At 70.5% G+C, this 113,387-nt stretch carries 110 protein-coding genes and 1 tRNA gene (2 of these 111 running past the window's edge); 64 read left to right on the forward strand and 47 right to left on the reverse strand.

Features of this window, described 5'->3' with window-relative positions; all coding sequences use genetic code 11:
• From acnA to V6S66_RS07300, 5 genes are all read left to right on the forward strand, one after another.
• On the forward strand, window positions 1-1,716 hold the 3' portion of the coding sequence (acnA, locus tag V6S66_RS07280) for an aconitate hydratase AcnA (protein ID WP_334206079.1). 1,080 nt of this gene lie to the left of the window's left edge; 1,716 of the gene's 2,796 nt are visible here — the last part of the coding sequence; the start codon falls outside the window, past its left edge; it ends in the stop codon at window positions 1,714-1,716.
• A gap of 74 nt (window positions 1,717-1,790) precedes the next feature.
• Window positions 1,791-2,297, forward strand: a complete 507-nt coding sequence (locus tag V6S66_RS07285; RefSeq protein WP_334206080.1) for a flavin reductase — start codon at window positions 1,791-1,793, stop codon at window positions 2,295-2,297.
• Between the two features lie 41 nt (window positions 2,298-2,338).
• Window positions 2,339-4,252: a 1-deoxy-D-xylulose-5-phosphate synthase gene (dxs, locus tag V6S66_RS07290; RefSeq protein ID WP_334206081.1), complete on the forward strand. Its 1,914-nt coding sequence runs from the start codon at window positions 2,339-2,341 to the stop codon at window positions 4,250-4,252.
• Between the two features lie 13 nt (window positions 4,253-4,265).
• A complete protein-coding gene (locus V6S66_RS07295; RefSeq protein ID WP_334206082.1) occupies window positions 4,266-5,279 on the forward strand; it encodes a proteasome assembly chaperone family protein in 1,014 nt (337 codons plus the stop codon).
• A 26-nt stretch (window positions 5,280-5,305) separates the two neighbouring features.
• Window positions 5,306-6,166, forward strand: coding sequence for an acyl-CoA thioesterase (locus V6S66_RS07300; protein ID WP_334206083.1), 861 nt, complete (start codon window positions 5,306-5,308; stop codon window positions 6,164-6,166).
• Here the strand turns inward: V6S66_RS07300 and V6S66_RS07305 are convergent, their stop codons facing one another.
• The 4 genes from V6S66_RS07305 to V6S66_RS07320 all read right to left on the reverse strand — a co-directional run bounded on the left by V6S66_RS07305 (window position 6,167) and on the right by V6S66_RS07320 (window position 12,621).
• Window positions 6,167-8,050: a CocE/NonD family hydrolase gene (locus V6S66_RS07305; protein ID WP_334206084.1), complete on the reverse strand. Its 1,884-nt coding sequence runs from the start codon at window positions 8,048-8,050 to the stop codon at window positions 6,167-6,169.
• Window positions 8,051-8,119: 69 nt separating this feature from the next.
• Complete coding sequence (locus V6S66_RS07310) at window positions 8,120-10,324, reverse strand: CocE/NonD family hydrolase (RefSeq protein WP_334206085.1); 2,205 nt, start codon at window positions 10,322-10,324, stop codon at window positions 8,120-8,122.
• Window positions 10,325-10,382: 58 nt separating this feature from the next.
• The gene (locus V6S66_RS07315; protein ID WP_334206086.1) at window positions 10,383-11,264 is read right to left on the reverse strand and encodes a MaoC family dehydratase; all 882 of its coding nucleotides are present in this window, start codon (window positions 11,262-11,264) and stop codon (window positions 10,383-10,385) included.
• Between the two features lies 1 nt (window position 11,265).
• The gene (locus V6S66_RS07320) at window positions 11,266-12,621 is read right to left on the reverse strand and encodes a 3-oxoacyl-ACP reductase (protein ID WP_334206087.1); all 1,356 of its coding nucleotides are present in this window, start codon (window positions 12,619-12,621) and stop codon (window positions 11,266-11,268) included.
• A 144-nt stretch (window positions 12,622-12,765) separates the two neighbouring features.
• Here V6S66_RS07320 and V6S66_RS07325 point away from each other — a divergent pair, with 144 nt between their 5' ends.
• Entirely contained in the window at window positions 12,766-14,202 is a 1,437-nt protein-coding gene (locus V6S66_RS07325; protein WP_334206088.1) for an acetyl-CoA C-acetyltransferase, read from the forward strand.
• 245 nt (window positions 14,203-14,447) lie between these two features.
• Here V6S66_RS07325 and V6S66_RS07330 read toward each other — a convergent pair whose 3' ends face one another.
• Window positions 14,448-15,113: a TetR/AcrR family transcriptional regulator gene (locus V6S66_RS07330; protein WP_334206089.1), complete on the reverse strand. Its 666-nt coding sequence runs from the start codon at window positions 15,111-15,113 to the stop codon at window positions 14,448-14,450.
• A gap of 88 nt (window positions 15,114-15,201) precedes the next feature.
• Between V6S66_RS07330 and uvrB the strand changes: the two genes are divergently transcribed.
• Window positions 15,202-17,286, forward strand: a complete 2,085-nt coding sequence (gene uvrB / locus V6S66_RS07335; RefSeq protein WP_334206090.1) for an excinuclease ABC subunit UvrB — start codon at window positions 15,202-15,204, stop codon at window positions 17,284-17,286.
• Between the two features lie 191 nt (window positions 17,287-17,477).
• Window positions 17,478-18,542, forward strand: coding sequence for a TerC family protein (locus V6S66_RS07340; RefSeq protein WP_442885920.1), 1,065 nt, complete (start codon window positions 17,478-17,480; stop codon window positions 18,540-18,542).
• A gap of 67 nt (window positions 18,543-18,609) precedes the next feature.
• Here the strand turns inward: V6S66_RS07340 and V6S66_RS07345 are convergent, their stop codons facing one another.
• Window positions 18,610-20,088, reverse strand: coding sequence for an APC family permease (locus V6S66_RS07345; RefSeq protein WP_334206092.1), 1,479 nt, complete (start codon window positions 20,086-20,088; stop codon window positions 18,610-18,612).
• A gap of 125 nt (window positions 20,089-20,213) precedes the next feature.
• Between V6S66_RS07345 and V6S66_RS07350 the strand changes: the two genes are divergently transcribed.
• The gene (locus V6S66_RS07350; RefSeq protein WP_334206093.1) at window positions 20,214-21,524 is read left to right on the forward strand and encodes a cytochrome P450; all 1,311 of its coding nucleotides are present in this window, start codon (window positions 20,214-20,216) and stop codon (window positions 21,522-21,524) included.
• Window positions 21,521-22,501, forward strand: a complete 981-nt coding sequence (locus V6S66_RS07355; protein ID WP_334206094.1) for a hypothetical protein — start codon at window positions 21,521-21,523, stop codon at window positions 22,499-22,501. Before V6S66_RS07350 ends, V6S66_RS07355 begins: the two co-directional genes overlap by 4 nt.
• 89 nt (window positions 22,502-22,590) lie before the next feature.
• Here V6S66_RS07355 and V6S66_RS07360 read toward each other — a convergent pair whose 3' ends face one another.
• The gene (locus tag V6S66_RS07360; RefSeq protein WP_334206095.1) at window positions 22,591-23,244 is read right to left on the reverse strand and encodes an MBL fold metallo-hydrolase; all 654 of its coding nucleotides are present in this window, start codon (window positions 23,242-23,244) and stop codon (window positions 22,591-22,593) included.
• A 150-nt stretch (window positions 23,245-23,394) separates the two neighbouring features.
• Here V6S66_RS07360 and uvrA point away from each other — a divergent pair, with 150 nt between their 5' ends.
• Genes uvrA through V6S66_RS07415 form a run of 11 tightly spaced genes read left to right on the forward strand, consistent with a single transcriptional unit; the run spans window position 23,395 to window position 35,485 of the window.
• Complete coding sequence (uvrA, locus tag V6S66_RS07365) at window positions 23,395-26,262, forward strand: excinuclease ABC subunit UvrA (RefSeq protein ID WP_334206096.1); 2,868 nt, start codon at window positions 23,395-23,397, stop codon at window positions 26,260-26,262.
• 12 nt (window positions 26,263-26,274) lie between these two features.
• Window positions 26,275-28,221: an excinuclease ABC subunit UvrC gene (gene uvrC / locus V6S66_RS07370; protein WP_334206097.1), complete on the forward strand. Its 1,947-nt coding sequence runs from the start codon at window positions 26,275-26,277 to the stop codon at window positions 28,219-28,221.
• A 19-nt stretch (window positions 28,222-28,240) separates the two neighbouring features.
• Entirely contained in the window at window positions 28,241-29,104 is an 864-nt protein-coding gene (gene rapZ, locus V6S66_RS07375; protein WP_334206098.1) for an RNase adapter RapZ, read from the forward strand.
• Window positions 29,101-30,039, forward strand: a complete 939-nt coding sequence (locus tag V6S66_RS07380; protein ID WP_334206099.1) for a gluconeogenesis factor YvcK family protein — start codon at window positions 29,101-29,103, stop codon at window positions 30,037-30,039. The genes rapZ and V6S66_RS07380 overlap by 4 nt, the downstream gene beginning before the upstream one ends.
• 10 nt (window positions 30,040-30,049) lie before the next feature.
• Window positions 30,050-31,027: a DNA-binding protein WhiA gene (whiA, locus tag V6S66_RS07385; RefSeq protein ID WP_334206100.1), complete on the forward strand. Its 978-nt coding sequence runs from the start codon at window positions 30,050-30,052 to the stop codon at window positions 31,025-31,027.
• Window positions 31,024-31,809 (forward strand): putative protein N(5)-glutamine methyltransferase, encoded by a 786-nt coding sequence (locus tag V6S66_RS07390; RefSeq protein ID WP_334206101.1) that lies wholly within the window; start codon window positions 31,024-31,026, stop codon window positions 31,807-31,809. Before whiA ends, V6S66_RS07390 begins: the two co-directional genes overlap by 4 nt.
• 46 nt (window positions 31,810-31,855) lie before the next feature.
• Window positions 31,856-32,860, forward strand: coding sequence for a type I glyceraldehyde-3-phosphate dehydrogenase (gene gap / locus V6S66_RS07395; protein WP_334206102.1), 1,005 nt, complete (start codon window positions 31,856-31,858; stop codon window positions 32,858-32,860).
• 2 nt (window positions 32,861-32,862) lie between these two features.
• On the forward strand, window positions 32,863-34,062 hold the full coding sequence (locus tag V6S66_RS07400; RefSeq protein WP_334206103.1) for a phosphoglycerate kinase: 1,200 nt from the start codon (window positions 32,863-32,865) through the stop codon (window positions 34,060-34,062).
• Window positions 34,059-34,859: a triose-phosphate isomerase gene (gene tpiA / locus V6S66_RS07405; RefSeq protein ID WP_334206104.1), complete on the forward strand. Its 801-nt coding sequence runs from the start codon at window positions 34,059-34,061 to the stop codon at window positions 34,857-34,859. Before V6S66_RS07400 ends, tpiA begins: the two co-directional genes overlap by 4 nt.
• 36 nt (window positions 34,860-34,895) lie before the next feature.
• Entirely contained in the window at window positions 34,896-35,132 is a 237-nt protein-coding gene (gene secG / locus V6S66_RS07410) for a preprotein translocase subunit SecG (protein WP_334206105.1), read from the forward strand.
• Window positions 35,132-35,485, forward strand: a complete 354-nt coding sequence (locus tag V6S66_RS07415; RefSeq protein WP_334206106.1) for an RNA polymerase-binding protein RbpA — start codon at window positions 35,132-35,134, stop codon at window positions 35,483-35,485. The genes secG and V6S66_RS07415 overlap by 1 nt, the downstream gene beginning before the upstream one ends.
• On the opposite strand, the gene pgl is transcribed toward V6S66_RS07415, so the two are convergent.
• The 4 genes from pgl to tkt are packed head-to-tail and all read right to left on the reverse strand — an operon-like array spanning window position 35,482 to window position 41,040.
• The gene (pgl, locus tag V6S66_RS07420) at window positions 35,482-36,174 is read right to left on the reverse strand and encodes a 6-phosphogluconolactonase (protein WP_334206107.1); all 693 of its coding nucleotides are present in this window, start codon (window positions 36,172-36,174) and stop codon (window positions 35,482-35,484) included. The genes V6S66_RS07415 and pgl overlap by 4 nt on opposite strands.
• A complete protein-coding gene (locus V6S66_RS07425; RefSeq protein ID WP_334206108.1) occupies window positions 36,171-37,739 on the reverse strand; it encodes a glucose-6-phosphate isomerase in 1,569 nt (522 codons plus the stop codon). The genes pgl and V6S66_RS07425 overlap by 4 nt, the downstream gene beginning before the upstream one ends.
• 2 nt (window positions 37,740-37,741) lie before the next feature.
• On the reverse strand, window positions 37,742-38,830 hold the full coding sequence (tal, locus tag V6S66_RS07430) for a transaldolase (protein WP_334206109.1): 1,089 nt from the start codon (window positions 38,828-38,830) through the stop codon (window positions 37,742-37,744).
• Between the two features lie 44 nt (window positions 38,831-38,874).
• Window positions 38,875-41,040, reverse strand: a complete 2,166-nt coding sequence (gene tkt / locus V6S66_RS07435) for a transketolase (RefSeq protein WP_334206110.1) — start codon at window positions 41,038-41,040, stop codon at window positions 38,875-38,877.
• Between the two features lie 92 nt (window positions 41,041-41,132).
• On the opposite strand from tkt, the gene V6S66_RS07440 reads away from it, so the two are divergent.
• Complete coding sequence (locus V6S66_RS07440; RefSeq protein ID WP_334206111.1) at window positions 41,133-42,068, forward strand: heme o synthase; 936 nt, start codon at window positions 41,133-41,135, stop codon at window positions 42,066-42,068.
• A gap of 4 nt (window positions 42,069-42,072) precedes the next feature.
• Here V6S66_RS07440 and V6S66_RS07445 read toward each other — a convergent pair whose 3' ends face one another.
• Genes V6S66_RS07445 through V6S66_RS07460 form a run of 4 tightly spaced genes read right to left on the reverse strand, consistent with a single transcriptional unit; the run spans window position 42,073 to window position 45,347 of the window.
• The gene (locus V6S66_RS07445; protein WP_334206112.1) at window positions 42,073-42,735 is read right to left on the reverse strand and encodes a DUF6989 domain-containing protein; all 663 of its coding nucleotides are present in this window, start codon (window positions 42,733-42,735) and stop codon (window positions 42,073-42,075) included.
• Between the two features lie 10 nt (window positions 42,736-42,745).
• Entirely contained in the window at window positions 42,746-43,651 is a 906-nt protein-coding gene (locus V6S66_RS07450; protein ID WP_334206113.1) for a COX15/CtaA family protein, read from the reverse strand.
• Between the two features lie 5 nt (window positions 43,652-43,656).
• Window positions 43,657-44,436, reverse strand: a complete 780-nt coding sequence (locus tag V6S66_RS07455; RefSeq protein WP_334206114.1) for an ABC transporter permease — start codon at window positions 44,434-44,436, stop codon at window positions 43,657-43,659.
• Window positions 44,433-45,347 carry an ABC transporter ATP-binding protein gene (locus tag V6S66_RS07460; protein WP_334206115.1) on the reverse strand — a complete coding sequence of 305 codons (915 nt, stop codon included), beginning with the start codon at window positions 45,345-45,347 and terminating at the stop codon, window positions 44,433-44,435. Before V6S66_RS07460 ends, V6S66_RS07455 begins: the two co-directional genes overlap by 4 nt.
• A 233-nt stretch (window positions 45,348-45,580) precedes the next feature.
• Here V6S66_RS07460 and V6S66_RS07465 point away from each other — a divergent pair, with 233 nt between their 5' ends.
• Genes V6S66_RS07465 through V6S66_RS07475 form a run of 3 tightly spaced genes read left to right on the forward strand, consistent with a single transcriptional unit; the run spans window position 45,581 to window position 47,713 of the window.
• The gene (locus V6S66_RS07465) at window positions 45,581-46,645 is read left to right on the forward strand and encodes an ATP-dependent DNA ligase (protein WP_334206116.1); all 1,065 of its coding nucleotides are present in this window, start codon (window positions 45,581-45,583) and stop codon (window positions 46,643-46,645) included.
• Window positions 46,642-47,220: a YdeI/OmpD-associated family protein gene (locus V6S66_RS07470; RefSeq protein WP_334206117.1), complete on the forward strand. Its 579-nt coding sequence runs from the start codon at window positions 46,642-46,644 to the stop codon at window positions 47,218-47,220. Before V6S66_RS07465 ends, V6S66_RS07470 begins: the two co-directional genes overlap by 4 nt.
• Before the next feature lie 25 nt (window positions 47,221-47,245).
• Complete coding sequence (locus V6S66_RS07475) at window positions 47,246-47,713, forward strand: OsmC family protein (protein ID WP_334206118.1); 468 nt, start codon at window positions 47,246-47,248, stop codon at window positions 47,711-47,713.
• Here the strand turns inward: V6S66_RS07475 and V6S66_RS07480 are convergent.
• Both V6S66_RS07480 and V6S66_RS07485 read right to left on the reverse strand, forming a co-directional pair.
• Window positions 47,710-48,504 (reverse strand): GTP pyrophosphokinase, encoded by a 795-nt coding sequence (locus V6S66_RS07480; protein WP_334206119.1) that lies wholly within the window; start codon window positions 48,502-48,504, stop codon window positions 47,710-47,712. The genes V6S66_RS07475 and V6S66_RS07480 overlap by 4 nt on opposite strands.
• Window positions 48,505-48,562: 58 nt before the next feature.
• Window positions 48,563-48,829 carry a hypothetical protein gene (locus V6S66_RS07485; RefSeq protein ID WP_334206120.1) on the reverse strand — a complete coding sequence of 89 codons (267 nt, stop codon included), beginning with the start codon at window positions 48,827-48,829 and terminating at the stop codon, window positions 48,563-48,565.
• Between the two features lie 162 nt (window positions 48,830-48,991).
• Here V6S66_RS07485 and V6S66_RS07490 point away from each other — a divergent pair, with 162 nt between their 5' ends.
• A complete protein-coding gene (locus V6S66_RS07490) occupies window positions 48,992-49,222 on the forward strand; it encodes a hypothetical protein (protein WP_334206121.1) in 231 nt (76 codons plus the stop codon).
• Window positions 49,223-49,404: 182 nt separating this feature from the next.
• Entirely contained in the window at window positions 49,405-49,578 is a 174-nt protein-coding gene (locus V6S66_RS07495; protein WP_334206122.1) for a hypothetical protein, read from the forward strand.
• Between the two features lie 37 nt (window positions 49,579-49,615).
• On the opposite strand, the gene V6S66_RS07500 is transcribed toward V6S66_RS07495, so the two are convergent.
• Window positions 49,616-50,656 (reverse strand): DNA polymerase domain-containing protein, encoded by a 1,041-nt coding sequence (locus V6S66_RS07500; protein ID WP_334206123.1) that lies wholly within the window; start codon window positions 50,654-50,656, stop codon window positions 49,616-49,618.
• 127 nt (window positions 50,657-50,783) lie between these two features.
• Here V6S66_RS07500 and V6S66_RS07505 point away from each other — a divergent pair, with 127 nt between their 5' ends.
• From V6S66_RS07505 to V6S66_RS07540, 8 genes are read left to right on the forward strand one after another with little or no spacing between them, the layout of a single operon-like run.
• Window positions 50,784-51,497, forward strand: a complete 714-nt coding sequence (locus V6S66_RS07505; RefSeq protein ID WP_334206124.1) for a helix-turn-helix transcriptional regulator — start codon at window positions 50,784-50,786, stop codon at window positions 51,495-51,497.
• Window positions 51,494-52,945, forward strand: coding sequence for a Fe-S cluster assembly protein SufB (gene sufB / locus V6S66_RS07510; protein WP_334206125.1), 1,452 nt, complete (start codon window positions 51,494-51,496; stop codon window positions 52,943-52,945). The genes V6S66_RS07505 and sufB overlap by 4 nt, the downstream gene beginning before the upstream one ends.
• Entirely contained in the window at window positions 52,942-54,093 is a 1,152-nt protein-coding gene (gene sufD / locus V6S66_RS07515) for a Fe-S cluster assembly protein SufD (RefSeq protein WP_334206126.1), read from the forward strand. The genes sufB and sufD overlap by 4 nt, the downstream gene beginning before the upstream one ends.
• Window positions 54,086-54,445 (forward strand): Rieske (2Fe-2S) protein, encoded by a 360-nt coding sequence (locus V6S66_RS07520; protein WP_334206127.1) that lies wholly within the window; start codon window positions 54,086-54,088, stop codon window positions 54,443-54,445. The genes sufD and V6S66_RS07520 overlap by 8 nt, the downstream gene beginning before the upstream one ends.
• Window position 54,446: 1 nt before the next feature.
• Window positions 54,447-55,208 (forward strand): Fe-S cluster assembly ATPase SufC, encoded by a 762-nt coding sequence (sufC, locus tag V6S66_RS07525; RefSeq protein ID WP_334206128.1) that lies wholly within the window; start codon window positions 54,447-54,449, stop codon window positions 55,206-55,208.
• Window position 55,209: 1 nt separating this feature from the next.
• Window positions 55,210-56,460, forward strand: a complete 1,251-nt coding sequence (locus V6S66_RS07530; protein WP_334206129.1) for a cysteine desulfurase — start codon at window positions 55,210-55,212, stop codon at window positions 56,458-56,460.
• Between the two features lies 1 nt (window position 56,461).
• Window positions 56,462-56,935: a Fe-S cluster assembly sulfur transfer protein SufU gene (sufU, locus tag V6S66_RS07535; RefSeq protein ID WP_334206130.1), complete on the forward strand. Its 474-nt coding sequence runs from the start codon at window positions 56,462-56,464 to the stop codon at window positions 56,933-56,935.
• Window positions 56,932-57,300, forward strand: a complete 369-nt coding sequence (locus V6S66_RS07540) for a metal-sulfur cluster assembly factor (protein WP_334206131.1) — start codon at window positions 56,932-56,934, stop codon at window positions 57,298-57,300. Before sufU ends, V6S66_RS07540 begins: the two co-directional genes overlap by 4 nt.
• A gap of 23 nt (window positions 57,301-57,323) precedes the next feature.
• Here V6S66_RS07540 and V6S66_RS07545 read toward each other — a convergent pair whose 3' ends face one another.
• Window positions 57,324-58,301: a hypothetical protein gene (locus V6S66_RS07545; RefSeq protein ID WP_334206132.1), complete on the reverse strand. Its 978-nt coding sequence runs from the start codon at window positions 58,299-58,301 to the stop codon at window positions 57,324-57,326.
• Between the two features lie 49 nt (window positions 58,302-58,350).
• The gene (locus tag V6S66_RS07550) at window positions 58,351-60,240 is read right to left on the reverse strand and encodes a TPM domain-containing protein (protein WP_334206133.1); all 1,890 of its coding nucleotides are present in this window, start codon (window positions 60,238-60,240) and stop codon (window positions 58,351-58,353) included.
• 171 nt (window positions 60,241-60,411) lie between these two features.
• On the opposite strand from V6S66_RS07550, the gene abc-f reads away from it, so the two are divergent.
• Window positions 60,412-62,010 carry a ribosomal protection-like ABC-F family protein gene (abc-f, locus tag V6S66_RS07555; protein WP_334206134.1) on the forward strand — a complete coding sequence of 533 codons (1,599 nt, stop codon included), beginning with the start codon at window positions 60,412-60,414 and terminating at the stop codon, window positions 62,008-62,010.
• Here the strand turns inward: abc-f and V6S66_RS07560 are convergent.
• Genes V6S66_RS07560 through V6S66_RS07570 form a run of 3 tightly spaced genes read right to left on the reverse strand, consistent with a single transcriptional unit; the run spans window position 61,994 to window position 63,311 of the window.
• Window positions 61,994-62,797 (reverse strand): SURF1 family cytochrome oxidase biogenesis protein, encoded by an 804-nt coding sequence (locus V6S66_RS07560; protein WP_334206135.1) that lies wholly within the window; start codon window positions 62,795-62,797, stop codon window positions 61,994-61,996. The genes abc-f and V6S66_RS07560 overlap by 17 nt on opposite strands.
• Window positions 62,790-63,005, reverse strand: a complete 216-nt coding sequence (locus V6S66_RS07565; RefSeq protein WP_334206136.1) for an acetone carboxylase — start codon at window positions 63,003-63,005, stop codon at window positions 62,790-62,792. The genes V6S66_RS07560 and V6S66_RS07565 overlap by 8 nt, the downstream gene beginning before the upstream one ends.
• Window positions 63,006-63,008: 3 nt before the next feature.
• A complete protein-coding gene (locus V6S66_RS07570; RefSeq protein ID WP_334206137.1) occupies window positions 63,009-63,311 on the reverse strand; it encodes a DUF3099 domain-containing protein in 303 nt (100 codons plus the stop codon).
• Between the two features lie 58 nt (window positions 63,312-63,369).
• Here V6S66_RS07570 and V6S66_RS07575 point away from each other — a divergent pair, with 58 nt between their 5' ends.
• Window positions 63,370-63,585: a dodecin gene (locus V6S66_RS07575; RefSeq protein WP_334206138.1), complete on the forward strand. Its 216-nt coding sequence runs from the start codon at window positions 63,370-63,372 to the stop codon at window positions 63,583-63,585.
• Complete coding sequence (locus V6S66_RS07580; RefSeq protein ID WP_334206139.1) at window positions 63,582-64,142, forward strand: hypothetical protein; 561 nt, start codon at window positions 63,582-63,584, stop codon at window positions 64,140-64,142. The genes V6S66_RS07575 and V6S66_RS07580 overlap by 4 nt, the downstream gene beginning before the upstream one ends.
• On the opposite strand, the gene serB is transcribed toward V6S66_RS07580, so the two are convergent.
• Window positions 64,135-65,382 carry a phosphoserine phosphatase SerB gene (gene serB, locus V6S66_RS07585; RefSeq protein WP_334206140.1) on the reverse strand — a complete coding sequence of 416 codons (1,248 nt, stop codon included), beginning with the start codon at window positions 65,380-65,382 and terminating at the stop codon, window positions 64,135-64,137. The genes V6S66_RS07580 and serB overlap by 8 nt on opposite strands.
• A gap of 57 nt (window positions 65,383-65,439) precedes the next feature.
• On the opposite strand from serB, the gene V6S66_RS07590 reads away from it, so the two are divergent.
• Genes V6S66_RS07590 through bluB form a run of 4 tightly spaced genes read left to right on the forward strand, consistent with a single transcriptional unit; the run spans window position 65,440 to window position 68,470 of the window.
• Window positions 65,440-66,255 (forward strand): ABC transporter ATP-binding protein, encoded by an 816-nt coding sequence (locus V6S66_RS07590; protein ID WP_334206141.1) that lies wholly within the window; start codon window positions 65,440-65,442, stop codon window positions 66,253-66,255.
• Window positions 66,256-66,261: 6 nt separating this feature from the next.
• Window positions 66,262-66,711, forward strand: a complete 450-nt coding sequence (locus tag V6S66_RS07595) for an NfeD family protein (protein ID WP_334206142.1) — start codon at window positions 66,262-66,264, stop codon at window positions 66,709-66,711.
• On the forward strand, window positions 66,708-67,832 hold the full coding sequence (locus V6S66_RS07600; RefSeq protein ID WP_334206143.1) for an SPFH domain-containing protein: 1,125 nt from the start codon (window positions 66,708-66,710) through the stop codon (window positions 67,830-67,832). Before V6S66_RS07595 ends, V6S66_RS07600 begins: the two co-directional genes overlap by 4 nt.
• Window positions 67,829-68,470 carry a 5,6-dimethylbenzimidazole synthase gene (gene bluB, locus V6S66_RS07605; RefSeq protein WP_334206144.1) on the forward strand — a complete coding sequence of 214 codons (642 nt, stop codon included), beginning with the start codon at window positions 67,829-67,831 and terminating at the stop codon, window positions 68,468-68,470. Before V6S66_RS07600 ends, bluB begins: the two co-directional genes overlap by 4 nt.
• A gap of 12 nt (window positions 68,471-68,482) precedes the next feature.
• Here bluB and V6S66_RS07610 read toward each other — a convergent pair whose 3' ends face one another.
• The gene (locus V6S66_RS07610; RefSeq protein ID WP_334206145.1) at window positions 68,483-69,010 is read right to left on the reverse strand and encodes a YbhB/YbcL family Raf kinase inhibitor-like protein; all 528 of its coding nucleotides are present in this window, start codon (window positions 69,008-69,010) and stop codon (window positions 68,483-68,485) included.
• An 18-nt stretch (window positions 69,011-69,028) separates the two neighbouring features.
• Here V6S66_RS07610 and V6S66_RS07615 point away from each other — a divergent pair, with 18 nt between their 5' ends.
• Both V6S66_RS07615 and V6S66_RS07620 read left to right on the forward strand, forming a co-directional pair.
• A complete protein-coding gene (locus tag V6S66_RS07615; protein ID WP_334206146.1) occupies window positions 69,029-69,838 on the forward strand; it encodes a TrmH family RNA methyltransferase in 810 nt (269 codons plus the stop codon).
• Window positions 69,835-70,395, forward strand: coding sequence for a 1-acyl-sn-glycerol-3-phosphate acyltransferase (locus V6S66_RS07620; RefSeq protein ID WP_334206147.1), 561 nt, complete (start codon window positions 69,835-69,837; stop codon window positions 70,393-70,395). The genes V6S66_RS07615 and V6S66_RS07620 overlap by 4 nt, the downstream gene beginning before the upstream one ends.
• Window positions 70,396-70,402: 7 nt before the next feature.
• On the opposite strand, the gene V6S66_RS07625 is transcribed toward V6S66_RS07620, so the two are convergent.
• Window positions 70,403-70,936 carry a GNAT family N-acetyltransferase gene (locus tag V6S66_RS07625; RefSeq protein WP_334206148.1) on the reverse strand — a complete coding sequence of 178 codons (534 nt, stop codon included), beginning with the start codon at window positions 70,934-70,936 and terminating at the stop codon, window positions 70,403-70,405.
• A 10-nt stretch (window positions 70,937-70,946) separates the two neighbouring features.
• Window positions 70,947-71,549, reverse strand: a complete 603-nt coding sequence (gene def, locus V6S66_RS07630) for a peptide deformylase (protein ID WP_334206149.1) — start codon at window positions 71,547-71,549, stop codon at window positions 70,947-70,949.
• Between the two features lie 191 nt (window positions 71,550-71,740).
• Here def and V6S66_RS07635 point away from each other — a divergent pair, with 191 nt between their 5' ends.
• The 4 genes from V6S66_RS07635 to V6S66_RS07650 all read left to right on the forward strand — a co-directional run bounded on the left by V6S66_RS07635 (window position 71,741) and on the right by V6S66_RS07650 (window position 75,097).
• Window positions 71,741-73,045, forward strand: a complete 1,305-nt coding sequence (locus tag V6S66_RS07635; RefSeq protein WP_334206150.1) for an acyl-CoA dehydrogenase family protein — start codon at window positions 71,741-71,743, stop codon at window positions 73,043-73,045.
• A gap of 16 nt (window positions 73,046-73,061) precedes the next feature.
• The gene (locus V6S66_RS07640; RefSeq protein WP_334206151.1) at window positions 73,062-74,282 is read left to right on the forward strand and encodes an acyl-CoA dehydrogenase family protein; all 1,221 of its coding nucleotides are present in this window, start codon (window positions 73,062-73,064) and stop codon (window positions 74,280-74,282) included.
• A gap of 61 nt (window positions 74,283-74,343) precedes the next feature.
• Complete coding sequence (locus V6S66_RS07645; RefSeq protein WP_334206152.1) at window positions 74,344-74,781, forward strand: MarR family winged helix-turn-helix transcriptional regulator; 438 nt, start codon at window positions 74,344-74,346, stop codon at window positions 74,779-74,781.
• Window position 74,782: 1 nt separating this feature from the next.
• On the forward strand, window positions 74,783-75,097 hold the full coding sequence (locus V6S66_RS07650; RefSeq protein ID WP_334206153.1) for a DUF952 domain-containing protein: 315 nt from the start codon (window positions 74,783-74,785) through the stop codon (window positions 75,095-75,097).
• On the opposite strand, the gene V6S66_RS07655 is transcribed toward V6S66_RS07650, so the two are convergent.
• Entirely contained in the window at window positions 75,094-76,110 is a 1,017-nt protein-coding gene (locus V6S66_RS07655; RefSeq protein ID WP_334206154.1) for a zinc-dependent alcohol dehydrogenase family protein, read from the reverse strand. The genes V6S66_RS07650 and V6S66_RS07655 overlap by 4 nt on opposite strands.
• Before the next feature lie 53 nt (window positions 76,111-76,163).
• On the opposite strand from V6S66_RS07655, the gene V6S66_RS07660 reads away from it, so the two are divergent.
• Both V6S66_RS07660 and V6S66_RS07665 read left to right on the forward strand, forming a co-directional pair.
• Window positions 76,164-76,526 (forward strand): FKBP-type peptidyl-prolyl cis-trans isomerase, encoded by a 363-nt coding sequence (locus V6S66_RS07660; RefSeq protein ID WP_290581082.1) that lies wholly within the window; start codon window positions 76,164-76,166, stop codon window positions 76,524-76,526.
• Between the two features lie 191 nt (window positions 76,527-76,717).
• Window positions 76,718-77,590, forward strand: a complete 873-nt coding sequence (locus tag V6S66_RS07665) for a DUF559 domain-containing protein (RefSeq protein WP_334206155.1) — start codon at window positions 76,718-76,720, stop codon at window positions 77,588-77,590.
• Window positions 77,591-77,661: 71 nt separating this feature from the next.
• On the opposite strand, the gene hrpA is transcribed toward V6S66_RS07665, so the two are convergent.
• From hrpA to ypfJ, 3 genes are read right to left on the reverse strand one after another with little or no spacing between them, the layout of a single operon-like run.
• Window positions 77,662-81,300 (reverse strand): ATP-dependent RNA helicase HrpA, encoded by a 3,639-nt coding sequence (gene hrpA / locus V6S66_RS07670; protein WP_334206156.1) that lies wholly within the window; start codon window positions 81,298-81,300, stop codon window positions 77,662-77,664.
• The gene (locus tag V6S66_RS07675; protein ID WP_334206157.1) at window positions 81,297-82,049 is read right to left on the reverse strand and encodes a CPBP family intramembrane glutamic endopeptidase; all 753 of its coding nucleotides are present in this window, start codon (window positions 82,047-82,049) and stop codon (window positions 81,297-81,299) included. The genes hrpA and V6S66_RS07675 overlap by 4 nt, the downstream gene beginning before the upstream one ends.
• Window positions 82,046-82,936 (reverse strand): KPN_02809 family neutral zinc metallopeptidase, encoded by an 891-nt coding sequence (gene ypfJ, locus V6S66_RS07680; RefSeq protein ID WP_334206158.1) that lies wholly within the window; start codon window positions 82,934-82,936, stop codon window positions 82,046-82,048. The genes V6S66_RS07675 and ypfJ overlap by 4 nt, the downstream gene beginning before the upstream one ends.
• A gap of 56 nt (window positions 82,937-82,992) precedes the next feature.
• Between ypfJ and V6S66_RS07685 the strand changes: the two genes are divergently transcribed.
• Complete coding sequence (locus tag V6S66_RS07685; protein ID WP_334206159.1) at window positions 82,993-84,264, forward strand: DUF445 domain-containing protein; 1,272 nt, start codon at window positions 82,993-82,995, stop codon at window positions 84,262-84,264.
• Window positions 84,265-84,353: 89 nt separating this feature from the next.
• A tRNA-Leu gene (locus tag V6S66_RS07690) sits at window positions 84,354-84,438 on the forward strand.
• A 46-nt stretch (window positions 84,439-84,484) separates the two neighbouring features.
• On the opposite strand, the gene V6S66_RS07695 is transcribed toward V6S66_RS07690, so the two are convergent.
• The 8 genes from V6S66_RS07695 to V6S66_RS07730 form a co-directional block, all read right to left on the reverse strand.
• Window positions 84,485-85,078 carry a class I SAM-dependent methyltransferase gene (locus tag V6S66_RS07695; RefSeq protein WP_334206160.1) on the reverse strand — a complete coding sequence of 198 codons (594 nt, stop codon included), beginning with the start codon at window positions 85,076-85,078 and terminating at the stop codon, window positions 84,485-84,487.
• Window positions 85,079-85,132: 54 nt separating this feature from the next.
• On the reverse strand, window positions 85,133-86,035 hold the full coding sequence (locus tag V6S66_RS07700) for a hypothetical protein (RefSeq protein WP_334206161.1): 903 nt from the start codon (window positions 86,033-86,035) through the stop codon (window positions 85,133-85,135).
• Between the two features lie 43 nt (window positions 86,036-86,078).
• On the reverse strand, window positions 86,079-87,623 hold the full coding sequence (locus V6S66_RS07705; RefSeq protein ID WP_334206162.1) for an acyl-CoA carboxylase subunit beta: 1,545 nt from the start codon (window positions 87,621-87,623) through the stop codon (window positions 86,079-86,081).
• 10 nt (window positions 87,624-87,633) lie between these two features.
• Window positions 87,634-88,128, reverse strand: a complete 495-nt coding sequence (locus V6S66_RS07710; RefSeq protein WP_334206163.1) for a hypothetical protein — start codon at window positions 88,126-88,128, stop codon at window positions 87,634-87,636.
• Window positions 88,129-88,188: 60 nt separating this feature from the next.
• On the reverse strand, window positions 88,189-88,521 hold the full coding sequence (locus V6S66_RS07715; RefSeq protein WP_334206164.1) for a YidH family protein: 333 nt from the start codon (window positions 88,519-88,521) through the stop codon (window positions 88,189-88,191).
• A gap of 16 nt (window positions 88,522-88,537) precedes the next feature.
• The gene (locus tag V6S66_RS07720; RefSeq protein WP_334206165.1) at window positions 88,538-90,163 is read right to left on the reverse strand and encodes a GAF domain-containing sensor histidine kinase; all 1,626 of its coding nucleotides are present in this window, start codon (window positions 90,161-90,163) and stop codon (window positions 88,538-88,540) included.
• A gap of 74 nt (window positions 90,164-90,237) precedes the next feature.
• Window positions 90,238-91,692 (reverse strand): VWA domain-containing protein, encoded by a 1,455-nt coding sequence (locus V6S66_RS07725; protein ID WP_334206166.1) that lies wholly within the window; start codon window positions 91,690-91,692, stop codon window positions 90,238-90,240.
• Window position 91,693: 1 nt separating this feature from the next.
• A complete protein-coding gene (locus V6S66_RS07730) occupies window positions 91,694-92,611 on the reverse strand; it encodes an AAA family ATPase (protein ID WP_334206167.1) in 918 nt (305 codons plus the stop codon).
• Between the two features lie 49 nt (window positions 92,612-92,660).
• Here V6S66_RS07730 and V6S66_RS07735 point away from each other — a divergent pair, with 49 nt between their 5' ends.
• Together V6S66_RS07735 and V6S66_RS07740 are read left to right on the forward strand one after the other, a co-directional pair.
• Window positions 92,661-93,056 (forward strand): SRPBCC family protein, encoded by a 396-nt coding sequence (locus V6S66_RS07735; RefSeq protein ID WP_334206168.1) that lies wholly within the window; start codon window positions 92,661-92,663, stop codon window positions 93,054-93,056.
• 35 nt (window positions 93,057-93,091) lie between these two features.
• Window positions 93,092-94,399, forward strand: coding sequence for a M20/M25/M40 family metallo-hydrolase (locus tag V6S66_RS07740; protein ID WP_334206169.1), 1,308 nt, complete (start codon window positions 93,092-93,094; stop codon window positions 94,397-94,399).
• A gap of 19 nt (window positions 94,400-94,418) precedes the next feature.
• Here V6S66_RS07740 and V6S66_RS07745 read toward each other — a convergent pair whose 3' ends face one another.
• Both V6S66_RS07745 and V6S66_RS07750 read right to left on the reverse strand, forming a co-directional pair.
• Window positions 94,419-94,607 (reverse strand): DUF5703 family protein, encoded by a 189-nt coding sequence (locus V6S66_RS07745; RefSeq protein ID WP_334206170.1) that lies wholly within the window; start codon window positions 94,605-94,607, stop codon window positions 94,419-94,421.
• 13 nt (window positions 94,608-94,620) lie between these two features.
• Window positions 94,621-95,571, reverse strand: a complete 951-nt coding sequence (locus V6S66_RS07750) for an aldo/keto reductase (protein WP_334206171.1) — start codon at window positions 95,569-95,571, stop codon at window positions 94,621-94,623.
• A 49-nt stretch (window positions 95,572-95,620) separates the two neighbouring features.
• Between V6S66_RS07750 and V6S66_RS07755 the strand changes: the two genes are divergently transcribed.
• The gene (locus tag V6S66_RS07755; RefSeq protein WP_334206172.1) at window positions 95,621-96,463 is read left to right on the forward strand and encodes an undecaprenyl-diphosphate phosphatase; all 843 of its coding nucleotides are present in this window, start codon (window positions 95,621-95,623) and stop codon (window positions 96,461-96,463) included.
• 19 nt (window positions 96,464-96,482) lie between these two features.
• Here the strand turns inward: V6S66_RS07755 and V6S66_RS07760 are convergent, their stop codons facing one another.
• From V6S66_RS07760 to corA, 3 genes are all read right to left on the reverse strand, one after another.
• Window positions 96,483-97,706 (reverse strand): HNH endonuclease, encoded by a 1,224-nt coding sequence (locus V6S66_RS07760; RefSeq protein ID WP_334206173.1) that lies wholly within the window; start codon window positions 97,704-97,706, stop codon window positions 96,483-96,485.
• A 121-nt stretch (window positions 97,707-97,827) separates the two neighbouring features.
• Window positions 97,828-98,115 carry a hypothetical protein gene (locus V6S66_RS07765; protein WP_334206174.1) on the reverse strand — a complete coding sequence of 96 codons (288 nt, stop codon included), beginning with the start codon at window positions 98,113-98,115 and terminating at the stop codon, window positions 97,828-97,830.
• Window positions 98,116-98,447: 332 nt separating this feature from the next.
• Window positions 98,448-99,407, reverse strand: coding sequence for a magnesium/cobalt transporter CorA (corA, locus tag V6S66_RS07770; RefSeq protein ID WP_334206175.1), 960 nt, complete (start codon window positions 99,405-99,407; stop codon window positions 98,448-98,450).
• Between the two features lie 74 nt (window positions 99,408-99,481).
• Here corA and mshC point away from each other — a divergent pair, with 74 nt between their 5' ends.
• Window positions 99,482-100,705 (forward strand): cysteine--1-D-myo-inosityl 2-amino-2-deoxy-alpha-D-glucopyranoside ligase, encoded by a 1,224-nt coding sequence (mshC, locus tag V6S66_RS07775; protein WP_334206176.1) that lies wholly within the window; start codon window positions 99,482-99,484, stop codon window positions 100,703-100,705.
• Here the strand turns inward: mshC and V6S66_RS07780 are convergent, their stop codons facing one another.
• Window positions 100,706-101,557 carry a PAC2 family protein gene (locus V6S66_RS07780; protein ID WP_334206177.1) on the reverse strand — a complete coding sequence of 284 codons (852 nt, stop codon included), beginning with the start codon at window positions 101,555-101,557 and terminating at the stop codon, window positions 100,706-100,708.
• Between the two features lie 19 nt (window positions 101,558-101,576).
• Entirely contained in the window at window positions 101,577-105,365 is a 3,789-nt protein-coding gene (gene metH / locus V6S66_RS07785; protein ID WP_334206178.1) for a methionine synthase, read from the reverse strand.
• A 238-nt stretch (window positions 105,366-105,603) separates the two neighbouring features.
• Between metH and V6S66_RS07790 the strand changes: the two genes are divergently transcribed.
• The 3 genes from V6S66_RS07790 (at window position 105,604) to V6S66_RS07800 (ending at window position 108,052) form a co-directional block, all read left to right on the forward strand.
• Window positions 105,604-106,350 carry a variant leucine-rich repeat-containing protein gene (locus V6S66_RS07790; RefSeq protein ID WP_334206179.1) on the forward strand — a complete coding sequence of 249 codons (747 nt, stop codon included), beginning with the start codon at window positions 105,604-105,606 and terminating at the stop codon, window positions 106,348-106,350.
• Between the two features lie 126 nt (window positions 106,351-106,476).
• Complete coding sequence (locus tag V6S66_RS07795) at window positions 106,477-107,304, forward strand: variant leucine-rich repeat-containing protein (RefSeq protein ID WP_334206180.1); 828 nt, start codon at window positions 106,477-106,479, stop codon at window positions 107,302-107,304.
• Between the two features lie 85 nt (window positions 107,305-107,389).
• A complete protein-coding gene (locus V6S66_RS07800) occupies window positions 107,390-108,052 on the forward strand; it encodes an HAD family hydrolase (RefSeq protein WP_334206181.1) in 663 nt (220 codons plus the stop codon).
• A 9-nt stretch (window positions 108,053-108,061) separates the two neighbouring features.
• Here the strand turns inward: V6S66_RS07800 and V6S66_RS07805 are convergent, their stop codons facing one another.
• On the reverse strand, window positions 108,062-108,898 hold the full coding sequence (locus V6S66_RS07805; protein ID WP_334206182.1) for a RecB family exonuclease: 837 nt from the start codon (window positions 108,896-108,898) through the stop codon (window positions 108,062-108,064).
• Window positions 108,899-108,966: 68 nt separating this feature from the next.
• Here V6S66_RS07805 and V6S66_RS07810 point away from each other — a divergent pair, with 68 nt between their 5' ends.
• The 5 genes from V6S66_RS07810 to dop all read left to right on the forward strand — a co-directional run.
• Complete coding sequence (locus V6S66_RS07810; RefSeq protein ID WP_334206183.1) at window positions 108,967-109,896, forward strand: site-2 protease family protein; 930 nt, start codon at window positions 108,967-108,969, stop codon at window positions 109,894-109,896.
• Entirely contained in the window at window positions 109,893-110,798 is a 906-nt protein-coding gene (locus tag V6S66_RS07815) for a tRNA (adenine-N1)-methyltransferase (protein ID WP_334206184.1), read from the forward strand. Before V6S66_RS07810 ends, V6S66_RS07815 begins: the two co-directional genes overlap by 4 nt.
• 98 nt (window positions 110,799-110,896) lie before the next feature.
• On the forward strand, window positions 110,897-112,645 hold the full coding sequence (gene arc / locus V6S66_RS07820) for a proteasome ATPase (protein ID WP_334206185.1): 1,749 nt from the start codon (window positions 110,897-110,899) through the stop codon (window positions 112,643-112,645).
• Entirely contained in the window at window positions 112,646-113,113 is a 468-nt protein-coding gene (locus V6S66_RS07825; RefSeq protein WP_334206186.1) for a GNAT family N-acetyltransferase, read from the forward strand.
• A 21-nt stretch (window positions 113,114-113,134) separates the two neighbouring features.
• Window positions 113,135-113,387, forward strand: partial view of a depupylase/deamidase Dop gene (dop, locus tag V6S66_RS07830; protein WP_334206187.1) — the 5' portion only. 1,256 nt of this gene lie beyond the right edge of the window; the window shows 253 of its 1,509 coding nt (coding positions 1-253); its start codon is at window positions 113,135-113,137; its stop codon lies beyond the right edge, outside the window.

Here is a 113,387-nt window from a genome sequence, read left to right on the forward strand (position 1 = left end):
TACCTGGAGCTCGACCTGTCGACGGTCGTCCCGTCGATCGCCGGCCCGAAGCGTCCGCAGGACCGCGTCGAGCTGACCGAGGCCAAGGGCTCGTTCCGCACGGCGCTGGCCGACTACGCCACCGACGACGAGCAGGGTGTCAACGGTTACGACGAGGCTCTCGACGAGTCCTTCCCGGCCTCCGACGCCCCGAGCAGCAGCGCCGACGGCACGAACGGCGACAAGCCCGACGCACCGGCGCCGTCCGGTGCAGGTCGCCCCAGCAACCCGCAGACCGTGACGCTCGAGGACGGCACGTCCTTCGAGGTCGATCACGGCGCCGTCACGATCGCGGCCATCACGTCCTGCACCAACACGTCGAACCCGTCGGTCATGATCGGCGCGGCGCTGCTGGCCAAGAAGGCCGTCGAGAAGGGCCTGTCCCGCAAGCCGTGGGTCAAGACCACGCTCGCGCCCGGCTCGAAGGTCGTCACCGACTACTACAACAAGTCGGGCCTGACGCCGTACCTCGACAAGCTCGGCTTCAACCTCGTGGGCTACGGCTGCACGACGTGCATCGGCAACTCCGGTCCGCTGATCCCCGAGGTCAGCCAGGCCGTCAACGACGGCGACCTCGCCGTCGTCTCGGTGCTGTCGGGCAACCGCAACTTCGAGGGCCGCATCAACCCCGACATCAAGATGAACTACCTGGCGTCGCCGCCGCTGGTCATCGCGTACGCGCTGGCGGGCACGATGGACACCGACCTGCAGACGGCTCCGCTCGGTCAGGACCAGGACGGCAACGACGTCTTCCTGCGTGACATCTGGCCGTCGCCGACCGAGGTCGAGGACGTCATCGCGTCGTCGATCTCCTCGGAGACCTTCAGCTCGGAGTACGCCGACGTCTTCGCGGGCGACGAGCGCTGGCAGAACCTGCCCACGCCGGAGGGTGACACCTTCGAGTGGGACGAGGACTCCACGTACGCCCGCAAGGCGCCGTACTTCGAGGGCATGGAGCTCGAGCCGTCGCCCGTCACCGACGTCAGCGGCGCACGGGTGCTGCTGAAGCTCGGCGACTCGGTCACGACTGACCACATCAGCCCGGCGGGCGCCATCAAGAAGGACAGCCCCGCCGGCAAGTACCTCATGGAGAAGGGCGTGGAGCCGCGCGACTTCAACTCGCTCGGCTCGCGCCGCGGCAACCACGAGGTCATGATCCGTGGCACGTTCGCCAACATCCGCCTGCGCAATCAGATCGCGCCGGGCACCGAGGGCGGCTTCACCCGCGACTTCAGCACCGACGGCGAGGTGACCACGGTCTTCGACGCCTCGGCGAACTACCAGGAGGCGGGCATCCCGCTCGTGGTGCTGGCCGGCAAGGAGTACGGCTCGGGCTCGTCGCGCGACTGGGCCGCCAAGGGCACCGCGCTGCTGGGCGTCAAGGTCGTCATCGCCGAGAGCTACGAGCGCATCCACCGCTCGAACCTCATCGGCATGGGCGTGCTGCCGCTGCAGTACCCCGAGGGCCAGGATGCCGAGAGCCTCGGCCTGACGGGTGAGGAGACCTTCGAGTTCACGGGCATCACCGGACTCAACGAGGGCCGCACCCCCAAGACCGTCAAGGTCACGGCGGGCGATGTCGAGTTCGACGCCGTCGTGCGCATCGACACCCCCGGCGAGGCGAACTACTACCGCAACGGCGGCATCATGCCGTACGTGCTGCGTTCGCTCCTCTGAGCTGAGCACCTGACGACGCGGCCCCCTCCGACACGGAGGGGGCCGCGTCGCGTCGAGGGAGGCAGGATGGGGCCATGACGATCCACGACGAGCACCCGTTCCTGCCGCCGGAGGGGGAGCGCTCGGTCGTGCGCCGGCTGCGCGGACGGTGGCCCGCGGGCGTCGCCGTCGTGACGACCGGCACCGGTAGGTCGCGCGTCGGGCTCACCGTGTCGTCGCTGGTCGTCGTCGACGGCGATCCCGGAGTCGTCCTGATGATGCTCGACCCGTTGTCGGATCTCGCGGAGGCGCTGTCGACCGGGGTGCCGTGCGTCGTGAACGTGCTGGGCCCGGGCCAGGGCGAGCTGGCCGAGGTGTTCGCCGGGCAGGCACCGGCTCCCGGTGGGCGGTTCACGGTCGGACGGTGGACCGACGGCACGCACGGGCCCGAGCTGGCCGGTGCGTCCGCCGTCGCGCGGGGTCACGTCAGCCAGGTCGCGGACCACGAGACGGGATGGTCGGTGCGCCACGAGGTCGAGCTCGCCTCCGTCGACCTGGCCGAGGTCGCTCCGTTGCGGCACGAGCGCGGCACCTACCGCTGACGCCTCCCAGCACCATGGGCCCGCCTCGGTAGACTGGCCGAATGGCTGCGAACGACGCTGTGGAAGCCCGAGGGATCCTGGCCGGGATCTCGGGCCCGCGCGATCTCGAGCGACTCGACGCGGCCGAGCTGGACCAGCTGGCCGAGGAGATTCGCGAGCTGCTGATCGCGGCGGTGGCCACGCGTGGCGGACACCTGGGCCCCAACCTCGGCGTCGTCGAGCTCACGATGGCGATCCATCGCGTGTTCGAGTCGCCGCAGGACAAGGTCGTGTGGGACACCGGCCACCAGAGCTACGTGCACAAGATGCTGACGGGCCGGGCCCGGGACTTCAACGGCCTCCGCACCGAGACCGGCCTCTCGGGCTATCCCTCGCGCGCCGAGTCCGAGCACGACTGGGTCGAGAACTCGCACGCCTCCACGAGCCTGTCCTACGCCGACGGGCTCGCCCGGGCGCACGAGCAGACCGGTTCGGACCGGCACGTCGTGGCCGTGATCGGCGACGGGGCCATGACCGGTGGCATGGCCTGGGAGGCCCTCAACAACATCGCGGCTCACCGCGACCGCCGGCTCGTCGTGGTCGTCAACGACAACGGGCGGTCGTACCGGCCCACCGTCGGCGGCCTCGCCCAGCGGCTCACCCACATCCGGACGAGCCCCGGCTACGAACCCACGCTCCAGGCCATCAAGGAGCGGCTCACCGGACGCGGGGGAGCGCTGGGCCCGGCGGCCTACGAGGCACTCCACGCGGTCAAGAAGGGCGTCAAGGACGCCCTGGCGCCGCAGGGCATGTTCGAGGACCTCGGCATCAAGTACATCGGACCGGTCGACGGTCACGACCGGGTGGCGCTCGAGACGGCGCTCACGGCCGCCAAGCGGTTCTCGGGGCCCGTCCTGGTGCACGTGCTCACGACCAAGGGCCAGGGCTACGACATCGCGGTCGACAACGAGAACGACCAGATGCACCAGTCGGTGCCGTTCGACCGCCTCACCGGCGACGCCCTCGCGGTCGCCCCGGCCGGCTGGACCTCGGTCTTCCGTGACGAGATCGTCCGGATCGCCGACGAGCGTACCGACGTCGTCGGCATCACCGCCGCGATGCTGCACCCGGTGGGCCTCGACGCCTTCGCCGACAAGTTCCCCGACCGCGTGTTCGACGTCGGCATCGCCGAGCAGCACGCTGTCACGTGCGCCACGGGCCTGGCGATGGGTGGTGTCCACCCCGTCGTGGCCGTCTACGCGACCTTCCTGAACCGCGCGTTCGACCAGGTGCTCCTCGACACCGCCCTGCACCGCTGCGGGGTCACGTTCGTCCTCGACCGCGCGGGCGTCACGGGCGACGACGGCGCGTCGCACAACGGCATGTGGGACATGTCGCTGCTGCAGCTCGTGCCGGGCCTGCACCTGTCCGCCCCCCGCGACGGCGCCCGCCTGCGTGAGGCCCTCCGGGAGGCCGTCGAGATCGATGACGCGCCGTCGGTCGTCCGCTTCGCCAAGGGTGCGGTTCCCGACGACGTCGAGGCCGTGGAGCGGGTCGGCGTCGTCGACGTGCTGCGCCGCGACGACGACGCACAGGTGCTGCTGGTCGGGGTGGGCCCGATGGCGCACATGGCGCTTGCCGCCGCGGAGCTCCTGGCCGACGCGGGAGTCCGCAGCACGGTCGTCGACCCGCGTTGGGTCAAGCCGTTGCCGCCGCAGCTGCTCGAGCTCGCGGCCCGTCACCGCCTCGTCGTGACGATCGAGGACAACGGTCGCCAGGGCGGGGTCGGCTCCACCCTCGTGCAGGCCGTGAGCGACGCAGCTCTCGGTGTGCCGGTGCGGGTCCATGCGATCGCCCAGGAGTTCCTGCCGCACGCCAAGCGCGACGTCCTGCTCGAGCGGCTCGGCCTCACCGCGCCGGCCATCGCCGACGACGCCCTCCGCTGCCTGCCCGGCGCCGGGAACAACGAGGACTAGGGCGCGGTTGACGATGAAGTGGCCTTTGAAGCGTGACGACACGCCCGACGACGTCCCCCCGAACTCCGATCAGCCGGGCTCCGACCGGCTGAGCTCCGACCAGGCAAGCTCCGACGAGCTGAACCTCGACGTGCCGGCCCCGGACGAGCTGATCGATCCCGACGCCCTCTCGCCGAACGACCAGACGGTCCTGGTCGTGGCGCTCGACGGCTTCCTTTCCGCAGGTGGGGGATCGCGGATCGCGGCCGAGCACCTGTTGTCGGGGCACGGCGACGTGGTCCACTCCTTCGACATCGACGCGATGTTCGACTACCGCGCCCGTCGCCCGACGCTGCGGTTCCACAAGGACCACTACCTCGACTACGACGCCCCGCGCCTCGACGTCGTGCTGGAGCACGACCTCACGGGGCGCCCGTTCTTCGTGCTGGCAGGTCCCGAGCCTGACTTCCTGTGGGAGCGGTTCGCCGCCGAGGTCAGGCAGGTCATCGACGACCTCGACATCGACCTGACCCTGAGCCTGGGATCGGTCCCGATGGGGGTGCCGCACACCCGTCCGATGCTCGTCACGGCGCACGGCACCTCGCCGGAGCTGATCGACCGCACCAACCTCTGGTCGGCCGAGCTCGTCGTGCCCTCGTCGGCCCAGTCGATGCTCGAGTACCGGCTCGGTTCGTGGGGTCACGAGGCCGCCGGCTACGTCGCGCACGTCCCGCACTACCTCGCCCAGGTCGACTACCCCGGCGCGGCGGTCGTGCTGCTCGAGGCGGTCACCGACCGGCTCGGACTCCAGATCGACCTGACCCCGCTGCGTGAGCGCCACGCGAGCGCGATGGTCGAGATCGAGTCGCAGATCGAGGACCAGCACGGTGCCGAGCTGGTGAGCGGGCTCGAGCAGCAGTACGACGCGTTCACCCGCGGCGCGGCCCAGTCGTTGCTCGCGAGCGACGAGGACCTCCCGAGTGCCGACGAGCTCGCCGGCCAGTTCGAGGAGTACCTGGCGCGCCAGCGCAAGAACGGCGACTCCTGAGTCCTGCGGGTCGCTAGGATCGCGTCGTGCCTGCCTCTCTCACTGAACTGCTGGACCTGCTCGAGCTCGAACAGCTCGAGGTCGGACTCTTCCGCGGTCGCCAGCCCCAGAGCTCGATGCTGAAGCGCGTCTTCGGCGGGCAGGTCGCGGCCCAGGCGGTGGTCGCGGCGCAGAACACGGTGCCGGACGACCGGCACCTGCACTCGCTGCACATCTACTTCATCCTCGGGGGCGACCCCAGCATCCCGATCGTCTACGACGTCGAGAACGTGCGCGACGGCCGCTCCTTCACGACCCGTCGGGTCGCCGCCCGTCAGCACGGCAAGATCATCTTCTACATGACGGCCTCGTTCCAGGTCGAGGAGCCGGGCTTCGAGCACCAGGACCCCTTGCCGGACGTGCCGTCGCCCGACGACGCCATCCCGCTGGGCGAGATCGTCAAGGCCCGCGGCCCGGAGTACGCCGAGCAGTGGAGCCGTGAGTGGTCGTCGTTCGACCTGCGCTACGTCGGTGACAACCGGTCGGACGCCGCCCGCGACGCCAGCGGGCGACTCGTCGTGCAGCGCCTCTGGTTCAAGGCCTCGGGCCAGCTGCCGCCGTCGCGCCTGATCCACAACGCCGCGTTCACCTACATCAGCGACCTGAGCCTGCTGGGCGCCTCGCTCGTGCCGCACGGCGTCTACATCGGGTCGCCGAACATCCAGCCCGCCTCCCTCGACCACGTGATCTGGTTCCACCGGCCGGTCGCGGTGGACGGCTGGATGCTCTACGACCAGTCGTCGCCGTCGGCCTCGGGGGCCCGCGGCCTCAGCACCGCGCGCGTGTTCGACGAGCGCGGTGCCCTGGTGGCGACCGTGGCCCAGGAGGGCCTCATCCGGCAGGTCTAGCTAGCGACGACCCAGCAGCAGGCCGAGCGACGGCAGCAGGCCCAGGACGCTGGAGAGCAGCGAGGTGACGGTGGTCGTCAGCGCGGCGACGGGCGTCGGCACCGGTGCCGGTGCGGACGGTGTCGCCGGAGGTGCGACGGGCAGCGCCGTGGCGAGGTCGCTCTCCGGCAGCACCGGGAACAACAGCCGCGAGCCGCTGGTGCCTCCGACCTCGACGGTGTTGAGGCCGGGGACCGTGGGCAGTGAGAACGCCGAGGCGCCCACGATGTCCAGTCGGATGCGGTGACCCGCCTTGAAGCGGTTGGCGACGGGCCACATCTCGACCTGGTACAGCCGCGAGCTGAGGAAGCCGGCCAGCGGCGTCTTGACGCTGTAGTCGCCGTACGGCTGCACGATCGTGCCGTTCTGGTCCTTGAGCGACTTCTCCTCGACGACGTTCGGGAACGACGACAGCAGGCGACCGACCGTCAGAGGGTGCGCGGTGCCGTCGGGGTGGACGTCGGAGACCACGGCCCAGATGGCCGTCTCCGGCGACGTCGTCGACAGGCGGACCTGCAGCGAGGCGGGTCCGGCCGAGACCACGTTCTGCGTGAGCGCCGGCGTCGTGTAGCTCAGGCCCGGCAGTCCGACGAGGCCGTTCATGTCGGTCAGGCCGGGGAGCTGCGAGGTCAGCAGCTGCAGGCCGGCCGCGTCGAGCAGCGACGTCGTGGGGGAGTCGGTCGCCAGCGGGCTCGAGGGGAGGGGAAGGTACGACTGCGCCGCCGACTGCTGGGGCGTGCCGAGCGTCAGGGTGCCGTCGTTCAGGGTCGCCGCCGTGCCGCTGCGGGTCGCGTCGAGGTTCAGCGCGGCCCAGGTCGTCCCCGGCAGCGGCCAGTCGGCACCGTCCCGACTCAGGTACTGGCCCGCGAGCATGTCGCGGCGGTCGCCGTCCGCCAGCGTCAGCTGCACGGCGGGGTCCTCGGTGATGCCGTTGTCCATGTCGCGCAGGTAGTGGTCGTACCAGGCCTGCATGTCGGCCTGACCGTTGTCGGTGCCGGCCGGGAACCCGTCGTGTCCGCCCGCGAGCAACAGGTGCGATCCGTTGTCGCGCAGCTCCTGGTAGCCCTGGAACGCGCCGCGCGACTCCACGTCGAAGATGCCGTTGATCGCGAGGATCGGCAGGTCGTTGGCGTCCCCGCGGAAGCCGCGCTCCTGCCAGAAGGTGTCGAGCGTCGGGTGCAGGAAGCCGGCCTGGAGTCCGCTGTCGAGCAGGCCGGTCACGGCGTCGAGGGAGCCGACCGGGTCGTTGGCCAGCCGGTTGGGTCCCTGGGCGAGCGCCAGGGCGCCGATGCCGAGGATCACGGCGGCGCCGGGGACGATGTTGCTGACGCCGCCCGGCACGAGCAGGTCGCGGTAGAGCTCGAACGTCCCGGAGCGCAGGGTCGCGGTGTCGACGCAGGGCAGCTCGAGGTGCATCGAGTTGTAGATCATGATCGCGCTGGCGGAGAACCCGTGGACGCCGAGCCGTCCGTTGCTCCAGGGCTGGCCGCACGCCCACTGGAGGACCTCCGACACGTCCTGCTGGCTGCGCGGACCGAGGGCGTCGAAGCCGCCGGAGCTGGCCCCGGTGCCGCGCAGCTGCACCAGGAGGTGGTTGTAGCTGCCGTCGGGCATGAAGGTCGCCGAGCCCGGCCCGTAGGGGCTGAACTCGATCACGGTGGGCCGGGCCGTGGCGGGGCCCTGGCTCGTCAGGGTCGTCTGCAGCTCGACCCCGTCGGAGACGGTGACCCGCTCCTCCTGCGTCGTGGTGTCGGCGGCCGCCGGCATCGCGGTCGTCGCGACGAGCAACGGTGCCAGGAGGACCAGGGCGGAGGCGACGCGGAGTCGACGCAGGAGAGGGTTCACATACCCTTCAACGCCGTGAAGTGACCACGGTCACGGGTCGAGAGCAACTTTCTTGTACGGATGTACCAATCAGTGCCGCGTGTGCTCACGCGCTCGGCCGAGGAACCGGTGACGCACCACCGAGGCAGCGGCCAGGGTGCCGGCACCGAGGAGCAGCAGCCACGCGATCGGCAGACCGCTCGCGGTACCAGGGCCGGTCGTCGCGGCCGTCGCGGTGTACCCGGGCACGAACGAGTCGCTGGTGTCGCCCTCGGGGGAGCCGGTGACCTCGCCGCCGTCGTAGCCGGAACCGGGTCCGGGGCCGGCCGCCGCACTGGTGTCGGCGGCGTCGAGCGCCGACCGCACGTCCTCCAGCACGGCCGACTCCGCCTCGGCGTTGTCGGAACCGGAGGTGCCGAGGGTCGGCAACGTGAGGCGTGACGGGTGCTCGGCATCGTTGTGGATCGTGATGACGCCCAGCTGGCCCGCCAGGTTGGTCAGGGGCGAGAGCAGGTGCGGCGTGTCGAACGACTGGACCGAGATCCGGAGGCGTTCGCCCTCGTTGACCACCGCGCCGGTCGGGAAGACCTCGACGTCGACCGGCACGATCTCGCCCGGTGCGAGGACCCGACGCGACTCCTGGGTGAACGGGTGCCACGGCTGGATGATCTCGCCGTCGAGCGTGACGGACCGCGACTCGTCGAGCTCGGCCAGGGAGATGACCTGCCACCCGCCCGTGAGCCGGTCGACGACACCGTCGGGGGTGACCCGCGAGACGCTGACCGAGAGCATCCCGTCGCCAGTCGTGCTCGAGGTGTACAGGCGCGCGTTGATGGGTCCGAGGATGTTCAGGTCGCTCGTCAGCGGGGCTGTCTCGTAGACGACTCCGGTGGCGTCGTTGAGCGCGGCGTTCTGGTTGCAGGCCTCCCAGGCGCCGATCAGGTTCAGCACGCCCGCGGTCCACTGCGAGGTGCTGCGCGAGCACAGCCCGGCCACCGGGATCGGGAGGATCTGCGACGACCCCGCGACGACCTCGCCCTGGGTGAGCTGACCGCTCGCGCCGCCCAGCGTGGTCGAGCTGCCGGACAGCTTGAACGAGGCCGCCGTCTGGTCGCTCAGGTAGGAGTCGCGGTACTGCCACTGGCCGGACCCGAGCTCGTAGTAGGAGAAGCTCGGCAGGTCGGAGTCCAGCGCCGGGTCGGGCAGTCCCTTGACGTAGTGGTCGAACCAGCGCAGCTGCAGCTCGCCGAGGGTGCCCAGGCCGGCGTCCGGGACGCCTTGGCCGTTGGAGCCCTGGAGGTGGTCCCACGGTCCGAGGATCATCTTGACCGGGACGCCCCGCTCGCGCAGGGCCTGGTAGACCAGCGGCGTGCCGCGCTGGAACAAGTCGTACTCGCCGCCGATCAGGAACGTCGGCACGTCGATGTTCGGCACGGAGTTCGTGATCGTGCTCCGCGACTCGTAGAACTCGCCGTCGTACGCCTGGGGTCCGCCCAGCGCCGCCTCGAGCAGCAGCTGGATCGACGACGCGCCGTTGCCGACGAGGTGGGTCAGGAGATTCTCGACCGCCTGGGGTGACGTCGACGGCACGAGGCCGGTCAGGTTGACCAGTCCGAGCCACAGCGGCATGAAGCCCGTGTCGAGCTGGCCGCCGGAGGCAACGATGTCGCGGTACACCTCGGCGGTGGGCACCTGGGGGAAGATCGCCTTCAGTCCCTCGGGGTTCTGTCCGGCCGCGAAGAGCTGGCTGATGCCCATGTACGACGGCCCCGACATCGCGACCGACCCGTTGCTCCACGGCTGCTGGGCCGCCCACTCGACGATCTCCTTGGCGTCGAGCTGCTCCCGCTCGCCGAAGACCTGCCAGGTGCCGCCGGAGCTACCGGTGCCGCGGGCGTCGACCGTGAGCTGGAGGTAGCCACGCTTGACGAGGAACTCCGGATCGGCGCCGCCGAGGGTCGCGCCGCTGGGGCTGCCGATCACGGTCTTGCTGTAGGCCGTGATCGTCACGACGACCGGCAGTGCGGCGTCGACGACCTGGCCGTCGGCGTCGACCGGGCGCTTCAGGTCGGCCAGGAGGACGGTGCCGTCGGACGTCGGGATCTCGAGGTCGGTCTCGACGACGGTTGCGGGGTGCTCCTCGGGCCGCGGCTCCCAGCCGGAGCCGGCCGGCGCGGCCGGTGCGGTGGCGACCGCAGCTGCTGCTGCCGACGTCGGGATCGGGGGAGCCGCCGTCGCCGCCACGGGGGCGACGAGCGCAGCGGCCGTCAGGGCGGCAGCCGTCAAGAGACGCATGAGAACCTCCGGTGTCGTGGTGACCAACGACACAGTAGACGCCCAGTTACCGCAGTCCTCAGGCGAGCGGGGTGACCCGGCCGACCATGTGCGTGACGGGCTTGCGCGCCCCCACGACCCCGAGGTCGATCGAGCCGCCGGACTCGCGCGAACCGAACACCACGGTGGTCGGCAGCAGGATCGGCTTCTTGAACTCGACGTCGATCCGGAACGCGTCCGGCAGGCGGTTGGCCAGCGCCGCGAGGGCATGCGCCTTGGTCCACATGCCGTGCGCGATGTTGGTCGGGAACCCGAACGCCTTCGCCGTGAGCGGGTACAGGTGGATCGGGTTGCGATCCCCTGACACGGCGCCGTAACGACGGCCCAGGTTGCCCGCGAGCTTCCAGTGCACGACGCCGTTGGGGGCCTCGAGACCCTCCAGCGGGGCAGGAGTCGCCTCGGCCTCGCCACCGCGACCACGCGCGAACAGCGTGGTGACCTCGGTCCAGACGACCTCACCGTCGACCGTGACGTCGGTCAGGAGGTCGATCAGACGCCCCTTCGGGTGCGGGCGCAGGTCGGCGGCACGCACCGAGACGTCGAACGTCTCGTCGGCCGTGAGTGGGCGGTGCTGCGTGATCGTGTTGCGCAGGTGCACCAGGCCCATCGGCGCGAACGGGAACGCCGTGTCGGTCATGAGCGACATGTGGAGCCCGAACGCCGCCATGTGCGGGTAGGTGGCCGGCAGGGCCTCCCCGCGCCCGAAGCCGCAGACCTCGCGGTACCGCTCCAGGTGGGCGGGATCGGTCGTGACGCCCGTGCGCTGCAGGACGAGGTCCGGAGCACCACCCGAGGCGTGCTTGACGCCCGGCAGGGACCCGACGCCCGGGATGGCCGGCAGGGCCGCCTTCAGCATGAGGGGTGCCGTCGACGGCGCCTTGGCGAAGGTGCGCGTCACCATGTCAGGACGCGCCGATCAGCATCTGGCCGTTGACGCCGATCACGTTGCCGCTGACGGTGGCCGAGCCGGGGCTCGCGAGCCACGCGATGGTCTCGGCGACGTCGACGGGCAGGCCGCCCTGCGACATCGAGTTCATGCGACGGCCGGCCTCGCGGATGCCGAGCGGGATGGTCTTGACCATCTCGGTCTCCATGAACCCGGGGGCGATGACGTTGGCCGTGATGCCGCGGTCGGCGACGCGCTGGGAGAGCGACTGGATCCAGCCGATCACGCCGGCCTTGGCCGAGGCGTAGTTGGTCTGCCCGTTGTTGCCGGCGATGCCCGCGATCGACGCGATGCCGACGATGGAGCCACCCTCGTTGATCAGGCCCTGCTCGAGCAGCTGGTCGGTGATGCGCTGCGGCGCGCCGACCGAGATCTCGACGACGAGCTGCCAGTTCTCCGGCTTCATGTTGCGCAGGCGCTTGTCGCGCGTGATGCCGGCGTTGTGGACGATGATGTCGATCGCGCCGTGGTGCTTCTGGATGTACTCGGCGATCTCGGCCGGGGCGTCGGGCGAGGTGATGTCGCCGACGATGTAGCCGCCACCGAGCTCCTCGGCCAGGGCCTTGAGGTCGTCGGCGAGCGGCGGGACGTCGAGCCCGATCACGGTGGCGCCGTCGCGGGCCAGCGTGCGCATGTCGGCCTCACCGAGACCGCGCGAGGCGCCCGTGACGAGCGCGACCTTGCCGGCCAGCGGCTTGGTGACGTCCTTGACGGCCGGCGCCTTCGTGATGCCCGTCGTGCCGAGGCGCACGACCTGGCCCGAGACGTAGGCCGACTTGGGGGAGAGGAGGAAGCCGAGCGTGGAGCCCACCGTCTTCTCGGCACCCTGGGAGACGTAGACGAGGTTGACGGTCGAGCCGCCCCCGATCTCCTTGCCGAGCGAGCGCGAGAATCCCTCGAGCGCGCGCTGGGCGATGGCCGCGCCCTCGGTGGCGGCCTGCTCCGGGTCGGCGCCGATCACGACGACGCGGCCGCTCGAGGCCACCTGGCGCAGGACGGGGGTGAAGAACTCCTGCAGGGCCACCAGGCCGGCTGCGGAGTCGATACCGGTGGCGTCGAAGACGAGGCCCTTGTACTTCTTGCCGTCGGCCCGGACCCCGGTGGAGTCGATGCCGTACGCCTTCAGCGCCGCGGTGATGGCCTTGCTGACCGGTCCCGCCGCCCCGGTGGTGGCGCTGCCCGTGAGGACGCTGCCCTTGACCAGCGGGCCGCCGGCGTACCGGTCGAGGTAGGGCGGGTTCGGCAGGCCCAGGTTCTTGACCAGGAACTTGCCGACGGGGTTGTGCGCGAGATCTTGGTAACGATCGCTCACGGGTGTGTCCTATCTCTCGAATACCGGTGGTATCTGAATCCGACACCTGACTGTAACCTCGTGTGACAGTACCGGTCCACTCCGGCACGACGAGGCACATGTCACGTTCCGTGACCATCATCGACACATTCGAGGAGTCCCGCCATGGCAGGCAACACGCCCGCGAAGAAGGCCCCCGCCAAGAAGGCCGCCCCCACCAAGAAGGCGCCGGCCGCCAAGGCTCCGGCGAAGGCGGCCTCGGTCACCGAGACGGCCACCACCTCGGCCCCGGCCGCTTCCGACGACGCCCAGCGCGTGCGTCGCGTCGCCGTCATCGGCGGCAACCGCATCCCGTTCGCCCGCAGCAACACGGTCTACACCGACGTCTCCAACCAGGACATGCTCACGGCGGCCCTCGACGGCCTCGTGGAGCGGTTCGGCCTCGAGGGCGAGCGCGTCGGCGAGGTCGTCGCCGGAGCCGTGCTCAAGCACGCCCGCGACTTCAACCTGACGCGCGAGACCGTGCTCGGCTCCAAGCTCTCGCCCGAGACGCCCGCCACCGATCTTCAGCAGGCGTGCGGCACGGGCCTGCAGGCTGCGTTCGTCGTGGCCGACAAGATCGCCCTGGGCAAGATCGAGACCGGCATCGCCGGCGGCACCGACACCACCTCGGACGCCCCGCTCGCCGTCAACGACAAGCTCCGCAAGATCCTCATCCAGGCCAACCAGCTGTCGGCCAAGGGCGACAAGAAGGGGCTCGTGAAGCTCCTGACGAAGGTCCGGCCGTCCTACCTGGCTCCCGACCAGCCGCGGAACTCCGAGCCGCGCACGGGCCTGTCGATGGGCGACCACCAGGCCATCACGACGCACGCCTGGAAGATCACCCGCGAGGCGCAGGACGAGCTCGCCGCCGCGTCGCACCAGAACCTCGCGAAGTCGTGGGACGAGGGCTGGCAGGCCGACCTGGTCACGCCGTTCAACGGTGTCGCCAAGGACAACCACCTGCGTCCGGACTCCACCGTCGAGAAGCTCGCCAAGCTCAAGCCCGTCTTCGGTCGCAACCTGGGCGACGAGGCCACGATGACGGCCGGCAACTCGACGCCGCTGTCCGACGGCGCCTCGGTCGCGCTGCTCGCGTCGGAGGACGAGGCCGCCAAGCGCGGCTGGGACGTCCAGGCCTACTTCGTCGACTACGAGACCGCTGCGGTCGACTACGTCAGCGGAGCCGAGGGCCTGCTGATGGCCCCCGCCTACGCCGTGCCGCGCATGCTCGCGCGCAACGGCCTCACGCTGCAGGACTTCGACTACTACGAGATCCACGAGGCCTTTGCCGGCCAGGTGCTCTCGACGCTCGCCGCATGGGAGTCGCCGGAGTTCTGCCAGGACAAGCTGGGCCTGGACGTCCCGCTCGGCACGATCGACCGCACCCGCCTCAACGTGAAGGGCTCGTCGCTCGCGGCGGCGCACCCCTTCGCCGCGACGGGTGGTCGCATCGTGGCCAACCTCGCCAAGCTCCTGCACGAGGCCGGCCCCGGCAAGCGTGGCCTGATCTCGATCTGCGCCGCCGGTGGCCAGGGCGTCGTCGCGATCCTGGAGAGCTGAGCTACTTCGGTCGTTGATCAGCAACCCCCGGGTCTCGTCGCGAGGCGGACCCGGGGGTTGCTGCCGTCCGGGGCGGGTGACAAGCGGCATGGACCAACGAGCGAGCCGGCCGCAGCCGGACGGGTGACCAAGGATGATGCTTGGCGGTTGCCAGGGCAGCCGTCAGGCATCAGGCGTCGTCCACCCGGCTCCCGGTCCGTGGCCGCTTGTCCCTCGCCCCGAAGGGCGGTGACCTGCTCGTCCGGTCAGCTGGGGCGGGGCGTCGCGCCGGTGGCCATGGCCAGGGCGCCGTGCACGAGCAGGGTGCGAAGGGTGTCGGACGCGACGTCGTCGACGACGGGCATGCCCGTGTTGTGCTCGCGGATGGACCACTGGAGATGGGCCAGGTTGAGCGCGCCGAGACCTTGCGCGTACAGGACGTTGGCGACGAGCGAGGGGTCGGTGACCCGGAAGTCGCCGGAGGTCGTGCCGTCGCCCAGGGTCGTGACGAGGTGGGCGAGGCAGGCGCTGATGGCCGTGCCCAGCTCGATCAGCACCGCGTCACCGACCTCCTGCTGCAGCTCGGACCCACGACGGCGCAGCAGGGTCTGGGCGCAGTCGACGAAGGCGGGGTGCGCGACGCCGTAGTCGAAGAACGTGCCGACGATCGAGGCGAGTCGGGGGCGCGGCGGGGCGCCCGGGTCGACCACGGCCGTGAACGCGGCCTCGAGCTCGTGGAGGTACTCGACGAGGGTGACCGCGAACAGCTCTTCCTTGCTCGTGAAGTGCCGGTAGATGATGGCCCGGTTGATGCCGACGGCACGGGCGATGTCCTCGATCTGGGCGTCGCGGACGCCACGTTCGTCGAACAGGGCACGAGTCGCGGCGATGATCTCGCGCCGACGCACGGCCCGCCTCTCGTCCACACCCATGCGGGTCACCCTAACGATGTCGTCCGTCGCGCCTGCAGGCACGGCTTCCGCCCTGCTCCTGTCGGTGCCCGGCCGTAGGGTCGTGCCCATGAGGCCAGTGTCCGAGCTCAGTCGTCAGGTCGCCCCGTTCAAGGTCGTCTCCGACTACCAACCCGCCGGTGACCAGCCGACGGCCATCGCCGCGCTCGAGAAGCGCATCACCGAGGGTGAGCGGCACAACGTGCTGCTCGGCGCCACCGGCACCGGCAAGACCGCCACGGTCGCCTGGCTCGCCGAGAAGCTGCAGCGTCCGATGCTCGTGATGCTCCCGAACAAGACCCTCGCGGCGCAGTTCGCCAACGAGCTGCGCGAGTACTTCCCCGAGAACGCGGTCGAGTACTTCGTGTCGTACTACGACTACTACCAGCCCGAGGCGTACCTCCCGCAGACCGACACCTACATCGAGAAGGACTCCTCCATCAACGAGGAGGTCGAGCGGCTGCGGCACTCGGCCACGTGGTCGCTGCTCACCCGGCGCGACGTCATCGTGGTCGCCACGGTCTCCTGCATCTACGGCCTCGGGTCGGCGCAGGAGTACCTCGACCGCATGATCGGCTTCACGGTCGGCGAAGAGATGCCCCGCGAGCAGCTGCTCCGCACACTCGTCCAGGCGCAGTACGTCCGTAACGACGTGGCGTCGACCCGGGGCACGTTCCGGGTCAAGGGCGACACGGTCGACATCTTCCCCGTGTACCAGGAGCTGGCGGTCCGGGTCGAGTTCTTCGGCGACGAGATCGAGCGGCTCATGACCCTGCACCCCCTCACGGGCGAGGTCCTCAGCGAGGACCAGCAGCTGTACGTCGGCGCCGCCACCCACTACGCGGTCGGCTCCAGCACGATGCAGCGCGCGATGGGCACGATCCAGACCGAGCTCGACGAGCGCCTCGGCGAGCTCGATGCCGAGGGCAAGCTGCTCGAGGCCCAGCGCCTGCGCATGCGCACGACGTACGACCTCGAGATGATGCAGCAGATCGGCACGTGCAACGGCATCGAGAACTACTCCCGCCACATGGACGCGCGCCAGCCGGGCAGTCCGGGCAACTGCCTGCTCGACTACTTCCCCGAGGACTTCGTGCTGGTCCTGGACGAATCGCACGTCACGGTGCCGCAGATCGGCGCGATGTACGAGGGCGACATGTCACGCAAGCGCACCCTCGTCGAGCACGGCTTCCGTCTTCCGAGCGCGATGGACAACCGCCCGCTCACCTGGCCGGAGTTCCTCGAGCGCACCGACCAGACCGTCTACCTGTCGGCCACGCCCGGCACCTACGAGATGGAGCAGGCCAAGGGTGAGTTCGTCGAGCAGATCATCCGACCCACGGGCCTCATCGATCCCGAGGTCGTGGTCAAGCCCACCAAGGGTCAGATCGACGACCTCATCTTCCAGATCCGCGAGCGGGTCGAGAAGCGCGAGCGCGTGCTCGTCACGACGCTGACCAAGAAGATGTCGGAGGACCTCACCGACTACCTCGTCGAGGCCGGCATCCGCACGCGGTACCTGCACAGCGAGATCGACACCCTGCGCCGCGTCGAGCTGCTGCGCGAGCTGCGCCTGGGCGAGTACGACGTCCTGGTCGGCATCAACCTGCTCCGCGAGGGTCTCGACCTGCCCGAGGTCAGCCTCGTGGCGATCCTCGACGCCGACAAGGAAGGCTTCCTCCGCTCCGCACGTTCACTGATCCAGACGATCGGCCGCGCGGCCCGCAACGTGTCGGGTCAGGTCATCATGTACGCCGACCGCATCACCGACTCGATGGCCCAGGCGATCGACGAGACCAACCGCCGCCGCGAGAAGCAGGTGGCGTACAACCTCGCGCACGGCGTCGACCCGCAACCGCTGCGCAAGAAGATCGGTGACATCACCGACATGCTGGCCCGCGAGGACGCCGACACGACCCAGCTGCTGGCGGCCACGGGCGATCACCGCCGCAAGGGGGCGGCGGTCCCGCTGGGGGAGCACACCGCGTCCCTGGCCGACCTGCCGTCGGCCGACCTCGCGGCCCTCATCGAGTCGCTGAGCGAGCAGATGCACGCTGCGGCCGCCGACCTGCAGTTCGAGGTCGCGGCGCGGCTGCGCGACGAGATCGGCGACCTCAAGAAGGAGCTGCGCGGCATGCTGGCGGCTGACGCCTAGCAGCGCTGCCGGCGCGCGTCCGATTCGACGGGTTCGGCCGGGCCTGTCAGACTTCTCCGCGGAGGGGAGTATTCCTTTCGCCACGTGCTCGCCAGCACGATCGCGTCCTCGCGGTCCGGATACGTGGGTCGCCTTGACCAGGCGGCGGAAGAGACCTCCGGTCAGCTCAACCGGAGGAACCCACCTTGAACGTGTCCACGCTCGAGTGGAGCATCACGATCGGCGTCACGATCGCCGTGCTCCTGTTCGACATCATCGTCGTCGCGCGCAAGCCGCACGAGCCCTCCATCAAGGAGTGCTCGATCTACCTGAGCATCTACGTCTCGATGGCCATCGCCTTCGGGCTGTGGGTCATCTACTTCCACGACGGGCCCGGCAAGGACGAGGACTACGGTCTGCAGTTCTTCGCCGGCTGGCTGACCGAGTACAGCCTCTCGGTCGACAACCTGTTCATCTTCCTGATCATCATGGCCAGCTTCAAGGTGCCCCGGAAGTACCAGCAGGAGGCTCTGCTGGTGGGCATCATCATCGCGATCGTCTTCCGTGGCATCTTCATCGCGATCGGCGCCGTCGCCATCAACAACTTCTCGTGGATCTTCTACCTGTTCGGCGCGTTCCTGCTCTACACGGCGATCAAGCTGGTGTCCGACACCGACCACGACGACGACGCCGACAACGCGGTGGTCAAGTTCGCCCGCAAGCGCTTCACGCTGTCGGATCAGTGGGACGGCCTGAAGCTCGTGGTCAAGGAGAACGGCAAGCGTGCCGTCACGCCGATGTTCCTCGTGATCATCGCGCTCGGCACGACCGATCTGCTGTTCGCGCTCGACTCGATCCCGGCGATCTACGGCCTCACCAAGGAGCCGTACCTGGTCTTCACGGCCAACGTCTTCGCCCTGATGGGTCTGCGCCAGCTGTACTTCCTGCTGGGCGACCTGCTGAAGCGCCTGATCTACCTGTCGCAGGGCCTGGCGTTCCTCCTGGCGTTCATCGGCGTCAAGCTCGTCCTGCACGCTCTGCACGAGAACGAGCTGCCGTTCATCAACGGTGGCGAGAAGGTGCCGGTCTACGAGATCCCGACACTGCTCAGCCTCGGCGTCATCGTCGGCACGCTGAGCATCACGGCGATCGTCAGCCTCGTGGTCTCGGGCCGCCGGGTCCGGGCCGGCCTCAACCCCGACGGCTCGCCGGTCGAGGACGCCGGGCCCTCCGACGCCACGCCGGAGACGGTCGACGAGGACCGAAAGCCGTCCTGACGCACCGCCACGACCGGGAGGCCCCGACACCAGGTGGTGTCGGGGCCTCCTCGTCGCTGGCCAGGCGTCAGTCGCCGCGCTCGACCGCCTCGACATCCTCGAAGCTCGAGTCGCCCTGCCCGGTCGCCTTGTTGACGCCCCAGGTGATGAACCAGAGCACGACGCCGATCGCCATGAGTCCGCCCGCGATGCGGTAGACCTCCGGGTCACGGTCGACCCAGGGGCCGGCGAGGAATAGGCACAGGATCGCCGCGAGGATCGGGGTCTGCCCGGGCGAGGAGAAGAACGTCTTGACGTGATCGTGGCGCTTGCCGCGCAGCACGACGCACGCGACGTTGACGACGGCGAAGACGCACAGCAGCAGGAACGCGGTGACGTTCGACAGGTTGCCGACGACGTTGCTCTCCGGATCGGAGGTCACGTACAGGATCAGGCCCAGGGACAGCACCGTCGTGAAGATCACCGCGACCCACGGCGTCTGCCGTGACGGCAGTACCGCGCCGAGCTGGCGGGGCAGGACGTTCTGCTTCGCCATGCCGTAGATGAGCCGGCTCGCCATGAGCATGTTGATCAGGGCGGTGTTGGCGACGGCGAAGACGGCCAGGAACGGGAACACCTTGTCCATCGGGAAGTCGGGGCTGCCCTTCGAGACCACCTCCAGCAGCGCACGGCCCTCGGACTCGGCGATCGTGCGAAGCTCCTCGGACGACAGCACCGCCACCACGGCGACGGCGACGAGCATGTAGAGGATCACGGCGATGCCGAGACCGGTCAGCATCGTGCGGGGGAAGATCTTCTGCGGATCCTTGGTCTCCTCGACCATGTTGACGGCGTCCTCGAACCCGACCATCGCGAAGAACGCGATCGACGTCGCGGCGGTGACCGCCAGGAACATGCCCTTGTCCTGGTTGTCGCGGAAGACCACGAGCTCGCCCAGGTCGGCGTTGCCCTGGAAGATCACGAAGAAGCCGACGCCGATCACGATGGAGAGCGCCGCCACCTCGACGAGGGTCAGCACGACGTTGAACTTGACGCTCTCGCCGACACCGCGCAGGTTGATCAGGGCGAGCAGGATCATGAAGCCCATCGCGATCGCGGTGATCGTGCCCGACCCGACGACGCCGTCGGCGTTGCCGTCGATCCATCCGTTGATGATGAGTCCGCCGGTGAGGTTGTCGGCCAAGGTCTTGGCCGACGTGGAGGCGCTGGTGATGCCCGAGCAGACCACGGCGAACGCCACGATGAAGGTCAGGAAGTGGATGCCGAACGCCTTGTGCGCGTAGAGCGCGGCACCAGCGGCCTGCGGATACTTGGTGACGAGCTCGAGGTACGACAGGGCCGTGAGGGTCGCCACGATGAAGGCCAGCAGGAACGGAAGCCACACGAGGCCGCCCACCAGGCCGCCCATCTGGCCGGTGACGGCGTAGACCCCGGCTCCCAGGATGTCGCCCACGATGAAGAGCAGCAGGAGCTTCGGCCCCAGGACCCTCTTCAGCTCGGTGGGCTGCTCCGTGGGTTGTTCGCCCGTCTCAGCTGCGTGAGTCATGTGCCCGTGCCCCCCATTCCCGGAGCGCCCGGTGCGTCCGTGCCCCTACCGTGGCCCTGCGGGGGGCGGCGCGCAAGAGGTGCGGTGTCTTCGGTCGTGTCGCCCGTCGGTGTAAGTTGCTCGTCGTGTCGACGCTGCAGGTACGCGTGCCGGGGGTGGTCAAGCGCTGGACGACAGCGCTGGTCGTCCGCCGCATCCGCAAGAAGGGGATCGATCTCTCGACGATCTCGTTCCTGCCGGAGGAGACCAAGATTCCGCTCCAGCGGAACAGCACCGACCCGCTGCCGCAGATCGCGCAGTGGCGCGACGCCGAGCCCATGCGCCGGCTCGACCTGCCGTTCGACTTCACGGCCTGGCTCGTCACCGGTCACGAGCAGACGCGTCAGATCCTGACCTCGCGCGACGAGTACTCCAACGACATCCGTCATCTGTTCACGGGTCACGGCCCCGCCACCTCCGACGACATTGGTGGTCTGGGCTTCACCGATCCACCGCTGCACACGCGCCTGCGCAAGATCATCACCCCCGAGTTCACGATGCGGCGGCTGGCGCGGCTCGAGCCGCTCATCGAGGCCAGGGTCGAGCGGGTGCTCGACGACCTCGAGGAGGCCGCGGCCGCCAACGACGGTGTGGCCGACCTCGCGCACCACGTGGCCTTCCCCATTCCGTTCCAGACGATCTGTGACCTCCTGGGGCTGGACTACGACGACCGTGAGACGTTCGCCGGCCTCGGGAGCGCGCGCTTCGACGCCACCAACGGGGCCGCCGCCGCCTTCGGCGCCGTGTCGGCCCAGCGGGAGTTCCTCTTCGACGCCGTGGCGCGGCAACGGGTCGATCCCGGGCCCGGCCTGATCGGCCAGATCCTGCGCGACGAGGGCGAGGCGATCTCCGACGTCGACCTCGCCGGGCTCGCCGACGGCGTGTTCACCGGTGGGTTCGAGACCACGGCGGGCATGATCGCGCTCGGCACGATCGTGCTCCAGCGTGATCCGTCGTACGCCAAGCTCGTGCGCGAGGGCTCCCGCGAGGACGTCGACCGGGTGGTGGAGGAGCTGTTGCGCTACCTCGCCGTGGTGCAGGTGGCCTTCCCCCGGTTCGCCAAGCGCGACATGGAGCTCTTCGGCGCCCACGTCAAGGCCGGCGACGTCATCCTCGCCTCGCTCACCGGCGCCAATCGCGATCCCGCCGCGGCCGGGGACGACCCCGAGTCGTTCGACCCGTACCGCGTGCCCACGACTGGTCACCTCGCCTTCGGCCACGGCATCCACCGGTGCATCGGGGCGGAGCTGGCCCGCATGGAGCTGCGGATCGTCCTGCCGATGCTGCTCCGACGTTTCCCCGAGCTCGCTCTGGAGGTGCCGGAGTCGGAGCTCAGCTTCCGACAGCTCAGCTTCGTGTTCGGCGTCGAGGAGCTTCCGGTCCGGCTCCGGCCGTGACCGACGTCCGTGCCGTCGAGCGGTGGTTCGACGACCACGGCCTGCCCTACTTCGTGGTCGACCAGGCCGAGACGGTCGAGGGATGGCTGTCGAGCCGCCGGATCGTCGCGCTGCTCGTGCTGCTGGTCGGCCTCGGTGTGGGGGCCGGACTGACGGTCGGGCGCACGATCGGTGACGCCTCCGACGGGGTTCTGGCCGGCACCGTGATCTTCGTCGTGCTGCTCGCGCTCTACGCGGGGCGCCTGCTCCGGATGGGCACCATGGTGCGCTGGGCCGTCCGTCGCACGTTCGGCTCGCTCGGCCTCCTGCTGCCCCTGCTGTCGCGCGCCCTGCCGCTCCTGCTGCTCGCGGTCACGTTCCTCTTCATCAATGCCGAGGTCTGGCAGGTCGCCGCCCTGATGTCGCGCACGGTGCTGTGGCTGTCGGCCGGTGCCTTCGCCCTCGTCGCCGCGGCGTTCCTCCTGGTGCGCCTGCCCGAGGAGGTGGCCGCGGTCGAGCGCGAGGTGGTGGGGGACCGGCTCGCGGACTGCTGCTCCGGCACCCCGGCGGCCGACCTGGTGGACGCGGCCGACGTCCGGGTGGGAGGGCTCCCGCGGTTCGCGGGGACGAACCTGGTGCTGGTGCTGCTGTTCAGCCAGGCGGTGCAGGTCCTGCTCCTGACGGCGGGCCTGTTCGCCTTCTTCGTGGTGTTCGGTTCACTGACGATCCCGCCCGAGACGATCGAGTCCTGGACGGGTCACCCGGTCACCGAGCTGCCGTCGCGCCTGGGGCGGCACCTGCCGCTCACCAACGACCTCTTCCAGGTGGCCGTGTTTCTCGCAGCGTTCTCCGGCCTCTACTTCACGGTGTACGCGGTCACCGACGAGACGTACCGGCGTCAGTTCTTCACCGGGGTGTCCTCCCAGCTCGAGCGCGCCGTCGCCGTCCACGCCGTCTACCGCGCGGTGCGGGAGACGGAGACCGAGCAGTCGACCTGAGCCAACGACCGCCACCACGGGCCGAGCGAAGCGAGGCTGAGCCGCCCCGTGGTTCGCTCTGGCGAACCACGGAGTTGAGCGCGAGCGGCTTACCAGCCGCGCGAGCGCCACTCCGGGAGGCTAGGGCGCTCCGCGCCGAGGGTCGAGTCGTTGCCGTGGCCGGGGTAGAAGTGGGTGTCGTCGGGGAATCGGCCGAAGAGCTTGGCCTCGACCTCGTCCACGAGGGTCGCGAAGTCGTCCTCGGACCAGGTCTTGCCGACGCCGCCGGGGAACAGCGAGTCGCCCGTGAACAGGTGGACGACGCCGTCGGGGTCGTCGTACGCGAGCGCGATCGATCCCGGTGTGTGGCCGACGATCTCGACGACCTCGAGCTCGCAGGAGCCGACCCTGACCCGGGCGCCGGTCGCGACCAGGACGTCCGTCACGACGTCGATGCCCTCGGCGTCGCGCTCCCCGGCGATCGTCTCGGCGCCGGTGACGGCGCGCAGCGCCTCCAGCGCGCCCCAGTGATCGGGGTGCCGGTGCGTCGTCACGATCCGCTTGACGGGCGCACCGTCGAGCACGTCGAGGATGCGGTCGGCCTCGTCAGCGGCGTCGATCACGAGGCGCTCGTCGGTCAGCGTGCAACGCAGCACGTAGACGTTGTTGGCCATCGGCCCGACCGCGAGCTTCGTGATCTCCAGGTCGCCCGCATCCTGCACGTCGGCCGGCCCGCCGACCTCGACTTCTCCGGTGTAGGTCATGCGTCCGATCCTAGGTGCCGGGTCGTGGTGCGGGAGGTCACCGTCGCTCGGCGCGAAACTGTCGGACGGCGTGGTTACGCTGGCCGGGTGCCCACTCGTACGTCATCCAGTCCTGCCCGAAAGGGCGCGAAGAGCCCGGCCCGCGCGGGCGTGAGCAGCATCGACCAGATCATCGTCCGGGGCGCTCGCGAGCACAACCTCAAGGACATCTCGCTCGACCTCCCGCGCGACGCGCTCATCGTCTTCACGGGCCTGTCCGGCTCCGGCAAGTCCTCCCTCGCGTTCGACACGATCTTCGCCGAGGGCCAGCGCCGCTACGTCGAGTCCCTGTCGGCCTACGCCCGTCAGTTCCTGGGACAGATGGACAAGCCCGACGTCGACTTCATCGAGGGCCTCTCGCCCGCCGTGTCGATCGACCAGAAGTCCACCTCCCGCAATCCTCGGTCCACGGTGGGCACCATCACCGAGGTCTACGACTACCTGCGCCTGCTGTACGCCCGCGCCGGTCGGGCCCACTGCCCCGAGTGCGGCGAGCCCATCACGCGACAGACCCCCCAGCAGATCGTCGACCGCATCCTCACCGCCGAGGAGGGCACCCGCTTTCAGGTGCTCGCCCCGATCATCCGCGGGCGCAAGGGCGAGTACCTCGAGCTCTTCCGGCAGCTGCAGTCGCAGGGCTTCAGCCGGGCCGTCGTCGACGGCGAGGTCCACCTCCTCGCCGACGAGCCGCCGAAGCTCGCCAAGCAGAAGAAGCACACGATCGACGTCGTCGTCGACCGGCTGCAGGTCAAGCGCAGCGCCCAGCAGCGACTCACCGAGTCGATCGAGACGGCGCTCGGCCTGGCTGACGGCCTGGTCATCATCGACTACGTCGACCTCGCCGACGACCACCCCGAGCGCACCCGCCGGTTCTCCGAGAAGCTCGCCTGCCCCAACGACCACCCCCTCGCGGTCGACGAGCTCGAGCCGCGCTCGTTCTCGTTCAACGCCCCGTTCGGCGCCTGCGCCGAGTGCCACGGGCTCGGCGTGCGCATGGAGGTCGATCCCGAGCTCGTGGTGCCCGACCCGCACAAGTCGCTCGACGAGGGCGCGATCGCGCCGTGGACGTTCAACCAGATGTCTGACTACTTCCTGCGCATCCTGCAGTCGCTCGGCGAGGAGATGGGCTTCCGCACCGACGTGCCCTACGGCGAGCTCTCCGACGACGTGCAGAAGATCCTGATGTACGGCCGTCCCGGCAAGGTGCACGTCGTCTACAAGAACCGCTACGGCCGCCGGCGCGAGTACGACACCGTGTTCGACGGTGCCGTCGAGTTCGTGCAGCGACGTCACGCCGAGACCGACTCCGAGACCAACCGCGAGCGTCTCGAGGGCTTCATGCGCGAGGTGCCCTGCGGCGCCTGCGACGGCACCCGGCTCAAGCCCGTCATCCGGGCGGTCCTGCTCGACCATCCCGAGCTCGGTCCCAAGAACATCGCCGAGGTCAGCAACCTGTCGATCGCCGAGGCTGCGGTGTACCTGCGCGGCCTCGCGATGAACGATCGCGAGCTGCAGATCGGTGAGCGGGTGCTCAAGGAGATCGACGAGCGCCTGCAGTTCCTGCTCGACGTCGGGCTCGACTACATCTCGCTCGACCGCGCCGCCGGGTCCCTCTCGGGCGGTGAGGCCCAGCGCATCCGGCTCGCCACACAGATCGGCGCCGGCCTGGTCGGCGTGCTCTACGTGCTCGACGAGCCCTCGATCGGCCTGCACCAGCGCGACAACAAGCGACTCATCGAGACGCTCCAGCGCCTGCGCGACCTCGGCAACACGCTGATCGTCGTCGAGCACGACGAGGACACCATCGCGGTGGCCGACTGGGTCGTCGACATCGGTCCGGGCGCGGGCGAGCACGGCGGCCAGGTCATCGTGTCCGGCCCGGTCTCCGAGCTCCTCGAGAGCCCCGACTCCATCACGGGCAAGTACCTGTCGGGCCGTGAGAAGATCCCGGTCCCCGACGTCCGTCGTCCGCGCGAGAAGGACCGCCAGCTCACCGTCCGCGGTGCGCGCGAGAACAACCTGCGCGACATCGACGTCGCGTTCCCGCTCGGCCAGCTCGTCGCGGTCACGGGCGTCTCCGGCTCCGGCAAGTCCACGCTGGTCAACGACATCCTCTACCGGTCGCTGGCCCGCACGATCTACGGCGCCCGCACGATCCCGGGCCGGCACCGCACGATCGACGGTCTCGACCAGGTCGACAAGGTCATCCACGTCGACCAGTCGCCGATCGGTCGCACCCCCCGCTCCAACCCGGCCACCTACACGGGCGTGTTCGACCACGTGCGCAAGCTGTTCGCGCAGACCCCCGAGGCCAAGATGCGCGGCTACCAGCAGGGGCGGTTCTCGTTCAACATCAAGGGCGGACGCTGCGAGGCGTGCTCCGGCGACGGCACGATCAAGATCGAGATGAACTTCCTGCCCGACGTCTACGTGCCGTGCGAGGTCTGCCACGGCGCCCGCTACAACCGCGAGACGCTCGAGGTGCACTACAAGGGCAAGACCATCGCCGAGATCCTCGACATGCCGATCGAGGAGGCCGCCGACTTCTTCGAGGCCATCCCGGCCATCGCTCGGCACATGCGCACCCTCGTCGACGTCGGCCTGGGCTACGTCCGCCTCGGCCAGCCCGCGCCCACCCTCTCCGGCGGTGAGGCGCAGCGCGTCAAGCTCGCGGCCGAGCTGCAGAAGCGGTCCACGGGCCGCACGCTGTACGTCCTCGACGAGCCCACGACGGGCCTGCACTTCGAGGACATCCGCAAGCTCCTGCTCGTGCTGGGGCGCATCGTCGACACCGGCAACTCGGTCGTGGTGATCGAGCACAACCTCGACGTCATCAAGACCGCCGACTGGATCGTCGACATGGGCCCTGAGGGAGGCAGCGGCGGCGGCATCGTCGTCGCCGAGGGCACGCCCGAGGACGTCGCGAAGGTGGAGGCCAGCCACACCGGTCGCTACCTCGCGCCACTGCTGGCCCCGTGATCGGCTGAGCTCATGGCGGATCCGGCGACCTATCGACCCAGGACGGGGGAGATCCCCACCGAGCCGGGGGTCTACAAGTTCCGCGACGCCGAGGCTCGTGTCATCTACGTCGGCAAGGCCAAGTCGCTGCGCCAGCGGCTCACCTCGTACTTCGCCGATCCCGACGGCCTGCACGAGCGCACCCGACGCATGGTCACGACGGCGGCGGCCGTCGAGTGGACCGTCGTGGGCACCGAGGTCGAGGCCCTGCAGCTCGAGTACACCTGGATCAAGCAGTTCGACCCGCGGTTCAACGTCAAGTACCGCGACGACAAGTCCTACCCCTGGCTCGCGTTCACGGTGGGTGAGGAGGTGCCGCGCGTGCAGGTCATGCGCGGCTCGCAGCGCAAGGGCGTGCGCTACTTCGGCCCCTACTCGCACGCGTGGGCCATCCGCGACACCGTCGACACCCTGCTGCGGGTCTTCCCCATGCGCTCCTGCTCGGCCGGCACCTTCCGCAGTGCTCGCGCCAGCGGCCGACCGTGCCTCCTGGGCGACATCGGCAAGTGCGCCGCGCCCTGCGTCGGCCGGGTCACCCCCGAGGAGCACCGCGAGATCGTCGACGACTTCATCGGCTTCATGGGCGGCAGCACCAAGGTCATCACCCGCGAGCTGAAGCAGAAGATGCAGCGGGCGTCCGACGACCTCGAGTTCGAGCTGGCGGCCAAGTACCGCGACGACCTGGGCGCGCTCGACAAGGTGCTCGAGAAGCAGACCGTCGTGCTCCCCGACGGCACCGACGCCGACGTCCTGGGCTTCGCCGCCGACCCGCTCGAGGTCGCGGTGCAGATCTTCTCGGTCCGGGGCGGCCGCATCCGCGGCCAGCGCGGCTGGGTCGCCGACCGTGCCGACGAGGCCGATCTGCCCGAGCTCGTGCAGCGCGCGGTCATGACCCTGTACGCCGACGGAGCACCCACCGCTGTGCCGCGTGAGGTGCTTGTGCCGGTCCTGCCCTCCGACGCGACGCTCGTCGAGGAGCTGCTGGGTGAGCACCGCGGCGGCCCCGTCCGGTTCCGCGTCCCGCAGCGGGGCGACAAGCGCAGCCTGCTGGAGACGGTCGAGCAGAATGCCAAGCAGGCGCTCGCGCGACACAAGATGAAGCGTGCCGGCGACCTCACCACGCGCAGCGTCGCGCTCGAGGAGCTGCAGGCGGCGCTCGGGCTGCCCGACGCGCCGCTGCGCATCGAGTGCTTCGACATCTCCAACCTGCAGGGCACCGAGATCGTCGCCTCCATGGTGGTGTTCGAGGACGGTCTGGCCCGCAAGTCCGAGTACCGGCGGTTCGTCGTGCGGCACGAGGGGCAGAGCGACGTCGCCGCCATGCACGAGGTCGTCACACGCCGCTTCAAGCGGCATCTGGACGGCCCGCAGGCGGTCGAGGCGGGCGACCTCCCGCCCGAGCCCGCCGAGGCCGTCGCCGAGAAGCGACGGTTCGCCTACGCCCCGGCGCTCGTGGTCGTCGACGGCGGTCCGCCGCAGGTCGCCGCGGCGCAGCAGGCGTTCGACGAGCTCGGTATCACCGACGTCGCGCTCGTCGGCCTGGCCAAGCGTCTCGAGGAGGTGTGGCTCCCGAACGACGAGCACCCCGTCATCCTCCCGCGCACCAGCGAGGGGCTCTACCTGCTGCAGCGGGTGCGCGACGAGGCACACCGGTTCGCGATCACGCACCACCGCAAGCGGCGCAGCACGTCGATGACCGCGTCGGCGCTCGACGAGGTCGAGGGGCTGGGCCCGACACGTCGTGCGGCGGTCATGAAGCACTTCGGCTCGCTCAAGAAGCTGCGGGCCGCCACGGTCGACGAGATCGCCGGGGTGCCCGGCATCGGACGCACTACGGCAGAATCGATCGCCACGGCCCTCGCCGGGTCGGCGCGGCCCACTGCGGTCAACACGGCGACCGGCGAGATCATCGAGGAATGACACGAGGACGGCGCAGCACATGACACAGCTGAACGAGATCGTTCTCGTCACGGGCATGACCGGCGCGGGCCGCGGCACGGCCGCCAAGGCGCTCGAGAAGCTGGGCTACTACGTCATCGACAACCTGCCGCCGGTCCTGCTCGAGTCCACGCTCGACACCATGGAGCAGGCCCCCGACATCGACCTGCTGGCGGTCGTCGTCGACGCCCGGTCCCGGTCGTTCTTCGACGCCCTCGAGGGCGCCCTCGTGCGCCTGCGGCAGCGTGGCGTCCCGACCCGGGTGCTCTACCTCGAGGCGGCCGACGAGGTGCTCGTCCGACGTCAGGAGGCGGCGCGCCGGCCCCACCCGCTGAGTCTCGAGGGTCGCCTGATGGACGGTTTCACGAAGGAGCGCGAGCTGCTGCGTGGCGTCCGGGCCGGAGCCGATCTCGTGGTCGACACCACGTCGCTCAACGTGCACCAGCTGGGTCAACGGCTCCGTGCCGCGTTCGGCGAACCGGGGTCGCGGGGCCTGCGCGCCTCGGTCATGTCGTTCGGCTTCAAGTACGGCATCCCGATCGACGCCGACATGGTCGCCGACATGCGCTTCCTGCCCAATCCCTACTGGGACCCGGAGCTCCGGCCCATGAGCGGGCTCGACGCCCCGGTCCGTGACTACGTCCGCAGCCAACCCCGGGCCGAGGAGTTCCTCGACCAGTACGAGGACCTCATCTCGCTGCTGACCGACGGCTTCCTGCACGAGGACAAGCACTTCCTGACCCTCGCGATCGGCTGCACCGGCGGACGCCACCGGTCGGTGGCGATGTCGGAGGCGTTCGCCGAGCGGTTGAGGGCCCACGGCGTCAGCACGTTGGTGGTGCACCGCGACCTGGGGCGCGAGTGACCGCCCCCCTGCGCGTGGCGGCGCTCGGAGGAGGGCACGGCCTCGCCGCCAGCCTCACCGCGCTGCGTCGCCTCACCCCCGACCTCACCGGCATCGTCACGGTGGCCGACAACGGTGGGTCCTCCGGCCGCCTGCGCGAGGAGTTCAACATCCTGCCGCCCGGCGACCTCCGGATGGCGCTCGCCGCCCTGAGCGGCGACGACGAGCACGGACGGCGCTGGGCCAGCGTGCTCCAGCACCGCTTCGCCGGCACGGGCCCGCTCGCCGGACACGCCATCGGCAACCTGCTGATCGCCGCCATCTGGGAGCGGCTGGGCGACACCGTCGCGGGCCTCGACCTCGTCGGCGAGCTGCTGGGGTCCAAGGGGCGCGTGCTGCCGATGGCCGCGGTGCCGCTCGACATCGAGGCCGACGTCCACCTCGTCTCGGCCCCCGACGGCCTGACCGTGGTCCGCGGGCAGGCCGAGGTGGCCTCGGTCGACGGTCAGGTCGTCAGCGTGCGGCTCGATCCGCGTGAGCCTCCCGCCTGCCCGGAGGCGGTCGCCGCGGTCCACGACGCCGACTGGGTCGTCGTCGGTCCGGGGTCGTGGTTCACCAGCGTCATGCCCACGCTGCTCGTGCCGGACCTGCGCGACGCCCTCGTCACCACGAGCGCCCGCCGCGCGCTGGTGCTCAACCTCCGGGGCGATCGCGAGACGGCCGGCCTGAGCGCCACCGACCACCTCGACGTGCTGGCCGCCCACGCGCCCGAGCTGGGCGTCGACGTCGTCCTGGCCGACGCGAGCGTCGCCGACGACGCGGGCCATCTCGAGGCGATGGCCCGCAAGCTCGGGGCCCGGCTGGTGGTCCACGACGTCGCGCGATCGCCGGGCAGCGACCAGCACGATCCCGCGAGGTTGGCGGAAGCCTTCGGGCGGTTTCTCACCCGGGCATAGAGTGTCCCGCATGGCGTTGACGTCCCAGGTGAAGTCCGAGCTCGTGGCCACCAACGTGACGAAGGCGTGCTGTCGCAAGTCCGAGGTCGCGTCGATCCTGCGGTTCGCCGGAGGACTGCACCTCGTGGCCGGCAAGGTCGTGATCGAGGCCGAGCTCGACAGCGGTGCGGCGGCCCGCCGGCTCCGCAAGGACATCGGCGACATCTACGGACACGCCAGCGAGATCGTCGTGATGCAGCCCAACGGCCTGCGCAAGAGCACGTCCTACGTCGTGCGCGTGAGCCAGGGCGGCGAGGCGCTCGCCCAGCAGACGGGCATCATCGACGGCGCCGGACGGCCCATCCGCGGCCTGCCGCCGGCGGTCGTCGGGGGCAGCTCGTGCGATGCGGTCTCCGCCTGGCGCGGCGCGTTCCTCGCCCACGGGTCCTTGACCGAGCCGGGTCGCTCGTCGGCGCTGGAGATCAGCTGTCCCGGTCACGAGGCCGCCCTCGCGCTGGTCGGGGCCGCGCGTCGACTCGGCATCTCGGCCAAGTCCAAGGAGGTCCGCGGCTTCGACCGCGTGGTCATCCGCGACGGCGAGGCCATCGGTGCGCTCCTGACCCGCCTGGGCGCCCACGAGACCCTCCTGGCCTGGGAGGAGCGCCGCCTGCGCCGCGAGGTCCGGGCCACCGCCAACCGCCTCGCCAACTTCGACGACGCGAACCTGCGGCGCTCGGCGCGTGCCGCGGTCGCGGCCGGCGCCCGCGCGCAGCGCGCCCTGGAGATCCTCGGCGACGACGTCCCCGACCACCTGAAGCTCGCCGGCGTGCTGCGGGTCGAGCACCGCCAGGCCAGCCTCGAGGAGCTCGGTCAGCTGCACGAGCCGCCGCTCACGAAGGACGCCATCGCGGGTCGGATCCGTCGCCTCCTGGCCATGGCCGACAAGATCGCGTCCGAGCAGGGCATCCCCGACACGGAGGCGACCCTGGAGGACCTCCCCGAGTCGTGACCGACCTCCTCGTCGCGCGCCTGCGGGCGGCTGGCTGCGTCTTCGCCGAGGACGAGGCGGCCCTGCTCCGTGCCGAGGCCGGCGGCGTGCGTCTCGAGGACCTGGTGGTCCGTCGGGTCGCGGGGGAGCCCCTCGAGAGCGTGCTCGGATGGGTCGAGCTCGACGGGATGCGACTTCGAGTCGGCCCGGGCTGCTTCGTTCCGCGACGCCGCACGCTGCTCCTGGCACGCGCCGCGATCGCCGCCTCGCCCTCGACGCTCGTCGAGTTGTGCTGCGGCGTCGCACCGGTGGCCGCTCTCGTGGCTCGTGCGCGGCCGGGTGTGCGGGTCCACGCCTCGGACCTCGACCCGGTGCCGCTCGAGCTCGCGCGGGCCAACCTCGCGGGTCACGACGGAGCGGTCCACCGCGACCTGTTCGCCGCGCTCCCACCGTCGCTGCGCGGGCAGATCGACGTGCTGGCGGCCAACGCGCCGTACGTCCCGACCGAGCAGATCGCGATGATGCCGCCGGAGGCGCGGGTCCACGAGCCCGCGCACGCCCTGGACGGCGGCCGAGACGGTCTCGACCTGCACCGTCGGGTGGCCGCGGAGGCGCCGCGATGGCTGCGCCCGGGCGGGGTGCTGCTGATCGAGACCTCGGTGCGCCAAGCGCCGGGCACCGCCGCGACCTGCGCCGCCGCGGGACTCGATCCCGAGATCCTGCGCGACGAGGAGCTCGACGCCACGGCCGTGCGGGCCGTCCTTCCGGCGGGGGCCTCACCGGAGACCGCCGCGACTCGATAGGCTGACCCTCGATCCAGGTCCACCCCAGCTTCAGGAGCATCTTGCCGTGACCGTTCGCGTTGGCATCAATGGCTTTGGCCGCATCGGCCGCAACTTCTTCCGCGCGGTTCGTGCCGCCGGCGGCGACATCGAGATCGTCGCCGTCAACGACCTCACCGACAACAAGACGCTGGCGACGCTCCTGAAGTACGACTCGATCCTCGGTCGCCTCGACGCCGACGTCTCGTACGACGACACCTCCATCACGGTCGGCGACCAGAAGATCGCCGCGTTCGCCGAGCGCGACCCCGCGAAGCTCGACTGGGCCAGCGTCGGCGTCGACATCGTCGTGGAGTCGACCGGCTTCTTCACCGACGCGACCAAGGCCAAGGCCCACGTCGACGGCGGTGCGAAGAAGGTCATCATCTCGGCGCCGGCCAAGAACGAGGACATCACGATCGTGATGGGCGTCAACCACGAGCTGTACGACACCACCCAGCACACCGTGATCTCCAACGCCTCGTGCACCACGAACTGCCTCGCGCCGCTCGCGAAGGCGCTCAACGACGCCCTCGGCATCGAGCGCGGCCTCATGACCACGATCCACGCGTACACGCAGGACCAGAACCTGCAGGACGCCCCGCACAGCGACCTGCGTCGTGCCCGTGCGGCCGTGATCAACATCGTCCCGACCTCCACGGGCGCCGCGAAGGCCGTCAGCCTCGTGCTGCCCGAGCTGGCCGGCAAGCTCGACGGCTACGCGCTGCGCGTCCCGGTTCCCACGGGCTCGGCGACCGACCTCACCTTCACGGCCAGCCGCGAGACCACGGTCGAGGAGGTCAACCAGATCATCAAGGACGCCTCCGAGGGCGCCATGAAGGGCTTCCTGGTCTACACCGACGACCCGATCGTCTCCAGTGACATCGTCACCGATCCCGCGTCGAGCATCTTCGACTCGGGCCTGACCAAGGTCATCGGCGACCAGGTCAAGGTCGTCTCCTGGTACGACAACGAGTGGGGCTACTCCAACCGCCTGGTCGACCTGGTCAAGCACGTCGGCGCCTCTCTCTGATCGTGCAGACGATCTCCGACCTCGGCGACCTCCGAGGCAAGCGGGTCCTGGTCCGCAGCGACCTGAACGTGCCGCTCGACGGCACGACCATCAGCGACGACGGCCGCATCCGAGCCAGCCTCCCGACCCTGGAGCGCCTGGCCGCGGCCGGTGCTCGGGTGCTCGTCACGGCGCACCTGGGTCGTCCGAAGGGCACGCCCGACCCGGCGTACTCGCTCAAGCCGGTGGCGCAGCGCCTCGGCGAGCTCTGGGGCCAGCCCGTGCTGTTCGCGGGCGACACGACGGGCGACGAGGCGCACCACGTCGCGGCGGCGCTGCAGGACGGTCAGATCGCCGTGCTGGAGAACGTCCGCTTCAACCCGGGCGAGACCAGCAAGGACGACGCCGAGCGTGGCGCCTTCGCCGACGAGCTGGCGGCCCTGGCCGATGTGTTCGTCTCGGACGGCTTCGGCGTCGTGCACCGCAAGCAGGCCAGCGTGTACGACGTCGCGACCCGGCTCCCGGCCGCGGTCGGCGGGCTCGTGCAGGCCGAGGTCGAGGTGCTGAAGCGACTCACCGAGTCGCCCGAGCGCCCGTACGTCGTGGTGCTCGGCGGCTCGAAGGTCTCCGACAAGCTCGGCGTGATCGACAACCTGCTGGAGAAGGCCGACACCCTGCTGATCGGTGGTGGCATGGTGTTCACGTTCCTGGCCGCCCAGGGCCATGGAGTCGGTTCCTCGCTGCTGGAGTCGGACCAGATCGACGTGGCCCGCGAGTACATCGAGCGCGCCGCGGCACGAGGTGTCGACCTGGTCCTGCCGAGCGACGTCGTCGTCGCCCCGGAGTTCTCGGCCGACGCGCCTGCCACGACCGTGCCCGCCGACGCCATCCCGGACGACCAGATGGGGCTCGACATCGGCCCCGACGCGTCGCAGGTCTTCGCGCAGCACGTGCGCGACGCCCGGACGGTCTTCTGGAACGGACCGATGGGCGTGTTCGAGTTCGCCGCGTTCGCCGGCGGAACCCGTGCGGTCGCTGAGGCGCTCACGCAGACCGACGGCCTGTCGGTCGTCGGTGGCGGCGACTCCGCCGCGGCCGTGCGTCAGCTCGGCTTCGCCGACGATGCGTTCGGCCACATCTCGACCGGCGGCGGCGCCAGCCTGGAGTATCTCGAGGGCAAGACCCTGCCGGGTCTGGCCATCCTGGAGGAGAAGACGTCATGAGCACTCGTACGCCCCTGATGGCCGGCAACTGGAAGAGCAACCTGAACCACCAGGAAGCCGTCGTGCTGGTCCAGAAGCTCGCCTGGACGCTGCAGGACAAGAAGCACGACTTCGACAAGGTCGAGGTCGTCGTGGTCCCGCCGTTCACCGACATCCGCAGCGTGCAGACGCTCGTCGACGGCGACCACCTCTCGATCCGCTACGGCGCGCAGGATGTCTCCGAGCACGACGGCGGTGCGTACACCGGCGAGATCTCCGCCGCGATGCTGGCGAAGCTCGGCTGCTCCTACGTCGTCGTGGGCCACTCCGAGCGCCGCGAGCACCACGCTGAGACCGACCAGGTCGTCAACACCAAGGCGGTCGCGGCCATCGCGGCCGACATCACGCCGATCGTGTGCGTCGGTGAGGGTCTCGAGGTTCGCCAGTCGGGCGAGCACGTGGCGTACACCCTGGCGCAGGTCGACGGCTCGCTGGCCGGTCTGAGCGCCGACCAGGTCGGCGATCTCGTCGTGGCGTACGAGCCCGTCTGGGCCATCGGCACCGGTGAGGTCGCCACCCCCGAGGACGCCCAGGAGGTGTGCGCGGCCATCCGATCGCGTGTCGCCGAGACCTTCTCGTCCGAAGCGGCCGATCGATTGCGTATCCTTTACGGCGGATCGGTCAAGGCGGCCAACGTCGCGTCGATCATGGCCCAGCCCGACGTGGACGGGGCCCTGGTCGGTGGGGCGAGCCTGCAGGCCGAGGAGTTCGCGGGCATCGCGCGCTTCTACCACCTGCCGGACGTCTCCGGCGCCTGACCCGCTCCACTCCCTCCCCGAACCGGAAGCCTCCCCGTGATCATCCTCTTCTCGTCCGTGCTGGTCATCTGCAGCCTGCTGCTGATCCTGCTCGTGCTCATGCACAAGGGTCGGGGCGGCGGCCTCTCCGACATGTTCGGCGGCGGCGTCTCCAGCTCCCTCGGTGGCTCCTCGGTCGCCGAGCGCAACCTCGACCGCATCACGATCGGCATCGCCGTCGTGTGGTCGGTGTCGGTGTTCGCCCTGGGCCTGCTGCTGAAGGTGAGCAACTGATGGCGACCGGCGCGATCCGGGGGAGCCGCATCGGCTCCGGACCCATGGGCGAGGCGGAGCGCGGCGACGCCGCTCCCCGTCAGCGCATCCTGTACTTCTGCGCGAACGACCACGAGACCTCCATGGTCTTCTCCATCGAGGCCGAGGTGCCCGACTCCTGGGACTGCCCGCGGTGCGGACTGCCGGCGAGTGTGGATGCCGAGAACCGCCCCACGGCCAAGAAGACCGAGCCGTACAAGACGCACCTCGCCTACGTGAAGGAACGTCGCTCCGACGACGAGGCGAAGCAGATCCTCGACGAGGCGCTCGACCTGCTGCGCACCCGCCGCAAGTCCGGCGACCTGATCTTCTAGAGGTCCCCGGCTGCGGCCGGGTCCAGGTACCAGCGGGTCTCGACCCGTCCCGAGACGCCCCGGGCGGGCGTCGCGTGCACCGTGCCCTCGGGCGCCAGGGCCTTGGCGACGGCCTCGGCCTTGCCTTCTCCTGCCGCCACGAACCAGACCGCGTCGGCGGCGTTGAGCACCGGGAACGTCAACGAGATCCGCTCCGCCGGCGGCTTGGGGGAGCCGAAGACCTCGACCGCGCGCCGGTCACGCTCGTCGAGCTGGGCGAAGCCGGGAAACAGTGACGCGACGTGGCCGTCCGGTCCGAGGCCGAGCAGCACGAGGTCGAACGACTCGGGCAGTGTCGACGCGTACTGGTCGGCGGCCTCGGCGAGGCTCTGGTCACACCCGTGCGCCGGCGTGGCGTGCACGCGGTTGGCAGGCACCCCGAGCCGGTCGAGGAACGCCTCGCGGGCCTGCTGGTCGTTGCGGTCGGCGTGGCCGGCGGGGACGAATCGCTCGTCGCCCCACCAGAGGTCGACCCGGGACCAGTCGACGCGTGCGTTCGCGCCCAGCCGGGCATAGGTCTCGTTGGCGATCGTGCCGCCGGTCAGGGCGACCCGGGGGGAGGTGCCCGCGGTCTGGAGCTCCGCGATGCGTTCCTCCAGGTCGGAGGCGAGCACCGAGGCCGGGTCCGCGACGACCTGCACCTGCGTCATGACAACAGCTCCCGCAGACGCGCGAGGCCGGCCGTGACGTCGGTGAGGTGGAGCCGCAGGACGGGCCGGCCGCGCTCGGCGAGCACCTGACCGTCGCCGACGGCCTGGGCGGCGATGAAGTCGCCGAAGCTGAAGTCCCGACCCGGTACCTCGAGGTCGGGGCTCGGCGCCATCGTGACCTGCAGGAACACGCCGGTCGGTGTCCCGCCCTTGTGGTACTGGCCGGTCGAGTGCAGGAACCGCGGGCCCCAGCCGAAGGTGACCGGACGCCCGAGACGCTCGCTCAGGGGTGCGCGCAGGTCGGCGAGGTCGGCGTGGGTCCACCGGTCCAGGTAGACCTGGAGGGCCAGGTAGTCCAGCGGACCCTGCACCTGGCCCAGCAGCTCGGCGACCGCTTCCTCGACCGTGGCGGCGCCGGTGCCGAACAGCTCGATGTCGCCGTCGACCGCGTCGGGCCCGGGGAGCTCGACGTCACCTCCGAGGAACCCGCGAGCGGCCTTCTTGGCACTCTCGACGTCGGGCTGGTCGAATGGGTTGATGTCGATGATCTCGCCGGCGACGGTCGTGGCGACCTCCCACAGGAGCATCTGGGCACCGAGCGGCAGGTCGACCGCTCCCGCGTAGCCCGAGGGCGACTCGGGCAGGGTCTCGGTGCCGATCGCGACGACGACGCAGTCGGGTGTGACAGCGCCGAGGGCGTCGGGAGTCGTCACGACCGGCAGCACCCCGCGTCCGTGCTTGCCCGTGGACTCGGCGACGAGCTGTTCGATCCAGTTGCCGACACCGGTGCCGGTGTGGTCGACGAGCACGAGCTTGTCGACGTCGTTGTCAGCGGCGACGCCCAGGAGTGCACCCAGACGGAGGGCCACGTTCTCGACCGAGTCCGACAGGTAGGCGTCGTGGACCTGTGCGGCCTGCTCGAGCAGCCCGGCGAGCGGCACGCCCGCGAGTCCGCACGGCACGAGGCCGAAGGCCGTGAGCGCCGAGTACCGGCCGCCCACCTGGGGGTCGGCCCGGAAGACCCGGTAGCCGGCCGCCGTGGCGTACTCGTCCAGCGGCGACGAGGGGTCGGTCACGATGACGATGTGGTCCTTGGCGAGCAGGCCGGCGTCCTCGTAGGCCTGCTCGAACGCCCGGCGCTGGCTGTCGGTCTCGACCGTGCCGCCGGACTTGCTCGCGACGACCACCACCGCGCTCTCGAGGCGGTCACCGACCGCGCGACGCACCATCTCGGGGTCGGACGAGTCCAGGACCGTCAGATCGACGCCGGCCGTGGCGCAGATGACCTCGGGCGCGAGCGACGAGCCGCCCATGCCGCAGAGCACCACGTGGTCGAGCCCGGCATGGCGCAGGTCGTCGCGGGCCGCAGCGATGCGGGGCAGCAGGGGCCGGGACGTCCTGGCCAGGTCGACCCAGGCCAGGCGCTTCGCGGCTTCCTCCTCGGCACCGCGTCCCCAGAGGGTGGCGTCGCGGTCGGACAGGCGCGAGGCGAACCGGTCCTCGACGAGCCGGCGAAGGACGCTCTCGTAGGAGCGGACGGGAGCCGAGACGTGGACGCCGCCCATGATCAGGCCTGGGCGAGCGCGTCGGTGACGGTCTGGACGAGCTCGGCCCACGAGTCGTCGAACTTCTGCAGCCCTTCCGTCTCGAGCTTGGCGACGACCTCGTCGTAGGAGATCCCAGCCTGCTCGAGCTCGTCGATGACCTGCTGGGACTCGTCGGCCTTGCCGGTGACGGTGTCCCCGGTGACCTCGCCGTGGTCGGCGAAGGCGAGGAGGGTCTTCTCCGGGACGGTGTTGACGGTGCCGGGAACGACCAACTCGCTCAGGTAGAGCGTGTCGGGCAGGTTCGGGTCCTTGACCCCCGTGGACGCCCAGAGCGGACGCTGCGGGTTGGCGCCGGCGGCGGCCAGGGCGGCGAAGCGCTCGCCGTCGAAGACCTCCTGGTAGGCGGCGTACGCCAGACGGGCGTTCGCGAGGGCGGCCTTGCCGCGCAGCGGGCTGTCGTCGGGGAGGCGTCCGTCGACCTCGGAGTCGACCCGGCTCACGAAGAAGGAGGCGACCGAGTGGATCGAGGACAGGTCGCGGCCCTCGGCCGCCGCCTGCTCCAGCCCGTAGAGGTAGGCGTCCATGACGCCGCGGTAGCGCTCGAGCGCGAAGATCAGCGTGACGTTGACGCTGATGCCCTTCGAGATCGTGGCGGCGATGGCCGGCAGGCCCTCTTCGGTCGCCGGGATCTTGATCAGCAGGTTCGGGCGATCGACCCGGGCCCAGAGCCGCTCCGCCAGCGAGACGGTGGCGTCGGTGTCGCGTGCGGCGCCGGGGTCGACCTCGATCGAGACGCGCCCGTCGACGCCGCCCGTGGCCTCGTAGACCGGCAGCAGGACGTCGCACGCCTGCTGGACGTCGGTGGTGGTGAGCTCGAAGATGGCCTCGTCGACATCGGCGCCGGCCGACTTGAGCTCACCGACCTGCTCGGCGTAGCGCTCGCCGTTGGCGAGGGCGGCCGCGAAGATCGTGGGGTTCGTCGTGACGCCGACGACCGAGTTTTCGGTCACCATCGTCTGGAGGTTCCCGGTCGCGAGGCGCTCGCGGGAGAGGTCGTCGAGCCAGATCGAGACTCCGGCTTCGCTGAGGGACTTCAGTCGTGCGTTCATGGTGCTCCTTGCGGGTCGGAGTCGAACGGTGGGTCGAGCGGGGATCAGTGGGAGGTGTCGGGCAGGACCGGGCCGGACGGTCGGGCGAAGAACGGCACACCACCGGTGTGGCTGGCCGCCTCGATCGACTCCTGTGCCGCGGTGACGACGGCCTCGGCGGTGATGCCGAACTCGTCGTAGAGGCGCTGGTAGTCGGCCGAGGCGCCGAAGTGCTCGAGACCGACGATGCGACCGGCGTCGCCCACGACGTCGCGCCAGCCGAACGAGACCCCGGCCTCGACGACGACGCGGGCACGGACGGACGGCGGGATCACGCTGTCGCGGTACCCCGATTCCTGGGCCTCGAACCACTCGCGCGACGGCATCGACACGACACGCGCACCGACGCCCTGCTCGGCGAGGGTCTCGCGGGCGGCGACCGCCAGCTGGACCTCGGAGCCGGTCGCGACGAGCACGACGTCGGGCTCCCCGTTCGCGGCATCGATCAGCGTGTAGGCGCCCTTGGCCGTGAGCGAGGCGTCCGCCCAGTCGCCGCCCCGGGGGAAGACCGGGAGGTTCTGGCGGCTCAGCGCGAGCGCGGCGGGTGCCTGGTGCTCGAGGATCGTGCGCCAGGCGGCGACGGTCTCGTTGGCATCGGCCGGTCGGATCACGGCCAGACCCGGGATGGCACGCAGTGCGGCGAGGTGCTCGACCGGCTGGTGGGTCGGGCCGTCCTCACCGAGGCCGATCGAGTCGTGGGTCCAGACGTAGGTGACCGGCAGCTGCTGCAGGGCGGCCAGGCGCACGGCCGGACGCATGTAGTCGCTGAACACGAGGAACGTGCCGCCATACGGACGCGTGGGGCCGTGCTGCACGATGCCGTTGAGGATCGAGCCCATGGCGTGCTCCCGGATGCCGAAGTGCAGCACGCGGCCGTACCAGTCGCCGGAGAACTTGTCGGTCGAGCGACGCGGCGGCAGGAACGACGGCTCACCCTTGGGCGTGGTGTTGTTCGAGCCGGCGAGGTCGGCCGAGCCGCCCCACAGCTCGGGCAGCTTCGGCGCGGCGGCCGTGAGGAACGCTCCCGAGGCGACGCGGGTGGCGACACCCTTCTCGTCGGCCTCGTAGACCGGGAGGTCGGCGTCCCAGCCGTCGGGCAGCGAGTGCGAGCGCAGGCGCTCCAGGACTGCGGCTGCCTCGGTGTTGCCGGAGGCCCACGTGGAGAACTGGTCGTCCCACGCCTCGTGGGCCGCGCGGCCACGGTCGCGGGCCGCGTGCACGTGCGCCAGGACGTCGTCCTCGACGATGAAAGACTCATCGGTCGGGAAGCCGAGCAGTTCCTTGGTGGCGGCGATCTCGTCGGCGCCGAGCGCGGAGCCGTGCGAGGCGCCGGTGTTCTGCGCGTTCGGCGCGGGCCAGGCGATGATCGTGCGCAGGACGATGATGCTGGGCCGCGACGTCTCGGCCTCGGCCGCCGTGATCGCGTCCCACAGGGCGGGCACGTCCTCGCGGTAGCTGCCGCTCGAGGTCCAGTCGACGGTCTGCACGTGCCACCCGTAGGCGGCGTAGCGCGCCGCGACGTCCTCGCTGAACGCGACGTCCGTGTCGTCCTCGATCGAGATGCTGTTGTCGTCGTAGATCACCGTGAGGTTGCCGAGCTCCTGGTGGCCGGCGAGGGACGACGCCTCGGCCGAGACGCCCTCCTGCAGGTCACCGTCGGAGGCGAGCACGTAGACGCGGTGGTCGAACGGGCTCTCGCCGGCCGGGGCCTCCGGGTCGAACAGGCCACGCTCGCGGCGGGCGGCCATCGCGAAGCCCACGGCGTTGGCGATGCCCTGGCCGAGCGGGCCGGTCGTGACCTCGATGCCGGGCGTGTGCTTGTACTCGGGGTGGCCGGGGGTCTGGCTGCCCCACGTGCGCAGGCTCTTGAGGTCGTCGAGCCCCATCGGGTAGCCCGCGAGGAACAGCTGCACGTACTGCGTGAGGCTCGAGTGCCCGCACGACAGCACGAAACGGTCGCGGCCGATCCAGTCCGGATCGGTCGGGTCGTGGCGCATGACCTTCTGGTAGAGCAGGTACGCGGCGGGCGCCAGGCTCATCGCCGTGCCGGGGTGACCGTTGCCGACCTTCTGGACCGCATCGGCGGCCAGCAGACGGGCGGTGTCGACCGCGCGGGCGTCGAGATCGGACCAGTCGTGCTGGGCGCTGTCATGGGTGCTGGCAGAGGTCACGAAAGAGCTCCTCGAGAAGGCGGGCAGCGGGCCGCCCCGTGGTGGGCGACGCCATCACCCCGAGCCTACTCGGGTGGCTTAGACTGTCGCGCGTGAGTCTCGTCGATCTCGAACAGCAGCAGGAGCCATCCCGGAGCGGGACGTCCCTGCGCGACGTCGTCGGTTCGTACATCGCCCTGATGAAGCCTCGGATCATCGAGCTCCTGCTGCTCACCACGGTGCCGGTGATGTTCCTCGCCGCCCGCGACGTGCCCGACCTGTGGCTCGTCGTCGCGACCGTGGTCGGAGGCACGCTGTCGGCCGGCAGCGCCAACGCGCTGAACTGCGTCGTCGACGCCGACATCGACCAGAAGATGAACCGCACCAAGCGTCGGCCCCTGCCGCGCCACCAGGTCACGACCGACCGGGCGCTGGTCTTCGGCCTCGTCCTGGGCGTCGTCTCCACCCTGTGGCTGGGCTTCTTCGTCAACTGGCTCTCGGCGTCTCTCGCGCTCACCGCCAACGTCTTCTACGTGGTCGGCTACACGATGCTGCTGAAGCGTCGCACCTCGCAGAACATCGTCTGGGGCGGCGCCGCCGGTTGCTTCCCCGCGATGATCGGCTGGACCGCCGTCACGAACGAGCTCGCCTGGACCCCCGTCGTCCTGTTCCTGATCGTCTTCTTCTGGACGCCGCCCCACTTCTGGTCGCTCGGCATGCGCTACCGCGAGGACTACGCCGCGGCCGACGTCCCGATGCTCCCCTCGGTCACCACCTCGCGCGAGGTCGGCCGCCAGATCGTGGCCTACTCCTGGGTCATGCTGGCGACGTCGCTGGCGCTCTGGCCGGTTGCCGGCATGGGGTGGTTCTACCCGGCCGTCGCGATCGGCCTGGGCATCGTCTTCCTGGTCGAGGCCTACGACCTGAGCAGCCGTGCCCGCGACACCGAGGACCTCAGCATCATCAAGCCGATGCGCCTGTTCCACTTCAGCAACGCGTACCTCGCGCTGCTGTTCGTGGCGGCCGCGGCTGACCCGTTCATCGGCTGACCCGTCAGAACGTGATGCGCCAGCTGGCGACGTCGATCACGAAGTAGGAGACCACGAGCGCGCCGGTGTAGATCACCGACACCGCGGCCGCTGCGCCGATCTTGACGACGACGGCCCGTCCCGCGCTCGCGTGGTGACCCACGGCTGCGGCCCATCCCAGCACCGCCTCGGCAGGCGGGACGTACACGGCGACGCCGAACAGGCGAGCGGTGTCGCCGGTCGGCTCCCAGAGGCCCACCACCGGAGCCAGCAGCTCCGCAGCGGCGAACACGACGAACGCGGCGAGCGCGGCGCGGCCAGGGCGCAGGTCGGCGGCGGCGAGCGCGAGGAACAGGGGAGCGACCCACATGAGCGCCATCGCGACCGGGACCGTGTCGTCGAACCGCGGGCCGCCCTCGTCCGGGAACGCGAGCGTGCCCAGCACGTCGGCCAGGATCCAGTCGGGCAGCACCTGGAAGGTCGACACCAGGCACAGGAAGCCCACCAGGGCGAACCAGGCCGTGCCACGGCAGACCAGCGCCAGCCCGGCCGCGTAGACCACGACGGCGGCGGTGACGGCCCACCCTCGCGCGGGCGCGTCGAGCGAGAGCGCGATGGTGCCCAGGACCGCCAGGGCCAGGTGCACCAGGGCAAGCGAGCGAAGATCGGGGCGTGTGTCATCGGTCACGCCCGAGACCCTACTGGTGGACCACGTCCCTCACGGCAGGAACGTCGGTACCCGGCATCCCGACGCCGCGGGAACGACCGAGCACGAAGGTCGCTGCCGCCACGAGCACCGCGGCGCCGACCAGGTGGGCTGCGACGAGCGCGATCGGCAGGTCGGTGAAGTACTGCACGTACCCGATGAGTCCCTGGGCGAGCTCGACGCCGAGCAGCACCAGGGCCGCGCGGAAGGCGGGGGTTCCGCGGAGCACCACGACCAGCACGACCGTCGCGAGAACGAGGGCCCAGACGGAGCCGGCGTGGATGCGGCTCCAGAGCTGGGGGTCCAGGTCGTTCCGGGGCGCCTGCGCGTCGCCCGCGTGAGGACCGCTGCCGGTGACCACGGTGCCGAGGTAGACGGCGACCCAGGTCAGCACGTACACGAGGGCCACGAGCCGGCCCGGCAGCCCGGTCATGGCCTGGCGGGCGGGATCACTGACCCGGAGCACCAGGATGATCGAGCCCGCGACCAGGGCCAGGGAGAGCAGCAGGTGGATCGACACGATCCACGGGTTCAGGTCGGTCAGCACCGTGATGCCGCCGACGACGCCCTGGAACGGGACGCCGACCGCGAGGATCCCCGCGTGGCGGCGCAGGGAGCGGGACGTGTGTGCCCAGCGCCAGACGGCGACGAACGTGGCGATCGCGACGGCGATCAGCACGTACGTCAGCATCCGGTTGCCGAACTCGATGACGCCGTGGAAGCCGAGCGAGCGGTGCGGCACGAAGGACTCCTCCGTGCACCGCGGCCACGTGGGACAGCCGAGGCCGGAGCCGGTCAGGCGCACGACGCCGCCGGTGAAGATGATGACGGAGTTGGCCACGACCGAGGCCCAGGCCCAGGCGCGGACGTGGTCGAAGATTCCCAGGAATCGATCCATCGTGGTCACTCCCACTTGAAGCTGCGGACGGTGGCGAGGCCGGCGACGACGGCCCAGACGACGAGCACGGCCAGCGGCGCCAGGGCGGAGCCTCCGGCGAACGCCTCGCGGAGACCCTCGCCGAGGGCGCCGGACGGCACGAGCTCCATGACCTGACGACCGGCCTCGGGATAGCGCGACAGGGGCACCATGAGTCCGCCGCCGACGAGCAGCAGCACGTAGACGAGGTTGGCGACCGCGAGCGTGGCCTCGGCGCGCAGGGTGCCCGCGATGAGCAGGCCCAACGAGCCGAACGCGGCGGTGCCGGCGACGACGAGCGCGAGCGCCCAGAGCCACGCGACGACCCCACCGCTGGGCTCCCAGCCCAGCGCGAGCGCGGTCGGCACGAGCACCGCGAGCTGGATCGCCTCGACCGCTGCCACGGCTCCGACCTTGCCGAGCAGCAGCACCGAGCGGGGGAGCGGCGACGCGCCGAGCCGCTTGAGGACGCCGTAGCGACGGTCGAAGCCCGTGCTGATCGCGAGCGACGTGAACGACGTCGAGAGCACGGCCAGGGCGAGGACGCCCGGGGTGATGATGTCGATCGTGCGCCCGGGGCCGAGGTCGACGACCTGGTCGGCCTTGGTGCCCATGACCAGCAGGAGCAGGGGGATCACGAGGGTCAGCAGCACCTGCTCGCCGTTGCGGAGCATGAGCTTGAGCTCCATGCCGGCCTGCGCACGGAGCATCGCGCTCACCGGTGCCGACCCGGGCCGAGGAGAGACGTCGAGCCTGGGGGTCGTCATCGCAGGCTCCTGCCGGTCAGGTCCAGGAACCGGTCCTCGAGCGTCTGGCGCTCGACGAGGATCGACTCGGGCAGCACGTTCCGTCCGGCGCACCAAGCGGTGAGGGTGGCCAGCATCGCGGGGTCGACGTCGCCGGCGACGACGTAGGAGCCGGCGACACGCTCCTCCACCTTGGTGCCCTCGGGCAGCGCCTGCATCAGGTCGACCACGTCCAGGCCCGCGGCGGCGGTGAACCGGATCGTGTTGCGGGCCGACTCGCTCGTGAGCTCGGCCGGGCTGCCGCTCGCGATCACGCGACCGGCGTCGATGACGTGGACGACGTCGCTCAGCTGCTCGGCCTCGTCCATGAAGTGGGTCGTGAGCACGGTGGTGACGCCGTGGTCGCGCAGCTCGGTGACGAGGTCCCACGTGGCCCGCCGGGCCTGCGGGTCGAGGCCGGCCGTCGGCTCGTCGAGGAACAGCAGCTCGGGTCGGCCGACGATCGCCATGGCCAGGGAGAGGCGCTGCTGCTGGCCCCCGGAGAGGCGGCGGTACGGGGTGCGCCCGCAGGACCCGAGGCCGAGGCGCTCCACGAGCGCGTCGACGTCCAAGGGGTGCGCGTGCAGCGAGGCGATGTGACGCAGCATCTCGTCGGCCCGGGACCCGGACCAGGCCCCGCCGGACTGCAGCATGACCCCGACCCGTGGACGCAGCGACGGGTCGCGTGGCTCGAGGCCGAGCACGCGGACCTTGCCCTGCTGGACCGGACGGAAGCCCTCGCAGGTCTCGATCGCCGTGGTCTTGCCCGCACCGTTCGGACCGAGGATGGCCGTGATGGTGCCGGGCGCGATCTCGAGATCGAGGTGGTCGAGTGCGGTGGTGTCGCCGTACTGCATGACGAGATCACGGATCTCGACGGCGGGAACGGGCACCGGCCCAGTCTAGGTGGGGCATTTCCGGGCCACCGACGAGAGGCCACCCTCAGGCAGCGTCAGGCGGCGAGCGCCGACGCGGTGAGCCACCAACCGATTCGACACCCAGAGGGGTTGCTCACCGACTGCCGTCGCCTCCGGAGGTGCACGGTCAACCGAATGACCACCCTGAGGGGTTGCTCCGTCACCTGCGTCCCATGGAAACCGTCCGGGACCGGCCCTACGCTGACGGCGTGGACCTGCCCGTGATGCCGCCCGTGACGCCGATGCTCGCGAAGTCGACGCCGCGCGTGCCTCCCGCCGATGGAGTCGACGGGGGATTCCTCTACGAGCCGAAGTGGGACGGCTTCCGGTGCCTGGTGTTCCGCGACGGCGACGAGATCAAGCTGACCAGCCGTTCCACGAAGCCGCTCACGCGTTACTTCCCCGAGGTCGTCGAGGCGGTCCGCGCGCAGCTGCCCGAGCGCTGCGTGCTCGACGGCGAGCTGGTGGTCGTGGCGGGCGACCGCCTCGAGTTCGACCTCCTCAGCCAGCGCATCCATCCGGCTGCGTCCCGTGTCACCGAGCTGTCCACCTCCCTGGCCGCCAGCTTCGTCGCGTTCGACCTGCTCGCGGAGCGCGACGACTCGCTCCTCGACCTCCCGCTCCGCGAGCGCCGCGGGCGGCTCGAGGCGCTGCTGGCCGACGTCGCGGCCCCGCTGCACCTCACGCGGGTCACGCGCGAGGCCGCCGAGGCGCAGGAGTGGTTCCACCAGTTCGAGGGCGCCGGGCTCGACGGGGTCATCGCCAAGCCGCTGGAGTCGACGTACGTGCCGAACGGGCGCACGATGCTGAAGGTCAAGCACGCGCGAACCGCCGACGTCGTGATCGCCGGGTACCGCCTCCACAAGACCTCGACCGACGAGCACCCCCTGCTGGGCTCGATGCTGCTCGGCCTCCACGCCTCCGACGGCTCCCTGCACCACGTCGGCGTCGCTGCCTCGTTCACCGCGGCCCGGCGCGCGGAGCTGGTGACCGAGCTGGCGCCCGATGTCGTCGACCTGGCCGACCACCCGTGGGCCGACGTCGAGATGGGGCAGACCCGGTGGTCGTCGGGCAAGGACCTCTCGTTCGTCCCGCTGGCGCCCCTCCGCGTCGCGGAGGTCGGCTACGAGCACATGGAGGGTCCGGGGGAGGACGCTCGGTTCCGGCACACGGCCCAGTTCAAGCGCTGGCGCCCCGACCGCGAGCCGTCGTCGTGCACGTACGCCCAGCTCGAGGAAGTCGTGGGGTACCGCCTCTCCGAGGTCCTGGCGTGAGCGTCAAGGACTCCGCTCCGGTCGTCCATCCGACCTCGGCGGCCGACTGGGGCTCCTGGCTCGCCGAGCACCACGCGTCGAGCGGAGGCGTCTGGGTGCGGATCGACGACCGCACGGGGCGCGACGGCCGCATGGCCTACGAGGACGCCGTCTGCGAGGCCCTCTGCTGGGGCTGGATCGACGGCCAGACGAGGTCGAGTGCGGAGGAGGGCTCGCAGATCTGGTTCACGCGGCGCCAGGCCCGCAGTGCCTGGGCGGCCACCAACAAGGCGCGGGTGGCTCGACTGGAGGCCGAAGGGCGCCTGCAGCCGGCCGGTGTCGCCATGATCGAGGCGGCCGAGGCCAACGGGATGTGGGTGGTGCTGGACGGACCGGAGGCCGGCATCGAGCCCGATGAGCTCGCCGCGGCCCTCGACGCGTCACCGGCCGCCCGGGAGTTCTGGGACTCGCTCCCGCGGAGCGCGCGCAAGTTCGCGCTCACGCAGGTGGCGATGGCGCGCAGGCCCGAGACGCAGACCGCACGGATCGCGAAGATCGTCGAGCAGAGCGCCGCCGGTGTGCGGCCCGACCGCTGACCAGCCCCACCCACGAAGGAGCGCTGTGGACCACCACTACACCGTCGACGTCGACTGGCTCGGCAACCGCGGCGAGGGCACGAGCGGCTACCGGTCGTACGGCCGTGACGTCGTCGTCCGGGTCGGCGGCAAGCCCGAGCTGGCCGGATCGGCCGACGTCCCCTTCCGGGGGAGCGCCGATCGGTGGAACCCCGAGGAGCTGCTCCTGGCGGCGCTGGCGCAGTGCCACCTGCTGTCGTACCTCCACTCGGCGGTCAAGCACGGCATCGTCGTGGTCGACTACGCCGACTCCGCCACGGGCACGATGGAGCAGGTCGGCGACGGAGGACGGTTCACCTCGGTCACGCTGCATCCGCGGATCACGATCACCGACCCCACGAAGACCCAGCTCGCGCAGCAGATCCATGCCGAGGCGAGCAGGAACTGCTTCATCGCGGCGTCCGTCGGCTTCCCGGTGCTCCACGAACCGGTCGTGACGGTCGCAGCCGGCTAGTAGCGTCCGTCGCCGTCGGCCAGGCGGCGCAGCTGGGCGATCAGCGCTGCCGACGGCTCGATGTCGTCGGCGTTGAGGCCGCGGCGGATGTCGTCGGGCAGCGTCGCGACACCCTCGCCGTCGAGCGACTTGACCTCCTCGTGGAGGTCGAGCATCAGGGCGTCGAGCGCGTTGGCGGTGGCCGCCGCGTCGCGCAGGCGATCGGCGAGGTCGGCCGGCACGGCGCCGCGGTACTTGTAGTGGATCTTGTGCTCCAGGCTCGCCCAGAAGTCCATCGCGATGGTGCGGAACTGCACCTCGACCGTGACCGGCAGGGGGCCGTCGGTCAGGTGCACCGGCACCTGGATGAGCGTGTGGAGGCTCCGGTAGCCGTGCGGCTTCGGCTCCTGGATGTAGTCGCGCACGTCGAGCACCGTGAGGTCGGACTGCGACGTCAGCAGCTCGAACACGTGGTACACGTCGGACACGAAGCTGCAGGTCACCCGCACGCCGGCGATGTCGGTGATGGTCTCGCGGATCGAGGAGAACGTGGGCTCCGAGCCCTTCCGCTCCATCTTCTCGGCGATGCTGTCGGGCGACTTCAACCGCGAGGCGATGCTCTCGATGGGGTTGTAGTCGTGCATCATCGCGAACTCGTCGCGCAGGATCGTGAGCTTGGTGACCACCTCTTCCATCGCGAACCGATGGGGGAGCATGAACCGCATGAAGTCCTGGCGCAACGCCCGGACGTCGTTGATCCTCACGGTGGCCGTGTCGTCGGCTCGCGCGAGTCGCGGCTTCGGAGTCTGCACACCCTCAGGGTAAGCACCTTGGCCGAGATCGTCTCGCCGGAGGTGACCGGCGTCACGCTCACGCCGGTCGGAGCTGGTGCGCCCCCAGCCACGACAGGTGGGCCGTCACGCGACTCGAGCCGTCCGTCAGGGGGGTCGTCCAGACCACCTGCGCCTCCCACCCGCGCACCCCGCGGCGCCAGCCCAGGATGAGGCCCGGGTACTCGATGACCTGGTGCCGCGACCGCAGCTCGGACAGGTTGACCCAGACGTGCGCGTGCTTCGGCACGATCGGCACCTCGATGCCAGGACCGTCGGCCTCGACGCCGCCGCGACCGGCGCGCATTCCCGGGGGCACCTCCACCACTCCAGTAGAACATGCGTTCGAACCTCATGACCATCCAGCGGTCGCGCTCGCGCTGCGGGAGGTGGGCGCGGACAGTAGCGTCGGGGGTCGGACCGGACACTCGGGTGGAGGCGCGTGGGAGACGCGCCAGGACGGAGGGGCATGCGCATCAGGCGTGCGTACGCGATCGGCCGCCTGGTGGCCGCGATCGCCCTGGTGCTGGCGGTCCTCGGCGCGGTGATCACCTACCGCAGCGGTCCGTTCTGGCTCCTGTCGCTGCTGGTCTGCGTCACGCCCCTGCTGGCCGCCTGCGCGATCTACCTCCGTCCGGCGCGTCAGACCCGTCTCGCGCAGTACCGCGCCGCGATCCAGCGCCGTCGGCCACCTCGGTAGCGCCGGTTTCGCCGAATGTGCCGCGCCGGGAGCGGCAGTGGGGGAACATCGGCGCATGACACAGCCCAGCACCCCGGCGGGAGAGGTGCCCGAGGCGATACCCGACTGGGCCGCCGCGGGTCCCGCGCCGCCCCGAACCGTCGGGCGCGTACCTCCAGCTCGCCCTCGGCCTGCTGCTGGTCGTGGGCAGCCTCGTGGTCGTCGCCGTCGAGGCCTGGCAGATCCTGACGCAACCCACGATCTCGACCGACGGGACGGTGTTCGAGCGTCTGGGCTGGCCGCTCATCCCCGCGGTCTTCGGTGCTGGTCTGCTGATCGAGCGCTGGCTGGACCAGCGCTCGATCGACGTGCGGTGAGCAGCGCCACCGTCAGCGGGTAACGTTCCGGATCGGGTCAGTCCTTCTTCACCTTGCTCGGTTGCACGCGCTTCGGCTCGCCCGGCATCTTCGGGTAGTCCGGGGGATAGGGCATCTCGGTGGGGTCCTCGGCCCAGAGGTCGAGGAGCGGCGTGAGGTCGTGCGCGACGTCGTCGATCTCCGCCCAGGCGTCGCCGTCGGCGCGCAGCAGGTCGGGGACCGTGCCGAGGTGGAAGCCCCGGGGTGAGTCGAGGCCCGGCAGCGCCTCCCAGGTGACGGGGAACGAGACCGGCGCGCCGAGCTTCGGGCGCACGCTGTAGGCGCTGGCGATCGTGCGGTCGCGGGCGTTCTGATTGAAGTCGACGAAGATCTTCGAGCCCCGCTCCTCCTTCCACCAGGCGGTGGTGACGCCGTCGTGCACCTTCTCCAGGGCCCGGCCGACGGCGATGGCCGCATGCCGGACGTCGGTCACGGTCCACCGCGGAGCGATGCGCACGAAGACGTGGACGCCGCGGTTGCCGCTCGTCTTGACGAAGGCGCGCAGGCCCAGCCCGGCGAGCAGCTCGCGCGTGGCGAGAGCCGCGTCGACGGCGTCGCCGAAGCCGGTGCCGCCGGCAGGGTCGAGGTCGATGCGCAGCTCGTCGGGGCGGTCGACGTCGGCGCGACGCATCGGCCAGGGGTGGAACGTGATCGTGCCCATGTGCGCGGCCCAGGCGACATCGGCGACCTGCGCGGGGCAGATCTCGTCGGCCCGGCGACCGGACGGGAAGTAGACCCGAACGGTCGGCAGGTGGTCGGGAGCGCCCTTGGGCACCCGCTTGGAGTAGAACGCGTCGCCCTGGCCCTGGGACGACGTGAGCCGCATGCCGTCGCGCACGCCCTTCGGCCACCGCTCGAGAGCCGTGGGCCGATCGCGCAGGGCCCGCATGATGCCGTCGTCGACCGCCACGAAGTACTCGACGACCTGGAGCTTGGTGAACGCCGGCGTCTCGTCGGTGGCCTCGAACACCACGCGGTCCGGGCTCGACACGCGCACCGCGACGCCGCCCGCGTCGACCTCTGCCGCCTTGGCTGCCATGCGCCGCAGCCTACGCGGGGCGACGGATCGATGAGGCGTGCCTCACTGAGGCGAACCTTCGTTGAACGGCCGGAATCAATAAGGACACACTGTCGTTGTGAAATACATGGCCACGAGCGAAGCGGTAGTGGAGGCGGCGTCTCACGACGACTCCTTCCCGACCCGCGCGCGCGTGGCCGACGCGATCCTGCGCGGCGGCCCGTCCACGGCGGCCCGCCTGGCCGTGGAGCTCGACCTCACGCCCGCCGCGATCCGCCGTCACCTCGACCACCTCGTGGCCGAGGGTGCGCTGGAGTCGCGCGACCAACGGGTGCAGGGCCAGCGCGGTCGCGGCCGTCCGGCCAAGGTCTTCGCCCTGACCGACCTCGGTCGCGGGCAGTTCGCGCACGCCTACGACGAGATCGCCGTCGACGCGCTGGAGTTCCTGCGCGACTCGATCGGCGAGCACGCCGTCAAGCAGTTCGCCTCGCACCGGCTCGACGACCTGCGCGGGCGCCTCACCGAGCGCCTGGGCGAGGTCGAGCCCGCCGAGCGTCCGGCCGCCCTGGCCGACGCCCTCAGCGCCGAGGGCTTCGCCGCCTCCACCAGCAGCACCCCTGCGGGCACGCAGATGTGCCAGCACCACTGCCCGGTCGCGCACGTCGCCGAGCAGTTCCCCCAGCTGTGCGAGGCCGAGGCCGAGATGTTCGCCGGTCTTCTCGGCACCCACGTGCAACGCCTGGCGACCATCGCCCACGGCGACGGCGTGTGCACCACGCACCTGCCCGACCCGACCATTCCCACCCACTCCACTTCGTCTCCCCACGCAGTACCCACCCCACTAGGGAAGGTGACGTCATGACCACCACGTCGCACGAGAACACCGGTGCAGCTCCGTCCATCGAGGAGCTCAACCCCGGACTCAAGGACGTCGGACGCTACGAGTTCGGCTGGTCCGACAAGAACGACGCCGGCGCCACGTCCCAGCGTGGGCTCAGCGAGGCCGTCGTCCGCAACATCTCCGCGCTCAAGAGCGAGCCGCAGTGGATGCTCGACATGCGCCTGAAGGGCCTCAAGCTCTTCGAGCGCAAGCCCATGCCCACCTGGGGCTCCGACCTCGGCGGCATCGACTTCGACAACATCAAGTACTTCGTGCGGTCCACCGAGAAGCAGGCCGCCACGTGGGACGACCTCCCCGAGGACATCAAGAACACCTACGACCGCCTCGGCATCCCCGAGGCCGAGAAGCAGCGCCTCGTCTCCGGCGTGGCCGCGCAGTACGAGTCCGAGGTCGTGTACCACTCGATCCGCGAGGACCTCGAGGCGCAGGGCGTCCTGTTCCTCGACACCGACACCGCGCTGCGCGAGCACCCGGAGCTCTTCCAGGAGTACTTCGGCACGATCATCCCGGTCGGTGACAACAAGTTCTCGGCGCTGAACTCGGCCGTGTGGTCGGGTGGCTCGTTCATCTACGTGCCCAAGGGCGTCCACGTCGACATCCCGCTGCAGGCCTACTTCCGGATCAACACCGAGAACATGGGCCAGTTCGAGCGGACGCTGATCATCGCCGACGAGGACTCCTACGTCCACTACGTCGAGGGCTGCACCGCGCCGATCTACTCGAGCGACTCGCTGCACTCCGCCGTCGTCGAGATCATCGTGAAGAAGGGCGCCCGCGTCCGCTACACGACGATCCAGAACTGGTCGAACAACGTGTACAACCTGGTCACCAAGCGCGCCGTCTGCGAGGCCGGCGCCACGATGGAGTGGGTCGACGGCAACATCGGCTCGAAGGTCACCATGAAGTACCCGGCCGTCTACCTGATGGGCGAGGGCGCCCGTGGTGAGACGCTCTCGATCGCGTTCGCCGGCGAGGGCCAGCACCAGGACGCCGGCGCCAAGATGGTGCACGCCGCCCCGCGCACGTCCAGCTCGATCCTGTCCAAGTCCGTCGCCCGTGGCGGTGGACGCACGTCGTACCGCGGTCTGCTGCAGGTCAACGAGGGTGCCGAGGGCTCGGCCAGCACGGTCAAGTGCGACGCACTGCTCGTCGACCAGGTCAGCCGTTCCGACACGTACCCGTACGTCGACGTCCGCGAGGACGACGTCACGCTGGGCCACGAGGCCACGGTCTCCAAGCTCAGCGACGACCAGCTCTTCTACTTCATGTCGCGCGGCATGGAGGAGGACGAGGCCATGGCGATGATCGTCCGCGGCTTCGTCGAGCCCATCGCGCGCGAGCTCCCGATGGAGTACGCGCTCGAGCTCAACCGCCTGATCGAGCTCCAGATGGAGGGTGCTGTCGGATGACCGTCGTTGACAACATCAATGAGGTGCTGGAGCTCGACCACGTCGAGTCGCACCTGCACCCGGAGCCGTCCTACGACGTCGCCACGCACCCCGTGCCCACGGGCCTGGAGGAGATCTGGCGCTTCACCCCGCTGAAGCGCCTGCGTGGCCTGCTCGAGGGCGAGCCCAGCGACGCGCACCTCACCTGGGAGCAGCAGCTCCCCGAGGGCGTCACGCTCAGCGAGATCAGCACGGAGGAGGCCCAGGGCCTGGCCGTGTCGGCCCCGCTCGACCGGCTCGGAGCCCTCGCGGCGGCCAACGCCGGGGGAGCGGTGCTGCTCGACGTGCCCGACGACCTCGTGGTCGACGAGCCGATCCGCATCACGCTCAGCGGCGACTCGACCGACCGCACCGTGTGGGGTCACTTCGTGGTCCGCGTGGGCCTGCACGCCAAGGCCACGGTCCTGATCGACCACAAGGGCAGCACCGTCTACGACGCGTTCACCCAGGTGGTCGTCGGTGACGGCGCCCAGCTCGACCTCGTCACGCTCAACGACTGGGCCGACGACGCCGTGCACGCCGAGCAGGTCAACATTCGCGTCGGCCGCGATGCCGCGGTGCGCGTGTTCGAGTTCACGCTCGGTGGCGACCTGGTGCGCACCAGCACCAACGTCGACTACGCCGGCCCCGGCGGCAGCGCCGACCTGCTCGGCGTGTACTTTGCCGATGCCGGCCAGCACATCGAGCACCGCCTGTTCGCCGACCACACCGCGCCGCGCACGCGCAGCAACGTGCTCTACAAGGGCGCGCTGCAGGGCCAGGGCGCGCACACCGTCTGGATCGGCAACGTCCTGATCCGCAAGGTGGCCGAGGGCATCGACACGTTCGAGCAGAACGACAACCTGGTGCTCACCGACGGCGCCCGCGCCGACTCGGTGCCGAACCTCGAGATCGAGACCGGCGACATCGCCGGTGCCGGTCACGCCAGCACGACCGGCCGGTTCGACGACCAGCACCTGTTCTACCTGCAGAGCCGCGGCATTCCCGAGGACGAGGCCCGTCGACTGGTCGTGCACGGCTTCTTCAACGACATCATCCGGCGCATCGGCATCCCCGACGTGCAGGAGCGTCTGATCACGGCGGTCGAGCACGAGCTGGCCGATGTCTGAGTCCCAGAACGGATCGAGCACGGGGCCGAAGTTCGCCGCCCCGCTCGCCGACGTCCCCGACGGGGGCGTGCTGGCGGTCGAGGTCGAGGGCGCCGAGATCGCCCTGGTCCGCAACGGCGACGAGGTCTACGCGATCCGCGACGAGTGCTCCCACGCCTCGATCCCACTGTCCGAGGGCGACGTCACGGTCGACGGCGCCAAGGGCCCGGCGATCGAGTGCTGGCTGCACGGCTCGAGCTTCTCGCTGCGCACCGGCGAGCCGTTGAACTTCCCGGCCACCGAGTCGGTCCCGACCTACCCCACCACCATCGAGGGCGATCGCGTCTACGTCGCCCTGCCCGAGGAGAACTGACATGAGCACTCTCGAGATCAAGAACCTCCACGTGTCGGTCGACACCGAGGAGGGCGCCAAGGAGATCCTCCGCGGCGTCAACCTGACCATCAAGTCCGGCGAGGTCCACGCCATCATGGGCCCGAACGGCTCGGGAAAGTCCACGCTGGCCTACTCGATCGCCGGACACCCCAAGTACGACGTCACCGACGGTGAGGTCCTGCTCGACGGCCAGAACGTCCTGGAGCTCAGCGTCGACGAGCGGGCCCGCGCCGGCCTGTTCCTGGCGATGCAGTACCCCGTCGAGGTCCCGGGCGTCTCCGTGGCCAACTTCCTGCGCACCGCCAAGACCGCGATCGACGGCGAGGCCCCCAAGCTCCGCACGTGGATCAAGGACGTCAACGCCGCGCTCGAGCGGGTCACGCTCGACCCGGCCTTCGCGCAGCGCAGCGTCAACGAGGGATTCTCCGGTGGCGAGAAGAAGCGCCACGAGATCGCCCAGCTCGAGCTGCTCAACCCGAAGTTCGCGGTGCTCGACGAGACCGACTCCGGCCTGGACATCGACGCCCTGAAGGTCGTCTCCGACGGCGTCAACCGCTACAGCGGCCAGGGTGATCGCGGTGTCCTGCTGATCACGCACTACACGCGCATCCTGCGCTACATCCAGCCCGACTTCGTCCACGTCTTCGTGGCGGGTCGTCTGGCCGAGACCGGCGGGCGCGAGCTCGCCGACGAGCTCGAGGCCAGCGGCTACGACAAGTACGTCAAGGCCGCGGCGGTCTGACATGACCTCCACCTACGACGTCGCACGGGTTCGGGAGGACTTCCCGATCCTGCAGCGTCGGCTGGCCGGTGACCTGCCGCTGGTCTACCTCGACAGCGCCAATACGTCGCAGAAGCCACGACAGGTCGTCGACGCGATCGACGCGCACTACCTCGCGCACAACGCCAACGTCGCCCGCGCGATGCACCAGCTGGGTGCCGAGGCGAGCGAGGCGTTCGAGCTCGGCCGCACCAAGATCGCCGACTTCATCGGGGCGAACCAGCGCGAGGAGGTCGTGTTCACCAAGAACGCCTCCGAGGCGCTCAACCTGGTGGCACGCGTGCTCGGCGACGCCCGCCCCGGAAGTGAGCACAGCGTGGGCCCCGGCGACGAGATCGTCATCAGCCAGATGGAGCACCACTCCAACATCGTGCCGTGGCAGCTCCTCGCCGAGCGCACGGGCGCGACGCTGCGCTGGTTCGGCCTCACGCCGGACGGCCGCCTCGACCTCGAGAACGACCCCATCACCGAACGGACCAAGATCGTCTCGGTCACGTGGGTCTCGAACATGCTCGGCACGATCAACCCGGTCGCCGACCTGGTGGCCCGGGCCAAGGCCGTCGGCGCGTACTCCGTCATCGACGCGTCGCAGGCGGTGCCGCAGATCCCGGTCGACATGGCCGCGCTCGGAGCCGACTTCGTGGCCTTCACGGGTCACAAGATGGTCGGTCCCACGGGCATCGGTGTGCTCTGGGGGCGCTACGACCTGCTCGCCTCGCTCCCGCCGTTCCTCGGTGGTGGCGAGATGATCGAGACGGTCACGATGGAGCGTTCCACGTTCGCGCCGCCGCCCTCTCGCTTCGAGGCCGGCACGCCGCCGATCGCGCAGTCGGTCGGGCTGGGTGCGGCGGTCGACTACCTCTCGTCCCTCGGCATGGAGAAGGTCGCCGCCCACGAGCAGGCGATCACGGCCTACGCGCTCGAGCGGCTCGTCGAGATCGACGGCCTCACGGTCGTGGGCCCGAAGGAGCCGGTCGACCGCGGGGGAGCGATCAGCTTCACGATCGACTCGGTGCACCCGCACGACGTCGCGCAGCTGCTCGACAGCAAGGGCGTCGCGGTGCGCGCAGGCCACCACTGCGCCAAGCCGGCGCACGCCTGCTTCGGCGTGCAGTCCACGACGCGCGCCTCGTTCTACCTGTACACGACCGAGGCCGAGATCGACGCGCTCGTCGAGGCCATCTGGCACACCAAAAAGTACTTCGGGGCCTGACATGACTGATGCCACGAACGTCGATGCTCTCTACCAGGAGATCATCCTCGACCACTACAAGCGGCCGCACGGGGCCGGACTGCGCGACGGCGGCGACGCCGAGGTGCACCACGTCAATCCCACGTGCGGCGACGAGATCACCCTGCGGGTGCACCTCGACGGCGACGTCGTCCGCGACGTCTCCTACGACGCACAGGGCTGCTCGATCAGCCAGGCCTCGGCCTCCGTGCTGAACGACCTGGTCGTCGGCCAGACCCTGGCCGAGGGCTTCACGACGCTCGACGCGTTCCAGGAGCTCATGCAGGGCAAGGGGCAGGTCGAGCCGGACGAGGACGTGCTCGAGGACGGCATCGCCTTCGCCGGGGTCGCCCAGTTCCCGGCGCGCGTCAAGTGCGCGCTGCTCTCCTGGATGGCCTTCAAGGACGCCGCCACGCAAGCCACGGGGGCCACGGCCGCCGGAAAGGATCCATCATGACCGCCGACCACACCGACCTCCCCGAGGTCGACACCGCAGCCCCGGCTGCCGGAGCCACCAGCAGCGAGGACGTCATCGAGGCGATGAAGGACGTCGTCGACCCCGAGCTCGGCATCAACGTCGTCGACCTCGGCCTCGTCTACGGCGCCCACGTCGACGAGCACAGCAACACGGTGCTCCAGATGACCCTGACCTCGGCGGCCTGCCCGCTGACCGACGTCATCGAGGACCAGACCCGCGCGGCGCTCGACGGCATCGTCAACGAGTTCCGCATCGACTGGGTCTGGATGCCGCCGTGGGGACCCGACAAGATCACCGACGACGGCCGCGAGATGCTGCGCGCCCTCGGCTTCAACATCGGCTGAGCCGGTCGTCGCGGACTCCTCGGCTAGGAGTCGTTGCCGCTGCTGACGAGGAAGGCCTCGGCGATCGCCGTGATCGCCGTGGGGTCCAGGCTGCCGCTGCTGGTCCCGACCGTGACGTAGACGATCTCGTCGGCCGACGGCTGGATCGTGAGCGACACGGAGCGGGCCGAGGCCTCGAGGACGGCGTCCTGCGCGCCCGCGACGGTGACGGTCTCGCCGTAGTCCCGCGAGATGTCCAGACTCCCTTCCGGATCGGCGCTGGACGAGCGCGACAGCTGGACGGTGGCGAGGTCGTCGCCGAGATAGGCGCACCGGACGCTGCCGCCGCTGCGTCCGCCGCGGGCCAGCTGGATCGTGTCGACGCCCTGCTCGATCGAGCGGTCGTCGGCAGGCAGGCACACCGTGCCGACCTCGGTCGTGAGGGCCTGCGTCCGGAAGTCCTCCGGAATCGCCGGCACGTAGGCCTCGAGGAACTCCATCATCGCGTCCTCGTCCACCCGGTTGTCGGGGTCGGTGTTGCCGATCGCGTCGTTGCGCAGGATCACCTCCTGGTCGCCGATGCGCACCCCGATCGTGATCGTGACGGTCTCGCCACCGGCTCTGTTCTCGCTCCGGAACGCCTCGTCCCCGAGCCCTTCGACCGGTTCGAGGCCACGGTTGCCCCCCAGCCGCTCGACGCGGTCCTCGAGGGTCTCGTCGGAGTCGACGATCTTGATGCCGAAGCTGATCGAGTAGACGTCGCCGACGGTGCAACCGTCATACGTCAGGTCGCCGATCAGCAGCGTCGGGACCAGATCGCGGTCGTTCGGGTTGAGGGGATCGGCCACGTCCCGGTCCACGATCGTGCAGGCGGTGATCCGCCCGGCGGTGCCTCGACCGTCATCGGTCGGGGTGCTGGTCGAGTCGGCCTCGGGCGCGCCGTCGTCGCTCGACCCTCCACAGGCCCCGAGGACCAGGGCCGCGGCGAGGGCCACGAAGGCCGTGGATGAAGCTCTGCGCATGAAGGTCCCCCTGGACGACGAATGATCACGACATCGTGGCACGCGGGACTCAGAATCGGCCACCGCGGCTGCGGCCACCCCGGGAGCCCGAGGAACGCCGGCCCGACGACGAGCGGCGCGACGAGGATGACCGGCGCGGTGAGCGACTCGACGAGCGTCGGCTGGAGCCGCCCCCACCCCAGGCGCTGGATCCACCCCCACCCCATCCGCTGCTGGAACCGCGGTTCGCGTCCGCCTGCGACACGTCGGCGCGGGCGAAGTTCTGGGCCGAGGCCACGAGTCGGTCGGCCTGCTCCGCCTCGTCGAGCGCGGTGACCGGGTCGGCGACCTGCGCCTGCTGGGCCAGGGCCAGGTGCCGCCCGGCCTCCGACAGGCGGGTGCGCGCTTCGGCCCCGACCACCGTCCCCTGTGCCTCGACGTACTGGCTGACACCACGCAGGCTGGCGCCGACCCGGTCGATCGTGCCAGCCAGCGCGACCCGTGCCTGCTCGGCTCGGGCGACCTCCGCCATGGCGGGCGCGAGAGCGGTGGAGAGGGCGGTCTCCCCGTCCTGGAGCGTGGCCACGGTGGCCAAGGGATCCGAGGCGTCGGACCGAGCCGCCGCAGCCGCGGCCCGCGCCCGATCAGCGGCAGCCGTGACGGCCAGGTCGTCCGCTGCGTGCTCGGCCGCATCAGCGAGCAGCGCATCGATCGCCGTCAGTCGCTCGGCGATGATCCGCGGGGCGGCCTGCAGCGCAGCATCTGCTCCGTCGACGCCGTCGAGCAGTGCGGACGCATTGACCACGCAGGCCTCGGCCGACCGAGCGTGCGCGACGGCGGCAGGGCGGTCGCCCTCGACCGCAGCCAGTCCCTGGGACACGTCCCGTTGAGCCTGCGCCAGGAGCCGCTCGACCTCGGCGGGATGGTCGTCCACCGTGTCGATCGCGCTGGCGGTGTACCGGGCGGCGAGGCCCTCCAGCGTCACGCGTGCCGCGGGGAGCCGTGCTGCGACCTCGGTGACCCGAGTGCCGAGACCCGCGAGCACCTCGGGGGCTCGCTGGTGCAGGTCGCGCAGCGACCGGAAGGCCTCGACCTTGTCGTCCAGGATGGCGTCCGCACGGCTGCAGAGGGCGATGATCTCCTCCGCGATCGCCCGGCGCTCCTGCGCGGACTCCGGAACCTCGTCGTCGAGACGCTGACGGAGGGCGAAGGCCTGCGTCAGCAGATCCCGCGACTCGGTGAGCGCCGCTCGGAACTCCAGGGTGTCCTGCAGACCGAACTCGGCCTCGGCGAACGCGAGCTCCTGCTCCGAGGTGCGGATCGCCTCGTCGGAGCCCACCAGGGCGGAGCCACTGCGCTGCTCGAGGTCGGCCAACCCGGCCGTCTCCGTCGACCGCTGCCGGTGCCGGCGCCACAGCACGGTGCCTCCAGCCCCGGCGCCGAGGGCCGCGACCGCGGCGAGCCCGATCCAGAGTCCGGGGCCCGGCTCACCCGCCTCGGCCAGCCCGTCGGCCGTCGCGATGGCTGCTCCGCCCCAGTCGCCGTCGCGCAGGCGGGGGAGCAGGTCCTCGTCGACGACCTGGTCGACCTGCTGGTCCGACAGGGAGAAGTCGTCAGCCACCGACAGTCCGTACGCCCGGTCGTCGGTCGCGATCGCGAGCAGGAGGTCCTCGTCGCCCAGCCGGGACTCGCGGGCCGACTCGTCGGCCCATGCGTCGCCGTCGAGCCCGTCGAAGGAGGGCACGAGGACGATGAACAGCTGGTAGCCCGCCGCAGCCTGGTGCTCGTCGAGCGCCTCGCGCACGTCGGCCGCGCGATCGCCCAGGACGCCGGCCGGGTCGGTCACCGGACCCGACACGTCGATCGGCGGCTCGGCGAAGGCCACGGGCGGCCAGGCGAGCAGGAGCAACGACGTCACCAGGAGTCCGGCCGTGGCGGGGAGCCTCGTCGCGATGCGCATGCTGCGAGCGTAGGGGCTGGTCGCCGGTCAGAGCGACGAACATCACCCCGAGAACCGCGACGAGCACGAGCAGCCCCTCAGGATCGGCCCGTACCATGGTCGGGTGATCATCCAGCTCGAGTAGACGTGCGCCGGCCGCTCAGTCCTCCCGTCCCCGCTCGAAAGTTCTCCATGATCACCGTCAATGACGCGACGCTGCGCTTCGGTGCGCGCGTCCTGATGTCCAACGTCTCCTTCCGGGTCGACACCGGCGACAAGATCGGCCTCGTGGGCCGCAACGGCGCCGGCAAGACCACGCTCACCCGCATGCTCTCCGGCGACGGACAGCCGTCCGAGGGCACCATCACCCACCGCGGCAAGATCGGCTACCTGCCGCAGGACCCGAAGATCGGCGACCTGTCCACGACCGCGCGCGACCGCATCCTCGGCGCCCGCGGGCTCGACGAAGCCCTATCGGTGATGCGCAAGGCCGAGATCGACATGGGTTCGGCCGATCCGGAGACCTCCGAGAAGGCCATGCGCGCCTACGGCCGGGCGCAGGACGCCTTCGCCGCCGGCGGTGGGTACGCCGCCGAGGCCGAGGCCGCCACGATCTCGGCCGCCCTGGGGCTGCCCGACCGTGTGCTCGAGCAGCCGCTCTCGACGCTGTCCGGCGGGCAGCGTCGCCGCATCGAGCTGGCACGCATCCTGTTCAGCGACGCCGAGACGATGCTGCTCGACGAGCCGACCAACCACCTCGACGCCGACTCGGTCACGTGGCTGCGAGGCTTTCTCAAGAGCTACTCCGGCGGTTTGGTGATCATCAGCCACGACGTCGAGCTCATCGAGGAGACCGTCAACAAGGTCCTCTACCTCGACGGCAACCGGGCCACGATCGACATCTACAACATGGGCTGGAAGCACTACGTGCGCCAGCGCGAGGCCGACGAGGTCCGCCGCAAGCGCGAGCGGGAGATCACGACGAAGACCGCCGAGCGCCTGCAGATGCAGGGCAACAAGATGCGGGCCAAGGCCAGCAAGGCCACGGCGGCCCAGCAGATGCTGCGACGCGCCGAGGACATGATGGCCGGCCTGGAGGGCGTGCGTCAGTCCGAGAAGGTCGCCAAGATCGACTTCCCCAGCCCGGCGGCGTGCGGCAAGACCCCGCTCATGGCCGAGGGACTGTCGAAGTCGTACGGCTCGCTCGAGATCTTCACCGACGTCAACCTCGCGATCGACCGGGGCAGCCGCGTCGTCGTGCTGGGCTTCAACGGCGCGGGCAAGACGACCCTGCTGCGCATGCTGGCGGGAGAGCTGGTCCCCGACTCCGGTGAGCTCCAGCCCGGCCACGGGCTCAAGATCGGCTACTTCGCCCAGGAGCACGAGACCCTCGATCCCGACCGCACGGTGCTGCAGAACATGCAGTCCACCGCCCCCGACCTCACCGACACCCAGGCGCGCAGCGTGCTGGGCGCCTTCCTGTTCACCGGCGACGACGCCGAGAAGCCGGCCCGGGTGCTGTCCGGCGGCGAGAAGACGCGTCTGGCGCTGGCGGGCCTGATCGTGTCGAGCGCCAACGTGCTGCTGCTCGACGAGCCGACCAACAACCTCGATCCCGCCTCGCGCGAGGAGGTGCTGTCGGCCATCCGGCGGTACCAGGGCGCCATCGTGTTGGTCTCGCACGACGAGGGTGCCGTCCAGGCGCTGGAGCCCGACCGGGTGCTGCTGCTGCCCGACGGCGACGAGGACCTCTGGAACGACGACTACGCCGACCTCATCGCGCTGGCGTGACCTCACGGTCGGCGTCGTCGGTGCTGGCCGCTGCCCGGGCCGCCCGCGCCGCGGCGGTGCGGCGCTCCTGCCGCTCGGCCCGCGCGAACCAGCCGTAGCCCACGATCGCGAGGGCGGCGAAGAACCACCACTGGAGCCCGTAGAAGAAGTGCGGGCCCTGGCCCAGGTCGGGACGCGGCTCGGGCTCGAGCCCGTCGCTCGTGGGGGACTGCTCCTGCAGGTTCACGAAGCCGCTGCGCAGGTCGTACGGCACCTGCTCGGCCATGCCGCGGCTGGAGATCGCGCGCACCTGGCCGTCGTTGACGAACGTGGCCTGGCCGCCCGCCGCGCTGTCGACGCGCAGCCAGCCGGTGACCTCGACCTCGCCGTCCGGGGGTGCTGGCAGGTCGTCGGGACGCTCGTTGGTGCGCAGGGTCTCGATGAAGCCACGATCGACCAGCACCGCGGTGCCGTCCTCGAGCACGAGCGGGGTCACGACGTCGATGCCGGGACGGCCGTCGCGGTTGACGAACTTGACCGTGACCTCGCTCTCGACGTCGTAGGTGCCGCTGACCGTGACGACCGTCCACTCCTGGTCGGACTCGACGTCGTCGCCCACGGGCACCGCGTCCTCGAGCGGGACCGGTGCGGCGCCCAGGTGCTCGCGGACCAGCTCGTTGCGCACCTGCCGGTCGTCGAGCTTGTGGAACTGCCAGAGGCCCAGCTGGATGCAGACCGCGGACAGGGCGACCACGAAGATCGCGAAGCCGACCCAGCGGGCGGATCCGAGGAAGTGCAGCTCACGCATCCGCTGCTCCGACGGGTACGGTCTCGCGCCAGAAGCCGCGCGCCGACAGGAACGACGTCAGGGAACCGTCGTGCTCACCGCACGCGAGCCAGACCTTGCGCCGCTCGGGCGTGTGCAGCTTGGGGTTGTTCCAGCGCACCTCGACGGCGGCGGGCGCGGTGCAGCCCTTGGCCGAGCAGGTCAGCTCACGGGCGGGGTCGAGTCCCACCGGTCAGATCTCGTCGCGCTCGGGTCGGGCGGCGATCGAGCGGTGCTCCATGGGCACGAAGGACGTGCCGGAGGCCGGCCTCACGCGGACCCCGGCATTCGCCAGGACGACCGAGACGTACGGCAGGAACACGGCGAGGACGATGAGCACCCAGCGAAACGGTCCGTCGACCAGGCACGCGCCGATGAAGCAGACGGTGCGTAGGCCCATCGAGAACAGGTACCGACGCTCCTTGGCGCCGAACAGCGCGGTCGAGCTCTCCGGAGCCGAGGTGATCAGGGGCACCTCGTCGGTTCGCTTGTTCACTCTTTCAGGATACGCCCCTGTGCGTGAGGGCACCGGTCATGGCGGCATCATGGATCCCATGAGCAACCGCACCTACCGCATCACCGAGATCGTCGGCACGTCCCCGGACGGGGTGTCCGAGGCCATCGAGAACGGCATCAAGCGCGCGAGCCAGACCCTGCGCCACCTCGACTGGTTCGAGGTCGAGGGCATCCGTGGCCAGATCAGCGACGACGTGCCGTCGCACTACCAGGTCACGATGAAGATCGGCTTCCGCCTGGAGGACGACGAGTGAGGCTGCGGCTCCTCACGGTGGTGCTCGTCGCGACGGTGGCCCTCATGGGCTGCTCGGGCGCAGGCACCGCCGAGGAGCCGCAGGAGGGGCCGTCCGGTGACACCGCGGAGCCGGAGTCGCCCGAGCCATCGCCGGAGCCGCTGGGCATCGAGGCCCCGGCCGGCACCCCGGTCGACCCGGCCCAGTTCCCCGACGCCTACACCGGCCACGCGTTCCTGACGCCGACCGGCAACATCATCTGCTGGATCGACGACGCCGCCGACCAGTGGGGGTGCCTGGTCAAGGAGCGCACGTACGCCGAACCGGCGGGCGCCGAGGACTGCCTGAAGTCGTTCGGTGGTGGCTTCTCGTCGGTCCAGGGCAGCGCGCTCATGCCGCTGTGCCGCGGCGGCGTCATCGCCGCGGCGGAGACCGGTGGGGGAGTCGTGCTGCCGTACGGTCAGGCGATCACGGTGGGCGACGTGACCTGCGGGTCCGAGGAGGCCGGCGTCACGTGCCTGGACCAGGGATCGGGCCACGGGCTGTTCCTGTCCCGGGCGGCCTACGTGGTCAGCTGAGGTCGGAGGCGTCGGCCTCCTCGACCTCTTCGCGGGTGATGCCCATCAGGTAGATGATGGTGTCGAGGTACGGGACGTTGACCGACGTGCGCGCCTGGTCGCGCACCGTGGGCTTGGCGTTGAAGGCGATGCCGAGACCCGCCGCAGCGAGCATGTCGAGGTCGTTGGCGCCGTCGCCGATCGCCACGGTGTTCTTGATCGGGATCGCCGCGGCGTCCGCGAACTCGCGCAGGGCCTCGGCCTTGCCGGCCCGGTCGACCACGGTCCCCAGCACCCGTCCGGTCAGGTGGCCGTCGGCGATCTCGAGGTCGTTGGCGCGGTAGTAGTCGATGTCGAGCTCCTCGGCGATGCGCGCGATGATCGGCGTGAAGCCGCCCGAGACCAGGGCGAAGCGGTACCCGAGCCGCTTGAGCGTGCGGATCATGGTGCGAGCGCCCGGCGTGTAGGCGAGTGACGCGTAGACGTCGTCGAGCGCGGAGACGGGGACCCCCTCGAGCTTCGCCACGCGGGCGTGCAGCGACTGGGCGAAGTCGAGCTCGCCGCGCATCGCGCGCTCGGTCACCTCGGCGACCTCCGCCTCGCAACCCGCGTGGGCCGCGAGCATCTCGATGACCTCACCCTGGATCAGGGTGGAGTCGACGTCCATCACGACGAGTCGCTGCGCGTGCCGACGGATGCCGTTCTCCTGGACCGCGACGTCGACCCCGTGCTCGTACGCGACCCGGGCGAGCGTGGCCTGCAGGACATCGGGGTCGGCCCCACTGACCTCCATGCGGATCGCCGTGACGGGGTACCGCGCCATCCGGACGATGCGGTCGATGTTGCCGCCGTCGGTGCGGATCTGCTCGGTCAGCGCCGCCATCGCGCGGGGGAGCAGGGGGGCACCGAGCACGACGACCTGCGCCCGACCGACGCGTCGGGGCCGATTGTCGCCCGTGCCGCGCTCGATCGAGACCGCCAGGCCCAGCTCCGGCCCGAGGGCGGTGACGGCGTCGTCGAGCCCTTCGGTGTCGCGCCCATCGGTGTCGTCCCTCGTGGCGGGCTCGGTGACCAGGACGCTGAGGATCAGCTGACCACGGACCACGAGCTGCTCGACGTCGATGACCTCGAGCGGGAACGCATCGAGCACGCCGAACAAGCGGGTGGAGACACCCGCGCGATCCGTGCCGACCAGCGTCACGAGGACGGTCGGACCGGTGAAGTGCTGGGGGAGGTGGGGGACGGGCCCATGGCTGGTCATCGGGTCGAGGCTAGCGCGATAGGTTGGTGCTCGACGACGCCCACACCGGAGGGATTCATGACGAGCGCCATCCAGCTGACCCAGGTCTCCGTGGTGCGCTCCGACTCCCTGCTGCTCGATCGGGTCGACTGGACGGTCCGCGAGGGTGAGCGCTGGATCGTGCTCGGGCCGAACGGCGCCGGCAAGACCACCCTCATGCAGATCGCGAGCGCCACGACGTTCCCGAGCCAGGGCCGCGCGACGGTGCTCGGCCAGGAGCTCGGCACCGTCAATCTCTTCGAGCTGCGCACCCGCATCGGCCACACGAGCCTCACGGTCGCCGATCGTCTGCCGCCGACCGAGTCCGTGCGCGACGCGGTGCTCTCGGCGGCCCACGGTGTCACCGGACGCTGGCGCGAGGAGTACGACGAGGCCGACACCGCCCAGGCCGACCAGATCATCGGTGAGCTCGGCATCGCCCACCTCGCCGGGCGCACCTTCGGCACCCTGTCCGAGGGGGAGCGTAAGCGCGTGCTGATCGCGCGTGCCCTGATGACCGATCCCGAGATGATCGTGCTCGACGAGCCGGCGGCCGGTCTCGACCTCGGGGCCCGCGAGGACCTGGTGTCGAGCCTGCAGAACCTGGCGTCCGACGACGACGCGCCCGTCCTCGTGCTCGTGACCCACCACGTGGAGGAGATCCCGCCGGGGTTCACCCACGTGCTGCTGCTCCGCGACGGTGCCGTGGTCGCGCAGGGGCCGATCTCGTCCACGTTGACGGCGGAGAACCTGACCCGTGCCTTCGGGACCCCGCTCGAGCTGGCGGTCTCCGAGGGTCGCTACACGGCCCGCCGCGTGCGCTACGGACGCCGAGCCGCCCGACCGGAGGAGTGAGCACCCTTGACTGACTGGATCAACGACAACCTCTGGGTCGTCTGGATCGGCGTGGCCGTCGTGCTGGCCGTCGCCGAGCTGCTGAGCCTGGAGCTCGTGCTCGTGATGTTCGCCGTGGCGGCCGTCGCCGCTGCCGCGCTCGCACCCTTCGTCCCGCCGTGGGTCACGATGATCGTGTTCGGGGTCGTCTCGATCCTCCTGCTCGGCGTCATCCGCCCGCGCTTTCGCCGCAAGCTCCACTCCGGTCCGACCCTGACCGTGGGGCACCACAACCTGGTCGGCCATGTCGCGGTCGTCGACGAGCCCGTCAGCGACCTCGGGGGCCGTGTCGCGATCGACGGTGAGCTCTGGACGGCTCGCACGCGCTCCGGGGAACAGTTCGACGTCGGTGCGCGTCTGACCGTCGTGTCCATCGAGGGGGCCACCGCAGTCGTGGCCGGAAAGGTTGCACCGTGATCGGATCGGTAGCCCTGATCGTCGCCTTCTTCTTCCTGGCGCTGGCGATCGCCATCGTCGCGATGTCGTTCAAGATCGTGCCCCAGCAGCGGGCCGGCATCGTGGAGCGGCTCGGCAAGTACCGCACGACCCTGGACTCCGGTCCTCACCTGATCGTGCCGTTCGTCGACCGCCTGCAGTACGTCATCGACCAGCGAGAGCAGGTCGTGTCGTTCCCGCCGCAGGACGTCATCACCGAGGACAACCTGACGGTCTCGATCGACACCGTCATCTACTTCACGGTCAACAACCCCGTCTCGGCGACGTACGAGATCGTCAACTACATCGAGGCGATCCACCAGCTCACGATGACGACGCTCCGCAACATCATCGGTGGCATGTCGCTCGAGCACGCACTGACCGGTCGCGACCAGATCAACCGCACGCTCGGCGCCGAGCTCGACGCTGCCACGACGCGCTGGGGCATCAAGGTCAACCGGGTCGAGCTCAAGAGCATCGACCCGCCCGCGACGATCATCGACGCGATGGAGAAGCAGATGCGCGCCGAGCGTGACCGTCGCGCCGTGATCCTGACCGCCGAGGGCCAGCGCCAGTCCGCGATCCTCACGGCCGAGGGCCAGAAGCAGTCGCAGATCCTGACCGCCGAGGGCGAGAAGCAGGCCGCGATCCTGACCGCCGAGGGCGAGAAGCAGTCGCAGATCCTGCGCGCGCAGGGCGAGGGGCGGGCGATCGAGACCGTGTTCCAGGCGATCCACGACGGCAACCCCGACCAGAAGCTGCTGTCGTACCAGTACCTGCAGACCCTGCCGAAGATCGCCGGCGGTGAGAACGCCTCGACCTGGATCATCCCGGCCGAGCTCACCGCAGCGCTCGGCACGCTCGGCGGCGTGATCGGCACGGTGCCGGTCGACGGTGGTGGCAGCAAGAAGCGCATCGATCTCGACGCACCGATCGAGGACGTCGCGTCCACGGTCGACACCTCCGAGGCCGTCCAGGCGGCGCTCGAGGCGGCTCGCCGGGCCGAGCAGCCCGGGGCCGGCAACGGCGACGACATCGTGCCCCCGTCGATCCTCGACCAGGGTGACGACGACGCGCCGCCGCCCCCGCCCGCGCAGGCGTGACGGCAGGTCGTCCCCAGCCGTTCGACGAGGCCGAGCGCGAAGCGGTCTACCGCGTCATCGCCGAGCGCCGCGACATGCGGCACTTCGTCGGTGGCGCGGTGGACCCCGCTGTGCTCCGTCGCCTCCTCGAGGCGGCCAACATGGCGCCCAGCGTCGGACTGATGGTGCCGTGGCGCTTCGTGCGCGTCGTCAGTCCGGAGGTGCGGGAGGCGGTCGCGGACCTCGTGGCCGTCGAGCGCGATCGCACCGCCCGGGCGCTGGACGAGCGGGGGTCGGAGTTCCTCCGCCTCAAGGTCGAGGGGATCCGCGACTGCGCCGAGCTCATCGTCGTGTCGATCACGGGCGAGCGCGATCAGCACGTGTTCGGGCGTCGCACGATGCCGCACATGGACCTCGCATCGGTCGCCTGTGCGATCCAGAACCTCTGGCTCGCCGCGCGGGCCGAGGACCTCGGGATGGGCTGGGTCTCGCTGTTCGAGCCCACCGAGCTGGCGTCGTTGCTCGGCCTCGCGGACGGCGACGAGCCCGTCGCGGTGCTCTGCCTCGGACCGGTCGACCGGTTCTACGACCGCCCTATGCTCGTCGAGCAGCGCTGGGGCGAGCCCCGGCCGCTCGACGAGCTGGTCAGCGAACGCTGACCGCGGCGGCGCTCAGTGCTGGTACGTGCCGTGCACGATCGCCCGACCCAGCGTCTTGAACGCCAGGTTGAAGCTCACGACGGCCGGGCTGGCGGAGGCGTCGACACCGAGGGTGTCCTGGCCGACCGCGTGGACGACGAAGAAGTACCGGTGCACCTGATCGCCCTCCGGCGGCGCGGCACCCATGAAGTTCAGGCCGCCGCCGTCGTTGCGCACGTGGAACGCGTCGCCGGGCAGCGAGTCGTCGCCCGCGCCGGCGCCGACGGACAGGCTCGTGGTGTCGGCCGGCAGGTCGACGGCCACCCAGTGCCAGAAGCCCGACGGGGTGGGAGCGTCCGGGTCGAAGCACGTGACGACGAAGGACCTGGTGCCCTCGGGGGCGCCCGACCAGCTCAGCTGCGGCGAGGTGTCGCCGTGGGCGTTGACCTGGTCGTCCTTCAACGGCGCGCCGTCGGTGACGTCGTCGCTCGTGACGGTGAACGTCGCAGCGGCCGGCAGGAGGGGGTAGGGATCCGGGGTCACGGGTCGGTCGAGGCTCATGCGGCCTAACCTAACCGCGTGGCCCAGATCCAGCACGTGACGACGGACGACGAGAGGCTCCGCGACTTCCTGAGCCTGCGCGACACCAGCCTCCGCAAGCTGCTCGAGACCGAGCGGGGCATCTACGTCGCCGAGGGCGAGAAGGTCGTGCGCCGCGCCCTCGCCGCCGGGCACGAGCCACGGTCGTTCCTGATGGCGCCACGGTGGGTCGAGTCGCTCGAGGACGTGCTGGCCAGCACCGAGGCCCCCTGCTACGTCCTCGACGAGGACGTCATCGAGCAGCTCACGGGCTTCCACGTCCACCGCGGAGCGCTCGCCGCGCTCCATCGCCCCGCGCTCCCGGAGCCGGCCGAGGTCCTGGAGGGAGCACGACGGATCGTCGTGCTCGAGGACCTCGTCGACCACACCAACGTGGGTGCTGTGTTCCGCACGGCGGCGGCGCTCGGGTGGGACGGCGTGCTGCTCTCGCCGCGGTGCGCCGACCCGTTATACCGCCGGGCGATCAAGGTCGCGATGGGCGCCGTGTTCTCGCTGCCGTACGCGCGTCTGGACGACTGGCACGCCGCGCCGGACCTGCTGCGCGACGCGGGGTTCACGACCGTGGCCATGACCCTGGGCGAGGGCGCCGTGCCGCTCGACACGGTCGCGACGGAACGGCCGATCGCGCTCGTGGTCGGTTCGGAGGGCCACGGGCTCTCGGCGCGGTGGGAGCACGAGAGCCTCGTGCGCGCGACGATCCCCATGAACCCCGACATCGACTCGCTCAACGTGGCCGCCTCGGTCGCGATCGCGGCCTGGGAGCTGCGTCCCACTAGGCTCGCGCCATGATGCGGCAGCGCGTGGCCCGGACGATCGCCCGTCTGATGCGGTACCGGATGGTCGGCACGGTGCCCGAGCGCGGGGTGCTCGTCGGCGCTCCCCACACGTCCAACTGGGACTTCGTCACGATGCTCCTGGTCATGTGGCACGGCGGTGCCCACCCGCGGGTCCTGGTCAAGCAGGAGCTCTTCTCCGGCCCGGTCGGCTGGCTCGTCAAGCGCTTCGGCGGCGTCCCGCTGGACCGCAAGAACCCGGCCGGCGTCGTGCAGGCCTTCGTCGACGAGGCCGAGACCAACAACGAGTTCCGCCTCGTGATCGCCGCCGAGGGCACGCGGTCAGCGGGGGAGTACTGGAAGTCCGGGTTCCTGCGGATCGCCCGCGACGCCCAGGTGCCGGTGACGCTGGCCTTCTTCGATCCGCCGACGCGCACGATGGGCTTCGGACCCTCGTTCATCCCCAGTGGCGACTTCACGGCCGACATGGACATCGTGCGGGACTTCTACGCCGACATGCCGGGCATCAAGCCCAAGAACCGCACCGAGCCCCGGTTGCGCGAAGAGGCCTGACCGATCGTCAGCGCATGAAGCTGTGCGTGTGGGCCCGCAGGGTGGACTTGTCGAGCTCGCGATCGGCATAGATCAGCCGCACGGCCGACTCGTCGGCGTTGCCGAGGTCACGACCGCGCCACACGAGCTGCAGCCCGGCCGTCTCGGCGGTGCGACGGCTCGCCTCGTTGCGCTCCAGCAGCTTTGCGGTGACCGGGACGTCGGGATCGGCAGCCTGCGCGGCCTCCACCCCCTGACGGGCCAGCGCACCGCCGTACCCGCGGTGCCAGTGGGCCCGGTGGACCCGGTACCCGATGTTCCACGCGAGTCGGTCGTGCAGCAGACGGGCCCCACCGTGGCCGACGAACTCTCCGCCGCCGTCGAACGCGGCCCAGTTGCTGAGGCCGTCGTCGCGCCAGCCGTTGACGAAGAACTCCACGAGCGCCTTCGTCTGGTCCACCGTGGTGAACACCCCGCTCGGCTGGTGCTCCCAGACGCCCGGGTCGGCGTAGAGGACGTGCATCTCCTCCCAGTCGCCCGCCTCGATGGGGCGCGTGATCATGGGCGGGTCCTCACGCCTCCGCGATCGGCGTGACCGGCCAGTCGGCCGGGTAGAGGTCGTCGAGCTCGCCCTGCATCTTGTCGAGCTTCTTGCGCGCGCGGCCGGCGAGGCGGTCGCCGAACACCGTGCCGAAGAGGTGGTCGGTCTCGTGCTGCAGGCAGCGGGCGAGCATCCCGGTGCCGGTGAACTCGACCGGATCCCCGTTCTGGTCGACGCCACTGACGTGCGCGCGGTCCGGCCGGGCGAGTGGTCCGAAGGCGCCCGGGAACGACAGGCACCCCTCGTCGTCGTCGTCGAGGCGGCGGTCGTCGCCCTCGGGCAGGGTCAGGACCGGGTTGCACACGACGCCCGTGACGACTTGGTCGTCGTCGTCGGGGCAGTCGAACACGAAGACCTTGACGTTCTCGCCGACCTGGTTGGCGGCGAGGCCCACCCCGCGAGCGGCGTACATCGTGGCGACCATGTCGCGCACGAGCGTCTGCAGCTCCTCGCCGAAGACCGTGACGTCCTCGAGCTCGCGGTGCATCACCGGGGTGCCCCAGCGGGTGATCGGACGGACGGATCCGCCCTCGGGGAGGGGACGGGACTGCGGGTGGGTCACGGGGCTGCTCACGGGGCTCCTGGTGCGTGTCGACGGGAGAGCGACGGTCCACGGTATCCGACACCCGCTGGTCGCTGTGGACCGTGGGCCGCGTCTGGGATACGCTCGAGACGTCAAAGTGCAAACGTGAGTTACAAACTCGTCTACACTGACGCCGACGGCGGGCACCTCGGCCCGACCTCGTGAACTTCCCAGGAGCACACGTGGCCTCTCGCAAAGACCCCATGGGCATCGGTCTGGCGGTCCTGAACCGCATCGCCAGCTCGCCCACGATCGACCGCCTCGGCCTGCGCAAGCAGAGCGAGAAGGCGGTCTACCACGGCACGCGCGCGGGCTTCCAGGCCGCGGGCGCGGCCGCCCGCACCTTCAAGAAGGTCAAGGGCTCCGGCAAGCCGGCCCGCCAGGCCTCGTCGGGCGACTCGGGGGTCTTCGACCTCACGCCCACCGAGGACCAGCAGATGATCGTCGGTGTCGTGTCCGAGTTCGCCGACGAGGTCCTGCGTCCTGGCGCCGAGGCGGCCGAGAAGACCGACGACACGCCCAAGGAGGTGCTGGCCCAGACCACCGAGTTCGGGCTCAGCCTGCTCAACGTGCCCGAGGCCCTCGGCGGTCTGTCCGAGGAGCGCTCCGCGACGACGGGCGTGCTCGTCGCCGAGGCGCTCGCCTACGGCGACATGGGGCAGGCCGTGGCCTGCCTGGCACCCTCGGCGGTCGCCACCGCGATCTCGCTGTGGGGCTCCGACGAGCAGCAGCAGACCTACCTGCCGGCCTTCACCGGTGACGACGTCCCTGCCGCCGCCCTGGTCATCAGTGAGCCGACGCCGCTGTTCGACCCGTTCGAGCTCGGCACCACGGCCACCAAGTCCGGCGACGGCTACGTCCTGACCGGTCTGAAGTCCGGTGCGGTCCGCGGCCTGGAGGCCGAGCTGTTCATCGTCTCGGCCGACCTCGAGGGCAAGCCCGCGCTGTTCGTCGTCGAGGCTGCCGCCGAGGGCGTCAGCGTCGCCGCCGACCCGTCCATGGGTCTGCGCGCCGCCGGCCTCACGCGCCTGAAACTCGACGACGCCCCCGCGGCGCTGCTGGGCGACGGCGCGGAGGACGACTACCGCGAGGCCGTCCGCCTGGCCCGCCTCGGCTGGGCGGGGCTCGCCCTCGGCACGGCCAAGGCCGTGCTCGACTACACCAAGGAGTACGTCGTGGGCCGCGAGGCGTTCGGTGAGCCGATCGCCTACCGCCAGTCGGTCGCCTTCATGGTGGCCAACATCGCGATCGAGCTCGAGGGCATGCGCCTGGTCACGCTGAAGGCCGCCTCGCGCGCCGAGCAGCGTCAGTCCTACGCCCGTGAGGTCGCGCTCGCCCGCAAGCTCGCGGCCGAGTACGGCATGAAGATCGGCACCGACGGCGTCCAGCTGCTCGGTGGTCACGGCTTCGTCAAGGAGCACCCGGTGGAGCGGTGGTACCGCGACCTGCGGGCCGTCGGCCTGATGGAAGGAGCAGTCCTCGTCTGAGGACGGAGAACTCATCATGATTAATCTCGACACCCCCAAGAAGTTCCGCGCCTTCGTCGACCAGGCCAACCAGGTCGCCGACAACTTCCTGCGCGCCAACTCCCGCAAGTACGACCTCGCCGAGCACTCCTACCCCAAGGAGCTCGACCTGCTCGCCTCGCTCGTCGACGGCATGAGCGACTCCGGCCAGGGCCAGGGAGCCGGCGCCGCCGGCGTCCGCCGTGGCGAGGACGACTCGGCCGGCAAGAAGGCCAAGGTCAAGAACGGCACCAACATGAGCTCGGTGCTCTCGGTCATCGAGATGTGCTGGGGCGACGTCGGCCTGCTGCTCTCGATGCCCCGCCAGGGCCTGGGCAACTCCGCGATCGCCTCGGTCGCGACCGACGAGCAGCTCGAGCGCTACAAGGGCACCTGGGCGGCGATGGCGATCACCGAGCCGAGCTTCGGCTCCGACTCGGCCGCCATCAAGACCACGGCGGTCAAGGACGGCGACCACTACGTCCTCAACGGCGAGAAGATCTACGTCACGTCGGGTGACCGGGCCGACTCGGTCGTGGTCTGGGCGACGCTCGACAAGAGCATGGGGCGCGCGGCGATCAAGTCGTTCGTCGTCAGCAAGGACACGCCCGGCATCCGGGTCGAGCGCCTCGAGCACAAGCTCGGCATCCGGGCGTCCGACACCGCTGTGATCCTGCTCGACAACTGCCGCGTGCACGAGTCGAACCTGCTCGGCAGCCCCGAGATCGACGTCAAGCAGGGCTTCGCCGGCGCGATGGCCACGTTCGACAACACGCGTCCCCTGGTGGCCGGCATGGCCGTCGGTTGCGCCCGGGCCTCGCTCGAGCTCATCCGCGACCTGCTGGAGAAGGCCGGCGTCGACATCGACTACGACCGTCCCGCCACGGCGCAGTCGTACGCGGCGGCCACGTTCATCCAGATGGAGGCCGACTGGGAGGCAGCGCTGCTGCTCACCCTCGAGGCCGCGTGGCTCGCCGACAACCGCAAGCCCAACTCCATGGAGGCCTCCATGGCGAAGGCGAAGGCGGGGCGCGTCGGCAACGACATCACGCTGAAGTGCGTCGAGCTGGCCGGCACGCTGGGCTACAGCGAGACCGAGTTCCTCGAGAAGTGGTCGCGCGACTCCAAGATCCTCGACATCTTCGAGGGCACGCAGCAGATCCAGCAGCTCATCGTCGCCCGACGCCTGCTGAACCTGTCGTCGACGCAGCTCAAGTAGGTCCGGCGCTGGTCCCGGCCTGACGGCTCGGGCTCGAGGCCGGCTTCGGTAGGTTGGACGCATGTCCTCCGCCGACGTCGACCTCGAGCTCGAGCTGACGCGCCTCGTCCAACGGGTCCGCCGCCGCTCGGTGCAGATTCTCTCGGGCCTGCACCGCGATCTCGACTACGGCACGTACCTGTTCTTCCTGGCCATCTGCGACGCATCGGGCCAGGTGCGCGGCGCCGACCTGGCCGAGTCCATGGGCGTCCACAAGTCCACCGCAAGCCGCGCCGTCGCGGCGCTCGTGAACTACGGGCTCGTCGAGCAGCACCCTGACCCGAGCGACGGCCGCGCACGCCTCCTGGTGCCCACCGAGGCGGCAGCGGCCCGGCTGCGCGACTACCGGTCCGAGACCCACGAGCGCCTCGTGCGTCTGCTCGACGACTGGGAGGGCGACGACATCGACGTCTTCGTCGGCCTCCTGCGCCGGTTCAACGACCGTGCCGAGGCCCTCTGAGGTGCAGATCTTCCACACGGCGTTCCGTGAGCAGTGGGCGGAGGCGCTCGAGACCGGCGCCTACACGTGGTCGACCCGCGGTCGGACCCTCGCCGACGAGGGTTTCCTGCACGCCTCGCGCGCCGACCAGGTGGCCGGGGTCCTGGGTCGCTACTACGCCGACGTCGCCCCCACCGACCTGGTGCTGCTCGTGATCGAGACCGACCTGCTCGACGTGCCGTGGCGTCTCGACCCCGTCGGCGACGACGAGTACCCGCACGTCTACGGGCCCCTGTCGCCGTCCGCGGTGGTCGAGACGCGCGAGCTTCCCGCCTAGATCGACAGGTAGGACTTGATCGCGGTGCGCTCGTCCATCGCGCGGTAGCCGTCGGCCACCTGGTCGAGCGGGATCGTCTGGTCGAAGACCGCGCCCGGGGCGATGGAGCCCGACAGGACGTCGGGCAGCAGCTCGTCGAGGTAGGCGCGCACCGGGGCGACGCCGCCTCGCAGACCCGTGTTCGTGAAGAACATGACGGGGATGTTGAGCTCGACGTCGTGGGGCATGCCGACGTACCCGACCGTGCCGCCCGGGCGGACGGCGCGGAACGCCTGCTTCATCGAGTCGCCGGTGCCCACGCACTCGAGCACGGCGTCGGCGCCGATGCCACCGAGGATCTCCTTGACCGCCTCGGCGCCCTCCTTGCCACGCGTCTCGACGACGTGGTCCGCGCCGAAGCGGCGGGCCACCTCCTGGCGAGGCTCGTGACGCGACATCGCGATCACGGTCGAGGCGCCGAGACGCTTGGCGGCGAGCACGGCCGACAGGCCGACCGCCCCGTCGCCCACGACCGCCACGGTGCTGCCGGCGGTGACCCCGGCGGAGACGGCCGCGTGGTGGCCGGTCGGGAACACGTCGGCCAACGTGAGCAGGTGGGGGAGCAGCGACTCGTCGACGTCGCCGGGCACCGTGACGAGGGTGCCGTCGGCCCACGGGACCCGGACGAGCTCGGCCTGGCAGCCGTCGTACCCGCCACCGTTGACGCACGAGGTCTGCACGCCGGCGGTGCAGTGGGCGCAGGTGTTGTCGCTGTACAGGAACGGGGCGATGACGAAGTCACCCACCTTCACGGCGGCGACCGCCGAGCCGACGCGCTCGACCACGCCGATGAACTCGTGCCCGATCTGCTGGGGCTTGCGGATCTTGTTGACCCCGCGGTAGGGCCACAGGTCCGAGCCGCAGACGCAGGCGGCGACGACGCGGACGACCGCGTCGGTGTCGTCCTGGAGGTCCGGGTCCGGGAGGGTGTCGAGTCGGATGTCGCCGGGCGCGTGAAGAACGGTGGCTCGCATGGGCCCATTCTGCCTGCCGCGAGGTCGGATCGCGCGTGTGACAGGATCGAAGCATGACCTCCAAGCCTGAAGTTGACTTCATTCCCGGCCCGCCCCCGACCGAGCTGACGGTCACCGATCTCGTCGAGGGCGAGGGCGCCGAGGCCGTCGCCGGCGGCGTCGTCGACGTCCACTACGTCGGTGTCGAGTTCGAGACCGGCGAGCAGTTCGACGCCTCCTGGGACCGCGGCCAGTCGGCCCGCTTCCCGCTCCCCAACCTGATCGCCGCCTGGCAGCAGGGCATCCCCGGCATGAAGGTCGGCGGCCGCCGCCAGATCGTCGCCCCGCCCGAGCTCGCCTACGGCCCCGCCGGCGGCGGACACCGGCTCTCGGGCAAGACCCTGGTCTTCGTCATCGACCTCCTCGACGTCGCCTGACCCACCCCGCCTCCGCAAGAGGCCGCCCAGATTCGTGGACTTTGGGACCCGATCAGCCCCGGTCAGGGTCCTAAAGTCCACACATCTGGGCGGTCCTCTCGGCTTCCACAGGCTGCGACTCCAGCCGCCCGTCCCATCCCTCGACGCACCATCGTCGGGGGATGGACCTTTTCCAGCCGTTCACAGTCGACATGGCTGCTGCTCACGGGCTCAGTCGGCGGGCGCTGCGGCACCCGCGGTTCCGACGGCTCCTGCGTGGTGTCTACATCAGCGCCGACGCGACGTTGACGCTGACGATCTGGCTCCAGGCGGCGCTCCTGGTGCTCCCGCCTGACGCTGTCGTCAGCCACACCTCGGCGATGCGCCTGTACGGATTCGAACCGCGCCGCCGAGGGTTCCTGGAGTTCTCGACGAACACGGGCGCGACGACGAAGCTGCAGCAGATCGTGCTGCACCGCCGTCGGTGGCAGCTGCACCCGCGGGAGGTCGGTGCGTTCTGGGCCACCGGTCCGGACCGGACCTTCGTCGATGTGGCTGCCCGGTCGCCGTTGCCCGAGCTCGCCGCGTTCGGCGACCACCTCGTGCACCACCGGCTGACCACCCCGGACGACCTGCGTTGGTATGCCGACTCGCGGCACCTCGATGGCGTGCGACGTGCCCGCCGCGTCTCGCGACTTGTGGTCGAGGGCGCGGAGTCGGTGCGCGAGTCGTACCTGCGGATGATGTTGTGGTTCGCGCGTCTCCCGCGCCCCGAGGTGAACGGTGTCATCCTCGATGCGAGCGGAGAGTTCCTCGCTCGAGGTGACCTCGTCCTGCGTCGATGGAAGGTCGTCGTGGAGTACGACGGCCGGCACCACCTGCACGATCTGAAGCAGTGGCAGCACGACCTGCGACGTCGCGAACGCCTCGAAGCCGAGGGGTGGACCATCATCGTGGTCACGGCGGCGGACTTCCGTCAGCCGCAGCTCATCCCGGTCCGTGTGCACGAGGCTCTGGTGAACCACGGCTATCACGGCCCCGCGCCTGTCCTCAGCGTCCAGTGGCGACGCTGGTTCACCCCTTAGCGCCCAGATATGTGGACTTTGGGACCGAAACAGGCTCGATCTGAGTCCCAAACGCTGCAAATCTGGGCGGATCAGGGGGTGGGCAGGGCGTCGAGCAGGTTGCGCATCCGCTTGAGGCTGACGGGGTGGGCGGTGCCGAGCTTCTGCGCCGTGAGGCTGATCCTCAGCTCCTCCAGGGCCCACCGGACCTTCTGGACCTCCGGGGTCAGGCGCTGGAGCTCGCGCAGCTGCGCTGACCTGCGGTGGAACTCCGCCTCGAGGTCCTGGGCCTCCAGCAGGGGAGCAGGCGTACCGGCCGTCTGCAGCCGCATCGCGGCAGCCTGGAGGTAGACCGCCAGGCGAGGGAGCCGGTCGATGCCCATGTCGCGGACGAACCCGGGGTAGACGAGCCAGGAGAGCTGCACCCGCACGTCCTCGCCGGCCTCGTCGGGGCCGGGGCGGACGTCACCGAGCCGGTCGTAGGCGCGGATCACGTGGGTCACAGCGCGCTGCGTCACGTCGAAGACCTCCTGCCGGACGACCTCGGTGAGCTTGGCGAAGCCCTCCTCGTTGGCGGCAGGCCCCCCGTGCCGCTCGACGAGGTGGTCGAGCGCCGCCAGCCAGCACGCCTCGATGACCTCGGCAGCGTCGCGGTACGGGCCGGTCTGGAGCGTGAGCTTCGCCCGGGTGTCGAGGGTGCGCCCGATCGTGGGCACGACCGACGGCAGCTCGAACGACATGAGCCGCGCCTGTCCACGCACACCCGCGGCGCGCTGCTCGGCGGGGGACTCCAGAACCCGCAGACCGACCGAGCCGCCCTCGTCGACGACCGACGGGTACCCCGTCTGGCGTGCGGCGGTCACCTCGACCGGGATCGTGCCGAACACCCAGGTCCGCTCACCCGAGCGCTCGAGACCACCCGTCGCGTCCTGGAGCTGCTCACGCAGCCGCGGACGCAACCGCTCGCGGAGGTCGTCGAGCTCGTGTCCACGGGCGACCTCCTCGCCGGAGTCGTCGAGCACCCGGAACTTGACCCGCAGGTGGTCCGGGAGCGACGAGGGATCGAAGTCGTCGGCGCGGACGACGCTGCCGCCGCGGGCCGACAGGACGCGGCCGAGCTCGTCGGTGACCGTGCCGCGCGCGGGGTCGAGCTGGTGCAGCACCTCGCCCACGACCTGCGGCACCGGCACGAACTCGCGCCGGACCGACTTCGGCAGCGAGCGCACGAGGGCCTCGACCAGGTCGCGGCGGTGCCCCTCCACCTGCCAGCCGAACGCCGCGTTGTCGAGCCCGGGAAGCTGGTCGAGCGTCACGTCGACCATGACACCGTCGTCGACCGTGCCCGGTTCGAACGTGTAGGTCAGGGGCATGGGGGCGCCGTCCGAGAACCACTCGGTCGGGAAGGCGTCAGCATCGGCATCGGCCTGCACGAGGTCGGCCGTGGTCAGGTCGAGCAGGTCGGGCGTCGAACGTCGGGCCTTCTTCCACCACCCGTCGAAGTGCCGGGTCGAGACGACGTCGGCCGGGACGCGCTCGTCGTAGAACGCGAACAGGGCCTCGTCGTCGACGCGGAGGTCACGGCGGCGCACCCGCGACTCGAGCGCGTCCACCTCGGCGAGCAACGCCTGGTTGCGGGCCCAGAAGTGGTGGTTGGTGCGCCACTCGCCCTGCACGAGCGCGTGCCGCACGAAGAGCTCCCGGGCCAGAGGGGCGTCGAACCGTGACAGGGGGACCAGCCGGTCGGCGACGACGGGAAGGCCGTAGAGCAGCACCCGCTCGCGCGCCATGGCCGATCCGCGCTTGGTCGACCAGTGCGGCTCGGCGTACTGACGCTTGACCAGGTGCGGCGCCGCCTCCTCGATCCACTCCGGCTGCACCCGCGCTGCCGTGCGCGCCCAGAGTCGGGTCGTCTCGACGAGCTCGGCGGCCATGACCCACGCCGGTGGCTTCTTCGCGAGGCCCGAGCCCGGGAAGACCATGAACCGCGCGCCTCGGGCGCCGGCGTACTCCTTGCCGTCGGCCTCGCGCAGCCCGACGTGGGAGAGCAGACCCGTGAGCAGGGCGCGATGCACCGTGTCGGGGTCCGAGCCCTCCAGCCGGACAGCCTTGTCGCCCGCCTTCATCCCGAGGTCGCGCACCGTGCGCCGGAGCTGGGAGTGGACGTCCTGCCACTCGCGGATCCGGAGGTAGTGCAGGAACTCGCCCTTGCACATCGCCCGGAACTTCGAGTGCGACATCTCGTCGCGCTGCTCCCGCAGGTACGTCCACAGGCTCAGCCACGACAGGAAGTCGGAGTCGGGCTGGCGGAACCGTGCGTGCTTCTCGTCGGCGGCCTGCTGCTTCTCGAGCGGACGCTCGCGCGGGTCCTGGATCGACATCGCGGCCACGATGACGAGGACGTCGCTGAGGCAGCCCAGGTCGTCGGCGGCCACGACCATGCGGGCCAGACGCGGGTCGACCGGCATCCGCGACATCGTGCGACCGAGTCGGGTCAGCCGCAGGGTGCCGTCCTTCGCGTCGACCACGGCACCCAGCTCGCGCAGCAGGTTGACCCCGTCGGCGACCGAGCGCGAGTCGGGCGGATCGAGGAAGCCGAACTTCTCGATCGGTCCGAGGTCGAGTGACGCCATCTGCATGATGACCGACGCCAGGTTGGTGCGCTGGATCTCCGGGTCGGTGAACTCCGGACGGCCCTCGAAGTCGTCCTCGGCGTACAGCCGGATGCAGATGCCGTCGGCGACGCGACCACACCGACCGGCCCGCTGGGCGGCGCTGGCCTGCGAGATCGGCTCGATCGGCAGCCGCTGCACCTTGAGCCGCTGGCTGTACCGCGAGATGCGCGCCAGCCCCGGGTCGATGACGTAGCGGATCCCCGGGACCGTCAGGGAGGTCTCGGCGACGTTCGTCGACAGCACGATCCGACGGCCCGGGTGCGACGAGAAGATCTTCTGCTGGTCGGCTGAGGAGAGCCGCCCGAACAGCGGAAGGATCTGGGTGTTCCGATACTTCTTGCCCGCGAGGTGCTCGTCGACGTCGCGGATGTCGCGCTCGCCGGGCAGGAAGACGAGGATGTCGCCGTCGCGAGGCAGCTCCTCCACCGCGGCGGCGATGCCGTCGAGCAGGTCGCCGGAGTCGGGCTCACCCTCTGCCGTCTGGTGCAGGGGTCGGTAGCGCACCTCCACGGGGTAGGTGCGCCCGCTGACCTCGATGACGGGGGCGTCGAACAGCTCGGCGAAGCGTTCGACGTCGATCGTGGCCGAGGTGATGACGAGCTTGAGGTCGGGTCGGCGGGGGAGCAGCTGGCGCAGGTAGCCCAGGAGGAAGTCGATCGACAGCGACCGCTCGTGCGCCTCGTCCACGATGATCGTGTCGTAGCGGCGGAGCTCGCGGTCGTGGTGGATCTCCTGCAGCAGCAGACCGTCGGTCACGAGCTTGACCTGGGTCGCCGCCGAGCTCTGGTCGTCGAACCGCACGGCGTAGCCGACCTCGGCACCGAGCGGGACGTCGCACTCCTCGGCGATCCGCTTGGCCACCGAGCGTGCAGCGATGCGACGTGGCTGCGTGTGGGCGATCTTCTGGCGCCCCAGGCCCAGAGCGATCTTCGGCAGCTGCGTGGTCTTGCCGGAGCCGGTCTCGCCGGCCACGACCACGACCTGGTGGTCACGGATCGCGCGGGCGATCTCGTCGCGGCGGGCGGAGATCGGCAGCGCGTCGTCGAACTCGAGCCTCATCGCAGCCCCACGGCGTCACCGAGGGCCAGGTAGCCCACGAAGGCGACGACGTCGAGCAGGGTGTGGGCGATGACGAGCGGCATGACACGCCCCGTCCGCTGGTACCACCACCCGAACACCAGACCCATCACGACGTTGCCGAGGGCCTGGCCGAAGCCCTGGTACAGGTGGTAGGTGCCGCGAATCAGTGCACTCGTGACGATGACCGGCCACATCCCCCAGCCGAGGTCGCGCAGCCGCTCGTGGAGGTAGCCCACGACCACGACCTCCTCGAGGAGCCCGTTCTGCAGGGCCGCCGCGACCAGGATCACGACGGTCCACCAGTAGACGGTGTCGGGAGCCGTGACGATCTCGGCCGTCACGCCCAGCGCGCGTCCGGCGAAGTACAGCCCCAGCCCGGGGACACCGATCACGAGGGCGAGCAGCACGCCGACCGCGGTGTCGCGTGTGGGGGAGCGGCGGTCGAGCCCGATCGATCGCCCTGCCAGCAGGTAGATCGCGAGGAACACCGGGACGAGCGCGAACACGATCGACAGCACCTGGAGCGTGAGGTCGAGCCACTGCTGGTCGGCGCGGGAGGAGTTCAACGAGGCGGTCGACTCGCGCAGACCCCCGTTCGTGAGCTTCACGACCAGGCTCAGGACGGCGTAGACCGCGGACTGGCCGAGTGAGAGGCCCAGGACGATCCAGATCTCGGCCCGGACCCGGCGCCGGTCGGATGCCGGGACGGTCGGTGCGGCAGCGCTCACAGGTCGTCGGTGCCGAAGGTGTCGCAGGAGTCGATCGTGCCGGACTCGTAGCCGGCCAGGAACCACCGCTGCCGCTGCTCGCTCGAGCCGTGGGTCCACGAGTCGGGGTTCACGGTGCCACCGCCGAGCTCCTCCTGGATGTGGTCGTCGCCCACCGCCGCGGCGGCCGAGAGGGCGGAAGCGATGTCGTCACGCGTCAGCGGCTCGAGCAGCGTGATGCCGTCGGCGTCCTCGGTCGTGGCCGCGTGGTGGGCCCAGACGCCGGCGAGGCAGTCGGCGCGCAGCTCGATCCGGACGCCAGCACTCAGCGGACCCGTCGACCGGTCCTGCTGACCGGCCTCGAGGTCGCCGAGGAGCTGCTCGACGTGGTGCCCGTACTCGTGGGCGACGACGTACATCTGCGCCAGGTTGCCCCCGTCAGCGCCGAAGCGGCCGGAGAGCTCGTCGAAGAACGTCGCATCGATGTAGACCTGCTCGTCGGTCGGGCAGTAGAACGGCCCGACGGCCGCCGTGGCGGTGCCACAGGCGGACTGCGTGGAGCCGGAGAAGATCACGGTCGGGGCCTCGCGGTACTCGACGCCCGTGTCGGCGGGCAGGGCCTCGCTCCAGTAGTCCTGGGCGCTGTTGACGGTGCCGACGATCCGGCACACGTCCGACCGGTTGGCGTCGGCGCCGGTCTGGCACTCCGAGACGTCGACCGAGCTCCCCGAGCCACCCTGCAGGACCTGCGACGGGTCGAACGGGAGCGAGCCGGAGCCGGATCCGCCGCCGAGGAACACGAACACCAGCAGCAGGATGATGCCGCCGACCCCGCCTCCGGCGATCGCGCCGCCCTTGCCGCCGATCACCTGGCTCGTGTCGAGCCGGGCCTTGTCGTTGAAGCTCACCCGAGGAGTCTACGCAGCGACGAGCCGATCGTCGGGTGCGTCGATACGCTGCAGCAATGCCCGCCGAGACGACGACGTCGTTCGCCATGCCCGCCGAGCTGTCCGCCAAGGACGTCGAGCGGAAGCGGTCGCTGCGGCGGATGCGGACCGTGGCGACGTCGCTGCTCGTCGTGGCCGCCATCGTGTTCGTCCTGACCCGCGACGGGGAGGGGTGGGTGGCCTACGTCAACGCCACCTCCGAGGCCGCCATGGTGGGGGCGATCGCCGACTGGTTCGCGGTCACGGCACTGTTCCGTCACCCGCTCGGCCTCCCGATCCCGCACACGGCGATCATCCCGCGGCGCAAGGAGTCGCTGGGGGAGAGCCTGCAGGACTTCGTGGTCGACAACTTCCTGCAGCCGGACGTGGTCCGTGAGCGCCTGATGGCCGTGGGCGTGGCCGACCACGCCGCGTCCTGGCTGCTGGAGCCTGGCCATGCCGAGCGGCTCGTCCGCGCCGGCTCCCGCATCGCGGCTCACGGACTCAACCGCATCAGCGACGACGACGTCGAGGCGCTGGTGCGTGACGTCATGGTGCCCAAGCTGTCGGCCGAGCCCATGGGACCGGCCGTCGGCCAGATGATCTCCGAGATCGTCCGCGACGGCGCCCACACGGGGCTGGTCGACCTGGTGGCCGAGGAGCTGCACCGCTGGCTCGTCAGCAACGAGGCGGAGGTCGCCCAGATCGTCGAGCAGCGCGCTCCCTGGTGGACGCCGCAGTGGGTCGACGACCGGGTGGCCACGCGGCTGCACCTCGAGGCCGTGCGCTGGGTCGCCGAGATCCGTGACGACCCGAACCACCGAGCTCGCGCGGCCTTCGACCACTGGCTCGCGCAGCTGTCGCACGACCTGCAGTACGACCCGGCCACGCGGGAGCGGGCCGACCGTCTCAAGGAGCGCGTGCTGAACCAGCCGCAGGTCGTCGCCACCTCGGTGTCGCTGTGGACCTCCCTGAAGGGCGCGCTCACCGAGGCCCTGGTCGAGGACGGACTCCTGCGACGCCGTGCCGTCGAGGAGGTCGAGGCTCTTGGCCGCCGCCTCCAGACCGACGAGCGCCTGGCCGACCGGGTCGACGACCTCGCCGCAGACGTCGCGTCCTACGCCGTGGAGCGTCACGGCGACGAGCTGGCGACTGTCATCTCCGCCACCGTGGCCCGCTGGGACGGGGTCGAGACCGCGCAGCGCATCGAGCTCCACGTCGGCCGGGACCTGCAGTTCATCCGCATCAACGGCACCGTCGTGGGCGGTCTCGCGGGCCTGGTGATCCACGCGCTGTCGCACCTCGGGTAGGTGCAGGGACCCGGTTCGGAACCGGCGTGGGTCTTTGCTAAGGTGGCACGCGCTGCCGAAGCCGGTCAGGCGGGAGCAGCGAGTCACACGTCCGGGTGGCGGAATGGTAGACGCGCTAGCTTGAGGTGCTAGTGCCCTTAATGGGGCGTGGGGGTTCAAGTCCCCCCTCGGACACCGCAGAACCCCGCAGATTCTCTTGAATCTGCGGGGTTCTCTCGTTTCAGCAGCTGCGGAAGACCGAGACCGCCCAGTCGCTGTCGTCCGTGAAGGGTTCGAGGTCCCAGGTGCCGAACCGGTGCTCGAGCGTCCAGCCGATCTCCGTCGCCTGCTGGTCGAGTGCCTCGAGCGTGTAGGTCCGGTCGAGGTGGAAGCCGAAGACGACGCGACCGCTCGGCGCGAGCACGGTCGCCATCGCCGCGAGGATCGCCGGCTCCGTCCCGGGTTCGGCGAAGGTCATCACGTTGCCGGTGCACACGATCAGGTCGAAGGTGCCGACCTCCGGGGTCAGGTCGACCAGGTCCAGCACCCGAAGGTCGACGTCCGGGTGCTGCTCGTGTCCGGCTTCGATCAGCAGCGGATCGGCGTCCACGCCGATCACGCGGTGGCCTCGCAGGGACAGCGCGTGGGCGATTCGTCCCGCGCCGCAGCCCGCGTCCAGGACGGCGCTGCCGGGTCTGGCCATCGCGTCGATCAGGCGGGCTTCGCCGTCGACGTCGTGGCCGGCGGCAGCGATGTCGACGAATCGCCGCGCGTAGTCGCGTCGCTCCTCCTGGCTCCGCTCCGAGAACCACCGCGTCGAGCGCTGTTCGTCCATGCGCCTGATCCTGTCACTCGAACGTCGGACCGGCGCCCCGGCGGTCGTGCTGCCTCAGCCGGGGACACCCACGGTGCCGGTCGTGTCGCCGACGTCGCTGCGCAGGGCGAAGTCGAGCTGAGAGCCGTCGTCACTGACATGGGCGAGCCCCGGCTCGGTGAGCGTCGCGACGACGGCGTCGGCCTCGGCCGGCGTGAACCGGTTGAGGAAGAGCACGGGCTGCGGGTCGCCCTCGGCGGATGCTGAGATCTCGAGGTCCGCGGCCGGGTAGGCGATGGCAATCGCGAGGATCGCCTGCAGCTGCGTGTCGGTGACACGGTCGGGCACGTCGACGATCCTGACGCGACCCTCCTCGGCCTGCACGCTCCCGCCGTCGCTCCACGCAGGAAGGGCCCGGAGGGCGGTCATCAGGTCCGGTAGAGCCACCGCCGAGGTCGCGCGGAGCTCGAAGTTGCCCGCTGCCGTGCCGACGTGGTCGACACCGTCCATCGTGCTCATCGCCAGCGCGGCGGCCGTGTCCGCCGCTGCCGAGGTGTGGACCTCCGGCCACACCTCGACCTGGACCAGGCTCTCCGGAACCGCCTCGTCGACGCTGATGCCCTCGCCGATCGTGAGCTGCGCGGCCCACCGCGCGTCACCGTGGTGCCGGTCCATGAACGCACGGACCTCCTCGGCCGCCTCGCCGGCCTGCGCCGTCGTCGTCGTGTCGGCGAGGGACACGTGGACGTCCAGCGACCACAGGTCCGGGTCCGAACGGTCGGCGGGTGCCGGCTCGGCGACGGCGGTCTGCACCGCACGCACCTCCTCGACCCCGGGGATCGTCCGCAGCTCGTCCGAGGCGAGCTGCTCCAAGGAGATGCTGGTGTCCCTGTCGTCCTCGCCAGCGGAGGAGCAGCCGGTCAGCAGGAGCGCGACGAGCACCGCACCGGCAGCGCGACGGATCGAGTTCCCGAGCATGACGGAAAGTCTCACACGATCGAGCGCACCGATGACCCGTCCGTCAGCCGACGGCTGAGGCGGCACGCAGGGTCGCGGCGATGGCCGCCGGTGTCTCGGCAGGGTCGATGACGTCGTCGATCTCGAAGACGCGGGCGACGTTGAGCGCGTGGGCGTGCTTGCGCAGCTCCGCGGTGTGCTGCAGCACCGCGGCCTCGCGCTCGTCCTCGGGCATCGCGGCGAGCTCGTGCGCGAGTGACAGGCGCACGGCCCCCTCCAGGCCCATCGCCCCCAGGTGGGCGCCCGGCCACGCCACCGTCAGGTGGGGGCGGTGCGTGCTGCCGCCGAGCATCGCCTGGGCGCCGAGGCCGTAGCCGCGCCTGAGCACGACGCCGACGAGGGGGACCGTGAGCCGTGCTCCCGCGGTGACCATGCGGGACGCCTCGCGGACCAGGCCGGTGCGCTCGGTCTCGGGTCCGACCATGAAGCCGGGCGTGTCCACCAACGACACGACCGGCAGGCCCCAGCGCTCGCACAGGTCCAGGAAGTCGGCCGCCTTCGACGAGGCCCCCGTCGTGAGGGCTCCGGCAAGGTGCGTCGACTGGTTGGCGACGACTCCGACGGGCAAGCCGTCGATCCGGGCGAAGCACGTGACCAGCTCGGGCGCGAACGCCTCACGCAGCCACAGGACCGTGTCAGGGTCAGCCAGGGACTCGACCACAATACGGACGTCGAACGCCTCGCGGTCGTTGTCGGGCAGTGCGCTACGCAGGTGCTTGGCGTCGGCCGGCGCACTGCGGGGGCCAGGCCCCTGCAAGAGCGCCAGGACCTGCTGCACGACCTCGACGGCCTCAGCCTCGTCGGCGACCAGGACGTCCAGCACCCCGTTGGGCGCTTGGTCCGACACGGGTCCGATCTCCTCGGGCGTGAACGTGCCGAGACCCCCACCGGCGATCATCGCCGGACCCGCCATGCCGAGGTTGGCGTCGGGCGTGGCGATCCGCAGGTCCGCGCAGCCGGCGATCACGGCATTGCCCGCGAAGCAGCGTCCCGAGACCACCGCGATCCGAGGTGCCACGCCCTGGAGCTCGGCCCAGAGAGCGAACGACCCGACGTCGAGCGCCGAGACCAGGGGGATGTCGGTGTCGCCCGGGCGCCCGCCACCACCCTCGGTGAAGAACACCGTGGGCAGCCGCATGCGCCCGGCAAGCTCGATCAGCCGGTCGGACTTCCGGTGTCCCCGCATGCCCTGAGTGCCGGCCATCACGAGGTAGTCGTACGACAGCACGGCGCACGGGCGTCCGTCGACCGTGGCGGTGCCGCCGATGATGCCGTCGGCCGGCGTGTCGACGACGAGATCGGCGAGGTCGCGCCGCGACTCCTGCGCCGCCGTGACGAATCGTCCGTACTCGACCAGGGACCCGGGGTCCACCAGGTCGGCGATGTTCTCGCGCGCGGTGCGCCGCCCCTTCGCGTGCCACCGGGCGACCTTCTCGGGTCGAGCCGCGTCGGTCGTCAGGAACCGCCGCGCGAGCACCTCGAGCAGCCCGTCGGCGGGGACCTCGTCGTCGTCCTGGGCAGCGTCCTGCGCATCGTGGTGCTCGGTCACGGTCGCCTCGTCACTCGTAGACGTACGGCACGACCCGGACCTCGACCTCAGCCTGGATCGTGGCGCCCTCGCAGTCGGGGACGGGCGTGTCTCGGCCCTCGTAGATCACGTCGAAGTCGTACTCGCCCTCGCGGTCGATGCGCTTGCCCACGAGGTAGTTCTCCAGCTTCGCCTGGACGCCGGCTCGACTGGCTCCGGTGCACTCCGGGCCACCGCCCTCGACGCGGAGGAACGTGATCTCGGCCGACGAGATCTCGACCTCCTCGGGCTCGCGGTTCTCGACCGTGTAGAGGACGGTGACCTCCTCGCCCTCGGGCACCTCGACGCCGGGCGCGCGCTGGACCTGCATCTCCTTGCCCTCCGCGGTGTCGCTCTCGGAGCCGCCGAAGAGGCCGGGTGCGACGAGCTGCTGCACCGCGACGGCGACGAGCGCGACGGCGATCACCACCCAGCTGATGGGCTTCTTGAGCCAGTCGCCCAGCGTGTTCACGTTCTTCTCGGTCATGTGGATCCCCCATCCAGTGGCCTGTGTCGGGGTTCAGTCTGTCCTACGCCGAGCGACAGGTCATCCGAGGACCGCCAGCATGACCGCGGTGGCCGCGAAGGCCAGCACCAGCACGACCGCCGCCACCGACGGGCCGAGCGTGCCGGGAGGGCGAGGGTCCCCGCTCGTGAGGCGACGGTAGGCGCGGCGATACCGGTGCGTCCCGTACATCACGGCGGCCAGACCGCAGATCATCAGGGGGAGGGCGGCGACCAGGCTCCCGACGGAGACCTCACCGTCGTCCGCGAACCGCATCACGGCGAGGCCCACCACCAGCACGGCCGCGCCGGTGCGCAGCCACGCCAGATGGGTCCGCTCGTTCGCCAGGTGGTCCCGCCAGGTGTCGTCCTGCACGGTGCCACTCTGCCAGTCAGGGGTGCGCGTGTCCGGCCGGCGTCCGGTCAGCGCGCAGACGCCCGGACCACTGCAACGACGTCCCGCCGGTCGGTCGTTCCTCGACCACGAACGTTCCGTCGTGACGCCGGGCACGCATCTCCAGGTTCGACAGGCCGCTGCGCCTGGCCATGGGCCCGGGGCCACGGCCGTCGTCGAGCACGAGGACCGTGAGGCTGTGGTCGACTACCGCGATCTCGACATCGATCGAGTGCGCTCCTGAGTGGCGCACCGCATTCGTCAGCGCCTCGCTGACGACCGCCTCGACGTCGTGCGACAGGTCGTCGTCGGTCACGAGGTCGACAGGCCCGTCGAACACGACCGTGGGCCGCCGCGGGAGCGTGCCGCCGATGCGCTCGACGATCTCGATGACGCGCGATCGCGGGGTCGAGCCGGCGGTGAGGCTGTCGCGGTTGAGCGCGTAGATGCTCTGGCGGATCTGGGTGATCGCACCGTCGATCTCGTGCACCAGGTCGGACAGGCGGCGTCTGGGCTCCCCGTCGACCTGCGTGGCGGTGGCCTGGAGGCTGAGCCCGGTGGCGAACAGTCGCTGGATGACGTGGTCGTGGAGGTCGCGAGCGATCCGGTTGCGGTCCTCCAGCATCGCGACCCGCTGCCGCGTGCGCCGGACCTCGGCGCGGTCGAGCACGACACCGACGTGGCTCGTGAACGAGCGCACGACCTCGACGTCGCGCTCGGCGAGCTCCGGGCCCGTCCCGCGGTTGGCCACGCACAAGGCGGTGCGACGCCCGGGGGTCGTCGCGAACGGCACCAGCAGGAGGTGGCACTGCGTCGCGAAGTCACCCTCGGCGGTGTCCAGCACGAGCGACACGCCGTTCAGCACAGCGGCGTCGCCCCCGGTGCACTGGGAGAAGGTCATGTCGACCGGACGAGCCCGGCTCACGGCCAGGGCGGCGCTGTTGAACCCGACGACGTGCTCGACGATCACCTCGTCGACCTCCTCGTCGATCGAGCAGATCAGGGCGACATCGGTCTGGGCCGCGTCGCGCATCCGCTCCAGCAGGCGGGGGATCTGCTCGACCTCCTCGTCGACCATGACGCCACGGGCTGCCTCGGCCAGGGCGCGTGACCATCGCTCGCGCCGGATCGACTCGTCGAACTGTCGCGCGTTCTCGATCGCGATGCCCGCGGTGGCCGCCAGGGCCTCGGCCAGCTCGACGTCCTCGGCCGTGAAGGTGCCGCTGCGACTGTTGGCGAGGTAGAGATTGCCGTAGATCTCGTCCCGCACCCGGATCTGGGCCCCCAGGAAGCTCGTCATCGACGGGTGCCCCGGTGGGAAGCCGATCGACCGGGGATCGTCGCCAAGCGCGCTCAGGCTCAAGGGACGCGGGGCGTCGATGATGGCCCCCAGCAGCCCCTTGCCCTCGGGCTGGCGTCCGATCGCGAGCTCGACCTCCGGGTCGATGCCGGAGTGGATGAACTTCTCGATCTCCCGGTCCGGACCGAGCACGCCCATCCCGGCGAACTCGGCATTCATGAGCTCTGCGGCCATCGCGACGATGCGGTGCAGGACGGAGTCGAGGTCGAGGTCGCTCGTGATCGCCTGGTTGACGCGGATCAGGTTGTGGAGACGGGACTGCACGACCCTCACCTCCTTCGTGCGGGAGGCCGGCGGCCCCTGGCCACATGCTAGGTGGCCGCAGGCTCACCGAACGGTCAAACGGGGAGCAGGCGCGAGATGAACTGCTCGAGCTGCGTGATCGTGCGGCACTCATGCATCTCGACGACCTCGGCGTACTCCGGGGCGACCGAGTCGCCCAGACCCCAGGAGCCCGGGTGCTCAGGGTTGAGCCAGAAGCTGCGCCGCGACCGCTGGACGATCTCGTGCAGGTCCTCGAGTCGCAGAGCCTGGTTGTTGTTGCGGGCGTCGCCGAGGATCAGGACCGAGGTCCGGGGGCCCACGACGTCGAGGCGCTCCAGGGCGAAGTCACGGAACGACTCGCCGTAGTCGCTGCTCGTGTGCCACTTGGTGATGCGGGCCTCCTCTGCGATCCGGCGACGGACGTCGACGCCCTCACGCACGATGTCGGTCACCTCGTCGACCGTGTTGACGAACGCGAACACGCGCACCTTGCTGAACTGCTCGTGCAGGGCCTGCACCAGCAGCATCGCGAAGTCGGAGAAGCCGGCGACGGAGCCGGACATGTCGCACAGGAGGACCAGCTCGGGCCGGGTGCGGTGCGGGGGAGCGTGCACGGGGCGCATCGGCACGCCACCGGTGCCCATGGCCCGGCGCATCGTGCGCCGGATGTCGATGCGACCGCGCCGCGAGCGACGACGGCGTGCAGACAGGCGGGTCGCGAGCTTGCGGGCCAGCGGCTGCACGGCCTGCCGGAGGTCGGCGAGCTGCTGGGCGTTCGCCGACAGGAAGTCGACCTCGGACGTGCTGCGTCGCACGGCATGCTTCGTGACGAGGTCGCGGCCGCGGACCTCCGCGGTGCGTCGCCGGGCCTCGCTCTCGACCATCGTGCGGAACAGGTCGATCATCCGTCGTACCTCGTCGCGGGTGAGGGAGTCGGCCACGTCCCCGCCGCCGAGGCCGGGGGAGGACCCCCCGGATCCGGACCCACCCCCCGGTCCGTCGCCCTGCCCCTGGCCCCGACCCTGCTGCTGCGCCCGCATGGCCTCGGCCGCCGCCGTGAGCGTGCGCGGGTTGAGACGGTCGAGGGTCTGGTACGCCGACCATCCCGCCTCGCTGCTCCCGGCGGTGGGCACGCTGCCGAGGGTCTCGACCGCGAGCTCCGCGAGCTGCTGCATCATCCGCTGGTCACCCTCGGCGATCGCCATGAGCAGGAGGTCACGGAGGTCCTCGGCCGACTCCGCGTCGATCTCAGAGGCGGCCACCCCGACCCCGATCCCGGCCGGGAAGTACAGGTTGTAGGTCATGTCGAAGACCTCACGCTGCCCGCCGCGGCGCACCAGCGCGCTCGCGAGCCCCTCGCGCAGACGGAGACGGTCGTCGAGCCCGAGGGCGGCCATCACGGCGGCGGCGTCGACGGTCTCGCTGGTGCCGGCGCGCAGGCCCTTGCTCCGCAGGGCCTCGACGAAGTCGACCAGGCGCTCGGCCAGGTCGGCCGGCGGCTCCTCGTCGCGTCGGGGGTCGGACGCCATGTCAGTTCGCGGACGGGGTCAGGATCGACGGGAGATCGAGCTTGGCGCGCGCCTTCGCGATGTCGTCCTGGTGCTTCAGGATCACGCCGAGGCTCTCGCCCACGACCTGCGGGTCGAGGGTCTTCGCGCCCAGCGCCACGAGGGTGCGGGCCCAGTCGATCGTCTCGGCGACCGAGGGCGCCTTGCGAAGTCCGAGGTTGCGCAGGGCCGCGACGACCCGGATCAACGAGTCGGCCAGGGCGCCGTCGAGCTCCGGGACCTTGAGGCGGACGATCTTCCGCTCGAGCTCAGCCTCGGGGAAGTCGACGTGCAGGAACAGGCATCGGCGCCGCAGGGCCTCGGACAGCTCACGCGTGGCGTTCGAGGTCAGGACGACGAACGGTCGGTTGGTCGCGGTGATGGTGCCGAGCTCCGGGACCGTGATCTGGAAGTCGCCAAGAACCTCGAGGAGCAGACCCTCGATCTCGACGTCGGCCTTGTCGGTCTCGTCGATCAGCAGCACGGTGGGACCGTCGTTGCGGATGGCCTTGAGCAGCGGCCGCGCGAGGAGGAACTCCTCGCTGAAGATGTCGGAGCGTGCCTCGTCCCACGACTCCTCCCGGCCCGCGGTGATGCGGAGCAGCTGCTTGGCGTGGTTCCACTCGTACAGGGCGCGTGCCTCGTCGACCCCCTCGTAGCACTGCAGCCGCACCAGCTCCGCGCCCGTCGCGGCGGCCACCGCGCGGGAGAGCTCGGTCTTGCCCACGCCAGCAGGACCCTCCACGAGCAGCGGCTTGCCGAGCCGGTCGGCGAGGAACACCGTCGTCGCGACGGAGTCGGACGCGAGGTACCCCACGTCCGCGAGCCGGGCGATGACGTCGTCGACGCTCGCGAACGAGGGCGTGACCGGGGTGTCGTGACCTGACGGTGGGGTGCTCATGACGTCCTTTCCATCGGCGGACCGGGGCGCCGCCGCCTACCATCGTGCCGTGGAGGGTATCGAGATCGTGCGCGAGGTGCCGTTGACGCCCGACGAGGCGTGGGCGCGGATCACTGACTGGCCACGTCACGCCCAGGCTGTCCCGCTCACGACGATCCAGCGGACGTCGAACGGCTTCGTCGCGCGCACGGGGGTCGGCCGGCTCGGGTTCGACGACCCGATGCGCGTCGTCGAGAACGACCCGCCCCGTTACTGCCGGCTGGTCAAGGACGGCCGCGTCGTGACGGGATACGCCGAGATCCTCGTCGAGCCGACCGCGACGGGCAGTCGCGTCACCTGGCGGGAGTCGCTGCACGTGCGGGGCGTTCCGCGGGCCTTCGCCGGTCTCGAGCGCTGGTCGTCGCGCCTGCTGTTCGGCCGAGTCCTGGACGACGTCCTGGCCTGAGTGCCGGGCCACCGCCGTCTGCGTACGATCGGGACATGTCCGCTCCGCAGCCGGGTACGGCCCAGTCCGAGGTCCTCGAGATCTGCCGCGACCTGATCCGTATCGACACCTCGAACTTCGGTGACGACACGGGGCCGGGCGAGCGAGCCGCAGCCGAGCACGTGGCCGCGCTGCTGGCCGAGGTGGGCATCGAGTCCGAGATCATCGAGGCCGCGCCGGGTCGGGCCTCCGTCGTGGCCCGCTGGGGCAACCAGGACTCACCTCGCCCCGGGCTGCTCATCCACGGGCACCTCGACGTCGTGCCGGCGCAGGCCGCCGACTGGCAGGTCGATCCGTTCGCCGCCGAGGTCGTGGACGGCTACCTGTTCGGCCGCGGCGCGGTCGACATGAAGGACTTCGACGCCATCGTGCTGGCCGTGGTGCGCGAGCGCCAGCGTGCCGGACGCATCCCCGATCGCCCGATCACCCTGATCTTCACCTCCGACGAGGAGGCCGGCGGCGTGCGCGGCGCGCAGTGGCTGGCCCGCCACCGGCCGGACGTCCTGGAGGGCTGCACGGAAGCGATCGGCGAGGTCGGGGGCTTCTCCACCGAGGTCGGCGGCCAGCGGCTCTACCTGATCGAGACCGGCGAGAAGGGCATCTCCTGGATGCGGCTGACCGCCAAGGGCACGGCAGGGCACGGTTCGATGAAGGCGCCCGACAACGCGATCGTGCACCTGTCACGCGCCCTCGTGGCGCTGGGCGAGCACGCGTGGCCGGCCGAGCCGGGACCCTCGATGCAGGCGCTGTTCGACAAGGTCCGGGAGCTGACTGGCGAGACCAGTACCGATCCCGACGACCTGCTCGCCCACTTCGGTTCGGCCGTGCGCATGCTCGGTGCGGGCGTCCGCAACTCCACGAACCCGACGATGCTCCAGGCCGGCTACAAGCACAACGTCATCCCCGGCGAGGCCGTCGCCTTCGTCGACGGGCGCTACCTGCCGGGACACGCGGAGACGTTCCTGCCGGCCGTGCAGGAGGTCGTGGGGGCGAAGGTCCTCGTCGAGCCGCACATCAGTGACATCGCGCTCGAGTACCCGTTCGCGGGTGACCTGGTCGACGCCATGACCGTGGCGATCCACAAGAACGATCCGGGCGCGCACGTCGCGCCGTTCGTGATGTCGGGTGGCACCGACGCGAAGGCGTGGGACACGCACGGCATCACGTCCTACGGGTTCGCCCCGCTGCGACTGCCGGCCGACCTCGACTTCACCGCCCTGTTCCACGGGGTCGACGAGCGCGTGCCGGTCGATGCGCTGGAGTTCGGCTGCCAGGTGCTCGACGACTTCCTCGACATCGCCTAGGTCGGTCGAGAGGCGCAGCTCAGACCAGCGTCGCGCGCATCCGGATGATCTTGCGGCGCAGGCGCACCGTGCGGGTGCCGGAGGGATCGCGGCGCAGCCGGGCGAGCTCCCACCCCTGGTACTCGGCGGCCTCGGTGAGCATGCGGCACACCGCGTTCCGTGACTTGGTGCGCGAGATGGTGAGGTCCCAGAACTCGTACTCGACCATGGTGTCTCCTTCGCTACCGGGCGCTCGACACGTCGTCGAGGGCCAGGATGATCTCGGGTGGGAGGGCGACCTGCTCGGCGCCCAGCAGCTCGGTCAGCTGCGCGACGGTGCGGGCTCCGACGACGGCCGCCGTGACGGCGGGACGGTTGCGGACCCACGCGAGAGCGACCTGTGCCGGCGTGTGGCCCAGGCCGTCGGCCGCGCGGGTGACCGCTTCCACGACCGCGGACGGTCCGGGGCCGAGGTACTCCGCGAGCCAGCGGCTCCAGCCGTCGTCGGCGCCGCGTGAGTCGGCCGGGGTGCCACTGCGGTACTTGCCCGTGAGGACACCGCGGCCCAGCGGCGACCAGGCCAGGAGTCCGAGGCCCAGGTGCTGCACAGCGTCGATCAGTCCCGCCTCAGGCGTGCGCTGCAGGAGCGAGTACTCCACCTGGGTGCTGACGAGCCTCAGGCTCGCGGGGCGACCAGCGAGGCGCTCGTGGGCGAGCGCCGTCTGCCACGGGGCGAAGTTGGAGAGGCCGACGTACCGGACGCGTCCGGACTCGACGGCGTGCTCGAGCGCGGCCAGGGTCTCGTCGAGCGGCACGGAGTCGTCCCACCGGTGCACCTGCCACAGGTCGAGGTGGTCGGTGCCGAGCTCGCGGAGCGTGCGGTCGAGCTGCGTGAGCACGGCGCCACGGGATGCGTCGGCGATGGCGCCGCCCTCGCCCGGTCCGAGTCCGCACTTGCCGGCGATCTGCACCCGGTCGCGGACCCCACGGTCGGCGAGCACCGCGCCGAGCACCTGCTCGCCCGTGCCGTCGCCGTGCACCGGAGCGGTGTCGACGAGCGTGCCGCCGGCGTCCAGGAACGCATCGAGCAGCTCACCGGCGGTGTACCGGTCGACCTGCGAGCCCCAGGTCATGGTGCCGAGCGCGAGGCGGGAGACCCGGAAGCCGGAGTGACCGACCCGACGCTGCTGCATGCGTTCAGGCTAGTCAGGACCCGGTCACGGGGCCGGTAGGCTCACCGGCGTGGATGACGTCCTGCGCTCTGTCGCCCTCGGCCTGATTCAAGGGCTGACCGAGTTCCTCCCGATCTCCAGCAGCGCCCACCTGGCGATCTTCCCGAAGTTCTTCGGGTGGTCCGACCCTGGCGCCGCCTACACGGCCGTGGTCCAGATCGGCACCGAGCTGGCGGTCGTCCTGTACTTCTGGCGCGACATCTGGACGATCGGGTCCGGTTGGGTCCGCGGCGTGTTCTCGCGTGCGGCGCGCCAGGAGCCCGAGTGGAACATGGGCTGGTTCGTCATCATCGGTTCGCTGCCGATCGTGGTGATCGGGCTCGCGCTCGAGGACTTGATCGACAGCGAGTTCCGCAACCTGTGGGTCATCGGCACGATGTTGATCCTGCTCGGCATCGTGCTCGGCGTGGCCGAACGGGTCGGTCGCAACGCCAAGCCGATCGACGACCTCACCTGGGGTCACGCGGTGCTGCTCGGTCTCGCGCAGGCCGCCGCGGTCGTGCCGGGCGTGTCGCGCTCGGGCGCCACGATCAGCATGGGCCTGTTCCTCGGCTACGAGCGCGCCGCGGCCACGCGCTACGCGTTCCTGCTCGCCATCCCCGCCGTCGTCGGCGCCGGCGTCTACAAGCTCAAGGACATCCCGGGCGGCGACAACGCCTACGGGGTCGGGCCGACGATCTTGGGCACGATCGTCGCCTTCGTCGTGGGCATCGTGGTGATCCACTGGTTGCTGCGCTACGTCAGCACGCGCTCGTACGCACCGTTCGTCGCGTATCGGATCGTGCTGGGCTCGGTCGTGCTGATCCTGCTGGGCACGGGTGCCATCACCGCAGACATCGCGATCAACGGCTAGCTCGGGTTCCGCGGACGACTTACGTCCTGCGGTGCGGCGTCGGTGGGGGAGCGTCGTACGTGTGGCCGGTGGGGGTGGTCCACCGCACCGTGCCGCCCGGTTCGCGGGCCACGTGCCACCCGGGTAGTTCCTTGACGAGGTTCGAGAGACGACACAAACCCTGACCGTTGTCCTGGGTGGTGGGTCCGCCGTTGCGGTGGGGTCGGATGTGGTCGATGTCGCGGATCCGGCACCCGCACGACGGTTGTCGGCAGCGGTGGTGGTCGCGGGTGCGGATCCAGGAGGCCAGGGTGCCGGTGAAGCAGCGGCGGGTGCGGTCGAGCCCGGCCAGTGAGCCCGTGGGATCGGTGAAGAGTCGGCGGAACCAGGTCTGGTGGGCTCCGTCGACGAGCTCGGCGGCCAGCTGCGGCGAGATGGGGCCGTGACCGGCGAGCTCGGCGGCGACCGGTTGCCCTTGGAGGGCCTCGATCGGCATCAGCACTGACAGCTCGATCTCGGGACCGGCGACGGTCTCGATGCCGGTGGTGCGCTCGAACAGCGTGTTGACCATGATCTGCCCGCGGTCGCGCTCGTCGCCGCGGGCTCGCAGCCGGTCGGCGTGCACCTGCAGCGCCTGCCGGATGCCGACGAGCTGCTCGGCCGGGCCGTGCACGATCAGCGTGCCGACGCCGTCGGGCTCGTCCCAGTACGACACGTACTGCTCGGCCCGCGCGACCTTCTCGCGCGTGGCCGCAGCCTCGACATCGTGCTCCACCACGGCGGTGCGGGCCAGCTCGCCAGCCCGCGGGGCACTGACACCGTCGAGGCGGCCCTCGAGCGCACCGTCGACCGCCGCCACGGTGTCGACGTCCAGGTCGCGCACGACCCGCACGACCGCCCGCACGATGCCCTCCGACACACGGCCCTGCCCGAACGCCTCACGCAGGACCGGCATGGATCGCAGCAGCACGGCCGTCGCGAGCATCGAGCGGCCCGCCGTGGGCGACATGCCACGCGCCAGCGCGGACTCCGCGGCGACTGTGAGCGACGGGTCGCCCTCGAGCGAAGGGCCCGTGGACCAACGCAGGGCGTGAAGAGCATCCACCTGCTCCACGATCCGGGCCTGCGCCACGCGCACCACCCGCTCCAACGCCGCAATCGCGTCGATGTGCTTGCCGCCCATGATGTCGATCGGTTCATGCACGCCGAAGTCAGCACCCGCAACCGCGGCGAGCACCTCCTCAGGTGCCAGATCCTCGAACATGAGACCAGTCAAACGACCCCCACCGACACCCACCGGGAGCCGCGCACTGGCCTGGGGAAAACTGTGGAAAACCTCGCGATCAGGGCCGTATGAGCTCGGCGTGGCCAACCCAGACGCGACCTCAGTTCGCGTCCAGCTGGTCGAGGAGGTCCTCGACCGCGAGGTAAGCGTCGAGTCGCCATGCCGGCTCGTTCGAGTCGAGGTACGCACGCACGGCCTCGACCGACGTGAAGTCCCCGCGGAGAAAGTGATCGGGCAGGGCGTCCTCGTCGAGACCGCGCGGTTCGCGAGCCTCCATGCCGTCGAGGAGCTTGTCCAACGTCTCGAAGAAGTCCTCAGCTGCGTCGCCCAGCAGCTCCCGGTCATGCTCACTGAGTGACTCGATCGACCGGACGAAGTCGTCGGTCATCGCGCTGGCGGGTTGAGGGAGCGCAACGGTGTGCGCAACCCCCGCAGCGTCTTTCCACATGCCTCGAGCCTAGGGGAGCGGTCACCACCGCCGGACCGGCAGAGAGCTCCTTGCGGTCAGCGCGGGTGCCCAGACATGACGACGTACAGCACGATTGGGGGTGAGGACGGTCAGCAGCGTGATCACGCCACCCGCCACGATCCAGGGCCAGGGGGAGGGCTTGCTCGGCATCGGTTGCTGCGGTCGTCCGGGCGCCGGATAGCGAACGTGGGAGAACGGCTCGTTCGCGGGTGGCGAGGCATGGGCAGCGCCCGGTGCTTCGTCGTCTGCTGTCACAGCCAGCCGGACTTCTTGAAGCGGCGGTAGGTGTAGAAGCACAGGCCGCCCATGAGTGCGAGACATGCCGGATAGCCGGCCGCCCACGACAGCTCGGGCATGTGCTCGAAGTTCATGCCGTACACACCGGCGATCGCGGTGGGGATCGCGAAGATCGTGGCGCCCGCGGCGAGCTTGCGCATGTCGGCGTTCTGCTGGACGCTCAGCTGCGCCAGGTGGGCGGTCAGGGCGTTGTCGAGCAGGTGGTCGATCGTGTCGATGGCCTCCGCGGCCCGGCCCAGGTGGTCGGCGATGTCGCGGAAGTACGGCCGGGCCTCCGGCGGCTCCGCGGTCTCGGAGAACCGCACGACCGGTTCCTTGAGCGGCACGACGGCGCGCCGGAACTCCAGCGCCTCCCGCTTGAGCCGGTAGATGCGCGTGGAGTCGCTCGTGAGCTCGGCCGAGAACACCGAGGTCTCGACCTCCTCCACGTCCGTCTCCAGCTCCCGGGCGACCTGCTCGTAGCGGTCCACGATCGTGTCGACGACGGCGTACAGCGCGGCGGTCGGCCCGTGCGCGAGCGCATCGTTTCGCTTCTCGGCCCGGCGGCGCCCCTCGACGAGCGAGGGACCTCCGTGCCGGACGGTCAGCAGGTAGTTGCCACCGAGGAAGAGGTTGACCTCGTGCGTCTCGATGTCGTCGTCGCTGTAGGAGACCACGCGCATCGACATGATGAGGTGGTCGCGGTACCGCTCGATCTTCGGACGCTGGTTCATCTCCAGTGCGTCCTCGACGGCGAGTGGGTGGAGGCCGAGCACCTCACCGATCCGGTGCATCTCGTCGACGGTCGGGTTGTTGCAACCGATCCAGAGGAAGTCGTCCTCGCCCAGGCCGGACAATGCGGCGGTGAGCTCCTCGGTGGACGGCCCGGTGTCCTCCCGGGCGCCGTCGCGGTAGACCGCGCAGTCGATGATCACGAGGCCATGGTGCCAGCGAGCGCACCGGCACAGCCGTCGCACCGCCGCTGGTGGCCGGCCGATAGTCTCGGTGCATGCGCAGCTGGTCGAGTCCCCTCGTGCCGTCACTGGCCGCCGAGGGACTCGGCACCGGTCCCGCCCCCGTCGTGCACGACACCGCGTCCGGAGCGCCGACACCGCTGGGCGGCGAGGCCGATGCTCGTCTCTACGTCTGCGGCATCACGCCGTACGACGCCACGCACCTCGGCCACGCCGCGACGTACCTGACCTTCGACCTGCTCCAGCGCGCCTGGCTCGACCAGGGGCGAGGGGTCTCCTACACGCAGAACGTCACCGACGTCGACGACCCGTTGCTCGAGCGGGCCACCGCCACGGGCATCGACTGGGTCGAGCTCGCCGAGCGGGAGACCCAGCTCTTCCGCGAGGACATGACGGCCCTGCGCGTCCTGGCCCCGCAGAACTACATCGGCGCGGTCGAATCGATCGACCTGGTCGTCGACCTCGTGGGGCGTCTCGAGAAGGCCGGGGCGGTCTACGCGGTCGACGGCGACCTGTACTTCGAGGTCCATGCCGACCCCCGGTTCGGCTCGGTGTCCGGCTGGGACGCAGGCACCATGGCCCGAGTCTTCGGGGAGCGCGGGGGCGATCCCGATCGCCCCGGCAAGCGGGACCCGCTCGACTGCCTGCTCTGGCAGGCCGAGCGTCCCGGCGAGCCGGCCTGGGACTCCCGTCTCGGCCGCGGGCGGCCCGGATGGCACATCGAGTGCGCCGCGATCGCGCTGGCGCACCTCGGCACCGACTTCGACGTGCAGGGTGGGGGATCGGACCTCGTCTTCCCGCACCACGAGATGTCGGCCTCCGAGGCCAGCGTTGCCACGGGGGAGCGGTTCGCACGGTCCTACGTCCACGCCGGCATGGTGGGCTTCGAGGGCGAGAAGATGAGCAAGTCGAAGGGCAACCTGGTGCTCGTCTCCGCCCTCCGGGCCGATGGTCTCGACCCGATGGCCATCCGGCTCGCGTTGCTGGCCCACCACTACCGCAGCGACTGGGAGTGGTTCGACACCGAGATCATCACGGCGAAGGCCCGACTCGCCGCGTGGCGCGCGGGCGTGGACCGGACCTCGACGGCTCCGGCCGCGCCGGTCGTCGCCGCGTTGCGCTCGGCGCTCGCCGACGATCTCGACGCACCGGCGGCCCTCGCGGCCGTCGACGCCTGGGCGGAGGAGTCGGGCGACGACCCCGCGGCCGCGGGTCAGGTGCGTCTGGCGGTCGACGCGCTGCTCGGCGTCGCCCTGTAGCTACCGGTCGCCGTTGCTGCCGCGACGACGGAGGTAACGCTCGAACTCGCGCGCGATCGCGTCGCCGGAGGCCTCGGGAAGCTCGCTCGTGTCACGCTCGGACTCGAGCGCCTTGACGTAGTCGGCGATGTCCTCGTCGTCCTCCATGACCTCCTCGGCCCCGCGCTGCCACGCCTCGCTGAGCTCGTCGAGCAGGCCCTGCGGCAGGGGGATCGAGAGGGCGTCCTCCACCGCGCCGAGCAGTGCGAGCGTGGCCTTGGGGCACGGGGGCTCGGCCAGGTAGTGGGGCACCGCGGCCCACAGCGACACCGCCGACATCCCCAGGTTCGTGGCCTCCTCGACGAGCGCGGTCGTGATGCCGACCGGGCCGCTGTAGTGCGACACCTCGACGCCAGGCGCCACCCGTGCCGACAGGCCGTTGCTCGACCCACTGACGGGCACCGGGCGCGTGTGCGGTGTGTCGGCCAGGAGCGCGCCGAGGGTGATGACGTCGGTGACCCCGGCCAACGACGCGATGCCCAGGACCGTGCTGCAGAATCCACGCCACCGCAGGTTCGGCTCCTGGGCACGGAGCAGGATGACGTCGCGCTCGGCGCCGGCAGGACGCGCCACGAACAAGGTCGGCGTGGGCCACTGGAGGGTGGGCCGGCCCTCGTCGTCACGACGCAGCTGCGGCCGATTCACCTGGAAGTCGTAGTAATCCTCGGGGTCGAGCTCGCCGAGCACCTCCGCGTCCCACTCCTCGATCAGGTGGTCCACGGTGCCCGACGCGGCGTCGGCGGCGTCGCTCCAGCCTTCGAAGGCCGCGAGCATCCAGGGATCGCGCAAGGGCGGAATGTCGTCGAACGTCACGTGGACAGCCTAGGGCGCGTCACTCGTTGTCGGAGCGGTAGCCGAGGTTGGGCGAGAGCCAGCGCTCGGCCTCGTCGACGCTCCAGCCCTTGCGCTGGGCGTACTCGGTGACCTGGTCGCGACCGATGCGCCCCACCACGGTGTACTGCGACTTCGGGTGCGAGAAGTACCAACCGCTGACCGAGGCCCCGGGCCACATCGCCATCGAGTCGGTGAGCTCGATGCCGGTCTGCGCCTTGACGTCGAGCAGGTCCCACAGCACCTGCTTCTCGGTGTGGTCCGGGCACGCCGGGTACCCCGGAGCGGGACGGATGCCGACATACTTCTCGGCGATGAGCGACTCGTTGTCGAGCGACTCCTGGGGCTGGTAGCCCCAGAACTCGGTGCGGACCCGCTCGTGCAGCCGCTCCGCGAACGCCTCGGCGAGGCGGTCGGCCAGCGACTCCAGCAGGATCGCGTTGTAGTCGTCGAGGTCGGCCTTGAACTCGGCGACCTTCTCGGAGCTGCCGAGGCCCGTGGTGACGGCGAACCCGCCGACGTAGTCCTGCAGGCCCGTCTCCTTGGGCGCCACGAAGTCGGCCAGGCACTTGTGCGCCACGCCCGCCCGGTGCTCGGTCTGCTGCCGCAGGTGGTGCAGCGTCGTGCGCACCTCGTCGCGATGGTGGTCGGCGTACACCTCGATGTCGTCGCTGCCGACCTGGTTGGCCGGGAACAGGCCGATCACGCCGTTGGCGTGCAGCCACTCGCCCGCGATCAGCTGGTCGAGCATCGCCTGAGCGTCGTCGTACAGCTTGCGCGCGGTCTCGCCCGTCGACGGGTTGTTGAGGATGTCGGGGAAGCGGCCCTTCATCTCCCAGGCGTTGAAGAACGGCTGCCAGTCGATGTACGGCCGCAGCTCGGCGAGGGGGTAGTCGGTGAACGTGCGCACGAACGCCCCGTCGGCGTCGAGCTCGGGCGGCACCGGCGGCTCGTAGCCGCTCCAGTCCAAGTCGATCCCGTTGGCCCGCGCCGCCTCGATCGACAGCAGGGGCTTGGCGTCGGACCGCGCCGCGTGGCGCTCGCGCAGGGAGTCGTAGTCGGTCTGCAGGTCCGACAGCAGCGTGGGCCGCTGGTCGTCCGAGAGCAGCGCCGCCACCACGGGGACCGAGCGCGAGGCGTCCTTCACCCACACGACCGGACCGTGGTACTTCTGGTCGACCTTGACCGCGGTGTGGGCCCGTGACGTGGTGGCCCCACCCACGAGCAGCGGGATGTCGAAGCCCTGGCGCTCCATCTCGGCGGCGAAGTTGACCATCTCGTCGAGGGACGGCGTGATCAGCCCCGAGAGGCCGATGATGTCTGCGTCGTGCTCCTTGGCCGCGTCGAGGATCTTCTGCGCGGGCACCATGACGCCGAGGTCGACGACGTCGTAGTTGTTGCACTGCAGCACGACGCCGACAATGTTCTTGCCGATGTCGTGGACGTCGCCCTTGACCGTGGCCATGATGACCTTGCCGTTGCTGCGACCGGCGTCCTCGGGGCTCTTCTCGTCCTCGATGAACGGGATCAGGTGCGCGACGGCCTTCTTCATGACGCGCGCCGACTTCACGACCTGCGGCAGGAACATCTTGCCGGCGCCGAAGAGGTCGCCGACGACGTTCATGCCGTCCATCAGGGGACCCTCGATGACCTCGAGCGGCTTGCCTCCACGGGCGGCGATCTCGAGCCGGAGCTCCTCGGTGTCGGTCACCGCGAACTCGTCGATGCCCTTGACCAGGGCGTGCGTGATGCGCTCGCCGACCGGCAGCGAGCGCCACTCGGCCACGGCGGCCTCGACCTTCTCGCCGGAGTCGACGTACTCGCCGGCGATCTCGAGCAGGCGGTCGGCAGCGTCCGCGCGGCGGTTGAGGATGACGTCCTCGATGCGCTCGCGCAGCAACTCGTCGACCGAGTCGTAGCCCACCAGGGCGCCGGCGTTGACGATTCCCATGTCCATGCCGGCGCGGGTGGCGTGGTACAGGAACACCGCGTGGATTGCCTCGCGCACCGCGTTGTTGCCGCGGAACGAGAACGACACGTTCGAGACGCCTCCGGAGATCTTGACGCCCGGCAGGTTCTCCTTGATCCAGCGCGTGCCCTCGATGAAGTCGATGCCGTAGGTGGCGTGCTCCTCGATGCCCGTCGCGACCGCGAAGATGTTCGGGTCGAAGATGATGTCCTCGGACGGGAAGCCGACCTCGTCGGTCAGGATCCGGTAGGCGCGGCCGCAGATCTCCTTGCGACGCTCGACGTTGTCGGCCTGGCCCTCCTCGTCGAAGGCCATCACGACGACCGCGGCGCCGTACTTGCGGCACAGGCGCGCCTGCGTGACGAACTCCTCCTCGCCGGCCTTCAGCGAGATCGAGTTCACGATGCACTTGCCCTGGACGTTCTTGAGGCCCTCCTCGATGACCTCCCACTTCGAGGAGTCGACCATGATCGGGACCTTGCAGATGTCGGGCTCGCTGCTGACCAGGCGCGTGAAGCGACGCATCGCCTCGACGCCGTCGATCATGCCCTCGTCCATGTTGATGTCGATGACCTGCGCACCGTTCTCGACCTGCTGGCGCGCGACGGACAGGGCCGTGGAGTAGTCGCCGTCGCGGATGAGGTTGCGGAAGCGGGCCGAGCCGGTGATGTTGGTGCGCTCGCCGACGTTGACGAACAGCGAGTCCTCGGTGATGTTGAGGGGCTCCAGGCCCGACAGGCGCATCGCGACGGGGACGTCCGTGGGCTCACGGGTCGCCACGCCCTCGAGGGCGCCGGCGATCGCGGCGATGTGGGCCGGCGTGGTGCCGCAGCAGCCACCGGCGGCGTTGATGATGCCCGCCTCGGCGAACTCGCGCAGGATCGCGGCCGTCGTGGACGGCTCCTCGTCGTACTCGCCGAAGGAGTTCGGCAGGCCGGCGTTGGGGTAGGCGTGCACGAAGCAGTCGGCGATGCGCGACAGCTCGGCGATGTACGGCCGCAGCTCCTGGCCGCCGAGGGCGCAGTTCAAGCCGACCATGATCGGCTTGACGTGCCGGATCGAGTTCCAGAACGCCTCGGTGACCTGACCCGTGAGGGTACGGCCCGACGCGTCGGTGATGGTGCCGGAGATCGCGACGGGCCAGCGGCGGCCAACCTTCTCGAAGAAGGTCTCGAGCGCGAAGATCGCGGCCTTGGCGTTGAGGGTGTCGAAGATCGTCTCGACCATGAACAGATCGGCTCCGCCGTCGACGAGGCCCTGGATCTGACCCGTGTAGGCGTCGACCATCTCGTCGAACGTGATGTTGCGGGCCGCGGGATCGTTGACGTCGGGCGAGATCGAGCCCGTGCGGTTGAGCGGGCCGATCGCCCCGGCGACGAACCGCGGCTTGTCGGGCGTGCGCTCGGTGTACTCGTCACACGCCGCCCGGGCGAGCCGGGCCGACTCGAAGTTGAGCTCGTAGGCGAGCTCCTCCATGCCGTAGTCGGCCAGGGAGATCCACTGACAGTTGAACGTGTTGGTCTCGAGGATGTCGGCGCCGGACTCCAGGTACTCACGGTGGATGCCACCGATGATCTGCGGCTGCGTGATGGTCAGCAGGTCGTTGTTGCCCTGGATGTCGGACGGCCAGTCGGCGAAGCGCTCGCCGCGGTACCCCGCCTCGTCGGGCCGGTCGCGCTGGATCGCGGTGCCCATCGCGCCGTCGATGATCACGACCCGGTCGCGGAGCAGGGCGGAGAGGGCCTCGGTGGCGTCGGGACGCCAGTGGGCCTGGTCCTCGGCGGTGGGCACGGCGGGGCGGGGGGAGCTGGTGGTGGTCACGCGATTCCTCGGATCCAAGGGTGTGGTCTGGGGAACCTCCAGCCGGCAGCGGGCTCGCGTGGGCGTCGAAGGTCGTACGCGGCCATTGTGCCACGCAGCGCGTGGATTCGAGGCGTGTCGCCACGGCCGGAGCGGTGACCTCGGGAACATTCGCGCGCGCCGCACCCTCTGAGTCATGACAGCGCCACCCCGGCACGACGACCCGTCCCAACGCGGACCCACATCGGGAGGAACCACGATGGCCACCGAGCAGACCCGACACGAAGCGGCAGACCCCCAGACCTCACCCGCCCGGCTCCAGGAGCTCACGGGCGACCCGGAGCTGTGGGCGCTGATCGCCGCCAACCCCAGCGCCTACGACTCGCTCGTGGCGTGGCTCGGCGAGAACGGCGGCGCCGACGTCCACGCCGCGATCGCCGGCCGCACCTCGGCCGGGACCCCTCCGTCCGCCACGCCCGTGCACCAGGCACCCGTGCACCAGGCCCCCGTGGCCGCGCGGTCCGGTGGCTCCACCAAGGGCCTCTGGATCACGCTCGGCGTGCTCGTCTTCCTCCTGCTCAGCGGCGGCATCAGTGCCGGCGTGTGGGCCCTGACCAGGGACGGCGACACCACGACCACCTCCGACGACGAGAAGTCCGACACCGGCGACGAGTCCGACGACCGCAAGACCGACACCGACGAGGACACCCAGGAGGACGAGCCGGCCGACCTCGACTGCGACGACCTGTCCGACCTGGAGGACGCCGCCGACGACCTGACCTACTACTACCCGGGCCTGGACGACGAGGAGATGCTCGAGGACGCGACCGCCGTGATCGAGCAGTTCGAGAACTACGACGACGAGGACGTCGTCGAGGTCGTCGAGGTCCTGCTCACCTACGCCGAGACCATCGCCGAGGACGAGGATGCGGTCGTCGGCCCCGAGTGGGACGACGCACTCGACGCCAAGTTCGACCTCATGGACTACGTCTTCGAGGAGTGCTGACCCACGGCGTCACGGCGTGCGTCCCGCGACATCGCGGGACGCACGCCGTGACCCTGCACTAGGCTCGACCCGATCTTGCCGCGGCGGACCGCCGCGGGTGACCAGCACTCTCGAGGGGAACCACCGATGGCCACCGACGAAACGCGCGCCGAGGCGAGCAACCCGGGCACCAGCCCCACCCGGCTCCAGGAGCTCACGAGCGACAGCGAGCTCTGGCCCCTGATCGCCGCCAACCCGAACGCGTACGACGCCCTGCTGACCTGGCTCGGCGAGAACGGCGGTCCGGAGGTCCAGTCGGCCATCGCCAGCCGCGGCGGCGCGGCGGAGCCCACGTCGGTCCTTCCCTCGGCACCGCCGAGCCAGGCCGGCCCGCCCCTGACGCCCCCGCCCGGCGGCAACGCCTTCCCGCCTCCCGGCGGTGCCACCCCTCCGCCGGCGGGCTTCCCGGCGCCGGGTGGACCGCAGGGCGGTTCCGGTGGCTCGAAGAAGGGCCTGTGGATCACCTTGGGCATCCTGGTGTTCCTGCTCGTGGGCAGCGGCATCGCGGTCGGCGTGTGGGCCCTCACGAAGGGCGACGACTCGGACAACGACAACGACGCGTCGGACACCGAGCCCACCGACGAGCCGACCGAGGACTCCGACCGGGACGACTCCGACCGCGACGAGGACTCCTCGGACTTCTGCGACGTGATCGACGAGGTCGACGACGCCGCCTTCGACATCTACCTCTACCTGCCGAGCCTGGACGAGCCGGAGGACCTCGAGGAGTCCCAGGCGGTCCTCGAGGACAACGTCGACGACGCCCCGAGCGACGTGGCCGACGCCATGGAGGTGCTGATCGACTACGCCGACCTCGTCGCCGACATCGAGAACCTCTCCGACATCCCGACCGATGCCGCGGACGACGCGTCGGACGCGTACGACGTCGTGTTCGAGTACTACCTCGACTGCTGACGCTCGCGCGACGATCGACGGCCCGCTGGTCGCACCCCCTCGGGGTGCCGCCGGCGGGCCGTCGCCGTTCTGGCAGGATCGCGGCGTGCCAGCTGCGCTCCCGTCCGCCGTCCTCTGGGACCTCGACGGCACCCTGGTCGACACCGAGCCGCTCTGGATCGCCGCGGAGCACGAGCTCGCCGCGGAGGTGGGCGGCACGTGGACGACCGAGGACGCCCTGCAGCTCGTCGGGTCCAACCTGATCGTCGCGGGGGAGATCCTGCAGCGGCACTTCGCGACCTCGATGACCCCGGTCGAGATCGTCGACTTCCTCCTGACGAGGGTCGGGCGCGGTCTGACCGGTGGCGCCGCCCCGTGGCGTCCTGGCGCACGCGAGCTCGTGCTCGCCTACGCGGACGCGGGGGTGCCGCAGGCGCTCGTGACGATGTCGTACGCCGTGCTGGCCGACCCGATCGCGGCATCCCTCCCGCTGGCGGCCGTCGTGACGGGCGACCGGGTGACGCGCGGCAAGCCGCACCCCGAGCCCTACCTCACCGCCGCGCGGATGCTCGACGTGCAACCGGCGGCCTGCCTGGCCGTGGAGGACTCCGAGACCGGCGCGACATCGGCGACCGAGGCGGGCTGCCAGGTGCTGGCCGTGCCCCACATGGTGGGTGTCGCGGCCCATCCGCGACGTCGGGTCGTCACGACGCTCGAGGGTCTGACGCCAGCGTCGGTCTCCACCCTGTTCGCGGACCTCGACGCCTAGAACGCCGGTTCACTCCACGCGGAAGGCGGGCATCGGCAGGACCGTGCCGCCGCCCTCGGGGCAGTGCTCGCGATGGGCGCAGAACCGGCACAGGCCGCTGGGCCTCGGGCGGAAGTCGCGCGACTCTAGTGCGGCACCGACGGCGCCCCAGATGGCCCGGAGCTTGCGCTCGGTGGCCAGGAGGTCGGCCTCGGTGGGCACGTAGCGCAGGACCTGGCCGTCGCCGAGGTACATGAGCTGCAGGAGCGACGGCATGACGCCCCGGGTGCGCCAGACGACCAGCGCGTAGAACTTCATCTGGAAGAGCGCCTTGTCCTCGAAGCGCTCGCCCGGGGACCGGCCGCTCTTGTAGTCGACGATGCGGATGCGGCCGTCCGGGGCCACGTCGATGCGGTCGACGATGCCGGCCAGCACGAGCTGCTCCTCACCCTCGGCCCCGAGCTGGCCCTCGACCCGGACCTCACGCTCGGCGGGCTCGAGCGTCTGCGGGTTCTCGAGCCTGAAGTACGCATCGAGGAGCGCGTCGACCGAGGCGAACCAGGCGTCACGGTCGGGCGTGCGCTCCGGGAAGAGCGCGACCAGGCGGGTGTCGTCGGCGAGCACTCGCTGCCAGGCAGCCTCGACCGAGGCCTTCGCGGCCTCGGGCGTGCGTCCGGCCGCGGGGAGGTCGTACAGGTCTTCGAGCACGGCATGGACCAGGGTGCCCCGAGCCGCCACCGCCGACGGGGGCTCGGGGAGGCGGTCGATCGTGCGGTAGCGGAACAGCAGCGGACACGTCAGGAAGTCGGATGCACGACTGGGCGACAGGCGGCGTCGCACCACGATCTCGTCAGCGTCGGCCACCATGGGCAGCACGGTATCCGGCCGGACCGACAGACCGGAAAACGCCGGGGTGCTCACGATAGGTTGGGCCCATGTCGACCTCGGGCACGATCAGCCTCGGGAAGGTGTGGTCCGTCCCGGTCCGCGTCCGCCCCGGAGCCGTGCTGATGGGAGTCGTCCTGGTGGCGCTCTTCGCCCCCCGGCTCGACGACGCCGGCTTCGGCCAGCCCTGGCTGGTCGCGGTCCTGGCCGTCGCCTCGCTGTACCTCTCGGTGCTCCTGCACGAGATCGCCCACGTCGCCGCGGCGCGTCACTACGGGCTCCCGGTCCACTCGGTCACGCTCCACCTGCTCGGCGGCGAGACACTGCTCGAGTCCGACAGCGCGACGGCCCGCCAGGAGCTGGTCACGTCCATCGCGGGTCCCGTGGCCTCGGCCGTCGTCGGACTGGCCGGCCTCGGCGCCGGTGCGGTCCTCGCTCCCGGCAGCAACGCCGAGGTGCTGATGACCCTCGGGTGGATCAACGTGCTCGTGGCGGGCATCAACATGCTGCCGGCGCTGCCGCTCGACGGAGGGCGGGTCGTGCGGGCGATCGCCTGGGCGGTCACGGGCAGCGAGCGCAGTGGCATCGTGGTCGCGGGGTGGACGGGTCGGATCGCCGGGCTGGCCAGCTTCGGCCTCGGTGCCTGGCTCTTCCTGCAGGGCGGGCGGACCGCGTGGATCGACCTCGCCCTCTGCACCCTCGTCGGCCTCTTCCTGTGGGCCGGCTCCTCGCAGTCGCTGCGCATCGCCAACCGCGCGGCCCGCATCGAGCGCCTCCACGTCCGCCGGATGTTCGACTCGTCCCAGCCCGATCCGGAGTGGCCTCGCCTGGCCGTCGACCTGCGGGGCGACGCGCTGCTGCGCGCGATGAGCAACCAACCCGCGGAGTCGTACGCCGTCGTCGACGACGACGGCCAGGTGCTCGGCACGCTCCGCACCCGCACCGTCAACCGTGTCTACCGAGTGGGAGCCCGACGATGACCAGCCCCGTGAACGCGCCGATCTGGACCCGACGCGGACCCTTCGCCGAGGGGGAGTGGGTCCGGCTCAACGACGCCAAGGGACGCAAGCACAACATCCAGCTCGTCGTCGGCAAGGAGTTCTCCACCAAGAAGGGCCAGATCCGCCACGACGACATCATCGCCAGCCCCGAGGGCATCGTGATCGAGGCGTCGTTGGGTGGCGAGTACCAGGTGTTCCGTCCCCTGTTGTCGGAGTACGTCGTCTCCATGCCCCGCGGGGCCGCGATCATCTACCCCAAGGACGCCGCGCAGATCGTGACCTGGGCCGACATCTTCCCGGGCGCTCGGGTCGTCGAGGCCGGCGCTGGGTCGGGGAGCCTGACCGCCTGGCTGCTGCGGGCCGTCGGGCCCGAGGGCCACGTCGGCTCCTACGAGATCCGCGAGGACTTCGCCGAGATCGCCCGGAAGAACGTCACCCAGATCGCGGGGGACCACCCGGCGTGGACGCTCACGGTGGGTGACGTGCGCGAGGTCGTCGCCGAGAGCGAGATCGACCGGCTCATTCTCGACATGGTCGACCCGTGGACGTGCGTGCCGCTCGCCGCCGAGCGACTGGTGCCGGGTGGCGTCGTGTGCGCCTACGTCGCCACCACGACCCAGCTGTCGCGCTTCGTCGAGACGCTGCGCGAGCACGGCGAGTTCACCGAGCCGCGTTCGTGGGAGACGCTGGAGCGCGACTGGCACACCGAGGGACTCGCGGTCCGCCCGGCGCACGGCGCCGGCTCGCACACGGCGTACCTCGTGACGTCGCGACGCATGGCGCCCGGCCAGCGGGCCCTGGCCAAGACGCGTCGTCCGGCACCCGGTGCCTACGGCCCGGACTACACCGGCCCACGCCCGGCGGGCCTCCCGGACCTCTGACCCGGGCACCTCGCGTCGCGTCACACGCCGACGTGAGTTCGACACAGTGCTGCAACGTCCCCCGGGGTAGTGTCGAGCCCACGAGCTGGAGGTGTCACATGCCCGATGACGATGCACGTCCCACGAACGACTCGCACGGTGCCGCTTCGGCGGCTGCCGAGGCGGAGCTGGCCTACCTGCGCACGGAGATCGACCACCTGCGTCGGCGCCTGAGCGGCGACGTCTCCGCCGATTCGCGCCTGCGGGAGATCGAGGCGAAGCTCGCCGCCACCTCGGCGCAGAACGAGCGGCTCACCAGCACCCTGCGCGAGGCTCGCGACCAGATCGTGACGCTCAAGGAGGAGGTCGACCGGCTCGCGCAGCCGCCGACCGGCTTCGGCACGTTCCTCCAGCTCAACGACGACGAGTCGGTCGACGTCTTCACGGGCGGTCGCAAGATGCGCGTCAACGTGAGCCCCGCGGTCGACCGTGAGTCCCTGCGCCGTGGCCAGGAGGTCATCCTCAACGAGGCCATGAACGTCGTGCTGGCCCTGGAGTTCGAGCAGACCGGCGAGGTCGTGCTGCTCAAGGAGATCATGGCCGACGGCGAGCGCGCGCTCGTGCTCGGCAACGCCGACGAGGAGCGCGTCGTGCGCATCGCGGCCAGCCTGGCCGACGTCCGGCTTCGCGCCGGTGACTCGCTGCTGCTCGACAGCCGCTCGGGCCACGTCTACGAGCGCGTCCCGAAGAGCGAGGTCGAGGAGCTCGTCCTGGAGGAGGTGCCCGACGTCGACTACGCCTCGATCGGCGGGCTCGGCAACCAGGTCGAGATCATCCAGGACGCCGTCGAGCTGCCGTACCTGCATCCCGAGGTGTTCGTCGAGCACGAGCTGAAGCCGCCGAAGGGCATCCTGCTGTACGGCCCTCCGGGCTGCGGCAAGACCATGATCGCCAAGGCCGTCGCGGCCTCGCTGGCGCGCAAGGTCTCGGAGCGCACCGGCGAGGAGGGCCGCAGCTTCTTCCTGAACATCAAGGGCCCGGAGCTGCTCAACAAGTACGTCGGCGAGACCGAGCGGCACATCCGCCTGATCTTCCAGCGGGCCCGTGAGAAGGCCAGCGAGGGCACGCCGGTCATCGTCTTCTTCGACGAGATGGACTCGCTGTTCCGCACCCGCGGATCCGGCGTCTCCAGCGACGTCGAGAACACCATCGTGCCGCAGCTGCTGAGCGAGATCGACGGTGTCGAGGGGCTCGGGAACGTGCTCGTCATCGGTGCCTCGAACCGCGAGGACATGATCGACCCGGCGATCCTGCGTCCGGGCCGGCTCGACGTCAAGATCAAGATCGAGCGCCCCGACGCGGAGGCCGCCCGCGACATCTTCAGCAAGTACCTGACGTCGCGTCTGCCGCTGCACGCCGACGACCTCGCCGAGTTCGGCGGCGACCGCGACGCGTGCGTCGCCGGGATGATCCAGCGCACCGTCGAGCGGATGTACACCGAGACCGAGGAGAACCAGTTCCTCGAGGTCACGTACGCCAACGGCGACAAGGAGGTCCTGTACTTCAAGGACTTCAACTCCGGCGCGATGATCCAGAACATCGTCGACCGTGCCAAGAAGATGGCCATCAAGGACCTCCTGTCGGCGCAGCAGCACGGCATCCGCGTCCAGCACCTCCTGCAGGCGTGCGTCGACGAGTTCAAGGAGAACGAGGACCTGCCCAACACGACCAACCCCGACGACTGGGCGCGCATCTCCGGCAAGAAGGGTGAGCGCATCGTGTTCATCCGCACGCTGGTGTCGGGCAAGTCCGGCGGGGAGCCGGGGCGCTCGATCGACACCGTCGCCAACACGGGGCAGTACCTGTAGGTGGCGCTGGACATCACGGTCGCCTCGTACGGGGGCGACGACGCGAAGCTGCTGACGGCCGAGGTGCAGGCCGAGTACGGCCGACGGTACGGGGGAGACGGCGACATCTCGCCGATCGAGCCGGCACAGTTCGACGCGCCCGACGGCCGGTTCGTCATCGGGTACCTCGACGGCGAGCCGGCGGCGTCCGGCGGGTGGCGGCGTGGAGGGCCCCGTGGCACGACCGACGCCGAGATCAAGCGCATGTACGTACGCCCCCAGTTCGCCCGGCAGGGCCACGCCAGGGCCGTGCTCGCCGAGCTGGAGCGCTCGGCCCGCGAGGCCGGCATCACGCGCCTGGTGCTCGAGACCGGACTCGCGCAGCCGGAGGCGATCGCGCTCTACACCTCCAGCGGTTACGAGGCGATCGAGCCGTTCGGCTTCTACGCCGCCTACGACGACTCCGCCCACTACGGGAAGATCCTCTGACCCGGCCCGTACGCTGACCCCATGACGGTCCGCCGGGTCCAGGGCAGCGAGGTCGAGTACGGCATCGCGGTGCAGGGCCAGCCCCACGCCAACCCGATGGTCACCTCGACGCACGTCGTCAACGCGTACGCCGCGGCGCACGACCTGACGCGGCGCGCCCGCTGGGACTTCGAGGAGGAGAGTCCGCTGCGCGACGCGCGCGGTTTCGACCTGAGTCGCGGCGACGCCGACCCGTCGCAGCTGACCGACGAGGACCTCGGGCTCGCCAACATCA

The organism is Aeromicrobium sp. Sec7.5 (genome assembly GCF_036867135.1).
Taxonomy (GTDB): domain Bacteria; phylum Actinomycetota; class Actinomycetes; order Propionibacteriales; family Nocardioidaceae; genus Aeromicrobium.

Bases quoted from the DNA above. Each gene is read 5' to 3' on its own strand.
- V6S66_RS07285 (WP_334206080.1), top strand. From the start codon at position 1,791: ATGACGATCCACGACGAGCACCCGTTCCTGCCGCCGGAGGGGGAGCGC.
- dxs (WP_334206081.1), top strand. From the start codon at position 2,339: ATGGCTGCGAACGACGCTGTGGAAGCCCGAGGGATCCTGGCCGGGATC.
- V6S66_RS07295 (WP_334206082.1), top strand. From the start codon at position 4,266: ATGAAGTGGCCTTTGAAGCGTGACGACACGCCCGACGACGTCCCCCCG.
- V6S66_RS07310 (WP_334206085.1), bottom strand. From the start codon at position 10,324: ATGCGTCTCTTGACGGCTGCCGCCCTGACGGCCGCTGCGCTCGTCGCC.
- V6S66_RS07315 (WP_334206086.1), bottom strand. From the start codon at position 11,264: ATGGTGACGCGCACCTTCGCCAAGGCGCCGTCGACGGCACCCCTCATG.
- V6S66_RS07325 (WP_334206088.1), top strand. From the start codon at position 12,766: ATGGCAGGCAACACGCCCGCGAAGAAGGCCCCCGCCAAGAAGGCCGCC.
- V6S66_RS07330 (WP_334206089.1), bottom strand. From the start codon at position 15,113: ATGGGTGTGGACGAGAGGCGGGCCGTGCGTCGGCGCGAGATCATCGCC.
- uvrB (WP_334206090.1), top strand. From the start codon at position 15,202: ATGAGGCCAGTGTCCGAGCTCAGTCGTCAGGTCGCCCCGTTCAAGGTC.
- V6S66_RS07345 (WP_334206092.1), bottom strand. From the start codon at position 20,088: ATGACTCACGCAGCTGAGACGGGCGAACAACCCACGGAGCAGCCCACC.
- V6S66_RS07360 (WP_334206095.1), bottom strand. From the start codon at position 23,244: ATGACCTACACCGGAGAAGTCGAGGTCGGCGGGCCGGCCGACGTGCAG.
- uvrC (WP_334206097.1), top strand. From the start codon at position 26,275: ATGGCGGATCCGGCGACCTATCGACCCAGGACGGGGGAGATCCCCACC.
- rapZ (WP_334206098.1), top strand. From the start codon at position 28,241: ATGACACAGCTGAACGAGATCGTTCTCGTCACGGGCATGACCGGCGCG.
- whiA (WP_334206100.1), top strand. From the start codon at position 30,050: ATGGCGTTGACGTCCCAGGTGAAGTCCGAGCTCGTGGCCACCAACGTG.
- tpiA (WP_334206104.1), top strand. From the start codon at position 34,059: ATGAGCACTCGTACGCCCCTGATGGCCGGCAACTGGAAGAGCAACCTG.
- V6S66_RS07415 (WP_334206106.1), top strand. From the start codon at position 35,132: ATGGCGACCGGCGCGATCCGGGGGAGCCGCATCGGCTCCGGACCCATG.
- pgl (WP_334206107.1), bottom strand. From the start codon at position 36,174: ATGACGCAGGTGCAGGTCGTCGCGGACCCGGCCTCGGTGCTCGCCTCC.
- V6S66_RS07425 (WP_334206108.1), bottom strand. From the start codon at position 37,739: ATGGGCGGCGTCCACGTCTCGGCTCCCGTCCGCTCCTACGAGAGCGTC.
- tal (WP_334206109.1), bottom strand. From the start codon at position 38,830: ATGAACGCACGACTGAAGTCCCTCAGCGAAGCCGGAGTCTCGATCTGG.
- V6S66_RS07450 (WP_334206113.1), bottom strand. From the start codon at position 43,651: ATGGATCGATTCCTGGGAATCTTCGACCACGTCCGCGCCTGGGCCTGG.
- V6S66_RS07455 (WP_334206114.1), bottom strand. From the start codon at position 44,436: ATGACGACCCCCAGGCTCGACGTCTCTCCTCGGCCCGGGTCGGCACCG.
- V6S66_RS07485 (WP_334206120.1), bottom strand. From the start codon at position 48,829: ATGCGCGCCGGTCGCGGCGGCGTCGAGGCCGACGGTCCTGGCATCGAG.
- V6S66_RS07490 (WP_334206121.1), top strand. From the start codon at position 48,992: ATGCGCATCAGGCGTGCGTACGCGATCGGCCGCCTGGTGGCCGCGATC.
- V6S66_RS07500 (WP_334206123.1), bottom strand. From the start codon at position 50,656: ATGGCAGCCAAGGCGGCAGAGGTCGACGCGGGCGGCGTCGCGGTGCGC.
- sufB (WP_334206125.1), top strand. From the start codon at position 51,494: ATGACCACCACGTCGCACGAGAACACCGGTGCAGCTCCGTCCATCGAG.
- sufD (WP_334206126.1), top strand. From the start codon at position 52,942: ATGACCGTCGTTGACAACATCAATGAGGTGCTGGAGCTCGACCACGTC.
- V6S66_RS07520 (WP_334206127.1), top strand. From the start codon at position 54,086: ATGTCTGAGTCCCAGAACGGATCGAGCACGGGGCCGAAGTTCGCCGCC.
- sufC (WP_334206128.1), top strand. From the start codon at position 54,447: ATGAGCACTCTCGAGATCAAGAACCTCCACGTGTCGGTCGACACCGAG.
- V6S66_RS07530 (WP_334206129.1), top strand. From the start codon at position 55,210: ATGACCTCCACCTACGACGTCGCACGGGTTCGGGAGGACTTCCCGATC.
- sufU (WP_334206130.1), top strand. From the start codon at position 56,462: ATGACTGATGCCACGAACGTCGATGCTCTCTACCAGGAGATCATCCTC.
- V6S66_RS07540 (WP_334206131.1), top strand. From the start codon at position 56,932: ATGACCGCCGACCACACCGACCTCCCCGAGGTCGACACCGCAGCCCCG.
- V6S66_RS07545 (WP_334206132.1), bottom strand. From the start codon at position 58,301: ATGCGCAGAGCTTCATCCACGGCCTTCGTGGCCCTCGCCGCGGCCCTG.
- V6S66_RS07550 (WP_334206133.1), bottom strand. From the start codon at position 60,240: ATGCGCATCGCGACGAGGCTCCCCGCCACGGCCGGACTCCTGGTGACG.
- abc-f (WP_334206134.1), top strand. From the start codon at position 60,412: ATGATCACCGTCAATGACGCGACGCTGCGCTTCGGTGCGCGCGTCCTG.
- V6S66_RS07560 (WP_334206135.1), bottom strand. From the start codon at position 62,797: ATGCGTGAGCTGCACTTCCTCGGATCCGCCCGCTGGGTCGGCTTCGCG.
- V6S66_RS07575 (WP_334206138.1), top strand. From the start codon at position 63,370: ATGAGCAACCGCACCTACCGCATCACCGAGATCGTCGGCACGTCCCCG.
- serB (WP_334206140.1), bottom strand. From the start codon at position 65,382: ATGACCAGCCATGGGCCCGTCCCCCACCTCCCCCAGCACTTCACCGGT.
- V6S66_RS07590 (WP_334206141.1), top strand. From the start codon at position 65,440: ATGACGAGCGCCATCCAGCTGACCCAGGTCTCCGTGGTGCGCTCCGAC.
- V6S66_RS07610 (WP_334206145.1), bottom strand. From the start codon at position 69,010: ATGAGCCTCGACCGACCCGTGACCCCGGATCCCTACCCCCTCCTGCCG.
- V6S66_RS07620 (WP_334206147.1), top strand. From the start codon at position 69,835: ATGATGCGGCAGCGCGTGGCCCGGACGATCGCCCGTCTGATGCGGTAC.
- V6S66_RS07625 (WP_334206148.1), bottom strand. From the start codon at position 70,936: ATGATCACGCGCCCCATCGAGGCGGGCGACTGGGAGGAGATGCACGTC.
- V6S66_RS07640 (WP_334206151.1), top strand. From the start codon at position 73,062: ATGATTAATCTCGACACCCCCAAGAAGTTCCGCGCCTTCGTCGACCAG.
- V6S66_RS07645 (WP_334206152.1), top strand. From the start codon at position 74,344: ATGTCCTCCGCCGACGTCGACCTCGAGCTCGAGCTGACGCGCCTCGTC.
- V6S66_RS07655 (WP_334206154.1), bottom strand. From the start codon at position 76,110: ATGCGAGCCACCGTTCTTCACGCGCCCGGCGACATCCGACTCGACACC.
- V6S66_RS07660 (WP_290581082.1), top strand. From the start codon at position 76,164: ATGACCTCCAAGCCTGAAGTTGACTTCATTCCCGGCCCGCCCCCGACC.
- V6S66_RS07665 (WP_334206155.1), top strand. From the start codon at position 76,718: ATGGCTGCTGCTCACGGGCTCAGTCGGCGGGCGCTGCGGCACCCGCGG.
- hrpA (WP_334206156.1), bottom strand. From the start codon at position 81,300: ATGAGGCTCGAGTTCGACGACGCGCTGCCGATCTCCGCCCGCCGCGAC.
- V6S66_RS07685 (WP_334206159.1), top strand. From the start codon at position 82,993: ATGCCCGCCGAGACGACGACGTCGTTCGCCATGCCCGCCGAGCTGTCC.
- V6S66_RS07695 (WP_334206160.1), bottom strand. From the start codon at position 85,078: ATGGACGAACAGCGCTCGACGCGGTGGTTCTCGGAGCGGAGCCAGGAG.
- V6S66_RS07700 (WP_334206161.1), bottom strand. From the start codon at position 86,035: ATGCTCGGGAACTCGATCCGTCGCGCTGCCGGTGCGGTGCTCGTCGCG.
- V6S66_RS07710 (WP_334206163.1), bottom strand. From the start codon at position 88,128: ATGACCGAGAAGAACGTGAACACGCTGGGCGACTGGCTCAAGAAGCCC.
- V6S66_RS07725 (WP_334206166.1), bottom strand. From the start codon at position 91,692: ATGGCGTCCGACCCCCGACGCGACGAGGAGCCGCCGGCCGACCTGGCC.
- V6S66_RS07730 (WP_334206167.1), bottom strand. From the start codon at position 92,611: ATGAGCACCCCACCGTCAGGTCACGACACCCCGGTCACGCCCTCGTTC.
- V6S66_RS07740 (WP_334206169.1), top strand. From the start codon at position 93,092: ATGTCCGCTCCGCAGCCGGGTACGGCCCAGTCCGAGGTCCTCGAGATC.
- V6S66_RS07745 (WP_334206170.1), bottom strand. From the start codon at position 94,607: ATGGTCGAGTACGAGTTCTGGGACCTCACCATCTCGCGCACCAAGTCA.
- V6S66_RS07750 (WP_334206171.1), bottom strand. From the start codon at position 95,571: ATGCAGCAGCGTCGGGTCGGTCACTCCGGCTTCCGGGTCTCCCGCCTC.
- V6S66_RS07760 (WP_334206173.1), bottom strand. From the start codon at position 97,706: ATGTTCGAGGATCTGGCACCTGAGGAGGTGCTCGCCGCGGTTGCGGGT.
- V6S66_RS07765 (WP_334206174.1), bottom strand. From the start codon at position 98,115: ATGACCGACGACTTCGTCCGGTCGATCGAGTCACTCAGTGAGCATGAC.
- mshC (WP_334206176.1), top strand. From the start codon at position 99,482: ATGCGCAGCTGGTCGAGTCCCCTCGTGCCGTCACTGGCCGCCGAGGGA.
- V6S66_RS07790 (WP_334206179.1), top strand. From the start codon at position 105,604: ATGGCCACCGAGCAGACCCGACACGAAGCGGCAGACCCCCAGACCTCA.
- V6S66_RS07795 (WP_334206180.1), top strand. From the start codon at position 106,477: ATGGCCACCGACGAAACGCGCGCCGAGGCGAGCAACCCGGGCACCAGC.
- V6S66_RS07805 (WP_334206182.1), bottom strand. From the start codon at position 108,898: ATGGTGGCCGACGCTGACGAGATCGTGGTGCGACGCCGCCTGTCGCCC.
- V6S66_RS07810 (WP_334206183.1), top strand. From the start codon at position 108,967: ATGTCGACCTCGGGCACGATCAGCCTCGGGAAGGTGTGGTCCGTCCCG.
- V6S66_RS07815 (WP_334206184.1), top strand. From the start codon at position 109,893: ATGACCAGCCCCGTGAACGCGCCGATCTGGACCCGACGCGGACCCTTC.
- arc (WP_334206185.1), top strand. From the start codon at position 110,897: ATGCCCGATGACGATGCACGTCCCACGAACGACTCGCACGGTGCCGCT.